The following is an 84,715-nucleotide window of genomic DNA, read 5'->3' as shown; positions in this document are numbered from 1 at the left end:
CCCTTGAGAAGTACCGCCACTATAATTTACCAATGCTCCAGTAGTGACTGTGGTTGGTCCTTTTAAAAATGTTGGAAGACTAGGTTTACCCACCCAAATAGTTTTGGTTACCGTCAAACCATTTTGAAAAGTTGCTGTAACAGTGCCTTCGCTATTGAAAGATGAATTAGCAATAACACTTACTGAGTTGTTTGTTTGATTTGTGAGTGTTAAATTTGATGTAGAAGTCCAAATTGTGTTAAATCCATTTATGTAGTTTTGTATAGTGTAAGTATTGCTAGTTGACGCACATATATTTGAATTACCTACTATACTGAAATTTATAGTATTCGACACTGCCTTTAAAGCATTAATTCTACCATAACCAACTTCATTGTTCCAAGTTCCATTTGGTTGACCTGATATACTTGAAGAATAAGAATATCCATTTATTTTATCTGTTGAACTCTCTAAAATCTGACGTGCTTCAATACCTGTTAAACTTGGTTTAACAGAAAGAATTAAAGCGACAACACCGGCTACGTTTGGACATGCTGAAGAAGTGCCGTTAAAATCCGAGATATAGTCGGCCGTACCGTATCCCGAGAGACCTGATATATCGGTAGTAAAATTTGCACTCCAGGAGCAATAACATCAATTCCAGTACCGTAATTACTACCCCACCTAGTCTCTCCGTCGCAAGATGTTGGTGTTTTTCTTTGATCACACATAGAACTAGCACCAACTGCAATAACATTAGGCAATGTTGCAGGATAACTAACAGCAGTATTCTCATTTCCTGAAGAGAACAAGACGATACAACCTTTACCATTTCTACCATTTGTAACCGCATTATTAATTGCGTTTGTAATAGTAGTCGAAGGACTACCACCACCCCAAGAATTACTTAACACATCCGCACCGTTTTGAACCGCCCAACTAATACCATTAGCAATCCAAGTGTCACTTGAAATCCATTTTCTTCTCTGATCACCGAGAGGATAACCATTTGTATATGCAATTCTCACAGGTAGAATTTTTGAATTATAAGCAATTCCTGCAACGCCAAGATTGTTGTTTCCTACAGCTGCTACAATACCTGCGCAAGCAGTTCCATGTGAATCATCAGTTGTTATATTTGGCCCACCATTGGAATTTCCACCTGTAGCATCGTATCCAAGTAATAGATTAGCCATTAAATCAGGATGATTAAAATCAACACCTTCGTCAATAATGGCAACTTTTATATCGTTGCCAGTAGTATAGCTCCATGCCTCTTCTACATCCATATCTGCGTCAATAACACCTCCATAGTAACCTTGATTATTCACTGACCATTGTGATGAGTATAATGAGTCATTAGTGTGAGGGGCAAGCAATCTGATAAAATTCGGTTCTATGTATTCAATTCTATTATCTGCTTGAAGTTTATCAATAGTTTTGAATAAGTCGTAAGTGCTTAAAGATTTTGAGGAAATTAAATAGAGATTTTCTATTAAAGAATTGGGTTCAAAACCAAAATCTAAATCCTTTATAACATCCTGAATGTTTACGTTGGGTTTTAGTTTGATGTTTGCTTCGCCTTTTGCAATTTGCTTAGTTCCATCTCTGTAAATTAAAACGGGTTCAATTCTCTCAAATTGGATTGAAATCTGAGTTTTCATTTGATTTTTTCTTGAAGTAAAATCACCCGTTAAATTTTTGAATTTCACAATTGCAGAGTTGTTGTTCAATTTTTGAAAATCGTTTTCAGATTTATTTTCAAGTAACTGTGTGTCGTTAGGTGAAAATTCCGTATAAAATTCATCTTTAGAGATTTCGAATTCTATTTTCTTACTTTTATCAGTATAGTTTATTTTTTCTTGAGCTTTTATAGAAAAATTAAAGGAAAGAAAGGTTAGTATAAGTATTAGTTTTTTCATTGTACTTCAATTTTTGTTAAAACAATATTTTCATAAGTTACATCAGCAACATCAAACGTTTTTTCGCAAATTTCTTTCAGGTGTCCTGAAAATTTTATATTCAAGGTTTGACCATTGCTTTTAAGATTTAGTATTTGTTGGTTTAGAAACTCTTCGTTACAAACAATCATTTTGTGTACACAGTTAACGCAATTTTGTTCTGTATAACCTATCCAAAATTTATCGTTATAATAATTGTCGTTTTGGTCAAGTTGTTTTTTATATGATATTTTACCAATCAAGTTCGCTGATTCAGGAATTGTTGTTCTAATTTCCGAATCACACCCACAATCAGGAGTTTTATCGTCTTTACTGCAACTACTTATTGTGAATAACGTTGCAAATAGGAATAGTAGATTTTTCATGGTTTAAGCTTTTTTGTAAAGGTGGAGCAACAATGTAAACATAAGATAAAATTTACATTAAATTACCATAAAAACTAATTGATTTTACAAAAAAAAGAATGCTGCATTAATAATCAGGTTATTAATATAGCATTCCCTTGAGAGTATTCCCAATTAACACTAGACATAAAAGAAATAGTGAGTTACATTCATCAACCCGGCAACAACTCCACCTCAGCATTTGGGTTGAATAAATAGGTTCTTCCAGAACTCATTTCTAAACATTCGAAACGCTTGGTTCTGATCGCAATTTTCTTGAATATCTTTCCGTTTTGGATTCTAAAAACACTACCGTACGGAATTTCAAACACATAATTTTTATCATTTTGCTGATCAAATTGTTTTAAAGCTAATGCCAAAGCAGCATCAGTATCGCTGCTGGCTGTAGGATTTTTGAAATGTCTAGCCAACAAAGGCAACAATTGATTTGGGAAAATTTCTGGTCGAATATAAGGAATCATCAGCCTTTGAAAAGAATATTTCCACTCGTTTCCATGCGGTTTAATATTTCTACCGAATTTTTCAAACGCAACCAAATGTGAAATTTCATGAATCAACGTAATCAAAAACTTGTATTTATTGAGATTTGAATTTACCGTGATCTCATGCTTTCCGTTTAAGCCTTTTCGATAATCACCATGACGTGTCTGACGCTCGTTGACAATCTTAAGATGTACTTGATTAGCAACAATAAGTTCAAAAACGGGTTTTACCGCATGCTCTGGAATAAATCTGGCTAGAGTTTCGCTCAAAATAGACGTGAGTTATAAATTAAGGATTCGTAGAAGAAACTTGCAACACTTTACCATTGAAATATTTATTTCCAGTCAAAGTAAAATCATAAATATAATTCGCCATTTCGCCCGCTGATATTGGCGCTTGATATCCCGGAAAAGCTTCTGCCAACATTTCTGTTTGCACGGAACCCAAAGCCAAAACATTGAAAGAAATCCCGCGTTCTTTATATTCTTCAGCTAATAACTCTGATAACGTAATCACGGCTCCTTTACTTGAACTATACGCTGCTAATCCAGCAAACTTTAAACTTCCCTGAATCCCACCCATAGAACTTATGGTTACTACATGGCTTCCTTTTTGCAGATAAGGCAGGCAAATTCGAGTCAAATTAGCCACTCCAAAAACATTGACCTTATAGATGTTTTCGAAATCTTCCTGAGTCGTTTCTGAGAAATGTTTCAACAATAAACTTCCAGCGTTATGAATGACTGCATCTATTTGTTTCCAAGACTTAGAAAGGAAATCACTTACTTTCACTAATTCCGATTCATTGGACAAATCAACTGAAAGACAGGTAATATTTTTGTTGCCCAATAAAGCTTGAGGAATCTTTCTGGATATGGCTAAGACTTGGTGTCCCGCATTGGCAAATTGCAATGCCAATTCAAATCCTATTCCTCTACTCGTTCCTGTGATGATAATATTTTTCATGTAGCAAAAATAAACAAAAACGACAAAAAAGTAAGGCTTTAGGCAAAGGATTGTTAGTACAATAAAAATTAAAAATTTCAGGAATTTTACTTATTTTTGCCAAACAAAATTAACATCAGATTTTAAGAAAAATGACCAAAAGCATACAATTCGAAACTGCAAAAATGAGTGACATTGATGGAGTATTGGTATTACAAGAATTGTATCTTGTAGTAAATTTATCCGAAGAAGAAAAAATTTCTGGATTTGTTACTACGCCATTTTCAATACTACAATTAACCGAAGTTATTCAAAAATCAGAATTATTTATTGCCAAGAAAAACAACAAAATCATTGCTTACATTTTTGCAGGAAGTTGGGAGTTTTTCCAACAATGGCCCATTTTCAATTACATGAGCTCCTTGTTTCCTGAATTACACTTTTTAGATTTTAAAATCACCACAACAAATAGTTTTCAATACGGACCCATTTGCATTCACAAGGAATACCGTGGCAGGGGATTGATCAAACCATTGTTTGAATTCATGAGAATACACATTGCACAAAAATATGCGTTGGGTTTGACATTTATCAATAAAATAAATATCCCGTCTATGAAAGCGCATACCGAAAAACTGAAATGGACCATTATTGGGGATTTTCAGTTCAATAATAATGACTATTCTATATTAGCGTATAATATGAATCAGCCGGTTTCTAAAACTATTTAAGCAATACGATTTCTTGTGTTGGCGTATTTGCCATTTGCGTTACAGCGGGTAATAATTCTTGAATAAAAGAAGTCATGTGAGGAATATCCATCGCTTTGAAATCATCCGAAACATGATGATAAAAGTCAAAATTTTCAAAATCGAATGTACTCACTGATTGGCAAGGCACCTTAAAAACATCATAAAAAGAGAAGTTATCGGATCTGTAAAATAATTTATATTCGGCTTCTTTTGGAAGAAAACCAATCGTATTTTTTCCAGTATATTCATTGATTTTACCTGCCATATTGGATTTATCAAAACCAGTAATATAAGCTAGATACGCTTTTTTCATTGGCACACCAATCATTTCAATATTGAATTGAGCATACAATTTAAAATCTTGCGCTTTCAGTTTTTTGGCTAAATGCTTAGAACCTAATAACCCTTTTTCTTCTCCTGCAAAAAATACAAAAAGAATACTTCGCTTATTGTTTTTGGCTATGCTAAAATATTTTGCCATTTCAGCAACTGCAGTTGTTCCTGAAGCGTCATCATTGGCACCATTGTTTATAAAATCTCCCTTCACTCCTTTTTTATCCAAGCCAATATGATCGTAATGTGCGCTTAGCATTATAAATTCATTTTTAAGAACCGGATCGTTCCCTTCAACAAAACCGACGATATTAAAAGCGGGTCCCTTAAAAGTGGATAATGTATCGCGATACGATTTGAAATAAGGTTTTACATTGTTGTCTTTAAAAAACTGCTCTAAATAATCCGCCGCTTTTACCATTCCTTCTTTTCCGGTTTCCCTTCCTTCCAGTTCATCCGAAGCTAAATATTTTAATGTTTTAGCAACGTCATTTTCTGATACTTTATAGTCAATATCAACTGTTTTTTTTTGCGTCTTACTAGCTGTTTGGGCAATAATAACTTGAGTTGACAGACAACCTAAGAAAATTAAAAAAAGAGATAGGAATGCTTTTTTCATGATATTGAGATTTCTATTTTATAAAAGGGTTTTATTTAGATAATATTTCTTGTAGACTTTACCCATTTGAACAAGAGCCAAAACCACAAAAAATGACGGAATTACTACTGGCATTACATATTGATAAAAACTGGTTGTGTTTTTAGATAAGGTATTTAATATCAAAACTAAACTTAACATCCCAAAAAATGTGCCTACCAAAGTTCCTGCAATATAATACAGTTTGAGCTTATTTACAATGGAAATATAATCCCCATTTATCAAATAGAGATTCCAGCCGGTCCAAAACGGCACTTGAAGAAAATTGATACAATTCAACAATACACCAATAAGGAAAGGAGAACACATAGCATAACTCTCTAAAATCCCTTGTTCTTCCATTATTTGACTGGAATTAGCATAAAAAGAATACCCTAAAATCAACAGAAAGAGAACGGCAAAAAAATCAATAATTTTCATTAATTTTTTATTGTTTACTAATTGCTTTGCGAAAATTAAAGTGAGATAAATTACAACCATCTCTACGAAAATCACTCCTAATAAAAAGAAACCCAAGCTATTCATTCCTAGCTTTGAATAGATTTCGAAACCAATAACATTCAAATAACCCAAGGGTATCGAGCCGATAAAACTCACTAAAAAACCAACAAAAATGTTCTTTAATGCCTTCATTATTTTAGAAATTTACAATTTTATAGCTTTGTTTCAGATGCATTCTGTATTCTTTCATCCCCTCTTTATGCCCTAAATATGGAGTGCCATTTTTATGGTTTGCCACACTTATTTCGTACATGTAGGTAATGTGACGCGCAAGTTCTTTCCAGGCAAAAAACAAAGAATTTTTTGGATCATAAATGTGGGTGGGCTCACTTGCAGCTCCATTCAGCTCCACAACTGAAAAATTCAATCCTTGTTCTAATTCTTCAATAGTATTGTACATCACATCCATTCTCCCAAAGTAGAAACCAGGAATTTGCAAACACATTTCGTTAATAGTCTGTGTCAATTTTGGTGTGACCCAATGGCTTCCATCAATGAATTTTGCACCTCGTGCATGATTCCCATACGGCACCAGATTCAATTTTTCTCCTTTTGGAAGAATCTCGAGTAGTTTTTTTCCGTATTCTTGTTTCAAAACCTTTAATTGCAGTTCGTATCGCGGATTTTCTTTGATTAATTCTTCTACGGTAGAGAATCCGGTTCCGGTAATAATCAGAAATTCTTTAGAAACAATTCCAGTAATTCTACCGGTTTTTTCATGAGGATAACGCACATAAAAAATCCCGACTTCATTGTCAAACGGAATTAAATCCTGCACTACATAATCAAAATTTGCTTTTTCAGCATATTCTTTTAAATCTTGAACATTGTTAATTTTTTTGACTCCGGAGCCTCGCAGTCCAATATCTGGTTTTGCAATCAAAGGATATTTTATTTTTGATACTTGAATCGTCTTTAAAATTTCTTCAAGAGTAGTTCCTTCTTTTATTAATTCCGTTTTTGGGTAATAGTGTTGTGGAATCAAATTGTAGATTTGTTTTTTGGACTCCATCATAAAACCGCCATTTTTTATGGTTGGATTAGACGCATTAAAGAAAAAAATAGATTTTGCCTTGATGGAATAATAGGACCAAAGAAAATAAATTGGAATATACACAATCTGGAAAGGCCAGTATTCCCAATGCGTAACTTTATAAAAAAATAGTTTGATTCGCCTGTTCGTCATAACTCGGGTCAATGTGTACGTATTAAACGGTGATAAATGAGGTCGAAAAATCCTGTTGCGCAATCAAATCGTAATGCAATATAGCAACTTTATTTTTTTCAATAACTGCTTGTGTAATGCTCAACGTTTTCATTTCGTCATTTCTATTGATAACCAAACCATTTTCATCATTTCCTTCTTCGGTGTAGCGATGAAAATCGTGCATTTTTGATTCGGAAATTTCAGGATTCTCATTCATAAAAGTGTGAAACCACTGCAAACGCTGTTCACGCATGGCTAATGAATATAACGTTGATGAAGACCAAATATGGTTTTTACGTATGTCTAAAGATATTGTTTCTTTCTTTTTTCCGTTCCAGCGCAATTGAAAAAGAGCGTTGTTTTGAAATAAAACTAATGTAAAAGGTTCAATGTTTTCCAAATCAATTTCGCTCCAGAAATCCTTTGGCGATAAGCTACTGATCATCTCTAAAACAATCAAGCCACGGCTTTTTCGATATGGGAGCTGTACTTCATGCTTTTCATCCGCACCGTTTAAAAGCACCAAAATTACTCCGTCAGCATTAGCCACAAACCACGTTCCTCCTGCTTTTGGATCCTTTGGGAAAATAATATTTTTCCCGTTTACGGTATAACTTTTTGGAGGTATTGCACTGGGTCTTACTGTTTTTTCATCCCGATTGGAGGTAATGATAATTGTATCATTCGTTGCTACAAAACTTACTGTGCACATTGATTTCTATATTCGATGGTAGATCGGGCAACTCCAAAATTAGGGTCAATGATTACTGTTTCACATTGTAAAATAGCTACTTTTATAAGTGCTTGATGGTGAATGCAATGTTCTAGATTATACAGTAATTCTCTGAAATAATTACTCTCAATTCGGATTTCCTCTCCATCAATAACTTGCAACAACTCGATATTTTTGTTTTTCTTGTTTAAATTTTGTTGAATCAAGACGATGTTTTCAATAGCAAAAGTCGTATCCGTTTGAATACGGGCATTTCGTTCTCTTTTGTCATAATTCACAATGCCTGAATCATATTGATTTTCTAAGCACTGAAACATTTCAAGAATATGTCTGGTATGCTCCCCAATAGTTGCATTACTTAATTCCTCACAAGAATTTGAATATTCTTTTTGCGACAATTGATTCAGCAAATCAATCAGCTCGTTTAAACTATTATTAATAGAAGGTAGTAGCATATTTACGTTTTAATTCAACAAATTCATCACTTTAGTTCTGTCATTAATAATTAAAGTAGCGCAACAAAGAAAGGCAATTAGAGCCAAAATAAAAAGTGTCCCACCATCATTTTTAACTTCAAGCCTAAGCACAAACAGATGGGCAAAAACCGCACCAACCATAATTCCGCAACCCAATACAGCGTCAAACAAGAAAGTTCTTGGTATTAAGATCAAAATTACCACAATCAACTCGGCAATTCCAGTGCCAATTCGTCCATAAGGTTCTACCCCATAGTAGAAAAAACAGAAACCGATTCTTCACTCCCCGTAAATTTGAAGTACAGCGTTTGGACTAAAATTACTGCTGTCGTAAATCTCAGCAATCAGAAAAACAGAGATAAGTAATAACCATGGTATAATGTCGTATTTTAAAATCAGGATAAAATTATGTAACAATCTGATTTAAAGTTGTTTTACTTAAAGTTAATTCTTTTGACTTTACGACTTTTAAACTTTCGACTTACTTAGTTTCATGATTTCTATTTTTTTAATTCACTATTTTATTCCAATTTACATCGGCCTTCATCATCAATCCAGATTCATTCTTGTTCCAGCTTTTCAATGTATTATTAAAAAAAGCATTGTAAAACAAATACAACTTCCCATTCTTTATTTTGAAAGTCTCCGGATTTATAGACACTTTTTCATTAGAATCTCCCATCGCAAAAGCACACCAACCTCCGTACTGCGGTTCAAATTTTGAAGAATTCTTTAAGAAATAGTCTTTATTTACTGGCATCGAAAAATAATAAACCACGCCTTCATGCAATGCTGTTATTTCTTTTTTGCCTTTCACTGCTTTTCCTTGTTTGAAATAAGCCACAGGATCATATCCTTGAATAGCCACATTTTTTTCAAGATTAAAATGATCCATTCGTTTGCTGTCGTTTTGTGCAAAGCCAGAAAAAGCAAACAAAACGGTTAGAACAAACAGTACCTTTTTCATGATTATTTACTTAACGATTTTGCAACGGCTATCAACAAATCATTTGAAATTCTGTTTTTGAAATTTGGAGTGATGTACTCAAATTCAATTTCTGCATTTACATTTAAAATAAACACCGCCGGAACAGGCAAAAAAGAACTATTTACTCCTTCAGAATCTTTATTGAGAATGGCTTTATAATTTTCTGGTGCTTGAAAAGCAATCCCAACCGCCTTCGACAATTCACCTGCACTGTCTGACAATAACAAATAATTTAACTTTTCTTTATCATCTGTACCTTTCAAGCTTTTTGGAGCATCGGGACTTATTGCGATAATTTGATATCCTAAATCCAACAATTCTTTTTCGGCTTCGGCCAAAGCGGCTAAATGAGCATTACAATACGGGCACCAACCACCACGGTAAAAAACTAAAACCGTTCTTTTCTTACTGATTAATTCCGTTACATTAACATCCTTATTTTCTACAGATTTCAAAGTAAAAGTAGGAATTTTTTCTCCAATAAGCAATGGAGCGATTTCTGTGGCTAATTTTGGTAAATTATTTTGAGCGTAAGCGGATAATCCAATTGTAAATAAGGCCAGACAAATTATTTTTTTCATAGTGTTACATTTTTAAGTTGTAAAACTACTGTACTATTTCGAACTGATTTGTCGGCTATGTTACAGTTCCACTAAATTAATTATAACGCACTGATGTCCGTTATAATAATTTCTCTCCTGCTGTAAACAATAGTACCATTCGTTTCCATTTCATTCAGTAATTGTGTAGTTGTTTGCCTCGAAGTGCATATAATTTGGGCAATATCATTTTGGGTCAGGTAATTTTCAATAACTACTTTATCACCTATTTTTTTTCCTTCTTTCTCTGCCCAATCTTTCAGGAACTGAAACAATCTGGTTCTGGCGTCTTTAGAAATCAAATTAGAATAACTGTTCTTAATGCGTTTCATCTTTAATCCTACAAACTTGGTGTAAGACAACGCCAGACTTGGATTTTGCAATAATAAATTTTCAAAATCCGACATTAGAAAACTACAGATAGCCACATCATCCGAAAGTACTTTTGCATATTCATTAGAGTGGCTGTCGGCTTCCAAAGCCAGTTCCCCAAATAAATCTCCTTTTTGAATAATATCCTTAATTGTTTCATTGCCGTCTTCATCAACTGCCACAATTTTTATATTCCCTTTTTTTAGAAGAAAAATTCTTGGCAAATCCGAAGAAGAAAAATAAATAATTTCGCCTTTCTGTGCTTTTTTAAAACCGGTGATGATACACAATTCCCTGATTTGTCCAAAACTCAACGTCCGGAATAATTTATGATCGCGCAAATACCAATATTTTAAATCTTCGTACATAAAAAAAAATTTCCGTAAATGTATTGAAAAAATGATTTGAAAAATAAAACCCTTTCAAATCATAACTTGAAAGGGTTTGTAAAATAGTATGCAATATAATTATGAAACTAATGTTCTTGAAATTACAATTCGTTGTATTTCAGAAGTTCCTTCGTAAATTTGAGTAATTTTAGCATCCCGCATCATTCGCTCCACATGATATTCAGCTACATATCCATTTCCGCCGTGAATTTGAATAGCTTCAATTGTAGTATCCATTGCCGTTTGAGAAGCAAATAACTTAGCCATAGCACCCGATTGCGTAATATCTTTCCCTTCGTCTTTTTCAGAAGCTGCTTTTAGAACTAGCATTTTTGCCGCCATAATTTGAGTAGCCATATCCGCTAATTTGAAAGCGATCGCTTGATGTTTGAAAATTTCCTTTCCAAAAGATTTTCTCACTTGAGAATATTTCAATGCTAATTCGTACGCTCCGGTTGCAATCCCTAATGCTTGGGAAGCAATCCCTATTCGTCCTCCGTTTAAAACTGCCATAGCAAAATTAAACCCAAAACCATCTTCTCCAATTCGGTTTTCTTTCGGAACTTTCACATCAGAGAACATCAAAGAATGCGTATCTGAACCACGAATTCCCATTTTCTTTTCTTTAGGTCCAATATCAAAACCCGCCCAACCTTTCTCTACGATAAAAGCATTGATTCCTTTATGTCCTTTTTCAATATCTGTTTGAGCAATTACAATATAGGTTGACGCTGAAGAACCATTGGTTATCCAGTTTTTAGTCCCATTCAACAAATAATGATCCCCTTTATCTATTGCCGTTGTTTTTTGAGATGTGGCATCTGAACCCGCTTCTGGTTCTGACAAACAAAATGCTCCAATTACTTCCCCTTTTGCAAGCGGAACCAAATATTTCATTTTTTGTTCTTCATTGCAATATTTTTCAAGACCAGCACAAACTAATGAATTATTCACCGACATAATTACTGCCGCAGAAGCGTCAACTTTTGAAATTTCGGTCATAGCCAAAACATACGAAATACTATCTAAACCGGATCCACCATATTTAGGATCCACCATCATTCCCATGAAACCCAAATCAGCCATCATTTTCACCTGTTCAGTAGGAAACTTTGAATGTTCGTCTCTTTCTATAACTCCGGCTAACAGTTCTGCATTTGCAAAATCGCGTGCCGCTTGCTGAATCATTAAATGCTCTTCGGTTAGATTAAAATCCATATTTTTATTGTAAATTAAATGTTCTTAAATTTGTCGTCAAAAGTAATTATTAAATATTAGATTTCAAACGATTTCGTAAATTTAGCCAATGTTTAAAGAAAAGTATACAATTATAGGAGTCATGTCCGGAACTTCACTGGACGGCGTAGATTTGGCATATATTGTCTTTACTGTCAAAAACAATGAATGGGACTTTCAAATCCTGGAATCCGAAACAGTTCCGTATAGCATTGATTGGTTAAACAAATTGAAAATAGCTGTCGGTTTTTCTGAAACTGCTCTCGAAAAATTAAACCAAGATTACACGCAACTTCTGGCTGCTATCATTTCTGATTTCATCGAAAAACATGAAATAAAAAATCTCGATGCCGTTTGTTCCCACGGCCATACTATTTTGCACCAACCCCAAAACGGATTCACACTTCAAATTGGAAATTTGCCGGAAATTGCCCCTTTAATTAGCCAAACGGTTGTTTGTGATTTCAGAATTCAGGATGTGCAATTGGGAGGTCAAGGTGCCCCTTTGGTTCCTATTGGCGACCGCATTTTATTTTCTGAATACGAGTATTGCATGAATTTAGGCGGTTTTTCGAATGTGTCGTTTGAACAAAACAACAAAAGAATTGCCTTTGATATTTCACCGGTAAACACTGTTTTGAATTTTTATGCCAATCAACTGGGATTAGATTATGATGACAAAGGCCGTATTTCGAAAACAGGAATTTGCAACAAAGATTTAGTACAGGAATTAAATGCGTTGGATTTTTACCAAAAGAAACATCCTAAATCGTTGGGTTTTGAATTTGTGAAAGAAACCGTTTTACCTATTATAGAAAGCTATTCCATTCCCATAAAAGACAAATTACACACGTTCACGGAACACGTGGCGCTGCAAATTGCGGTGGCTTTACCCAATAAAAAAGGAAGCCTTTTCATAACTGGCGGTGGCGCTTACAATGATTTTCTGATGGAGCGCATTCAATGTCATTTACCGGAAATGAAAATTATTATTCCATCAACTAAAATTCTGGAATTTAAAGAAGCGTTGATTTTTGCATTACTCGGCGTTTTAAAATTACGAGGCGAAATAAATGTATTGAGCAGCGTTACAGGTGCAAAATCAGATCACAGTTCGGGAATTATTTATTCTCCAAAATAAAACTAAAAATACAGATTTCACATTATTCTATTTTTTATATTTGCCAAAATTAAATATATCGCAACAAATGAAAGATTTATTAAAGAAATTCGAAAATAAAGAACCTGAAATAGTTTTCCATTGGAAAGATGCTGAAACTGAAGCTGAAGGATGGACAGTCATCAATTCGCTACGTGGTGGCGCTGCCGGTGGCGGTACTCGTATGAGAAAAGGGCTGGATATGAATGAAGTGTTGTCTCTGGCAAAAACCATGGAAGTGAAATTTTCGGTTTCCGGGCCAGCTATTGGCGGCGCTAAATCTGGAATTAATTTTGACCCGAATGATCCAAGAAAAAAAGGCGTTTTACAACGCTGGTATAAAGCCGTTTCTCCATTATTGAAAAGCTATTACGGAACCGGTGGCGATTTGAATGTGGATGAAATTCATGAAGTAATTCCCATGACGGAAGAATGTGGCGTTTGGCATCCTCAAGAAGGCGTTTTCAACGGTCACTTCAAACCGACAGAAGCAGATAAAATCAACAGAATTGGACAATTGCGTCAGGGTGTGGTGAAAGTGATTGAAAATCCAAAATTCTCACCAGATGTTTCCAGAAAATATACTATTGCTGATATGATTACAGGTTATGGCGTTGCCGAAGCCGTTCGTAATTATTACACGATTTATGGTGGCGATGTAAAAGGAAAGAAAGCAATCGTACAAGGTTTTGGAAATGTCGGTTCAGCTGCCGCATTTTACTTAGCCGAAATGGGTGCTAAAGTAATTGGTATTATCGACAGAGATGGTGGATTAATAAAGGAAGAAGGATTCACTTTTGAAGAAATTAGAGCTTTATTTTTGGCCAAAGACGGAAACAAACTGGTGGCCGAAAACATGATTCCTTTTGAAGAAATCAATCAAAAAATATGGACAATCGGTGCTGAAATATTCACTCCATGTGCCGCCTCGCGATTAGTCACTCAATCTCAAATTGACAGCTTAATTGCAAATGGGCTTGAAGTAATTTCATGTGGTGCAAATGTTCCCTTTGCTGACACAGCAATATTTTTCGGTCCAATTATGGAAGATGTAGATCATAAAGTGAGTTTGATTCCTGACTTTATTTCTAATTGTGGTATGGCTCGTGTTTTTGCTTATTTCATGGAAAAGAAAGTACAAATGACGGATGAAGCTATTTTTCAAGACACTTCAGAAATTATTAAAAAAGCGATTGAAAAAGCGCATAATTTGAATCCAAGTAGAACAAATATAAGCGCCACTGCTTTTGAAATAGCATTGAAGCAGCTTACTTAAAATACAATCGTATTCTTTAACCCGTTGGGTGTAATTCAATTTGTTTAATTTTTTAACCACATAGAAACATAGATTTTTACTTTATGGAAGGCGTTTCACTTTTTAGTAAAAACCATGGCTAGGTGAACTCAAGAATTGGGCTATATGACTCTTTTTTTCTATGTTTCTATGAGGTTCAATTTTTTTATTTAGAATTAATTGAAATTTCTATTAATTACACCCAACGGGTTCTTCTTTAATGTTTATCGGAACTGGGATTAATCAGATTTTATAATCTGTTTGATCCTTTTTCACATTTCTGACTTTAAGCGAAGCAATCCTAATTTATATTCCGGCAGTAGCTTTTTACTCTTAACAATTTTTAGTACTTTTCAACGTTTTTTAGTAATACACTTTTTTAAATTTAAAACACAAATGAGTTTCACCATTTTATCAGATCAAAAGAAATCGTTAGCACTATCCATTCTTTTGTATGCGACAATGTTGTTAATTTTATTTTTTATCCGTTTCTGGCCTCCTGCAAACATGGATGAACTTGCTGGTGGCGGCGGTGGTGGTGGCGTTACAGTAAATTTTGGCGACAGCGATTTAGGTTCGGGTGCGAATTATAAAAGCGAAGTTTTGGAGGTAAAAAACCAAACCAGACAAACGCCTGCTAAATCAACTCCAGAGGAAGCTATTTTATCTCAGGAAAACAGCACTGAAGAAAGTGTTGTGATTCCGACAAAAGAAAAAACTAAAAAACCAACAGTAGTTATAAAAGAAGCAACAAAACCAGTAGTTGTAAAACCTAAAGTTTCTAACAATACCAATAATGCTTTATCCAGTTTCATGAAAGGCTCCAATAAAGGCGGAGATGGCGATGACAAAGTAGCCGGAAACAAAGGAAAAGCAAACGGAAGCCTGAGTTCAAACGGTTATTATGGAACGGGTGGTTCTGGAGGAGGAACAGGCGGCGGAAACGGTACTGGAAGCGGAATAGGAACTGGCAGTGGCTATGGTTCCGGAAGCGGGGGTGGAACCGGAAGTGGCTCTGGCGGCGGAGTGGGATATTCGTTAGGAAACAGAAAAGCTGTTTCTAAACCCGCACCAAAATATACGTGTAATGAACAAGGCAAAGTTGTAGTTGAAGTATCTGTAGACAGATCCGGACGGACAGTAAATGCCGTTGCTGGTGTTAGAGGAACCACGAATACCGCAAAATGTTTATTAGACCAAGCCCGAATTGCAGCAATGAGCACGAGATGGGATGCCAGCAGCGATGCCCCGGAAAAACAAGTCGGTAAAATTGTTTACAATTTCAATTTGAATTAGAGCAATTAGGAAGCGTATCTTTTTATCATTGCGAGGAATAAAGTAATGACAACTGCGTAACATCAGAGATACAACTTTGCGTAAGGGATAGTAGCAAGTACCGAAGTACTGCGGATAGCCCGACCGCAATAGAAAAAGGGGCCAATCAACACTATGCTGATTAGCCCCTTTTTCTATTGCGGTCACGCCCAAATAATCCTGTAAATAAAATGACGGTATTACTTTGGACTGGTAGCAATCACAAACTTCAAATTGTTTTTGACTCCTATTTGCAGTACATCAACTAAGTCTTGTACTTGCAAATTGAATGGAATGCGAACAATAACCGTTTGATCCTTCTCTAAATTCATCTTAGACATCAAGGTTGTTTCGAGTTCTTCAAAGGAAACCGCCTGCTTGTCTATGTAGAATTTTTTATCCTCAGTGACAGATAAACTAATGTATTGCTTATTTGTTTTCTCGTTCGCCTGAGCTTTTGGCAAGGTCATCTTGATCACATTAGGATTTGCCAACGTTGATATAATCAAGAAAAACAACAACAGGAAAAACATAATATCACTTAATGACGATGTGGCTACCTCAGCATGAAATCTTCTTTTTCGTTTTATAGACATGTTACGATCTTTGAATAATATTTACAAACTCCAGGATTTGTTTTTGAATTTTTAAAGCAAAATTATCAATCTTGCCGTTTAATATATGATATCCGCTGTAGGCAATGATACCAACGATTAAGCCCGCACCACTACTGATCATTTTTTCATACAATCCCCCGGAAATATTACCGATACTAATATTTTCAGTAACTGAAATACTATAAAATATTTTAATTACTCCAGAAATAGTTCCAACAAACCCTAACGTAGGTGCGATTCCGGCTATAAGGCCTAAGTGACCTAACTGCTTTTCCATTTCTCCTATTTCGATATCTGCAGCACGATCCATATTAGATTCAATTTCAATAATTGGTCGCCCAATAACCAGAATTCCTTCTTTTATGATATTTCCTGAAGCCGTATTATTTCGTTCTGCAATAGATCGAGCTAAATCAAGATTCCCTGAATTAAGATTATCACGTACATCGCGCATCAAAAGAGTATCAATTTTTGATGCTTTATTGATATACAAATAGCGTTCTATAATAAGATAAAAAGTGTAAAATAATAGAATCCCGATTGGGATAAGCCACACGCCCCCTTTTAAAAGGAATCCTAAAGTGGATATTTCGGCATTTGAAGCAATTTTTTCAATAACTACGTTTGAAGCAGCGTTGGTAATCGTGTCGGCCTGTAATTGTATAAAACTAAACATATAATATTATTGTATTTTAATCATTAATTCTAAAAATTATTTCAATTTTGCACTAAAGATACTTTTCGATGTACTATTAAACTAAAAAAAACGAAAAATATTTCAAACAATTACTATTTTATTACAAAAATGAACTACCAGGAAACCACCAATTGGATGTTTAACCAGCTCCCGATGTACCAACTTCAGGGCGCCTCGGCGTACAAGAAAGATTTAACCAATGCGCATTTACTCACAGCACATCTTGACAATCCTCAAGAAAAAATAAAATGCATTCATGTTGCGGGAACTAATGGAAAAGGCTCTACTTCGCACATGTTGGCATCCATACTTCAAGAAGCTGGGTATAAAGTTGGCTTGTACACTTCCCCACATTTAAAGGATTTTAGGGAACGTATAAAAATTAGTGGAAAGGATATTTCCGAGGAATTTGTTACTAATTTCATCCATGAACACAAACATTTTTTTGAATCCAATGACATGAGTTTTTTTGAAATGACCGTTGGTTTAGCCTTCGATTATTTTGCCAAAGAAAAAGTAGACATCGCTGTTATAGAAGTGGGAATGGGCGGACGATTAGACGCTACCAATATTATCACTCCATTAGTTTCGGTGATTACCAATATAGGATTGGACCACACGCAATTTTTGGGCAACACACTTGAATCAATCGCTTTTGAAAAAGCGGGAATTATCAAACCCAACCTTCCCGTGATAATAGGAGAATACACTCCTGAAACCCGATCTGTTTTTTTGGCTAAAGCAAAAGAATGCAATTCGGAAATCTATTTTGCTGTTGATTTAATTTCAGAAACCTATCCTTCTGATTTAATTGGCGATTATCAAAGGCACAATAAAAAAACAGTATTAGAAACCATCACCGTTTTAAACAATCAGAACGAATTTAAAATCACTTCTGAAAATGTAAAATCCGGCTTATTGAATGTGGTGAAAAATACCGGACTGCAGGGAAGATGGCAACAATTAAGAGAATTCCCCAAAGTTATTTGCGATACTGCACATAACAAAAATGGACTGGAAATTGTGTTGAATCAAATCCAAAAACAAACTTTTGAAGCATTACATATTGTTTTGGGAGTTGTAAATGACAAAGATTTGAACGAAATCCTGCCTTTATTTCCTAAAAAAGCAATTTATTATTTCTGCAAACCCAATATTCCTCGTGGGCTGGATGTTCTAATTCTAAAACAAAAATCGGCTAGCTTTGACCTAAAAGGGGAAATATACAATTCTGTTTCAGAAGCTTATCATGCCGCACTGAAAAATTCCGGAGCAACTGATTTTATATACATTGGTGGAAGCACCTTTGTAGTAGCAGAAATTTTATAATTTTTTTGGTTTTTACTTGCAAATCTAGAAAAGTGGCGTATATTTGCACACGCAATAACGGAAACGAAAGTAACCAAATTGTTTAGGGCGATTAGCTCAGCTGGTTCAGAGCACCTCGTTTACACCGAGGGGGTCGGGGGTTCGAACCCCTCATCGCCCACAAAAACTCCATTATTTCTAATGGAGTTTTTTTATGTTTAATACTTAACGGAACACTTCGTTTATGATCAATATTAAAATTGTTGCGGATCAAATATCTTCTTTCTTTAGACTCCGTCCTCTGGGCGCATTACCCTCTTGAAGCACGATATCAGAATGTAAGAACTCTGCAGCTGTAGCTGAATCGTGCACTTTGATCCCACTGCGTTCTAACATTTCCGCTTCAAACTTCGTTAACACACTTTCCCTTATTCCAACTTTTCTCCATTGAGATAAAGGACCACATCCCTTTGAGATTCCGCGAGCCAGCGAAAGTGCATCTAGCAAGGCTTGATTTGCCCCTTGTCCTTTGAAGGGGCTCATCGGGTGAGCCGCATCACCAATCAAAGTCACTGCCCCCCATTTCTCCATCATTTCTGACTGGAGCAATTCTCGATCATACACAGGATATCCAGAAATCTGTGCTTTCAGGGTCGCCGCTAAAATCTGAGGAATGGGATCGTGCCACTGCGTTCTACGACACGCTTCTTCCTTGAGTGCTTGAGGTCCTTGAGCGCTTAATGTCTTAGCCTCTTGTTCTGGCATTGGGAAGCTAAGTTGCCACATCACTGAGTCTGACGTATAAGGCATGATGTAGATCCGCTCATTGCCATTGGCGGTTTGAAATACAGTTGCAGAGTCTAGTAAATGGCTTGTACGATCTTCGAGAGCACTTAAAGGACAAATTCCCAAAATAACAATGCAATCCAGATAACGTAATGGAGTAATATCCTCCCCAATCAGTAGCGTCCGTACCGAACTACGAATGCCATCGGCTCCAACCACAAGATCTGCTTTGTAGTTCTTTATTTTCCCGTCTATTTGAAAGCTTAAATCAACACCATCCTTACATGCTACAAACGCTACCAACTGATGCCCCCATTGTACTGCATCCTGCCCGCCGAGTTGCTCTAGTAAGGCTAAACGCATCGATTGTCGTGCAATATGTACATTGGAACGCTTGGGAGATGTTTTCGTATCTGACTGTATCCATTTTCTGACTCCCCATTCCCCAATCACTTTTCCTTCTGCAGTATGAACCAGATGTCTTGTTGAAATCACTCCTTCTTTTAAAGAAAAAATACCTAATCCCTCGATCGCTTTACTCCCTTGTTGCAAAGTAAGTCCGTAGCCCTGAGAGCGAGCATCGAAGTTGCTGTCGCGTTCAAATAGCGTAAAAGGAATCCCGCGGTGCAAACAAGCCACAGCTAGAGCCACTCCTCCTATACCACCACCGATAATAGCAACGTGTGGGAAGTTTTTTTTATCCGCAACCGGGTGACTATCCGAATGAACCAAACCGGATCCGTAACAGTTCAAACAGGAGTATAAGTGACCCTTAGGATACACTGGAGCCGCTCCTTCGTCTTTTGTTTTTTCAAATAGATCAAATGCTAGTTGATAGCGGAGTCGCGCTTTCTTGCTGATCCCACGACTTTTTTTGCCACGTCCCTGACATTCCGGACAAATAGTCCAGCATGCTACTTCACCTTCCTCTTTTTTCACTTCTTTTTTATTTCACTTGATGTTGACTCTTCGCTACACGAACACGAAGCTAATACTATTGCTGTTGGGCTTTTAAATACAGTCCAGATCCTGACTTTCATATAATTTAACATGAGAAATTTATATTTTTAGTTCTTACCGCTTGTGGCAGTTTTGCAACTTTAATACAAAAAGATAGCAATACAAAACTACTTTTCCCAAATTAAACCAGAAAGGATTCCTCAGAGTCATTTTATTCAAATCCTAGATGAAATGATTCGCAAACAGTTCCGCAAGAACCCCAAAAATCAAAACCTTCAAGATCAAATGATTTTGAAGGTTTTTGATTTTTGGCATGAAGCGGGTGTGATTTTTTCACCTCCTAATCTTCTGTTCCCATTTCCAGGCACTTGCCATAGCTTGTTCCAGCGTGGATTGTGCTTTCCATCCCAAAATAGTATTGGCTTTATCTGTATTGGCGTAAGCTGAGGTAATGTCTCCTTCTCTGCGACCTACAATTTTATAAGGCAATTTTTTACCACTTACTTTTTCAAAAGTATGAATAACCTCTAATACTGAGCTGCCGGTTCCGGTTCCCAGATTAAAGGTTTCTACTTTAGCCGTATTTTTTTTGTTCAATAAGCGCTGTAGAGCAATTACGTGGGCTTTCGCCAAATCAACTACGTGAATGTAATCGCGTACTGCCGTTCCATCTGGAGTAGGGTAATCATCACCATAAACCGAAAGTTCTTTTCGCAATCCAAAACCGGTTTGCGTAATAAACGGCACTAAATTCTGAGGAACTCCAATAGGCAATTCTCCAATTTCAGTAGAAGGATGCGCCCCAATTGGATTAAAATAGCGTAATAATATAGCATTGATATTAGTAACTTTGGCAGTATCAGTAATGATTTCTTCTCCTATTTGTTTCGTGTTCCCATAAGGAGACATGGCGGTTTGAATAGATGCATTTTCCGTAATTGGCATGGTTTCGGCCTGACCATAAACCGTACAAGAAGAACTAAAAATGAAATTTGCTTCCGGTTTTAGCTGTAATTCCTGCAAAACATATACCAGTGTATTGATGTTATTTTCATAATACAACAACGGATTCTCAACACTTTCGCCCACTGCTTTTGAAGCTGCAAAATGAATGACCCCTGAAATATCAGGATGCCTTTTGAAAAAATTCTGCACTTTTTCTTTTTCGCGCAAATCTAATTTTTCAAAAGCCGGAACTTTTCCCGTAATATTCTGAATTCCGTCCAAAACACTCAAGGAAGTATTCGATAAATTATCTACAACGACAACTTCAAACCCTTCGTTTTGCAATTCCACTACGGTGTGAGACCCTATGAACCCTAACCCACCTGTGACTACTATTTTCATGATTTCTAATTTTGTACAGACGCAATAAACTGCATCTAATCGTTTATAAAAAAGACGCGATGAATCGCGTCTCTACAACAATATTATTTTAAATATTGTAAAACCGAATCCGTGATGAATTTAATTTGCTCGTCATCTAATTCGGTATGCATTGGCAACGAAAGCACTTCCCTGACTAGCTGATTGGTTACCGGAAAACCTTCTTCATTGTAACGGGAATCAGCGTAGGCTTTTTGCAAATGCAACGGAATTGGGTAATAAATAGCACAAGGAATTCCTTTTTCCAATAAATGCTGCATCAAGCCATTTCTGTCAGCATCAATGATTCGTAACGTGTACTGATGAAAAACGTGACAGTCACAAATTGAACAAATAGTTGGTGCAACGATATTTTTATGCCCTTCAAAAGCAGCAGAATATTTCCTGGCTGCATCTTGTCTGGCTCTTCCATATTCATCTAATAAAGGTAACTTTGCGTTCAAAACGGCCGCCTGAATACTGTCTAATCGGGAATTTACGCCTACTACATCATGGTGGTATCGCTCATACATTCCGTGATTTACAATTCCGCGAAGTTTGTGCGCCAAAGCATCATCATTGGTAAAAACAGCTCCGCCGTCTCCGTAACACCCAAGATTTTTTGAAGGAAAAAACGAAGTTGCTCCTACGTGTCCAATCGTTCCCGCTTTCTTTTTAGTGCCATCCGAAAATTTACAATTGGCACCAATCGCTTGCGCATTATCTTCGATAACGTATAAGTTATATTCTTTTGCAATCGCCATAATCGCTTCCATATTGGCGGCACGACCAAACAAATGTACCGGTACAATCGCTTTTGTTTTTGGCGTAATCGCTTTTTTGATTCCTTCGATAGAAATATTCATATTATATAGATCCACATCGACTAAAACCGGTATCAATTGCAACAAAGCAATTACTTCCACTGTGGCTGCAAAGGTAAAATCGGCAGTGATTACCTCATCGCCTGGTTTTAAATCCAGTCCCATCATGGCAATTTGCAACGCATCAGTTCCATTTGCACACGGAATTACGTGTTTTACATCCAGATATTCTTCTAATGATTTTTGAAATTGATGAACTTGAGGTCCATTAATATAAGTATTAGTATCTAAAACTTCCTGAATAGAAATGTTAACGGTATCTTTTATTTTTTCATATTGACTTTTTAAGTCAACCATTTGGATTTTTTTCATTACAATTTTTGTTTAATGTTCGAAAGAATACCATTTCTTAATACAGTAAATACTTTCTTAAAACGAAGAACAAAAATAGCTATTTATGAGTTGAAACCAATACAACCTACATTAAAAAAAGATATTATTCAAATGAACTCAAAATGACATTCCTAACAACCAAAATTTAAATATTGCTGTGGAAGAAATTAAAATAAAGAAACCGTATTTTAGCCCAAAAATTTTAATCATGCTTTTTCTCTATACTTTAGTGGTTCAATTTGCTGGTTTTTTATTAAAAATCACAGCACTTTTCAGTCCAAAAATGAAACTTTTCATGGATGGCAGGAAAGTAGTTTTCCCTATTTTGGAACAAAAAATAAAACCTACTGACAAAACAATTTGGTTTCATGCCGCTTCTTTGGGTGAATACGAGCAAGGTTTACCCGTAATCGAAAAGATAAAAGAGCAGTTTCCTTCGCACAAAATCGTTCTTACTTTTTTCTCTCCTTCGGGTTATGAAGTCCGTAAAAACAATACAGTTGCTGATGTTACAGTTTATTTGCCTTTGGATACCAAGAAAAATGCACAACAATTTTTGAATCTCGTTCATCCGGATTTAGTGTTTTTCATCAAATACGAATATTGGCCCAATTATTTATTTGAACTCAAAAAATCAAATACTAAAACCTACCTGATTTCTGGAATTCTTAGAAAAAATCAACTGTTTTTCAAGTGGTACGGCGGCTTTTACAGAGAAGCGCTGGATGCCTTTACCTACTTTTTTGTTCAAAATGAAACTTCCAAAAAATTACTGCAGCAGTTAGGCAAAACAGACGTTGCTGTTTCTGGCGACACCCGATTTGATCGAGTGGCTACAATTTTAGAAAAAGACAATTCGTTGGATTTTATCTCTGATTTTAAAAACAACACACTCACTATTGTCGTGGGAAGTTCGTGGCCAAAAGATGAAGATTTAATAGTGAATTTTATAAATTCGAATACTTTCAATGTCAAATTTATTATTGCGCCACATAATATAAAGGAGGAACAAATTCAGAATTTAAAAAACAGCATTACCAAAAAAACTGTTTTATTCTCTGAAATGGAGACTGTAGGGACAAGTCGCGACTTGTCCCTACAGGATTTCGATGTTTTTATCATTGACATCATTGGTCTTTTGACAAAAATATACAGTTATGCGGATATTGCCTATGTGGGTGGCGGTTTTGGGAATCCCGGCGTTCATAATGTCTTAGAACCGGCAACTTTTGGTGTTCCAATCCTTATTGGCCCCAACTATTCGCATTTTGCAGAAGCAATTGCTTTGGTCAATATGGAAGCCTGTGTTGCCGTCAACAACCAAAAAGAATTGGACGAAGCCCTTGAAAACCTGATTCACAATGATGATATCCGACAGGAGAAAGGTCATATATCCAGCACTTTTGTACAAATGAATAAAGGCGCCACCACCATTATTTTAAACTATATTTTGAATGATTGAATTTAAACCTCTGGTTGCTACTGATATTGAAACCATTGTCTCGTTGATGCAGGAATTTTATGCCATAGATAATTATCCCATTTCTGTTGATGTGTCCAAAACTTTATTTCAAGAATTTATTTCCAATGAAAATTTAGGAAAAGCATGGCTCATTATATCCGTCAACGAAATTGTGGGCTATCTTATTCTAACCTTTGTTTTTAGTTTTGAACACCAAGGAAGAATTGCTTTTTTAGACGAATTGTATGTCACCGAAAAAGCACGTGGAAAAGGGATTGGTAACGAAGCCATTGCATTTATTACAACTGAAAGTCGTAAACTATCGTTAAAGTTGATTTATCTGGAAGTGGAACCGCACAATGAAAAAGCACAAAAATTGTATCTCGCCAGCGGTTTTGAATCGCACAACAGACAATTAATGAAGTACAAAATCATATAAAATTACACTCTAAATTTAATACTATGAAATTTTTAAAATTATTCTTAGTCCTATTTGTCATTCAGATGCAAGCCCAGCAAGGCGGCATGTGGATTCCTTCGTTGCTAAAAGGAATGAATGAAACTGAAATGAAAAATCTGGGCATGAAAATGTCCGTCAAAGACATTTATGATGTGAATCAATCCAGCATCAAGGATGCTGTACCTCATTTTAACGGTGGCTGTACCGCTGAAGTTATTTCTCCAAAAGGACTAATCCTGACCAATCATCATTGTGGATTTTCTCAAATTCAATCGCATTCTACCGTTGACCATGATTATCTGACAGATGGTTTTTGGGCATACAAAATGGAAGATGAATTACCAAATGAAGGTTTGACAGTTACTTTTATGGTAAAAATTGAGGATGTAACCACATCGATTCTGGAAGGTACTGCTTCCCTTAGTAGTGAAGCCGAAAAACAAAAGAAAATTCAAGAGAACATTACGGCATTGTCTAATTTGTTGCCAAAGGAAAATTGGCAGGAAAATAAAATTCGTACGTTTTACGAAGGCAATCAATACATGCTTTTTGTCACAGAAACCTTTACGGATGTGCGCTTGGTTGGCGCTCCACCTACTGCCATCGGAAAATTTGGTTCTGACACTGACAACTGGGTTTGGCCACGTCACACTGGTGATTTTTCTTTGTTTAGAATTTATGCCGATAAAAACAATCGTCCGGCTGCATATTCAAAAGACAACGTGCCTTACACCCCCAAACACTTCTTGCCTATTTCACTGGATGGCGTAGCCGAGGATGATTTTACATTGGTTTTTGGATACCCGGGCAAAACAAACGAATATTTACCCGCTGTTGCAATTGAGCAAATTATAACCGAACTGAATCCTGCAAAAATCGAAGTCAGAGACAAAGCCCTGAAAATAGCTGATAATTTTATGCGAAAAGACAACGCCATCAAAATTCAGTACGCCTCAAAATATGCAAGTACTGCTAATTATTGGAAAAAATGGATTGGCGAGACACAAGGATTAAAAAAATCAAATGCAGTTACTGTAAAAAGAGAATCTGAGAAAACGTTTCAACAAAAAATAACAAAAGCAGGCAAAGAAAAAGAATATGGAACAGTATTGGCTGATTTTGACAAAAACTACACAGAAATAGCTCCTTATGCGCTAGCAAGAGACTATTTTACGGAAGTAGTTCTGCGCAATACGGAATTGCTCAGTACTGGATACAAGTTATACCAATTAGAACAAGTGTATAAAGCCAAAGGAGAACAATCTTTTACAGACCGAAAAAATAATTTAATACCCGGATTGGCTAATTTTTATAAAAACTTCAATTCAACTGTAGATGAAAAAGTTTTTGAACAATTGATCGAATTGTATGCGACAAAATCTCCAAAACAATTTTTACCGCAAAGTTTGGTCAACGTTAATGCAGGGAATTTGGCCTCGGAAATATATACTAAATCCAAACTTCAAAATTATGCCGGCCTAATAGAATTGCTGTCAGGTGACGCCGGAACTGTTTTAACAAATTTAAATAACGACCCCGGATTCCTGTTAGTTAAAGAAATAGCCGATAAATACGCTAAAGAAGTAGCTCCAAAATATGACGAAATCAACGTGAAGATTACAGCACTGCAACGTACTTACATGAAAGCGCTGTTAGAATTAAACACGGATAGCAGGATTTTTCCAGATGCCAACAGTACTTTGAGAATAACCTATGGAAAAGTAAAAGGATATGAGCCTAAAGATGCTACTGTATACACTCCAATAACCTATTTAGATGGCGTTATGGAAAAATACATTCCGGGAGATTATGAATTTGATGTTCCTGAAAAACTAGTGAACCTCTACAACACAAAAGATTATGGCCCGTACAGCGAAAATGGTAAAATGCCAGTTTGCTTTATTGGCACCAATCATACTACCGGGGGCAATTCAGGAAGCCCTGCGATTGATGCTTCCGGAAACTTAGTAGGACTTAATTTTGACCGGGTCTGGGAAGGAACAATGAGCGACCTCTATTACGACCCCAGTATCTGCAGAAATATCATGGTGGACATCCGCTATGTTTTGTTCATTATCGATAAATACGCAGGTGCAAAAAATTTAATCACCGAATTAAAATTAGTTCACCCCAAGAAAACCAACTCCTTGAAAAAGAAAAACTTAAAATAAAAATAGCAAAAAAAACGAGAGTATAGCACCAATATTAAACGTTTCTTAAATATTTACTTTGACTGGCACACTATTTGCTTTTTATCCTAGCGTGCATAAAAAATAATATTTTTTAAAAAAAAAATAAAAAAATATTTTACATATTAAAAAATTTATATCTTTGCCACGAATTAATAATTAACCTTTTATATTAAATTAAGATGAAAAAAGTATTTTTAAGTTTAGCTGCTGTTGCTGTTTTGACTGTTGTATCATGTAAAAAAGCTGACGCTCCTGCTGAAGAGGCTGCTGTTGTTGTTGATTCTGCTGCTATGGTAGTTGATTCTGCTGCTGTTGTTGTTGACTCTGCTGCTGTTGTTGTTGATTCTGCTGCAACTGCTACTGAAGTTAAGTAATTTTTAAAATTACACTGAAAAATAAGCTGCGCATTGCGCGGCTTTTTTTTGTTTTATTTTAAAAATATTTTAAATTAATTTAGGCTTTATTCCAAGATTCAATTATTGATCTGTAGGATAACAAAAAGAGAGTCCTAACAAATTAGTCAAGACCTTCTTTATAACATCATTTAAAAGGTTTAATCAACAAACACAAAATCATTTCCAGAGAAATCTAATACCTCTGAATTTGCCCCATATCGAACAATTTCATCAATTCCTTTTTGCAAACGCAACGATGTGGTATATTTTCTACTTGTTGCAAAATGATTACCACTTACTATCAATTTGAAATAGAACTTCCCACCGGAAGACTTAAATTTTAAAAAGTCAGCAGTTTCAATTGCTGCTTTAAATTTTTCAATATCTTCTTCACACTCAAATTTCAGTTCATAACTCAAACTTGTAAAAACTATTTTCCCCTTTCTGGAAGTAAAAACAAATTTATATTCGTCATTATATCGTTTACTTATTACGAAAGCTCCCATAGTTTATTAAAATAACAAAAATTCAAATTATGAATCACGAAAAAGCAAGGAGTTGACATTGGTTCCAACAGATTTAGTTTTATTAAAAACCATAAAACAAAAAAAAACCGCTTCAGTTGAAGCGGTTTAGTACTCAGAGCGGGACTTGAACCCGCACGAACATTGCTGTTCACTGGATTTTAAGTCCAGCGTGTCTACCAATTTCACCATCCGAGCATTATGTGGTGTCGAGCGAAAAACGGGGCTCGAACCCGCGACCTCGACCTTGGCAAGGTCGCGCTCTACCAACTGAGCTATTTTCGCATTTTCAATTCTTAGAAAGAACCGCGATACTTGTTCTGTATTGCGGATGCAAATTTAAGACATTTATTGAATTACACAAGCCTTTTTTATGAAAAATTCACAGATTAAAGTTAACGTTCTGATAACCTAAACTTTAAAACAAATAAAATCATTTTCTAGTCAGCATTCTTTTAATTTCATTGAGTTTCATCAGCGCTTCCATAGGCGTAATGGTATTGATATCGAGATTTAGGATCTCTTCTTTAATTTCTTCCAATAAAGGATCATCCAGATTAAAGAAACTCATTTGCATTTGCTCCGCCTGTTCGCCTTTCAGGCTCGAGCCATCTTTTGCAGCTTTAATCCCGTTCAGTGCATCGCTGGAATGATTCTTTTCTAACTTCTTTAAAAGCTTCTGTGCTTTCAAAATAACGATTTGAGGCATTCCGGCCATTTTTGCCACATGTATTCCAAAACTATGAGCACTTCCTCCTTTTACTAATTTTCGAATAAAAAGCACGGTATCTTTCAATTCTTTGACAGCAACATTATAATTCTGAATTCTTGGCAGTGATTCACTCATTTCATTCAACTCGTGATAATGCGTTGCAAATAATGTTTTGGGTTTTGAAGGATGTTCGTGTAAGAACTCCGCAATTGCCCAGGCGATTGAAATACCGTCATACGTACTCGTTCCTCTCCCAATTTCGTCCAAAAGGACTAAACTCCTATCCGAAATGTTATTCAAAATGGAAGCTGTTTCATTCATTTCGACCATAAAAGTAGATTCTCCCATCGAAATATTATCACTTGCTCCTACTCTAGTGAATATCTTATCGACAATTCCCATTCTCACGCTGTCTGCAGGGACAAAACTCCCCATTTGACACAAGAGTACAATCAAAGCGGTTTGACGTAAAATGGCTGACTTTCCAGACATATTTGGACCCGTAATCATAATCAGTTGCTGCGTTTCTCTATCCAAGAAAACATCATTAGCAATATAAGGCATGCCAAGTGGTAATTGTTTTTCGATAACAGGATGCCTTCCGTTTTTGATTTCCAGTTCGAATGTTTCGTCCAGTTCCGGACAAACATATTTATTTTCGATAGCCAATTGCGTAAAAGAACATAAACAATCCAGTTGCGCTACTAAATTAGCATTCATTTGAACGGGTTTTATATACGTGGCAATCCAACTCACCAATTGTTCAAATAATTCTACTTCTATCTTATGGATTTTCTCTTCGGCACCGAGTATTTTGGTTTCGTACTCTTTTAATTCTTCCGTAATGTAGCGCTCCGCGTTAACTAAAGTTTGTTTCCGAATCCATTCCGCAGGAACTTTATCCTTATGCAGGTTTCGTACTTCAATATAATAACCAAAAACGTTGTTAAAAGATATTTTCAACGAGGAAATTCCTGTCAACTGTGATTCGCGTTTTTCGATTCCGTCCAAAAATTCCTTTCCGGAAGTTGATATTGCCCGCAAATCATCTAACTCTGCATTGACCCCTTTGGCAATCGCATTCCCTTTGGCAATAGCCACAGGAGCATCTTGATTGAGAATCGTTTTTATCTTTTCACGCAACAATTCACAGTTGTGCAAACTATCACCAATTACTTTTACAGCTTCCTGCGGGCTTTCCAGCGCCAAGGTTTTTATTGGAATAATCGCATCTAATGATTCTTTTAGATACACAACCTCGCGAGGCGAGACTTTTCCGGCGGCAATTTTCGAAATCAAACGTTCCAAATCAGAAATTTGCTTGATTTGATTTTGGATGTTTTTCAGGACGTCCTGATTGTCTTTTAGATACGAAACTACTTCATGTCTACTTTTTATTTTAGCACTGTCTTTCAATGGCAATGCCAACCAACGTTTCAACAAACGTCCCCCCATTGGTGAAAGCGTTTTATCAATAACATCTAGCAATGTCACCGCATTGGGATTGTAACTATGGTATAATTCCAGATTGCGAATCGTAAAACGATCCATCCAGACATAAGCATCTTCGGCAATGCGTTGAATCGAGGTGATATGCTGCACCCGATTGTGCTGCGTCTCGGATAAATAATATAAAATCGCTCCTGAAGCAATAATTCCTTCTTTCAGGTCTTCGATTCCAAATCCTTTCAAAGACACCGTTTGAAAATGCTTGGTTAAGGTCTCGAATGCATAGTCTTCTTTGTAAATCCAATCCTCCAGATAAAAACTATGATAGTCATCTCCGAAAATCTCCCGAAAATCATTTTTATTATTTTTTGGAATCAGAACCTCACTGGGATTAAAATTCTGTAAGAGTTTGTCAATATATTCCGCATTGCCTTGTGCCGTCAAAAATTCACCGGTAGACACATCCAGAAATGAAATCCCTATCGATTTATTGGCAAAAAAAACAGCTGCTAAAAAATTATTCGTTTTAGACTGTAAAACCTCATCATTCATGGAAACACCGGGAGTTACAAGTTCAGTCACGCCACGTTTCACGATGGTTTTAGTCAGTTTTGGATCTTCGAGCTGATCACATATCGCTACACGAAGTCCTGCTTTTACTAATTTTGGCAAATAGGTATTCAAGGAATGGTGCGGAAAACCGGCAAGAGCCGTCTCGGTTTCAGAGCCCGCTCCACGCTTGGTCAATACAATTCCTAATATTTTAGAGGCACGAACAGCATCCTCCCCAAATGTCTCATAAAAATCCCCAACACGAAACAACAAGCACGCATCCGGATACTTCCTTTTGATCTCGTTGTACTGTTTCATTAACGGAGTTTCTTTAACTTCTTTATCTTTAGATGCCAATTGTATTTGTGTTTAAAAATGAAAAAATATCAGCGAATTTATAGATTTTAAAGCAAATAAATAACCTCCTTAAAAAATTAACCTTTTTTTTAAGAAATATTTAAGGCCTAATTTATTTATTTTTTTTAGATTTGTGACTCTATTAAATTGAAACACACATGAAAAAAATAATTACCTTCGCTTTACTAGTGGTTTTAGGAGTAACGACTTCTAATGCACAAGAAACATCAAAAAAGATAAAAGCGACTAGCGCCACACTTGCCAAAGTAAATGGAGCAGGAATGGTTTTTGTAACTGAAACCATTGATTATGGTACTATAGCACACAACGCTGAGGGCCGCCGTGAATTTGTATTCACTAACAACGGTAACAAACCCTTAATCATAACTAATGCTCAAGGTTCTTGTGGTTGCACCGTGCCAACGTATCCAAAAGAGCCAATCGCCCCGGGTGCAAAAGGAGTTATTGGAGTAAAATATGATACTTCAAGAGCAGGTCAGGCATTTACAAAAACCGTTACGTTGACAACAAATGCTACTGTTCCTAATAAAACATTGACGATAAAAGGAAACGTTTTAGCAGCACAACCTGCAAAAAGCTAAAATTTTAACGAATACATAAAAAAGCTTCCATTCATTTCGGAAGCTTTTTTTTTGAATACTTTACACACATGAGAAAACTCGAAAATAGTGAACTGGATCGAAAATCCGTTGAGGGTTTTAAACAATCTGAAAAAACACCCCTTATTTTGGTATTAGATGACATTCGAAGCCTGCATAATATTGGCTCTGTTTTTAGAACTGCCGATGCCTTTTTAGTCGAGAAAATATTTTTATGTGGCATCACCGCCACACCGCCACACAAGGAAATCCATAAAACAGCCCTTGGTGCTACTGAAACAGTAACTTGGCAACATCAGGATAATGTTCTTGAAGTTATCGAAAAATTAAAAACAGAAGGCGTTATCACGCTAGCTATAGAACAAGTACAAAGTGCCGTTTTTCTTCAAAATTTTAAAGTTAAAAAAGGAGTGAAATATGCTTTGGTTTTTGGGAACGAAGTCTACGGAGTTTCACAGGAAGCGGTTGCATTATGCGATGGCTCCATCGAAATCCCACAACTAGGCACCAAACATTCTTTGAATATTTCCGTAAGTGCCGGCATTGTGGTTTGGGATTTATTTCAAAAAATGAATTGGCCAAAATAGAAAATTAGTACTTTTATAGAATGAAAACAACTGTTTTTTTTAAAATAATTCTAGCACTTTCACTTTTCATAACAAAGACAGCTTATGCAATTGATCCCCCTGTAATTAAAGCAACAGGAAATCAAATTTATTGTCCAGGAACCTCATTAAATATTGTAAAAACAATAAATATTAGTTTTGACCCCGATGAACCAACTACTGATGCTGTTACAATTCAAATTTCTTCTGGGTATACTGCTGGAGATTTATTAACGCTAACAGGTTCTCACCCATCTGTTTCATACAATTGGATTGTATCAGAAGGAATGCTGAAATTGTCAAGCACAACTGGAGGCAAAATTCCTTATGCTGATTTTGAAGCTGCAATCAAAGATATTAAATTCTACAATAACAATACTTCTCCATCAGGAAATAGGACTTTTTCAATCAGCTTAGGAACAGGACAACTTAGTTACTTGCCCAGCAATGGTCATTATTATGAATATGTTGCTTCTTCTGGCATTAATTGGACAAGAGCCCGAAATGAAGCCGCAGTCAAAAGATATTATGGCCTACAAGGTTATTTAGCCACTTTAACAGTCGCTGATGAAGCACAATTAGCCGGAGCTCAAGCACCAGGAACAGGATGGATTGGCGGAAGTGATGCCGAAACTGAAGGAACATGGAAATGGGTTACTGGACCAGAAGCAGGAACTACTTTCTGGATGGGAAAAAATAACGGAACAACAACAGCTCCTTTTTATTATGCCAATTGGAACTCACCTAACGAACCAAATGACTCCAGAAATAATGAAGATTACGCTCACATAACTTCTTCGGCAGTAGGAAACCCAGGGACTTGGAACGATCTTCCGGAACAAGGAGATCCACCAGGGAACTACTACCCTAATGGTTACATAGTTGAATACGGCGGAATGCCTGACGACCCAATTCTTCAAATTTCAGCCAGTACCACAATAACCACCTCTCAAATCTCAGGCACCACTCCTGCCTGGAGATGTGGTTCAGGAACCGTTACATTACAAGCAATCGCAACTGCAGGAACCGTTAATTGGTACGATACGGCAAGTAATGGGAACTTATTACACACGGGTAATGCATACACAACTCCTTTTTTAGACACAACAACAACCTATTACGTTGCTGCTGAATGCCCTACAAACAGAACGGCAGTTACTGCTACCATAAACACAATTCCTACTATAACATCGACCAATACCCCCGTGACAAGATGCGGTGCAGGCCCAACCACATTAAAAGCTACTACAAACACACCCGATAGTACCGTAAATTGGTATTTAGCCCAAACCGGAGGAAGCCTTGTGACTACCGGAATGCAGTTTACAACTACCGTTTCAGAAAACACAACCTATTACGCAGAAGCCATAAATAACGGATGTTCGAACGGTAGACGGATTGCTGTTGAAATCATGATTTACGATCCTCCAATAGTTATGGACGAAGAATTAATACTTTGTGAATCCGGCAGTTTAACCCTTGACGCACAAATTCCTGACCTCAAGTATTTATGGTCAACCGGCGAAACTACGAAGACAATTGTGGTCACTACTCCAGGCGTCTATAGTGTAGACATAACAAATAATGCCAACTGTAGCAGTACCAAAAAAATTACTGTTATAGCGCATGATGCTCCAGACATCGATAGAATTGACGTCAATGAAACCACGGTTGTAATTTATTTGAAAAATCCAAAAGATTATTTTGAATATTCCGTTGATGGAATTGATTATCAAAGTTCAAATGTGTTTTTTAATGTAGCGAGCGGTTTGCAAACTGCTTATGTTAGAGAAGTAAATTCATGCGGAACTGACCGTAAAGCTTTTATAGTATTAATTACTCCAAAATTTTTTACACCAAACAATGATTCCCACAATGATGTATGGGAAATAAAAGGATTGGTCAATTATCCTGAAGCAGAAGTAACCATCTTTGATCGGTATGGAAAGTTGATCACCAAATTAAATTCAACGAAACCCTCTTGGGACGGGACTTTTAATAAAAATCTTTTACCCGCTGACGATTATTGGTATGTATTAAAAATTGACGCAAACAGTCCTGAAAAAAGAGGTCATTTTTCTTTAAAGAGATAATCCGTCTAGTCCTGCTGATTTCGCGAAATAGTGGGCACTACTGCTTGATTTTTTGTTGAATTTGATCTAAAATAAACAAATAATCTGCTTGATTTTTTACGAAATCCCGATCAGAAACATCAATAATCAGCACATTCAAATCGGTTTGGGATTTAATGTAATCCAGATAACCACTGTTGATTTTATCCAAATATTCAGCCGGGATTTTTTGTTCGTAGCTTCTGCCGCGTTTCTTAATATTTTGTAACAGCCTTTCGGAATTTTGATACAAATAAATATACAAGTCCGGTTTTGGCATTTCTCTGTAAATGATATCAAAAAGATTGCGATACAGGCGGTATTCGTCCTCGGCCAATGTTATTTTGGCAAAAATCAACGATTTAAAGATATGATAATCGGCAACCAGAAAGTCTTTAAACAAATCAAATTGTGCTAAGTCATCTGATAATTGCTGGTATCTATCTGCAAGAAATGACATTTCAAGTGGAAACGCATACCGGTTTTGATCTTTGTAAAATTTAGGTAAGAAAGGATTATCTGCAAAACGTTCCAATACTGTTTTTGCATTAAAATCCTCAGAAATTTTAGTAGCCAAAGTTGTTTTTCCTGCTCCGATATTCCCTTCAAAAGCAACATAATTAAATTGCTCCAACGGAACATTCTGCAAAGGATTCACTAAATTCTGAACGACTGTACAAACACTTTCATCTGGAGACAAAGCCAATAATTCCGAAATATTTTTTTGAAGAATGGGATGCTTCCAATCTAAATTTAAGTCCTGCACGGGTAACAACACAAAATTCCTATTCTGCATTAAGGGATGTGGAATTTGGAGTTTTTCAGTAGTAATAACTTCCGAGTCGAAAGCAATCATATCTACATCAATTGTTCGTGATTGATACCCCTGCGCCTTTGTTCGCAAACGTCCCAATCGTTTTTCCATTTTTAAAATCTGTGTTAGCACTTTATGAGCCGAATTAAAAGTATGCAAAACCAATGCACAATTATAAAAAGCATCACTTTCAAAACCCCAAGCAGGAGTTTCATATAATTTAGAAACTTTGATTACCGTCCCTATTTCCTGATGTATTACTTGTAAACAATGTTCGATATTTTCCAATCGATTCCCCTGATTACTTCCTATCGATAAAATGACCTGATGCTGTGATTTCATAATTAGATGCAAATTAACTAAAGAATTTTAGAATTAGCAATATATTTGTATCCGGTGTTGCTAATCAAACTTGGGATTTTCCCCCACGGCTTGTAACATTTCAATGTTTTGTACGACTTATAAAAAAAATATAATTATGAAATTTTTAGGAAATGTATTAGCGACTATTATAGGTATTTTTGTTTTCTTCATGTTATTCTTTTTTGGAATAATCCTTGTTGGAGCCATTTTTGGCGGTGAATCTGAAGGCGTTACGATAAAAGACAATTCTGTTATTGAACTGAATTTAGAAGACATACAGAATGATTATGCCGGGAAATACAAAGATCCGTGGATGACTATTTTTTCAGAAAACAAAAAAGTAGGTTTATCTGATATTATCAATGCCGTTGAAGCGGCTGAAACGGATGATGATATCAAAGGAATTTCTATATTGAACAATGTTTCATCGCTAGGAATGGCTCAAAGTAAGGCCTTGAGAGATGCTTTGGAACACTTTAAAAAATCAGGAAAATTCGTCATGGCTTACGCCAACTCCTATTCGCAAAAAGAATATTACTTAAATTCTGTGGCCAGTCCCATTTATATAAATCCTGTGGGAGATATGGATTTCAAAGGACTTTCTGCTGAACTTATGTTTTTTAAAGACTTTCAGGAAAAATCAGGGCTAAAAATGGAAGTAATCCGCCATGGAAAATACAAAAGTGCTGTGGAGCCGTTTTTAGAAAATAAAATGAGTGATGCCAATAGAGAACAAACGACAGCTTTACTGAATTCTGTTTGGAACTCCATCACCACTGACATTGCTAAAAGCAGAAACATCTCTGTGGCTAAATTAAATGAAATTGCCAACGGACTTCTTGCAAGAACTCCGGAAATGGCAAAAAACCAAAAATTAGTAGATATCATTGCTTATGAAGATGTGTACCATAATGCCATACGAAAAGTGCTTAATGTAACTACAGATAAGGAATACAACAAAGTATCTGTAATTGATTATGCACAGAAAATTGCTACCACTTCCCAAAGTTCTGACAGCACGGATGAAATTGCCATTATTTATGCCCAAGGAGAAATTATGGGCGGAGAAGGAGATGTCAATGTGATTGGTGAAGGTTCAATGCGTCGCTCGTTACAAGAAGCTCGAAAAAACAAAAATGTAAAGGCAATTGTACTTCGCATTGACAGTCCGGGCGGAAGTGCTTTGACCTCAGATTTGATCTGGAGAGAGATTGAACTGACTAAAAAAGTAAAACCCGTAGTCGTTTCTATGGGTAATTATGCGGCTTCAGGCGGGTATTATATTGCGTGTAATGCCAACACTATATTTGCTGAAGCAAACACAATCACTGGTTCCATTGGTGTTTTTGGAATATTGCCAAACTTTACGCCATTAGCCACTAAAATAGGAATATATACGGAACAGGTTAAAACACATGAAAATTCCGCCAATTACAGTCCTTTTGTTCCCATTGATGAAAACTTCAAAGCAGTTACGCTGGAAGGTGTGGAACACATTTACAAAACTTTTGTAACCCATGTGGCTGAAGGACGCAAGATGACATTTGCACAAGTAGATGCTATTGCGCAAGGTAGAGTTTGGACAGGTTCAGAAGCCTTGAAAATTGGACTCGTAGATAAAATTGGAGGATTAGACGATGCTATTGCGAAAGCGGCTTCCTTGGGGAAAACAAAAAATTACAGCACTCAAAATTATCCAGAATACGAGAAAAACTTTGATGATCTTTTAGCAAATCTTCCTTTTGCAAAATCGAAAGCAGATTTTATAAAAGAAGAAATAGGGGAAGAAAATTATCGTATTATGCAGGAAATTAAAAAAATACAAATGCAAAAAGGCGTTCAAGCCTTAATGCCGTTTGAAATTAACATGCATTAAAGAAAAAGATAAAGCTGCTATTAAATCCGTTTTTGCATTTGCTTAAACGGATTTTTTCATACAATATAGTTAAAGTATTGTTTATAAAAACACCATAAAAGTTACACTGTCCTAAAAATACTATTTTTGTAAAGGAATACAAGGCACCATTTTTGCCAAAGATATAAATCTAAAGACATTCAAATCATGCTAAAGAAAGTTTTAAAAATCATCGGAATACTCGTTATCCTGCTCGTCTTGACTTTATTTGCAGCTCCTTTTCTGTTTAAAGACCAAATAAAAGCCAAAATTTCTCAAGTCATCAATGAAAAAGTAGATGCCAAAGTCACCTTTGCGGAAGCGGACTTAAGCTTATTCAAAAATTTTCCTAATGCAAATGTAACACTGGAAAAACTAGTCATCATAAACAAAGCTCCTTTTGAAGGCGATACATTGCTATCACTGGGCGAATTGAATTTAAAAATGTCTATTAAGGAACTTTTTAAAGACAAAAATGAAGCGATAGTTATTGACGGAATCACTTCGAAAAACGGATTAATAAATATCATTTTCAATAAAGACGGACTAGGGAATTATGACATTGCATTGAAAGAGAAAAAAACGGCAGCCGATGGAACAAGCAGTCCGTTATCCTTAAAAATCCAAGAGTATAAAATCGAAAATTTCAAGTTTCGTTATTTTGACGAAAGTTCAAAAATAAAAATGATTGTCGACAGTTTGAACCACGAAGGAACTGGAGATTTTGCAGCCCAAAAATTAGATTTGGTAACCAAATCTACTGCAAAAATATCGCTGGATATGGAACAAGTCAATTACATGAAAAATGTTGCTTTGACTCTGGACGCCGTTTTGGGAATCGATTTAGAAAAAAGTAAATACACCTTCAAAGAAAATAAAGCGTTAATCAACCAATTGCCGCTGGAATTTGATGGATTTATTCAAATGGTCGAAACCGGTCAGCAGTATGATTTGAAATTTAAAACACCTACTTCCTCCTTCAAAAATTTCTTGGGAATAATTCCTGCAGCCTATGCCTCACGCTTAGACAACGTAAAAACAACCGGTGATTTTACTGTGGCAGGTTTTGCAAAAGGTTTGTATTCTGACACAACAGTGCCAAAATTTAATATAGAAATCGCTTCCCATAATGCTTCCTTTAAATACCCTGACTTACCAAAAACGGTTCAAAACATCATTATTGACACAAAAATCACCAATGAAACCGGAATTTTAAATGACACGTATGTCAATATTGACCAACTTTCTTTCAAGATAGATCAAGATGTTTTTAATGCCAAAGCCAACATCAAAAACATTACTCAAAACGCACTAGTTGATGCCATGTTAAAAGGAACTATCAATTTGTCCAATCTTTCTAAAGCGTATCCTATAAAACTCGATAAGCCATTATCCGGGATTTTAAAGGCTGATGTGACTACAAAATTTGATATGCAATCAGTAGAGAAAAGTCAATATGAAAACATTAAAAATGCGGGAACCATGAGTGTATCGGGTTTTAATTATGCGGATGAAAACGGCAAAACCATGAACATCAGCAATGCCTTGATCCAATTTAATCCTAGTCAAGTCAATTTGAAAGAACTGAATGCGACTACCGGAAAAAGCGACATTAGTGTAACGGGGGTATTAGAAAACTTTTACGGATTTATATTTAGAAATCAAGAATTGAAAGGAAACTTTTATATGAATTCTAAACAATTGGCCATTGACGATTTTATGACAACTGGTAAAACGACTAAAACTAAAACTAAAAAGGCAGATGCCATGAAGATTCCTGCTTTCTTAAATTGTACGCTTACCGCAAAAGCGACTACGGTGCTATATGATAATCTGACTCTGAAAGATGTTTCGGGAAAACTGATTGTGAAAGATGAAAAAGTGACTTTAGAAAATGTAAAAACATCTATTTTTGGGGGAACTATTGCGGTGAATGGAGCTGTTTCCACAAAAGGAAAAACACCGGTTTTTAATATGGATTTAAAATTAAATCAAGTCGATATTGCGCAATCCTTCAACCAACTGGATCTGTTGAAAAAAATTGCTCCAATTTCCGGAATCATCAACGGGAAATTAAATTCAAGCATCAAATTGAACGGGAATCTTGATGCAACAGCACTGACTCCTGACTTGAAAACCCTTACTGGAGATTTACTAGGACAACTGCTTTCCACGACTGTAAACTCAACTAATTCGACTTTGCTGACCGCTTTAGGTGCTAACTTGAAATTCATTGACGTCAGTAAAATCAATTTAAATGATTTGAAAGCGGCAGTTACGTTCAAAGATGGAAAAGTAAATGTAAAACCTTTTGATATCAAGTACAAAGACATCAAGGCAACCATTGGAGGAACGCACGGTTTTGACCAAAGCATGAATTATAATTTAAAATTTGATGTTCCCGCTAAATATTTAGGTTCAGAGGCCAATGCTTTAATAGCAAAATTATCTGCTGCAGATGCGGCAAAATTAGAAAGCTTTCCGATAAATGCTGTATTGGTGGGTAATTTTACAAATCCAAAAATCACAACGGACATCAACAGTGCGGTAGCTAAATTGACCACTCAACTCGTAAACCAACAAAAAGACAGACTGGTAAAACAAGGAACGTCTGCTTTGACGGATTACATCAATAAAAACAAAAAGCCAGGAGACACGACAAAAACGGCCACTCCTAAAATTCCGGTAACTAAGGAAGAAGTAAAATCTAAGGTCGCAGCATTATTAAACGGATTTTTTAATAAGAAAAGTAAAGCAGTAGATACGACAAAAGTAAACTAAAGTAACTTTACAAAATATAATAAAGAGGATTTTAGGTGATGAAATTCCTCTTTTCTTGGCTAGCAATATTGGGTTTGTGATTTGTCTCCATGATGTTTTCGTGTAGCTGTACGTGCGTAAAGGATGGTAGCGGCATCCTTTTATGAAGCGCAGCGGAGTAAAAGATACAGCGGACAGCCTGACCTTTTTTTAAAATTTTTATTTTAAAAAAGGATACGCCCAAAATTATATTACTTAAACCGCAATTGTAACCATATACCCTTCGGAACCACGGACATTAAAAACGGTTCCGTCTTCAAAAAGTAAATATTGCCCTTTTATTCCGGTAAGCTTCCCCTGAAACTGTGGTGTTTTATCTAAGCTCAAACTGTTTACCTTATTTGGATACTGCAAAACGGGGAAGTGCATCTCATACAAATCGTTTTTTTGCGAATAAAAATATTCCTGAACTTCGGTTGGAATAAGATTCTCAACCTTCAATCGTTCTGCGATTAAGTCAATTTGCTCCACATTGTTAGTCAGCATTTTTCTCCAATTGGTTTTATCGGCATAATAATTTTTCAATGCTACCTCCGTAATTCCTGCTAAGTATCTATTAGGGACTTCTACAATAGAAATGGCTTGGGTTGCGCCCTGATCAATCCATCGGGTTGGCACTTGCGACTTGCGGGTAACACCTACTTTGACTTCGCTGGACAAAGCCAGATACACAATATGCGGTTGCAATTGTACTTTTTCTTCATACGCTAAATCCCGATCCTGAATTCCAAGATGGGCAGTGCTTAATTCCGGTTTCATAATCCAATCGCCAACAGCTGCACTGGAATAGAAACAATCATAACAAAATCCCTGACGGAATATTTTTTTCTTCTTGCCACAATTCAAACATTGATATCCCACAAAATTGATTTCCAGTTCTTTATTCAGCAACTGATTCACGTTTAAAAAACTATTCTCAAAAACCAAGTAATATTGAATTGGATTTCCAAATTCAGTTTGCATTTTTGTAAGTACACCTTCGTATGTCATTGTGATTAAAGTTTCCCGTTTAACACATCTAGTTAAACAAATTTTGTTATTTTTGGTAAAGTTATAACTCATAATTCATAATTCATAATTTAAAAATGCCACTAACCATAATCAATTCGTTTGCCTCTTGGGTTCTCAAACAAAGAATCCATCAGATCGAACTTTTCTTGAAATATCCAAACGAGGTTCAGGAAGAATTGCTCATGAATTTAATTCAGTCATCTAAAAATACTGTTTTAGGCAAACAATATGATTATGCTTCGATTCATTCCTATGCCACTTTTGCCGATAGAATTCCGATCTCTACTTACGAAGAATTACAACCATTGATTGAAAGAACCCGTAAATGTGAGCAGAATGTTTTTTGGGAAACACCGATAAAATGGTTTGCCAAATCCAGTGGAACCACAAATGCCAAAAGCAAATTCATACCCGTAAGCAACGAGGCCCTGGAAGGATGTCATTATAAAGGCACTAAGGATTTGTTGTGCTTGTATTTGAATAATAATGAAGATTCAGAACTGTTTCTTGGAAAAAGCCTGCGTCTTGGCGGAAGCTCTCAAATCTATGAAGACAACAATACGTTCTTTGGAGATTTATCTGCGATATTAATCGAAAACATGCCTATTTGGGCTGAATATAGCAGTACCCCGAGCAACAAAATTTCCTTGATGAGCGAATGGGAAACTAAAATTGCTGCCATTATAAACGAAACAAAAAACGAAAATGTAACCAGTTTTGCCGGAGTTCCTTCCTGGATGCTGGTTTTAATGAATAAAATGCTCGAAGAAACCGGAAAAGGAAATCTATTTGAAATTTGGCCAAATTTGGAAGTTTACTTTCACGGTGGTGTAAATTTTGAACCATACCGGGAACAATACCAAAAAATACTGCCGAAAAAAGAGTTTAAATATTACGAAATATACAATGCTTCCGAAGGTTTTTTTGCCATTCAGGATTTAAATAATTCCAGTGATTTATTATTGATGTTGGATTACGGAATTTTCTATGAATTCATCCCAATGGATACTTTTGGGACTCCGGATCAAAAAGTTATTCGATTAGCAGATGTGGAATTGTTCAAAAATTATGCTTTGGTCATTACCACCAATTCTGGTTTGTGGCGCTATTTGATTGGTGATACTGTTCGTTTCACCTCATTGAATCCATACCGAATTCGGGTAACGGGAAGAACCAAGCATCACATTAATGTTTTTGGCGAAGAATTGATGGTTGAAAACACAGATCAGGCTATTGCCAAAGCGTGCAAACTAACCCAGACGGAAGTGGTTGATTACACCGTTGCGCCTATATTTATGGAAGGCAAAGAAAAAGGTGCTCACGAATGGATGATTGAATTTAAAAACCCTCCTGCTGATGTATCACAATTCCAGAAAGCACTAGATGAATCTATACAATCCTTAAATTCAGATTACGAAGCCAAACGCTATAACAATATGACTTTGAATCCGCTTGTGATCAATGTAGCACGAAAAAATTTATTTTACGACTGGCTAAAAGATCGTGACAAACTAGGTGGACAACACAAAATTCCAAGACTTTCTAACCAAAGAGATTATTTAGAACAACTGAAAAGCATGCAGTTTCAAACTGTGTGAAAGTATTTATATAAAAACATCTTACGAATAAAACAATAGTCGTGACTTTAAGTCATTGTTCAATTTACCAAATTCATTATTACATTGAAATATTTTGTAAATAACTAAAAAAAATAACAATAATGCACACAAAAACGTGAGCATTATTTAAAATTATTGAGCAAATACTAAAAATAATAAAATTAAAACTCTAAAAATATTTGTAAGTATTATCTATTAAGTTAAATTAGCTTTTTTACTAAGTAACCGATTTAATGACAAGACCAAACCTACTCTTAGTTGACGACCATCCTATAACAATTGATGGATACGTCAATATCCTTACTAATCATAATGATACACCAATTGACTTTACTACAGCCTATTCCTGCGAAGAAGCCTTTCTAAAAATCACAAACAGGTTTTTATCGCAAAAAACATTTGACCTTGCTTTTTTGGATATTAGTTTACCTCCTTATGAAGCTAAAAACATTCAAAACGGCATTGACCTAGGAGCACTAATTCGTCAGTATTTCCCTAAATGCAAAATCATCTTATTGACAATGCACAGTGAACCTTTGTTAATACATAATGCCATTAAAAAAATTAACCCGGAGGGGTTTATTTTAAAAAATGATATTAATGCACTCTCCTTAGTAACGGCATATCTGTCGATAATGCAAGGACACAAATTTTATAGTGCCACCATAACCAAAGTTCTCAGTCAGGCCATTCTCAAAAAATTAAATTTTGATGCAATTGATTGTCAAATTTTGGAACTAATTTCTAGAGGAATAAAAACCAAAGATATGACGAAACACCTAAATCTTTCGCTTAGCGCCATCGAGAAAAGGAAAGCGGCTATCAAAAACAAACTGTTAAAAGACAAAAGATCTGATAAAGAACTTATCGAACAAGCTATAAAATTGGATTACTTTAAATTCATTAATAAAACCGTATATTTTTAACATAAAAACCGTAAGCTGTCTTAAGATAAAGGAAGTAAGTTTGAAAAAACCTAACAAGATAAAATTAAGTGCACGTAATTAAAGATTTCGTTAGTAAACTATTATTAACCAATTAAATTATAACTTTATGAAAAAATTAGAATTAAATCAGATGGAAAGTCTGGAAGGGGGAGTTAAATGTTCTCACAAATGGGCAGGTTTTTGGGCAGGTGCAGTCACTTACAGCTGGCTGGCAGGTCCAGTGGCTGGTTTAGCAATCTCATCAGTTGCAGTTGTTGGCTGGATGGCTACAGAGATTGGATGTGGTGATGGAGGAAGTTTTAATTAAATATTTAGAATTATGAGAACTTTAGAATTAAAAGAACTAGAATTAGTATCAGGTGGAAGTTGGATAGATTTTGCAGATGGCTTTTGTATGGGTATGTCTGCTGGTGCTGGTTTAGTGAAGTTAGGAATCATAGCAGCTACAGGCACAGGAGCATCTATAGCGGGTGGAATTTTATTAGCTTGCGGAACCTATGGTGCAGTCAGGTGGGCAACTAGTTAAAATGTAATTTATCAAACAATAATCTCTTAAAAAAATAAGAGATTATTGTTATACACAAAATAATTCCAATCAAATGAAAAAAATTTATAGTATAATTATAGTTTTTATTTTAGTTTCAATATACTTTGCTAGTAAAGATAGTCTAGGAAAAAATATGTGTTTTTTAATCACTGCTTGTTTGCTTTTATTTTCATTTTTAAAATATGATGAGCAAAATAAAAAGTAAGTATATTTTTCTAATTTTAACTTTATTAACTTTATTTAGTGGATATATTTTACAATCTATTTTAAATGTTGATAAATTAATATTTTCAACTCTTGGAGAAAATTTATCTAATGCAGAATTAGAAAATTTAATGGATTTTCAAAATAAGTGGGAATGGGTATCTTATTCAATAATCCCGTTGTTTCTATTAATCAAAAGTTTATTAATCACTTCTGCACTTTATATTGGAACTTTTTTTTACGGCAAAATAAAAGTAACATTTTTGCAAATATGGGATGCAGTACTAAAATCTGAGTTTGTTTTTATATTGGTCCCTCTATTTAAAATCATCTGGCTTTATTTTTTTCAAACAACTTACACCCTTGAAGATATCCAAAATTTTTTCCCATTATCAGCATTAAACATTGTCGGTTATAAAGGATTAGAACCTTGGTTGATTTATCCTTTTCAAGTTCTTAACGTGTTTGAGTTGGCCTACTGGCTCATTCTTGCTTATTTTATTGGCAAAATTACGGAGACCAATATGGATCGTGGTTTAAAAATTGTGGCTTCTAGTTATGGTAGTGCTTTATTACTATGGGTAGTAGTGATTATGTTTTTTACTTTGAATTATTCCTAAGCCCCTACTCCCCCAAAAAGGGGAATTGATATTTTAAACTATGAAAAAATACCTTAAAATAATAATACCACTAGTATTTGTAAGCTTACTGGCTTTTATGGGTTACAAAATAGTTGCTAAAATCAACCATAAAAAAGAGATCGCAGCAAACATAAAAACCATTCCCGCTTTTCAATATCAGAATTTAAAGGGAGAATCCTTTTCCAATAAAAATTTAAAAACGGACACCCCTACAATTTTTATTTATTATAATAGTGAATGCGAGTATTGTAATGAAGAAACTAAAATGATTCAGGGAAGCGTATATAAATTTAGACCTTACCAACTTGTCTTTATTTCATTTGAGAAACCAGAATTGATAAAAACATTTGCTCAAAAACACAATCTTTTAAATTATGATAACATTCATTTTGTTTGTGATACTAAAGTTTCTTTCGCTACTACCTTTGATGTTCAATCTTTGCCTTGTTTAGTTTTATACGATAAAAACCAACAACTAATTGAGAAGATAAAAGGGCAAACCAAAGTAGAAACAATTTTGAAGAAATTAACTCCTTAATCCCAAAGAGGAAGCACAAATCTTATTGCATACTATTGATAAACGAATGTTTATTAAAGAACCAAGATAAAATGAACCAAAAACATATCGAAAAAACCCATACATTGCAGCTGGATCAGTCTGATTGTGGTGTTGCTTGCTTATTGTCAATCTTAAAACTATATGGTGGCCTACAGTCTATAGAAAAGTTACGCGAATTAAGTGGAACTACTAAACAAGGAACAACAATGCTTGGTTTATATCAAGTCGCTAATCAATTGGGGTTTACCGTTGAAGGTTGCGAGGCCGATATAAAAGCACTTATTGATCATAAACAACCGGTAATCCTCCACGTTGTGATAGAAGAACAGCTACAACATTATGTAGTGTGCTATTACTATGATGAACAAAAAGGATTCTTGATTGGCGATCCGGGCAAAGGAATTTATTATGTATCGATTACTGCATTAGACAAAATTTGGGTTTCAAAAAGCTGCTTAACATTAGCCCCCAATGAAGATTTCGTGAAAGAAACCGCAGTAAAAAACGCTAAAAAAAAGTGGTTCTTAGATCTATTGGAACCTGATTACAAACTGCTCTGGATCAGCGTCATGCTTGGAGTGTTTGTGGCTAGTTTAGGAATGGCAATGTCTTTATTTTCTCAAAAACTAATTGATGACATTTTGCCATCCCATAATATCAATAAACTAATTTCCGGAATTGTATTATTGGCTATATTGCTTTTGGCACGAGTTGGTATTTCAGTGCTGAGAGAATTTTTTCTGTTGCAACAATCTAAAGATTTCAACAATCGCATCAACAGTCAATTTTTCTCTTCGTTATTGCATCTTCCAAAACCGTTTTTTGACACTCGAAAAATAGGGGAATTAGTATATTTAACGGGAATGTAATTGACAATATTTTGTTAGGTTCAAATGATAGTCCCGCAAACATTATCGCTTTCCTTACTGAATATGGCTTTGATACTTATTTTAATCAATTACCACAAGGATTGACTACAATAATTGGTGAAGAAGGCATTAATTTGTCAGGAGGGCAAAAACAAATCATAGCCTTAGCACGAGTCCTATATAAAAAACCACAACTTTTAATTCTTGATGAAGCCACCTCAGCAATGGACAGGAACACTGAGAATTTCTCAATGGCATTATTAGCAAAAATAAAACCCAACTGTGCTGTTTTCTTTATTTCTCATCGTTTAAATACCTTAAAAAAAATAGCAGATAGAATTTATGTCCTCGAGAATGGCACTCTCTCGACAAAGGGAAATCATGAAAAGTTAATGGAAACTGCTAATTTTTATAGTGATTATTGGCAAGAGTAACATTAATTGCGTATATTGATTGTCAATGAACGCCCAACCTGTGTGGACAACACAAAATTCCGAGACTTTCTAACCAAAGAGATTATTTAGAACAACTGAAAAGCATGCAGTTTCAAAGCGTATAAAAATGATGAGATGAAAAAAATTCTTTATATCCTGTTGACAGGAATTTTCTTGAGTTCCTGCGGACCACATAGAATGCGTTGTGGCGCCAGAGGAATTTGTAAATCTTCCGAAAAACAAACACTGGAAAAACCTGAAAAAATATTTACCGTTAAAGCATAAAAAAGGCTGTCCAAAAATCACTTTTTGGATAGCCTATTTTTATAATTATTAAAGTATTTTACTCCTAATCCATCATATCAATATGCCTGTCGTGATAGCCTAACAGATACAAAACACCGTCGAGACCCAAGCTGGAAATAGAACTTTCTGCTTTTTCTTTTACCGTTGGTTTGGCATGAAAAGCAATTCCTAAACCTGCCAGATTCAACATCGGCAAGTCATTGGCACCATCACCAACTGCAATAGTTTGGTTGATATGAATGCCTTCCTTATCAGCAATCGCCTGAAGGTATTCCGCTTTCTTTTTACCATCCACAATTTCACCTAAATAGTTACCTGTCAATTTTCCGTCTTTAATTTCCAATTCATTCGCATGAACATAATCAATACCTAATTCTTTTTGCAGGTACTTCCCAAAAAACGTAAAACCTCCGGACAATATAGCGGTTTTATAACCGTAATATTTCAAGGCCTTCATCAAGCGATGTGCTCCTTTAGTAATAGGCAGATTCTCAGCAACTGTTTGCAGTACCTCTTCACTCAAGCCTTCAAGCAAGGCCATGCGTTGCTTGAAGCTTTCGCTAAAATCGATTTCACCATTCATGGCTGCTTCTGTGATTGCTCTAACTTGCTCTCCCACACCCGCTAACTCTGCCAGTTCATCAATTACTTCGGTTTGAATCAGCGTCGAATCCATATCAAAACACACCAAACGGCGGTTTCTTCGGTACATATTATCTTCTTGAAAAGAAATATCCACATCTAACGTTCTGGAAATTTCCATAAAACTGGCGGTCATAAACGTTTTGTCGACAATCGTTCCTGTAACCGACAATTGTATGCACGAACGAGGGAATTCTTCTTTCTCAAGAATAGATACCCTGCCGGTTAATCTTTTAATTGCATCAATATTCAAATTTTGGTTGGATAGTATTTTGGTTACTCCCGCCAATTGTACAGCCGTTAAGGTTTCTCCTAAAACATTGATGGTGTAGCGTTGTTTGCGCTGCGCTTTGACCCAAATTTCGTAATCTGCAATGGATATAGGAATAAACTTGACTTTGACACCCAATTCGTATGCTTTAAATAACAAGTCTTTTAAAACTGGACCAGAAGAAGAACCCGCTTTTATTTCAAATAAAATACCTAAAGAAAGCGTATCATGAATATCCGCTTGTCCAATATCTAAAATAATAGCATCATAAGTAGCCAAGATGGATGTTAAACCAGCAGTGACTCCCGGTTTATCTTGTCCAGAAACTTTTAATAAAATTACCTCTATCTCGTCTTTTTGCATCTTATATATAATTGATTTAGAATGTACAAAAATCGACAATCTGACGTTGATAAAAAATAATAATGTTCCTTTTTTTGAACAATAACAAATAGTGTAATTTCCCCATAAAAAAACCTGTTCAAATGAATGAACAGGTTTATATTTTTAAGAAAAATGCATTTTTTACGATGCAATCTCCAAACGCTTCAATAAATTTTTATTCAACGTTTCTTTAGCATAAGTTACGTCAATTTCTAATACTTTATCATCAGAACTAGGCAATTCATACATCGCATCGGTCAAGATAGCTTCACATAACGAACGCAATCCACGAGCGCCTAATTTATATTCTAATGCTTTATCAACAATAAAATCCAGTGCTTCATTGGTAATCGTGAATTCAACATCATCCATCAAAAACAACTTCTCGTATTGTTTGATTAACGCATTTTTAGGTTGTGTCAAAATTGCACGCAAGGTTTCTCTATCTAAAGGATCCATGTGCGTCAAAACTGGCAAACGACCAATAATCTCTGGAATCAAACCAAAATCTTTGATATCCTTTGGAATAATGTATTGCAACAAATTGTCTTTGTCAATATTGTCCACATTTTTTGAAGTAGAATAACCCACCGCTTGACGGTTCAATCGTTTCGAAATTATTCTTTCGATTCCATCAAAAGCACCACCGGCAATAAACAAAATGTTTTGTGTATTTACCTCCACAAATTTTTGGTCCGGGTGCTTGCGTCCTCCTTTTGGTGGTACATTCACAACCGTTCCTTCCAATAATTTCAATAATGCTTGTTGCACCCCTTCTCCGGAAACATCTCGCGTAATAGAAGGATTGTCACTTTTACGTGCAATTTTATCTATTTCGTCAATGAATACAATGCCGCGTTCTGCTTTGGCAACATCATAATCAGCAGCTTGTAAAAGACGTGTCAAAATACTTTCGACATCTTCCCCAACATAACCTGCTTCAGTAAGAACTGTCGCATCAACAATCGCTAAAGGCACATCCAACATTTTTGCAATGGTTTTAGCCACCAATGTTTTTCCTGTTCCAGTTTGTCCCACCATGATGATGTTACTTTTTTCAATCTCAACCTCATCGTCTAATTGCTGTTGCATCAAACGTTTGTAGTGATTGTAAACCGCAACCGACATCACCTTTTTAGTTTGATCTTGTCCAATCACATATTGATCCAAAAACGCTCTGATTTCTTTTGGTTTCTTTAAAATCAAATCTCCAACCAGCTTTGAACTTCCACTAGATTTTATTTCTTCAAGAACAATCCCGTGCGCTTGTTCAATACATTTATCACAGATATGTGCATTGATCCCAGCTATCAATAATTGGGTTTCTGGCTTCTTTCTTCCACAAAACGAACATTCTAATACTACTTTTGCCATTCTTTTAAGTCTAAAGTCAAAAGTCGTAAAGTCGAAAGTTCCTAGCATTGCTTTAGACTTTCGACCTTAGACTTTCGACTATATTTTTATCCTCTTACTAAAACTTCATCAATCATTCCGTATGCTTTTGCTTCTTCGGCGATCATCCAATAATCACGTTCGCTATCCGTATGAACCTTATCGAAAGTTTGTCCGGAGTGGTGAGAGATAATTTTATACAACTCATCTTTAAGTTTCAACATTTCACGTAAGTTGATTTCCATATCCGTTGCTACTCCTTGCGCTCCACCTGATGGTTGGTGAATCATTACTCTTGAATGTGGCAATGCCGAACGTTTTCCTGCTGCACCGGCGCATAAAAGCACTGCTCCCATGGAAGCTGCCATTCCGGTACATATGGTTGCTACATCTGGTTTAATGTATTGCATCGTGTCATAAATTCCTAATCCTGCGTAAACGCTTCCTCCTGGAGAGTTCAAATAAATTTGAATATCTTTAGAAGCATCGGCACTTTCAAGGAACAATAACTGTGCTTGAACGATGTTTGCAATTTGGTCATCAATTCCTGTTCCAAGGAATATAATTCTGTCCATCATCAATCTGGAGAAAACGTCTAATTGTGAAATATTCAACTGACGTTCTTCAATGATATAGGGAGTCATGTTTTTAGGAGTCATTGCGCCTACGATTTTATCGTAATACATAGAGTTTACGCCGTGGTCCTTTGTAGCAAATTTTTTAAATTCTTTACCGTAGTTCATATTTTTTTGTTCTAAGTTTTACGTTATATCTTGTCTATTTCTTTTAATGCAAAGGTCATACCTATTTACAAATGATGTCAATATGTCTTATTTGTAGCCCAGATGGGAGTAAAAAGCTTTTTGAATTCCGTTTTTAAGTTTTTTTATTCTTGCAAAGCGACTGAAAGAAGCTCTTGCAGGAATTTAAAAAACTAAAACGGAAGAAAAAACTTGTAACGTACAGCTGGATTGGCTCCCGCAACTAATTGAAACAAAAGAGCGTCAAAAAATATTTTTTCTGACGCTCAAATATACTTATTTTTTATTGTTTTGCATTTGTAATAGAATCTTAAAATTTGAAACAACTAACGAAATTGTTTCCGTCTTTTCAACTTTTGACTTTATGACATTTGACTTTACGACTAAAATTTATTCTCCGTAAGACGCTGCAATAAATTCGTCATACGTTACTTCTTTAGTGGTAGGATTTGCTTTTTCTTTGAATAATTCCAATAATTTATCAGCAACAACTTGGTCCGAAAGTCTTTTCACTTCGTCTTGGTTTGACAAAACTCTTGCTACAATTCCTTGAACTTCTTCGTCAGTAGGATTTGTTTGTCCGAATTGTGCCATTTGCTGACGGATGTTTTTTGTAGTGAATGTTTTCAAGTCTTCAAAAGTGATTTTGATGTCCGATTGAGCCATAGCTCTACCTTCGATCAATTGAAAACGCAATCCTTTTTCAGAACGTGCATATTCAACTTCAGCCTCCTCAGGAGATAATTTTTTCTCCCCTACAGTTTGCAACCATTTTTTAAGGAATTCAGAAGGTAAATCAAATTTGGTGCTTTCGATCAAAAATTCCGTTACATCCCCTAATAATTTTTGATCCGCTTGTTGCGCAAATTGAGTTTCGGCATCTTCTTTGATTTTCGCTTTCAATTCTTCAAGTGAAGAAACAGTTCCAGCACCAAACAATTTGTCGAACAATTCTTGGTTCAATTCTGCTAATTCAGCCGTGTTGATCGCTTCGATTGTGAAGTTCACTTCAACCTCTAATCCGTGAACGTCATCATGACTTACTTTCATCACGTCCATCAATTGGTGGTCGTCTTCAAATAAACCTTTAGTATTTACAGTCACAACATCTCCTGCTTTTTTACCGACGAATAAATCAAAAGTCGCTTTGTCTTTAAAAAGATCAGCAGCAATAGTGGTCGCGTTATTAATTCCTTTTTCTTCGTTTGTAAAAGTTCCCGTTACATCTGAATCTGCAGCAACAACTTCTTGAGGAATTGCAGTTCCAAATTGTTTTTGGATTCTTTCCAACTGGCCTTCAATCATTTTATCATCCGCTGAAACCACATATTTAACGATGTCATTTTTAGCTTCAAGATCCAATTCGAAATTAGGAACCAATCCTATTTCATATTCAAAAACCAATTCTTCAGCACTCCAATCAAAGTCTTCGTTTACTTTAGCAAGCGGCGTTCCAAGAAGGTTTAATCTTTCTGATTGTACGAAACGCTCCAAAGCTAAATCTACCACTTTTTGAACTTCTTCCTGTTTGATTGCTTTACCGTATTGTTTTTCAACAAGATCTTTAGGCACAGCTCCTTTTCTAAATCCTTTAACCGTTGCCAAAGGCATTTTTTCGTTTATTCTTTTTGCAACTTGTCCTTTGTAATCCATGTGAACAACAGTCATTACAATTGTTTCCGTCACAGCGTCTATTGCTACTCTTTTGATATCCATCTTCTTCTTTAATTTACATAATAAAATTGGACTGCAAAATTATAAAATTTTTGCAACCCAAACAAGTTTTTAGTCCCGAACCTTCGGGATTGAATTTTAGGCAGTTATTTGACAAAATCACAGGTTAAAAAAGGAAAATAATTTGGGCGTGTCCCTCCGTAAAAACTACGGGTCAGGCTGTGCGTTATAATCTTTTATTGCGCTTCGCTTCATAAAAGGATTTTCACTGCCATCCTTCACGCGGGCCGAGGTTTTTATGAATATAAAATTGCTTTGAAATTTTGAAGAATTGGTGATAATTATATCGAAATTTTTTCGTTTAAACAACAAAAATATTGTATGTTTACAGTAAATAAGTTGCATTATGGGGAAAGTCACACGTAGAACAAAGCCGTTCGACACTAAAAGAAGTGTCCAAAAAGCATCTGGTAATGCTGTAAATATTAGAAAATCTTTATTGACTTCCGATGGCAAGGAATATAAATGGAGCAATAAGCTTGAGCGCGTTAGTATCATCAGAGCTGGCATTCCATATGATTCAATTGAATTAATTAGCAAAAGGCTTAATAATCCCATAAAGTCAGTTCTGGCAATAGTTGGGATTCCACAAACTACATATAATAAGAAAAAAAGTGAACATTTACTTTTGGACAGTAGAAATAGTGAATTAGTGATTCTAATTAACGAGTTAATTGACTATGGCTTAGAAGTTTTCAATAACGAGGAAGAAAAATTTCAACGCTGGTTAAAAAAACCTAACTTGTCTATTGGGGGAAGTTCACCTGAAAATATGCTTGACACAATAACAGGCATTAACGAGGTTAAGTTTAGTTTGAATCGCTTAGAATTCGGAAATTTAGCGTAATGATAGTATTTAGAATTGAACGTGAAAAATATTTAAGTACTACGTTAAATGGAATAGGCGCGTCGATTTCTGAAGGTTATCGCTGGAATAGTCTTAATACTCGAATTGTTTATACTGCTGAAACTAGAGCTCTGGCAACATTGGAAGTTTCTGTTCATTTAGATTTAAGCGAGGATTTACCCGATGATCGTTTTTATGTCGAAATTGAAGTACCCGATGAAATTACTATACAGGAAGTAAAGCTGGAAGATTTACCAAATGATTGGAATTCAAAACCACCATCTTTAACAACTCAAACCATCGGTGATGATTTCGTAAATTACAATGAAGCTGCCATTTTAAAAGTCCCTAGTAGTATCGTACCAAAAGAATTTAATTATTTAATAAACCCTGTTCATCCAGATTCATCAAAAATTAAGGTCGTTAGCACTTCAAAAATGATGTTTGATCAGCGATTAAAAAGTGTAAAAGAATAAATTACCGTTAACAGCTGGCAAAGCTCGGCAAAGCATTCATTAAAACAATAAATTTGTCGTACAAGCCATAAAATCCTAACAAAACCAGTTGTACAACTTACCAATAATTAAAATTAAATAGATTGACAAAGAATTTAAAATATCTTATTTTCCTTTTTCTGGCTTTTGGTCTGATGGTAAATGATGGTGCTTTAGATTCTCAATCAAATTCAGCAGATTATTATCAATTCTCGAACGTAATTCTAAGACGAGAATTAAACTGTAAGCGTTCAAAATTATACGTGTTCCATCAGATAAAACCAGATGGCTCGGAAATAAACTCAGTTTTCTCCTTAACAGATAGCGCGGTTTTGCAAACCGTGCCCATTCCAATTGGTAATTATAACACTTAGTCGGTAGGGAGCCGAAGAAATAAAGCTAACAAAACCATAAAAAAAACTGACATTAAAACGTAAAAAAGCTATCCCGCTTTAAGGATATAGCTTTTCTGACTTGTTTTATCTGCATTCGTTGGCGGGCACGGTTTGCAAAACCGCGCTATCCTTAGTGACACTATATCTGATAGGTCGGACTGTTTTATTTTAATAATCATAAAGCGAGTTTTGCCAGAACGAGTTTTAATTGTAGTTTAAATAACATATATTTACTCACTGTTTAACCAAATACAGTTCGTTTAGAGGGTTTTAGACGAACTGACGTTGTGCGACATGCGAAAAAAAAAATCGTACTAAACAACTTCATGTCTAAAAAAGATATACCTTTGTGATATCAAATTAAAACATATGAAAACAGTATCACTTAAAATAGATGATTCAATTTTCGGAGAAACCGAAAAAATTCTTTCAAGAATCAGTATTCCTAGAAATAGATATATCAACGAAGCAATTGAATATTATAATAAAGTACAGAAAAGACAAATTTTAGAAAAAAGACTTAAAGCCGAATCCGAATTAGTCAAAAAAGATTCAATGAACATTTTAAAAGAATTTGAAAAAATTGACTATGCAGATTAATCAATACGAAATTTGGATTGCTGACTTGAATCCACAAATAGGAACTGAGGCAGGTAAATCTAGGCCTGTTCTAATTGTTCAAACAAATTTGCTGAATAAAGTATCGCATCCCTCAACAATCGTTTGTCCAATAACTACAAACGTTGAAGATGATTCTGATATTTTAAGAGTTCATATTAAAAAGGGAATGGCAAATTTACATGAAGATTGCGACATAATGATTGATCAAATTCGAGCAATCGACAACAAAAGATTATTTAAAAAAGTTGGAAAATTGCCAACCGATTTAATTGAAAAAATAAAAGAAAATATTGCGATTATCATGGACCTAGAATAAGCACGATCGCACAACAGCCATTTGGCAAGATTGCGAATTTTGTGGTAAATTCACTTATACGTTTCGCAAGAAATTTTATCTTTAATGGAAAATATAAAGTTCCGAACTTCGCAACTGACGAGAAGCGGCGGAACTTTATATGATAGCTTAATCTCCTAAAAGAGAAGCTATAGTAGAAGCGAGAAAAACTTTGAAAAATATTCTATGAATAAAACAACTAATACACTGTTACTACTATTTTTAGCAGTCTTTATTTTATCCTGCCAGAATAACAAAAAAGTTCATACAGAGGTAAAACAAGTAAATCAAGATAGTTTAAAACTTCGTGAAATCATTGCTCAGAAGAAAAAATTTTTCCTTCAATATTGGGGAGGAATGACTACTAGTGAATTTCGTGAAGTAAATAAATTTTTGGTGTCTGAAGGGAAGTTGTCACATATCAACGAACAAGACAAGTACTATTATCAGGTGGAAAATTGCGGAACAGAGTTCTATCCTTATTTTGCGGACGGGAGATTATACGAAATCACATTATCGGCATCAGAATGTCTATACAAATTATTCCAAGAAAAATACAAATTACCTGCTCTAAAGAAAATAACTTACCAAGAAAAATCTGTTTGGGAGGACAATCCTAAATATAGCCCCGCAATGTCATATCTTGATGAAAATAACAAGTTAATACGATTACCAAATGCTTTTATAGATAGTTCTAATCTAGCAGGTTTAAAGGACGAAGAAAATAAAGGTATTAGTAGTGAAATGTACGTTCTACAGCAGGATTCAATTTCAGTTAAAACCTCTACCGCCGACATAATAATTTCACAACATCTTGAACAAAGTCAAATACACAAACCAAGTATAGAGTATTCTTTAGATAAGAGTCCTGAAATGGCTAAATATAGAAAAAGTGATGAGGGTGATAAGATGCTAGGTGGTTTATTTGCTACAAAACAATCAAGTTTTATTAACACAAATTCTAGATTTAGGAAAGTAATACCAAACACTGAGAACATTATCTACATAAGGTATATTTCAACGGAATACAAACATAAAAGAAAGTTGGATAATGACAAAAACGACGAACAACAAAAACTCTTAAAACAAAAAAAAGCTGAAAATGAAGCTATCAAGGAAATATAATATAACAGAGGAGTTAAGAAAAACTGAAGATTTCACCCAAAATTTTAAAATTAGAATAAAACCAAAAATGAATAACTTAAATTTTAATACGGAAAGATTGAATTTGCGAACAATCGCGGAAAGTGACATTGATAACATTCACAAATTACATAGTTTGGCTGAAATTGATGAATTTAATACATTAGGAATTCCAAATAATATTAACGAAACCAAAATTATTGTCGAAAATTGGATTTTTAACAATAATTTGGAGAATAACAAGCATTTCTCTTTTGCGGTCGAATTAAATGGAGAAAAAGAATTTATCGGATTAATTGGAATAAATTTAGGAAAAGAAAAGTATAGAAATGCTGAAGTTTGGTTTAAATTTGATTCCAATTATTGGAATAAAGGTTATGCTACAGAAAGTTTAAAAAAAATAATAGCTTTTGGTTTTGAAACATTAAAACTTCACAGAATTGAGGCAGGTTGCGCGATCGGAAATATTGGCTCAATAAGTGTTTTAGAAAAAGTTGGAATGTCAAGGGAAGCGCATACAAGAAAATTGCTACCTCTAAAATCAGGTTGGTCTGATAATTATGGATATGCCATTTTATGTACTGATTAAAAATAAAAATCCCCGCTAGCGCAAGCGCAATGTCATTAAGTTAAGATTTTATACCAGTTCCGAAAAGTGTTCATTCAAAGCATAACTTTGTCGTAAAAGCTACGCAAAAGTCTCTGACTTTGCGCCCACAATAATGAGCAAATAATAAATTGATGTAAAGAGTTACCGGCATATAATTAAAATTAATTCAGAACTACCCGAACCAGATGGCTCGGAAATACACTAAATTTTCTCCTTAACAGATAGCGCGGTTTTGCAAACCGTGCCCATTCCAATTGGTAATTATAACACTTAGTCGGTAGGGAGCCGAAGAAGTAACGCTAACAAAACCATAAAAAAAACTGACATTAAAACGTAAAAAAGCTATTCCGTTTTAAGGATATAGCTTTTCTGACTTGTTTTATCTGCATGCGCCGGTGGGCACGGTTTACAAAACCGCGCTAACCTTAGTGACACTATATCTGATAGACCTGGAAATTTTAAAACCAAATTATTAGTTGGACAAAAGAATGACCTCAATGCTACATCCTGTCTATTCAAAAATAAATCTGTCGTTTAATCCTAATAAAAAACCCTTCTTTTTCACTTCAAAAGGTTTTCATAGCAATTACAAACACCGTTATTTAAGAAAAAGTAATGGTGTTTTTTTATTGCTACAATTTTGTATTTTGCAACAGCATTTAATTCTAAAATAAAAACATGAATACTAATCATATCGATATTATTATAATAGGAGCGGGTTTATCCGGTATAGGCGCTGCGTGTCATTTGTCACGTAAAAATCCAGACAAAAACTATGTTATTTTAGAGGCAAGAGCGGAACTTGGAGGTACCTGGAGTTTGTTTCAATACCCTGGAATCCGTTCCGATTCGGATATGTATACTTTTGGGTATTCCTTCAAAACATGGGAGGATCAAAAGTCTTTCGCCGACGGACCTTCTATATTAAAATACCTGAATGAAGCCGCAGACGAATATAAAGTGCGAGAGCATATCATCTACAATCAACGCGCTCTTTCTTATAACTTCGATACAGAAAAAAAATCATGGACGGTCACTACCGTAAATACCGTCACGGAAGAAGAAACAGTTTATAGGTGCCAGTTTATCTTTAGCTGTAGCGGCTATTATAATTATAACAAAGGGTACACTCCTGAATTTAAGGACCAATCCCGTTTTGAAGGTAAAATTGTCCACCCGCAAAAATGGCCTGAAAAATTAGATGTCGCCAATAAAAAAGTGGTTATAATTGGCAGCGGCGCCACCGCTGTAACCATCCTTCCGGAGCTTGCCGCCGAAGGTGCACAAGTTGTTATGCTGCAACGATCGCCAACCTATATTGCTGCTTTACCCAATAAAGACAAAATTGCTGCTCGCCTCAAAAGGCTGTTTCCAAAAAAAGTAGCTTATAGACTGATTCGTTATAAAAATATTTTCTACGCTATTGTCTTTTTTAATCTGTGCAAGTTCTTTCCAGAGGCAATGAAAAAATTCATTATAAAAGGGGCTGAAAAGGCTTTGGGTAACTTTCCCGTGGACCCTCATTTTATACCTAACTACAATCCTTGGGAACAACGTTTTTGCATTGCGCCAAACGGAGATTTTTTTAGAGCCATCGGAAAAGGGAACGCAGCGGTAGTTACGGATCATATCGATTGTTTTTTAACAAACGGAATTTTACTAAAATCGGGGAAGACACTGGCCGCCGACATTATAATCACCGCAACCGGACTTGATTTAGTGGCGTTTGGAGGCGTAAGAATTCAACTGGATTCGCAACCTTTTGATGTTTCTAAATCTTTTGTCTATAAAGGCCTCATGTTAAGCGACCTGCCCAACTTCTTTATTTTTGTTGGCTATACCAATGCTTCGTGGACGTTGAAAAGTGACCTTACCAGCGAATATATATCTCGGGTTTTAAATTATTTGGACAAACACCATTATAAAGCGGTGCAGGCAAAAGTAGTCGAGACAAATTTAAAACCGGTTCCACTACTTAACCTGAATAGCGGCTACATTAACAGAGCAGCGAATACGCTTCCTAGTCAGGGAAACAAAGCACCTTGGCGTATTTACCAAAATTATGTGCTGGATTATAAAATGCTTCGCTTGGATGCCGTTAAAGACAAACGACTTACGTTTTTCAAATAAAGGAGGTTCAAGAGTACAGTAAAGAATTAGGCACTAATAATCCGGAAGTAAACGGTCTTCGAGCTCCAAAATCCTAATAAAACCTGAGAGCGTTCAACAACATATCAATAATGCAAATTAAATAGATTGTCAAAGTATTTAAAGCACGTTTAGAGCAATCTAAACGCCCAATTCTTTGGCTAAAAGAAAAAATATGCTATTATTACTGCATTGATGATTGGAAGGTCAAACGGAATGAACGTGGGAGACCATACGATTAACGGAAACCAAAATCATACGGAACAAAAACATAAAAAAGATTGATTTGATTGCTTGTACATACGTTGACACACAAGACATGAACAAGAATAGTATTAGCGGGTTGATCTGCAGCGTCTCCCGACTATTAATACTATTTCAGTAAGCAATAAATTTGAGTAAGAAATCTGGAAACTTAGTCAACGGATTACCTCATATTCACGAAAAGAAAAGGCCATTTAAATAGAAATCAAAATGGTAATAGCATCACCAACAGCAACAAGACCAGTTCCAGAACCGATCAAGTTTTGTCCAAACAACACATTATTTCCCGATGTCCTGTATTTTGCCAAAGTCCGCAAAGGATCTTTTCCTGATGTCACTCCTTTTTCTTGGTCTACAGTTGTCATTACGCATCTCCCGCAAGGTTTCACTCCAAAAAAAGTCAGCTCACCTATTGTGAATTCTTTCCAAGAATCCTCTTCATAAGCATCACCACCTGTAACAACAAAATTAGGTCGAAACCGATTCATCGGCAGTGCTTTTTTTAAACGGGAATTCAAATCATCCAATGACGATTGACCAATCAACAAAAAAGGATAGCCATCCGAAAAAGAATTAATATCAGCTTGCGTAACGGCATATTTAGCCTCTACTTTTCGGTGACTTTCCTCAGGCATGTATACCAAACGAGCCGAAAATCCCAATATTCGAGAAAACCAATCTGAAACAACTGAATCTACTTCATACACCTGAATGGAGTCCTCCCAGACCATCACATCAATTTTAGTTTCGGCTTCCGAAAAAGATTGCTGCAGCGGAAATTGTATTGTTTCTAACTGCATGCGATGTGTAATCTTCAGGAAATTCCCTATAATTTCAGGTAGAAAAAGAGCTAATTCCGGATGTTCCCTTTGCGACAGAAACATTCCGTTTTCATCAATCAACAACCAACGGCGGTCGTGTTCCAAACCACGATCGGTCACTTGAGCTTTTTGCAATTTAATTCCACCTAATGATTTTACAGGATAAATCCAGATTTCTGAAAGTTGTACCATAGCACTCTATTTTTTCCAAAATTACAAAAACAAAGTATTCCGTTTTTAATAATTCAAACTCAATCCAAAACCCATTCCCATATCGCTGTCATAATGCGTGGTAATTCCAAAATTTCTCTTGACTATATACCGCAATCCCGCCATGTATTCTTTGTCCGTATTCCACATTAAATTCATGCGCAATCTTTTAGAAACCGGAATATCCATGCGTTCAAATTGCAACCTGAAATTCCCGTCGGTATACACTTCGGCTTGCGCTTTAATCAGCATTGGCATGGTATATTCGACTCCGGCACTAAAAACGGCGCGATTGTCTTTGGTATTGGTTTGCCCAAAAAGATTCTCTTCCATTGCTCCCATTTCCATTTTTCGATACCGCCAGTCAAAACCAATAAATGGCATTAGCCACTGCATTTTCCCTAAATATCGTCCAATATGCGTTTCCGTTTCATACCCGTGATGATCGGTATAACCCAAACGCCATTCGGTACCAATACTCCAACGCGTGTTTTGAATCATCAGCATTCCATCGTTCCCATTGGTGGCAAAATCATTTTCAGCCATCACATGGAAGGCTCTGTCATCGGCAAATAATTTGCGTTGCGCTAATTTTGGATTTGGAATCAAAGGATTGGGCTCTTGATTTTCATAACTAAAAACGCGACCCATTCCCGCCATCATGTGATAGAGAATGTGACAATGAAAAAACCAATCGCCTTTGACATTCGCATTAAACTCAATCGTATCGGTTTCCATCGGCATAATATCGATGATGTTTTTCATGGGAGCGAACTCTTTCTGACCATTCAGGACTCTAAAATCATGCCCGTGTAAATGCATCGGGTGGCGCATCATGGAACCATTGAAGAGTACAATTCGAACATTCTCTCCTTTTTTAATTAAAATTTTATCGGCTTCAGAAACCACTTTATTGTCCAGACTCCACACGTAGCGATTCATATTTCCTGATAATTCAAACCGCAGTTCTTTTGTCTCCCCAGCCCCCGAAGGGGGAGTTGGAAGCGTTGTTTTAGTAGGTGATTTCAGCATGGCATAATTTAAGGTAGTAATATCAGATAATGCATTACTATTATAATCTTCCTCCGTCATTTTCATACCATCCATCTTCGGAGCGGTTGCCTCCATTTTCATTTTTCCCATATCATGAGACGAATGATCCATCTCCACTTCTTGTTGTGTTCCTTCTTTAGAATCTATAGGCCCCGTGATTTCAGGATACATTACTACATTCATATCCATTTGGTTCAGTGACATTTTCATTCCCATATCATCTAAATCGCCATTCATTTTCATCATGCCGTTCATCATTTTCATTCCTTCAAAATATTTTAATTTTGGCAAAGGCGACATCAGTTGCTTGATTCCATCTCCTAAATACAACGAAGCTGATTTAGTTCTATCCTCCGAAGTAACTAAAAATTCATACGCCGTTTTATCTGCTGGAATCGTTACAACAACATCATACGTTTCAGAAACAGCTACGATTAATCGGTCGACTTCAACTGGTTCCACATCGTTTCCATCACTGGCCACCACGGTAATTTTTCCACCGGCATACGTCAGCCAAAAATAAGTAGAAGCGCCACCATTGGCAATCCGCAACCTCACTTTATCTCCCGCTTTGAACTTCCTCAACCCAGACCCCTCTTCAAAGGAAAGGGGAGAAGAAACGCCATCTATTTTACTTTCATTTTTGCCGTTGATCAAAAACTTATTGTAATACACATCGCTTACATCCATCGCATTCATTCGTTTCCATTCGTTGGTAATTTTTGTCTTAAAATGTCCTGCTTTTATGGCTTCGGCATAGCTCTGGGTAGTTCCTTTTTGAATTGCAAACCAATCGGTTGCATTGTGCAGCATCCGATGGACATTTTTTGGATTTAAATCCGTCCATTCACTCAAAATGATTGGAACGGTTGGTAAATCATCAATTCCTGCTCTAAAAGTTGGATCCTCATTTCGTTTGTTCATAACAAAGGAACCGTACATCCCAATTTGTTCCTGCAACCCCGTATGACTGTGGTACCAATGTGTTCCGTGTTGAATAATTGGAAACGTATATTTATGGGTGGTATGCGGTTTTATTGGCATTTGAGTCAAATAAGGCACGCCGTCTTCTTTATTGGGTAAAAACAATCCGTGCCAATGCAGTGAAGTATCTTCATTTAATTCATTGTGTACATAAATTTCGGCAATATCGCCTTCGGTAAACGTGAGTGTCGGCATCGGAATCTGTCCGTTTACGGCAATCGCTCTTTTGGGTGTATCGCCAAAAGTGACAATCGTATCCCGAACATATAAATCATACCGAACTATTTTTTGCGCTTCAGCATTCCAAGCAAAAAGCAAGAGTATAATTATTATGGAGTATTTTTTCATAATTAAAATTTTAAATTACGCAATCGCAACGCATTTGCAATTACTGAAACAGAGCTAAAACTCATGGCCAAAGCCGCAATCATTGGCGAAAGCAACACGCCAAAAAACGGATACAAAACACCCGCTGCAATTGGAATTCCAAGCACATTGTAGAAAAAGGCAAAGAATAAATTTTGCTTAATATTTCGCATCACCGCATGACTTAAGTTTTTGGCTTTGACTATTCCTTGCAAATCGCCTTTCACTAACGTTATTTTGGCACTTTCGATAGCCACATCTGTTCCTGTTCCCATGGCAATTCCTATGTCGGCTTGTGCCAAAGCCGGCGCATCGTTGATTCCATCACCTGCCATGGCTACAATTTTTCCTTCGGCTTGCAATCGTTTAATTTCTTTGAGCTTGTCTTCAGGCAAACAACCCGCTTTATACGAACTCAAATGCAACTCCTGAGCCACTGCTTTTGCCGTATTTTCATTATCACCGGTAAGCATGATTACCTCAACTCCCTGACGCATCAGTTCTTTTATAGCTGTGACGCTTGTGGCTTTGATGGCATCTGTAATCGAGACAAATCCCACCGCAATTCCGTCAATTGAAATATAAGAAACCGTTTTTCCGAGTTTCTGTTCGGCGATAATTTTATTTTCTAATTCTTCGGAAATCGTGGCATTTACCTGCTCCATCAATTTTTTATTTCCGAGTGCCACTTTTTTATCGACTACGGTTCCAATAACTCCTTTGCCGGAAATCGCTTCAAAATCCTTGACTTCGATTAATGAAACTGCTTTCGCTTTCGCAAAATTGACTACGGCTTGCGCCAAAGGATGTTCGCTATACTGATTTAAAGAAGCAATACTTTGCAACAAAGAATCTTCTTCATTATTTAAAGAGAATACTTTTTCAACAGAAGGCTTTCCTTCCGTAATGGTTCCTGTTTTATCGGTAATCAGCACATTTACTTTATTCATATTCTCTAACGCTTCGGCATTTTTTATCAAAACTCCAGATTGCGCTCCTTTACCAACACCAACCATTACGGACATGGGCGTGGCCAATCCCAAGGCACACGGACAAGCAATAATTAATACTGCAATCGCATTGATAAATCCATACACCATTGCGGGTTCAGGACCAAATTGTGCCCAAACAAAAAAAGTGATTATGGAAACCCCAACTACAATTGGCACAAAATATTTAGCGATTCTGTCCGCTAGTTTCTGGATTGGTGCTTTAGACCTACTGGCAGTGTTGACCATTTGTATAATTTGCGAAAGCACCGTTTCCGAACCTACCTTTTCAGCAATCATCACAAAGGATTTATTGCCGTTAATGGTTCCGGAGCTAATACTATCGCCTGTTTTTTTATCTACAGGAATGGGTTCACCTGTTATCATCGATTCATCAACAGTACTTTCTCCATCGGTAATTTTGCCATCCACCGGAATTTTATCTCCTGGTTTTACCCGCAATAAATCTCCTTTTTTGATATCATGAATCGAAATCACTTTATCCCCTTCATTGCTAACCAAAACAGCTTCGGTTGGCGCTAACTTCAATAATTCTTTTATCGCTCCACTGGTTTGACTGTGCGCTCTAGCTTCGAGTAATTGCCCCAATAAAACCAAAGTTAATATCACCGTTGTAGCCTCAAAATAAAGATGAACCGCTCCGTTATCCGTTTTAAATTCATCCGGGAAAATAGCGGGAAAAAACAATCCAACCAAACTAAACAGAAAAGCGACTCCAGAACCAATTCCAATCAACGTAAACATATTGAGATTCCAAGTAACAATGGATTTCCATGCACGCTCAAAAAACATCCAACACGCATAAAAAACGACAGGAAGTGAAAATAATAATTGTACCCAATTCCACTTTTCTAAATCCATAATTTTCATTATTGGATTATTCGGAATCATATCTGACATGGCAATAATAAAAATGGGAACTGTAAAAACTACCGCTATTTTCATTTTGCGGACTAAGTCATTGTACACTTTGTTTTCTTCAGAAGCGGTGGGTTCCATTGGTACTAAATCCATTCCGCAAATGGGACAGGAACCGGGACCGTCTTTGATTACTTCGGGATGCATCGGACACGTGTACCTTGTTTTTGCAACACTCAATTCGGGAACTTTTTCCAGATTCATTCCGCACACAGGGCAACTTCCCGGTTTATCATAGACTTTTTCCCCCTCACAATGCATCGGACAATAGTATTTGCCTTGCTCAGTAGCGGGTAAAATTACGGTTGATTTCTCTTGTGGTTTATTCGAACTGCAACATGACTTCTCAATTGGTTTTTCAGTAATTCCATGAGAATCAACACCAGTATTCATTTCTATGGTGTAGTTTCCAGCGCCAGTTAAAACCTCTTGTAATTGAACTGTGGAAATGTGTTGATCCATTGTTATAGTCGCTATTGGCGGATTCAAAGTAACTGTCGCTTGAATTCCATCAATAACATTCAATGTTTTTTCTACTTTGGAACGGCAACCGTCGCAAGACATTCCAGTGACTGTATAAGTATGTTTCATAATGTTGAATTTAAAAAAAATCGGTTCTATAAAAGTATAGAACCGATTTAAAAAAACTTTAATGTTGATGATTCTCTTCTTTTGTATCACTTGCTTTTGGAGTCATCTGCATCCCACATTTTGGATATTTTACAGATTTATCACTCATTTCTTTCGGGTGCATTGAACAAGAATACATTGCTTTATGGGTTTCCTTTTGGGAAGATTTCACCGCTTCTTGAGCTGATGCTATGGAATTCACTGCTAAGAATACGCTTAGTACGATAATTAATGTTTTCATTTTTTCTATTATTAAAATATTTAGCTAAACATTCATTGCTACTAAACAAAGGTACATAACCTTCTATTTTAACTTGTTGTAGAATTTTGGAAATGATTTATAAGTTTTACAACCTATCAATTTGCAATCTGTTATTTTCTACTAATTCGACTTCTCCTAACTTCACCGAAACAGGAAAAATCCCAAGTTTTTCGAGCTCGGATTTCACAACCATTATACAGCGACCACAAACCATATTTTTGACATAGAATTTCATCGCTATTGAACGGTTCCTATTCTCCTGCCACAATTTAGCATCTCCGCACCAAAATAGGGATTAATCACGTCTTGGGTTTCACTGATCCAATACCCGTTTTTTCCTGCTCCATACATGGGACAGTAATCCTGATATACGGTTTGTTTGGTTCCAAAGGCTTTTATCAAATCAAAAACATCTTTGCTCAATAACGAAAAATACGTTCTTTGATGCTCCATTTTACCGGCATTATCCCCAATATGTTTGACATTTACTTTGGCATCCGCCACAAAAGCATTGTATTTATTTTTTAATTTGGTGTCTAATGAAGTTGCGCTGGAACTATTCAATATAGTATGCAAATCTTTTGCCGCGATGGCTGCTCCTTTTGAATCGTCTTTGGTTAATGCATTTTTAATTTTGAGATAATTAGATACAATAGCATCGGTTGGAAAAGTCATTTTATCAGCACTCTCCGTTTTGAGCACAGCACCGGATTTTGCCCTGTTTTCAACAGGAGTTAGCTCTTTTTCAGTAGGGATTGTTTGCACCACTTTCTCGGTTAATTCCATCCCGCATTCTGAACATTCTCCACCGGATGCACCAGTAACTTCCGGATGCATCGGACAGGCATATAATTCCGTAGCTTTTTCTGTTTTTTCAGAACTTGTAGCTGCTGCTTCTTTGTTTTTCTGGTCACAGGAAACCGTCATAAATACCGTTATTAAGGACAAAAACATTATTTTTTTCATTGTATTTTTTTTATAATTACAAATTTACTTTTATTTAAAATCAATTATTCATTGTTATAAATCTAAGCTTTATCTATTTATTTTATGATATTAAAAAAATTATATTCTAAATTTAAATAAATTCCATTGGGTGCTGTACGCATCATAGAACTCATAATTTCCCTCCGGTAAGCCAAATCCAAACGGGCTTGACTATTGAAAATAAATTGTATTGCCGGAACCACATCAAGATACGATTTTCCATTTTCATTGATCGTTTGCCCAACAAATTCAACCATCAGGTTAATATTTGTTTGTTTAAAACTGGTGTATTTTTTGGGATACATCAGTTTGCCAAAAGACAAGGTATAATTCGTGGCGTTATTGCCTAATTCACTTGGAAAAGGATAATTTGGTTTATTATCAAATGCCTTTTCAAAACTTACCGACGAACTAATTGCTACTTTTTTTATCAGTTTCGTGGCTACTAATCCGGTCTCAAAACCCGTATTGTGCCCCATTATTTCAATTTGATCCTGATGAATATCTGCGTTATTAAAACTATACCTTCCAAAAGCAGCCAAACGAAAATGACTGTTTAAATCATCTGTCGAGAAAAACCGGTATTTAGCATAAAAACCACCTCCTTCTGTAACCAATTGACTGTTTCTATTACTGACAAATGCGGTAGCCCTAACCATCAAATTTTTATTCAAACCATAGGTTACTTCCGGCATCAAATGATAGTTGTACTCTTCACTAAATTGCTCCTCAAAAAGGGATTGTGACAGTCTTACACTCAATGAATTTGCAGGGATATTACTGGCTGGGTCCGTAACAACAAATAATTCTTGGGCTTGCATTTGAGCCGATATCAGGAATAGGACAGCAAAGCGTAAATAACTCATATTAAATTGTTTTAAGGTGAAAATTATTTTCATTTTCAACCATATAACTAGGGTATTTCGACAATGTTTTAAGTGTTTTTTTATACTCTTTTTGAGTAACAAAACCTTTATCAACCACTTTTAACTTTGTTTCCCCGTTCATTGTCTTTGCTTTCACATCAACAAATATAAAGGTGTGTTGACCCTTTTTCAATGCTAGGTTGTCTTCTATTTTTAAATTATCGAAAGCCATTGTCAACACCATGGATCCCACAAAAAAACCAGCTTTTTCGACACTCGTTTTTAAAGTTTTTGGACTTATTGAATTATTTTCCTTCAAATAAACGGTAAACGTATTCGTATTTAGATCTGTACTGACGCTGTCTACTTCAGTCATGGCCTTTAGCTGTTTGTTAATTGCATTGGAACACATGGAACACGTTAAACCCGTTGCAATTATGTCTGCTTTTGAAATTTGAGAATAGGACTTCATGCTTGCCATCAAAACCAAACAAGCAATACCAATGAATTTTATATTTATATTTTTCATCTTATTTTATTTTTTTATTTGCATTAAAATTTGTTCTTCTGTTGGATTTACAGCAACCAGTTTCCCTGTTGCATCAAAAAGATAGGCACTAGGCAACTGCTCTACGCCAAAGACTAAAGCCGATGGCGCATCAAACCCTTTGGGATCAATCAACTGCTCATATTCTAATTTGTCTTTTTGAATGGCACTTATCCATTTCGCTTGATCCGTATCCAGGGATATCCCTATAATTTCGAAATTTTCTGTTTTATACTGATTGTAAAAAGGCACCAGCTTTTTATTGGCCATTCTACACGGTGCGCACCAAGAAGCCCAAAAGTCAATTAAGACGGTTTTCCCTTTTACAGAAGCCAAACTTACAGTGGCCTCTTTATTATTTTTAAGTTCAAAATCAGGTAAATTATCTCCAATTTTCATCTGGGCATTAGCCGTTGAAAAACTGATTATTACACTTACTACCAGAATTATTTTTTTCATTTTATTTTCCTTTAAATAATTATTGAAGCGTCTCTACCGTTTTTCCACAAGTCATCATTTGCGAACCGTAATACGGATTCTTAACGTCCTTTTCTTTGCTCAACCAGTTGGCTCCTTTACCGCCATTTGCCATAGGACAAAACTGGAGATAAACCGGAGTCTCGTATTTAGCCACTTTTATCAATTCATACATCGATTTTGATAAATCCATGAAATGATCTCTCTGATGAGAAATATCTTTTGTATCACCAATATGCTCAGAATGTTCTTTTAAGTCATTCAAAACTTTCATCCAAACAATATGTTCTTCCGATTTTAGTGTTTCCATCTTCACGGAATTGATTGCCGTTAATAAATCCTTCGCTTTCAAGGAAGTACTGTTTCCGTCTGTTTTCACTAAAGCATCTTTTAAAAGAAAATAGCTATCAAAAACAGCTTTTAATGTAGTATCTACTTGTTGTTTTGGAACTGCATTATCTGAGTGATTGGCGTGGCCTGCATGATTTTCTGTAGTGACGGTTTCCATTTTCGTTGCTGGAGAAACGGCTACTTTTGCTTCTCTTTCATATTGGCAACAGCCATGTAGTTTGTCATAAACAGCATCTGGAGCAAGAAACTTATCACTGTCATACCCTGCTAAAGCAATGCGTTTCAGGATTTCGTCTTGACTTGTTTTAGTCGAGTCATACGTGAGTGTTGCCATTTTGGTGTCTTTATTCCACTCGACTTTCGCTGCTTTTTTCAGGTTACCTGTAGTTTCTATGGTGCTTTTACACATCTCACAGTTGCCATATATTTTTACCGTTTCTGTTGTAGCATTTTTAATTTGCGCATGGCTGATTGTGATTGAAAGCAACAGAGTAGTTGCCATCAATATTTTTTTTATTGAATTCATTTTGATATTATTTTGAAGTGAATTAGTCGCAAAACATTGAAAACAACAGCTTATTTTGCTCTGTTTTTTGAATTGTAATTGACTACGTTTATTGGTTTTTAAAGCATATACTGCTTTGAACAAGACAGTTTTTTGGCTGTCAAAAAAGAAATTTAGCTTATTTTAGGTGGAAGCCAAATAGAACGGAAATGGGATGAGATAAAGATTTCCGAGTAATAATAATTTTGTTTTTCAGTAGAAAAACTAAAAATTTGCTTGTTTAATTCCGTGTTAAATATGGATGTTAAACCCAAATGAATTGCTGTACTGCCACAAGAAATACTCTTGCAAGCACCGTTACAACCATCATGCAACCCTTTATTTGATTTTTTTTCTTTATTACAACAGTCTTTTTGCTCCGTTTTTGAAGAGAATTCTTTTTTGCAACACGATTTCTCTGCTTTTATTCCACACGCAATAGCTACGCTTGGAGTCATAAAGAACCCAAGCGTAACTAGTAACAATATGTAAAAATTTTTAGACATAGTATCGTTTAAATAAAGTACAAAGATATTGATTGATTCTTAATTTCAAATGCATTACGTCATAAATACGTGTTAAAAATAGCCTATTATTTTCCCTCGCCTAGAATTCCATTCATTATAGACTGCGATACGGATAATATAATACTAAAAAACAAGGCAGTCCAAAACGTATCTACGCGAAAACCGTCCACAATTTTTGTACACAACAAAATCATCAGTGCATTAATAACCAATAAAAACAAACCTAAAGTTAGTATCGTTACCGGCAAAGTTAGTATCACTAATATTGGCTTGATAAATATATTAAGTAATCCAAGAACAATTGCCACAATCAAAGCCGTGGCGAATCCATCTACACGCACACCCGGCATAAAGTTCGCAATAAGCAATACTAAACCAGAGGTAATAAGAATTTTGATGAGTAAATTCATAAGTTTATCTTTTTAAATTTTAATAAATGTAGTGAAAATTAGAAACCATCTCCTTTATTTTAAAAAAGAAGTGACTTTTTGATAGAACTCAGCTGGATTTTCGGCATGAAGCCAATGCCCTACATTAGGAATCGTTTCAATATTTGAATCCGGGAAATGCTGTTTTATAATTTCAAAATCGCTGTCTATAATATAATTTGATTTTCCGCCTCGAATGAACAAGGCTGGTTTCTCGAAAACGGAATTCTTAGGCAACGGAATTCCTATTTCATCCATTTTTGTATTGAAAACTGCCAAATTAAATCGAAAGGCAAGTTGCCCGGGCTCTTGCCAAAACAAATTCTTCATCAAGAATTGTCTGGTTCCAAAATCAGGAACAAACTTCTCCATGATTTCTTCGACATCACTTCGACTTGGTTTTTTTGAAAAATCAACCGCATTCAATCCCGCCAAAATATCCTGATGATGCTGCGGATAAAATTTTGGTCCTATGTCCGCAACAATTAACTTATTAACTAATTCAGGATGCAACGTTGCCAGAAGCATGGCTATTTTCCCGCCCATCGAGTGTCCTAAAATATTGATATTTTCTAATTTATGAGCTTGACAGTACTCGTAAACATCCTGCGCCATAATTTCGTAGGTAAAATTCTCTGAGTGCAGGCTTCGTCCGTGGTTGCGTAAATCGAGAATATGAACCTGAAAATCAGTTGCGAATTGCGTTCCGAGTGTTTTCCAGTTATCAGACATCCCCAGAAATCCGTGAAGAATTAAAAGTGGCTGTCCTGATCCTTCTATTTTTGAAAAAAGCATATAATTTTAGATTTTAACGTTATGATTTAAATTAAAAACCATTAAGAAAGTAAAGCTATTAAGCTTAAAACTTAATCCATCATAATTTCTTAATGGTTAAAAAAAACTATTTTAATTTTTGCAAATACATATTCACCACATTGTCTAATCCCAGATAAATAGCTTCGGAAATCAGCGCATGACCAATAGAAACTTCGAGTAATCCCGGGATATTTTGTTTAAAAAATTGAATATTATCCAAACTCAAATCATGACCTGCATTAATCCCTAATCCAAGCGCATTGGCTAGGATGGCAGCGTGTGTGTATGGCACAATTCCGTTTTGATTTCCTAAACTGTATTGGTGTGCGAATGCTTCGGTATACAATTCAATTCTTTCGGTTCCAATTTTTTTTGCACCTTCAATCATTTCGAGAACAGGATCTACAAAAATGGACGTTCTAATTCCGTTCCGTTGAAACTCCTGAACAATTTCAGTCAAATAAGAAGCGTGCTTTATGGTATCCCAACCAGCATTAGATGTTATGGCGTCTACAGCATCCGGAACTAGAGTTACCTGAGTCGGTTTTATTTCCAGAACAAGGTCGATAAAGGTTTTTTCTGGATTTCCTTCTATATTATATTCCGTATAAACAGTCGTTTTTAAATCCCGTGCATCCTGATAGCGAATGTGGCGCTCATCCGGACGGGGATGTATGGTAATTCCTTGCGCTCCGAACTTTTGAATGTCGGCAGCTACTTTTAATAAATCAGGAACATTTCCTCCACGAGCATTACGTAAAGTAGCTATTTTATTGATGTTTACACTTAATTTTGTCATTGGAACCCTTTTTGATTAAACCAGTACTATTTCTTGAAGCAAAAATACAAAGTAAAACTTAGGAGTTTTTGCTTATTTTTGATTATTTTGCATGAAATATTTTTGCCTTATTTATGATCGAAATTACAGACTATATAACCAATGATTTTAAAGCGATTAACAACCAAGATACTATTGCGGTTGTTCAAGAATTCTTCAATGACGTCCACTTTTCACATTTCCCAATAATCGAAGAAGGGGTGTATCTGGGCAGTATTGCCCGCGAAGATCTAGAAACTTTTGACAGCACTAAAAAAGTATCTGATTTTCGCTATTCACTGGAAGGGTTTTTCACAAGAACTAATACAATATGGCTTGATGTGCTGGAAGTTTTTGCAAAAAATCAGACTAATTTAGTTCCGGTTTTAGACGAAAACAACACCTACGTGGGTTATTATCAAATAGAAGACATCATGAAGTTTTTTCATGAAACTCCTTTTTTAAAGGAACCCGGCGGCGTTATCGTTGTCAAGAAAGCCGCTTTAGATTATTCTATGAGTCAAATTACCCAAATAGTCGAAAGCAACAATGGTAAACTTTTAGGTGTATTCGTCTCCGAATTAGATGTTGAGAGTGTTGAAGTTACCTTAAAAATAACGTTAGGTGCTATCAATGAAATAATACAGACTTTCAGAAGATATGATTATGAAATTATATCCGAGCATCAAGAAGACAATTACATCAATAATTTGAAGGAACGTTCTGATTATTTAGACAAGTACCTTAATATATAGTGCTCGTTTAACCGATTATTTGTTTAATCGATTAAATACTAAAACAAACATATCAACATTAAACGATTACACAAAAAGATGAAAGTAGCGATCTACGGCCAATATTATCAAAACAGTACCGAACCTATTATAAACGACATCTTTGTTTTTTTTAACAAAAATAATGTAGAGATGATTATTGAGTCTCATTTTTTGCTGATGCTCAACGAAAGGAAAATTGTAGAAAAAAAATACAAAACCTTCACATCCCACACTGAACTTGATTCTAGTTTTGATATGCTCATCAGCATTGGAGGAGACGGAACTATTTTAAGAGCGGCCACTTTAGTGCGGGATTCCGGAGTTCCTATTTTAGGAATAAATGCGGGAAGACTAGGTTTCCTTGCAACCGTCCAAAAAGAGAATATCGCAACATTCATGCAATTTGTCATTGACAAAAAATACACCATCTCAAAAAGAACATTACTGAGCGTAACCTGCACGCCACCAAATGAATCCATCCAAAAAATGGATTTTGCCATGAATGAAATTACGGTCAGTAGAAAAGACACTACATCGATGATTACGATAGACACGTACTTGAATAACGAATTTTTAAATTCATATTGGGCCGATGGGTTAATTATATCAACACCAACAGGATCTACGGGGTATTCTTTGAGTTGTGGCGGTCCAATCTTGACACCTGATGTAAAAAGCATCGTCATCACCCCAATTGCTCCCCACAACCTAACGGCCAGGCCTCTTGTTGTTCCGGATGAAACAGAAATTAGACTAAAAGTTTCCGGAAGAGAGGAAAATTATTTAGTGTCCTTAGACTCCAGAGTTACCTCGGTAAAGAACGAATCCATACTGACCTTAAAAAAAACACCCTTTCAAATCAATATGGTAGAAATACCCGAAGAAACTTTTTTAAAAACCCTTCGAAGCAAATTACTTTGGGGACAAGATAAGCGTAACTAAATCATTTTAATAAATAATATACGATTCTATGTTTTTTTTTCGTTTGAATAAATAAAATACTCACTTTGCGCAATTTACTTGTCAATTAATCAAAAAAACACACATTTAACTGAATGGGTATTGAATCGTATTGATTATTATTATATTTGCACGCAATTTTTGATTGAATGAACAAGATTTTCTATTTATTGTTTTGCTTACTCCCATTTACGAACACCCAGGCTCAGATCCACGAAATTGGTGTTTTTGCAGGTGGAAGTAACTTTGTAGGCGATGTTGGTCCTACGACTTACCTTGCGCCAAACGAACCTGCTTTTGGGGTTTTATACAAATGGAATAAAAGTCCAAGACATGCTTACCGATTTTCATACATGCAGTCAAACATAAATTCAGATGATTCAGATTCAAAAGAAGCAGCAAGAAACCAAAGAGGATATCGTTTTGAAAACAATCTAAAAGAAGTCTCTTTAGGACTTGAATTCAACTTTTTTGACTTTAATCTTCACGACTCTCGAACTAAAATTACACCTTATGTGTTTTCAGGAATCAGTTATTTCCTGAGCAGGTACAAATTGACAGACACGCAAGCAGGTACAACAGCAGAAGGCAGATCAGAAAGAAGAAAATCAATAGCGATCCCGATGATTTTAGGAATCAAGTCAACGCTATCTCCCAGTTTAATATTGGGATTAGAAACCGGAGCACGGTATACGCTGACAGATGATATAGAAGGAAGTTATAATGGGAATTTTGGAAATATAAATAATAATGATTGGTATGTCTTCACAGGCGTTACGCTAACGTATACCTTTGGAAACAAACCCTGTTATTGTGCAGAATAAAAAAATGAATTTACTAGACACTATAGATGCAACGAACCTACCAAACCATTTGGCTATCATAATGGATGGTAATGGCCGTTGGGCAAAACAAAAAGGACTCTTACGAGCTTTAGGTCATGAAAGCGGGACAAAATCAGTAAAAAAAATAATTGAAGCCAGTGCTAAACTAGGGATTGATTTTCTAACACTCTATACTTTTTCTACCGAAAACTGGAACAGGCCCAAACTGGAAGTAGAAACCTTAATGAAGGTACTCATCAACTCCTTAAAAAAGGAATTAAAAACCTTACAGGAAAACAATATAAAACTGAATGCTATTGGTAATTTAGAAAAATTACCAAAATCTGCACAAAAAGAGCTCCTCGACGTTATTAGTAAGACAAAAGACAACACGCAAATGACACTAACCCTAGCGTTAAGCTACGGTTCCAGGGAGGAAATTGTCACTGCTGTAAAAAACATTTGCAGTAAAGTTAAAAATAATATAATTTCAATAGACACTATTGACGATTCCATTATTAATGAGCATCTTTACACGCAAAATTTACCTGATGTAGATTTATTAATACGAACTAGTGGAGAGCATAGAATAAGTAACTTTTTGTTATGGCAAATTGCCTATGCAGAATTATATTTTACTGATGTATTATGGCCAGACTTTAAAGAACAAGATTTATATGAGGCTATCATTAGTTATCAAAAAAGAGAACGTAGATTTGGAAAAACAAGTGAACAAATTAAATAATTATTTAGTGTTAAATAAAAGCATCAGAATAGCCCTCACCGTTTTAATTTTAGGAAGTTTTACACAAGTTAAAGCACAAGAAAGAGTTCCTTTTGATCAAGGAAAAAAATACATCTTAGGAGATGTAACAGTTGTTGGCGATATCACTTTCAACACTCAAACTGTAGTTACTTTTGCTGGTCTGCAAAAAGGACAATCGATAACTATTCCTGGTGAACAAATAAGCAGCGCCATAAAAAAACTAGGAAAACTGGGCTTGTTCGATGAAATTTCATTTTATATCAATAGAATAGAAAATGACAGCATCTATCTTGATTTGAATATCGTGGAATTACCTAAATTGAGTGGTGTAAAATTTGTAGGTGTAAAAAAATCAAAAACGGAAGCTTTAATTAAAGACAACAGCCTTAACAAAGGGAAAGTAGTCAATGAAAATTTAATTACCACTACAAAAAACTACATCGAGAACAAGTATAAAAAAGATGGGTATTACAACACCAAAGTAAACATAAATACTGCCAAAGACACAGCTACGATAAACCAAGTCAACATGGTTATCAATGTAGACAAAGGAAATAAAGTAAAAATACAAAAAATTGATTTTGTAGGAAACACAAAAATATCCGATAAAGTATTGCGTAAAGCAATGAAGGATACCAAACAAAAAAACTTCCTGCGTGTTTTAAAAGGCTCTAAATTTATAAAAGAAAAATACAAATCGGATTTAGAAAACGTAATCGCTTCTTACAAAGAGAAAGGCTATAGAGATGCCAGAATACTTTCGGATTCTGTTACCTATGACAAAGACAAAAAAGCCTTAATGATTAAAATAAATGTCGAGGAAGGAAATAAATACTTTTTTGGAAACATTAAATTTTTAGGAAATACCGTTTATCCGGATCAATATCTAAACAGAATTTTAGGTGTCAAAAAAGGGGAAACCTACAACGGAGTACTTCTGGAGAAAAGAATTGCAGACAAATCAAAACCTGACGGAGAGGACATCACGAATTTATACCAAAACAGCGGTTATTTATTTTCTAATATCAATGCTGTAGAGGTAAGAACCGCAAATGACACCATTGACTTTGAAATCAGAGTTACTGAAGGACCAATTGCATACTTCAATAAAATTACAGTAGTAGGAAATGACAAGACCAATGACCGTGTAATTTACCGAGAATTAAGAACCAAACCAGGAGAGAAATATAGCAAAGAAGAGTTAGTACGAACCATTAGAGAGATTGGCCAATTAGGATTTTTTGATCCGGAAGCCATCGATCCAAAATTCAAGAATGTAGATTCAGGAGCAGGAACTGTAGACATTGAATACAATCTGGTGGAGAAAGGATCCAGCCAAATCGAACTTCAAGGTGGTTACGGTGGTGGTGGTTTCATTGGAACATTAGGACTTTCTTTTAATAACTTTTCAGCCAGAAACTTACTCAATAAAGAAGCCTACAAACCGCTTCCTATGGGAGATGGTCAAAAAGTATCGTTACGTTTACAGGCCAGCACCTTTTTTCAAACGTATAGCGTCTCGTTTTCCGAGCCTTGGTTTGGAGGTAAAAAACCCGTATCTTTTAGTACCTCATTGTCATACAGCAAACAATTTTTGAATAATTTTATAACACAAAGAGCCGATAAAAGTAAGAGTTTTAATATCATTACATTGTCCGTTGGCTTGTCAAAAAGATTAACGGTGCCGGATGATAACACGTATTTATCTCAATCCGTAAGTTACCAACATTATGATTTAAATAATTACAACACTGGATTATTTACTTTTGGAAACGGGTCTTCCAGAAATTTAGCGTATACTATAGGACTAACGCATACCAATAAAGGATTCAATCCTATATTTCCAACGTACGGTTCTGAATTTAGTTTAACCGCTAAATTTACACCACCCTATTCATTGTTGAATGGAATAGATTATGCCACACTAGGCGATAAAGAAGAATACAAATTAAAAAACACTGTAGACCGACAAAATGTGCCTGATGGAAATGGGAATATTGTTCAAATTGGAGATTATATTGACACCAACGGAAACAAAGTGACCGATTTTAACCTGGCGGCAACAAACATTAGTAAAGTAGATCAAGAGCGATTTAAATGGTTGGAATATTATAAAATAAAGTTTAAAGCGGACTGGTATACTAAGATTTACGGAAAATTAGTCCTTAGAACGTTGACTGAATTTGGATTTCTTGGAGCATACAATCAAGACAGAGGTTCAGTTCCGTTTGAACGATTTTATCTTGGGGGTGACGGACTGGCTAACTTTTCTATGGATGGTAGAGAAACCATTCAGTTAAGAGGGTATCCTAATAATTCATTGACACCCGTAAATAGCACAGGAGATCAAATTGGAGCTACGGTTTTTAACAAATTTTCAATGGAGTTACGCTATCCAATAACATTAAAATCATCCGCATCAATTTATGCTTTGGCATTCATGGAAGCAGGTTCGTCATTTAGTGATTTCAAGAGCTATAACCCTTTTGCCTTAAATCGTTCCGCAGGAGTTGGATTGCGTGTATTCATGCCCGCATTTGGTTTATTGGGAATTGATTTTGGCCATGGTTTTGACGCTCTGCCCGGACAAGCAGAACCAAACGGATGGGAAACTCACTTTATTATTGGACAACAATTCTAAAAAATTGATTTAAAATTTTTCTAGTACGTTACTATTTATGAGAAAACAATTTTTATATCTTTTTTTAATTTTAGCAGTTGCGCAGACTATGAAAGCGCAAACTAGAGGAACCAAACTGGGCTATATTGATATGGAATACATTTTACAGAATGTTCCAAATTATACCGAAGCAAAAGTTCAATTAGAGCAAAAAGCCCAAAAATGGAAACTAGAAATTGAAACTAAAAAAATTGAAATCAATAAATTGAAAGATGCGTTAAAAGCCGAAAAAGCACTATTAACCAAAGAACTCATTAGCGAAAGAGAAACAGAAATTAGTTTCCTCGAAAATGAAAATTTAGACTATCAACAAAAAAGATTTGGACCCAATGGCGATTTGATCCTACAAAAATCTATTTTGGTAAAACCAATACAGGATCAAATTTTTACTGCCGTTCAGGATATTGCTGAAGCAAAAAAATATGATTTCATCTTTGATAAAGCCTCTGATCTTACCATGCTGTTTGCAGCAAAAAGATTTGATATCAGTGAGCAAGTTTTACGCGTATTGAACCGTACAGAAAAAAGAGAACAACTGACAAAAAAACAACTTCAGGAAGAAGAAGCCAGAGAAAGCAAGGAAGATGCGTTAGATGAAAATCCTACCTTAGCCGATAGACAAAAAATCCTGAACGATAAAAAAATAGCCCGAGACAAATTGCTTGAAGACCGAAAATTACTTCAAGAACAAAGAAAAAAAGAATTTAACGACAAGCGAAAACAAATAATAGCTGACAGAGAAGCTAAAAAAATTGGCACGGTTTCTGCAAATGTCAAAACAATTGACACCGTTACAGCACCATCAGTAAGTGACTTAAAAAAAGAAAATGCTAAAGAAACTGTTGAATTAGCCAAACAAAAACAAGCTGATGCCAGAACTAAAACATTGGAAGATCGTAAAAAAGTCATTGAAGATCGCAGGAAAGCTTTAGAAGAAAGAAGAAAAAAAATACTGGAAGACAGAGAAGCTCTCAAAAAAGCAAAAGAGGAAAAAATAAAAGAAAATACAAACAATAATTAATTACTAAATACTTTAAAAACGATGAAACAAATCAAAACCCTATTAATTGCTGCCCTTGTTATTTTAGGAGCAAATCAAACAATTACTGCACAAACAAAAACAGCACATGTAGATGTAAGTGAAATTATGACAAAAATGCCTGCAATGTTAGATGCTCAAAAACAATTAGACAAATTGAGTACTACGTATGATGCTGATTACAAAAAAATGGTTGAAGAATACCAAGCTAAATTAAAAAAGTACGAAGCAGAAGCAGCAACAGTTACTGAAGTTATAAACACAGAACGTTCTAAAGAAGTTCAGGACATGCAAAAAAGAATTGTTGACTACAGAGACAATGCTCAAAAAGAATTGCAACAAAAAGAATCTGATATCGTAAAACCATTAATGGAAAAAGTAAGAGCTTCGATCCAAAAAGTGGGTAAAGCAAAAGGGTATCAATATGTTTTAGACGGTTCAACTCTTTTACTTGCTGATGGTCCAAACTTGACTATGGATGTAAAAAAAGATTTAGGTTTCTAAAAAAAAGAACAAAATTCAAAAAAACTGCTCACCTTATATTAGGACAGAGCAGTTTTTTTGTTTAACAAATATTCTAGGAAATTAAAATTTCAGCGCGTAACTTTGTTTCTATGAACAACAACGATCAACCTATAGGGATTTTTGACTCAGGAATAGGTGGCACCTCCATCTGGAAAGCAATTCACAAACTACTTCCAAACGAAAAAACCATATACCTTGCCGATAGCAGGAATGCACCTTACGGACAAAAAACAAAAGAGGAAATTGTTGCATTAAGCATGAAAAATACCGAATTTCTGCTTGATATGAAATGTAAATTAATTGTAGTTGCCTGCAATACGGCAACAACTAATGCCATTCAAGAATTAAGATCTAAATATAATGTTCCTTTCATAGGAATAGAACCTGCGATAAAACCAGCAGTCTCTCATTCAAAAACACAAATAATAGGAATTCTGGCTACACAAGGCACGCTAAACAGTGAACTTTTCAATAAAACCACTGAAAAGTACCAAGACACTAAAATAATTGAGCAGGTGGGACATGGATTAGTGCAATTAATTGAAAATGGAGAGATTAACTCACCCGAAATGACCACATTACTTCAAGCCTACCTGATTCCTATGATTAATGCCAATATTGATTATTTAGTATTAGGTTGCAGTCACTATCCGTATCTGATTCCTCAAATAAAAAAAATCCTTCCCAAACACATTCACATTATAGATTCCGGTGAAGCAGTTGCCAAACAAACTCAAAACATATTACGGGAAAATATAGGTTTCGCATCATCACAAAACAACGAACCTATTTTTTATACCAACACCAATCCAAAAGTATTGACTGAAATTTTAGAAAACAAGTATACGGTAGAACAGGAAAATTTCTAAAACGGCTGAATATTACTCCTCCTTGAACCAACTGGAATACATAACATAATTATTCGAAATGCGTTCAATTTCTCCTGCAAAATCGGACTGATCTATATCCTTAACTTTTCTAGCGGGAACTCCTGCCCAGATTGTCCCTGAGCCTACAACAGTGTTCTGAGTAACAACAGCACCGGCAGCTACAATAGAATTACTTTCGATAACACAATTGTCCATTACTATCGCCCCCATTCCAATCAATACATTGTCGTGAACCTCACAACCATGCACGATTGCATTATGTCCAATAGAAACATTATTTCCTATGAGTGTAGGATGTTTTTTGTACGTACAATGAATAATAGCACCATCTTGAATATTGACTTTGTTTCCAATTTTAATACAATTAACATCGCCTCTGATAACAGCATTAAACCATACACTACAGTTGGTTCCAAAAGTAACATCCCCAATAATAGTGGCATTTTCAGCAACATAACAATCCTTCGGAATAGAAGGTGATTTACCGTTGACAGATTTTATTAGCATGATAAGATAAATTAGTTAATTGCCGGACAATTGCAATCGTATTTTACAGGTTTACAAAACAAATCAATCCCAAGGGTAATTTGGTGGTAACCACCATTATCAAATTTAACCGCTCCAGACAATTGAGAATACGTATAAGCGACCATAAATTGATCAAAATTCACACCCACAATTGGTGTTATGTATTGCAGTTTTTGTTTGGAAATTGTATTGCCATCAAGATATTCTGCACCATCAAAACTTCTTCGATAGGACAATCCACCCCAAACTCTACCAAAATCTAAATTTTTATATGCTTTCAAATTAAGGTCAATTGATTTCTCTTTTGTTTGATCCACCAATTGGAATAAAACAGAAGGCTCCCATAAAATTTGATCTGAATTACCAAAAACATACCCTGCACTGAATAAAAACTTCCTTAAGTTATCACTTTCATATTCCGTGTAAATATTTCTTCTCGTTTCAATTGCGTTTTTTACTGTCGCATGCGCGTAAAAATCTAAAAAATTATAGGATATTCCAAAGTCCACGTTAAAATAAGAATCTTTTTGCACCACGGTTCCGTCAATTATTGGATCAAAATCCCCTGACTGCAAAAAAGCGGTTTCATCTAATTGACTTTGTATCAATCCACCACTAATCCCGAAAGACAATTGATTTAAATCAATTTCGTCTCTAGAAAACATAAGGTGATACGCATACGTCAATTTTATTCCTTTTTGAGAATGATACCCGTTTTTATCATTAAAAAGTATAAAACCCGCTCCTGCTTTTTCACCTACTTTACCATTAAAACTAAGTGTTTGTAATTCAGGCGCGTCCTTCTGATCGAACCATTGCTTACGACCGGTTAACCTAATTTTAGCACAATTTGGCGCTCCGGCCATAGAAGGATGTATCAAGTAATAATTGTCTGACAGATAATCTGAGTACACCGGTATTCCTTCCTGAGAAAAGGAATAATGTGACATCAAAAAAATAATGGCTAGAAATCTAATCTTATTATACATTCAAATACTTTTTAGTAAAACGGATGCGATCAAAAAACAATATAAATTATTAAAAAAAAGCAAAAGCCGAATCAAACACGTAAATTAAAGTTAATTTATTCATTAAAAAATCAAATATAGGTATTCGTAGAAAATAACTTTAGTAAATTTGTAAAAAATTCAAAACTGATGAACAAAGTTACCATAAAAGAGACCCAAAATCCAACTATATTAAAATTTGAATTTAACGATTTCATCACTCAAAATGAAAGTTTTGAATTCAAAAATATAGACGAGGCAAAAACATCCCCTTTAGCACAACAATTATTTTACCTGCCTTTCGTAAAAACAATTTATATCTCCGGGAATTTTATTGCCGTTGAAAAATATAATATTGTTGAATGGGATGATGTCAAAGATGCTGTGGCGCAACAAATAGAAAAATTTGTAAATGATGGCGGATCAATCATTACTATAGAAGAAAATAAGTCTAAAAAACAACCGGTGACCGTGTATGGCGAAACAACTCCTAATCCGTCAGCTTTGAAATTTGTAGTTAGCAAAATACTCACTAAAAACGCTATTGAATTCAAAAATATCGATCAAACTGGCGCTTCTCCATTGGCAAAAGAACTGTTCAAATTCCCTTACGTAAAAGAAATTTTTATTGATGAAAATTACATCTCCGTAACTAAATACGAAGTCAATGAATGGCAAGAAATTACCTTAGAACTAAGAAGTTTCATCAAGCAATACATAGAAAATGGCGGAACTGTTTTAGATGAAAATTATATTGCCACGGTAACTGCAGAAGAAAAAATAAAAGTAAAAGAATTTGACACCCTGGATGTCACTTCGCAACAAATCATTAATATATTAGAAGAATATGTAAAACCCGCAGTACAAGCTGATGGTGGAAATATAGCCTTCGATTCCTATAATGAAGCCGACAAAACTGTAAAAGTGATTTTACAAGGTGCTTGTAGCGGATGTCCTTCTTCTACATTTACTTTAAAAAGCGGGATAGAAAACATGTTAAAAAGCATGTTAAATGACGAAAGCATCAAAGTAGAGGCAATAAATGCATAAAAAGGAAAAATAATTCAAAACATTGATTTAAATATAGTTACGTTAAAAAAATGTATTTTAAATTGAAAATACATTTTAATCTTTAACTTAATACCTAGAAATCAGGTCAATATTAAAAGTAATTGAAATTCTTTGCAGTTCTGAAACAAGTTGGCAAGATGGAGCTCGAAAAGAATAGCCAAAGCCTGAAAATCTGTAAAACACATGCGGTCCGTCTATGTCCATGACCAAAGCGTAACCATCAGTAATGGTGTTATAACAGAATTTAGAATAAATCTAAAATTAACTTTCGAACACGAATAGAGTAGCTAAAAAAATCAAAGCGTTTCATCAGAAGCGCTTTTTTTTAGGAGCAATTTCCCGTCATCCGTTACAATCTTTTTCTTTTTAAAGAAAAAAGAAAAAGGATTTCCACTTCTACCGGGGCTAAAAAAATTTCCATGAATAAATTCCATTTTGAAACCAGTCCCTATTTATTACAACACCCCAAAAATCCAGTAAACCGAAAACTCTGATTTCAAAATCATTGGCACCAATCCTAGAAAAAGACAAACCCAACATTATAAACACCGCTAATTTCCCAGCCATTAACAACCAACCTGTATGGCACTAAGGCAGCAATGACAGAAATACAAAACTATCAAATTCTCTTTTTTACAGGCAGGATTCTCAAGCCAAGAAAAACTGTAATACTTGAGTCAAAATTATACCTGTTCAATGCCAAATACTGATTATCAACAAATTATTAATGATTTAATAAAGTAATCATAGAAAAAAATCACTACTATTGTAAGACCAATCAAATAGAAATACCATGGGACTAGCATCATTTTTTAAAAAATTATTTGGCTCAGCCAAAGAAACGACTAATGAATTAGCGAACAAAGCAGAAACTAGTTTTGATCACGCCAAAAAAACAGCGGCACCTTACTTAGAAAAAGCAGAGAATTTCGTAGCAGAAACATTTGAAAAAACAAAAGAAAGCGCAACACCCTATTTTGAAAAAGCAGAACTTTTTGCTGAAGATACTTTTGAAAAAGCAAAAGAAACGGCAGCGCCAATTATAGAAAAAGCAGAACACTTTGCCAGCAATACTAGAGAAGTATTAAGCGAGTATTCAGCCAAAACCGGAGAAGCTCTTGGGGATTTAGTAAATAGTATAAAAGAAAAAACTGATGCAACTGCTGACAAAGCATCAGATATGGCCATTGAGGAAAAAACAACCGCATCTGAAGTTGTTGACACCCTAAAAGAAAAAGCAAGCGAAACTGCTGACAAAGCAGAAGACTTAGCCAGTGATGCAAAAACAACCGCTTCTGAAGTTGTTGATACCCTAAAAGAAAAGGCAAGTTCCCTTGCACATGATGGCGATGAAGAACTAAAACAGAGCAAAAAAGAAACCATAAATAAAATAGAAGAAGAAGATGCCGATTAATTTATTCGTATTTTTGTCTTTCAAACTTAACCTTCTCCTTTTGAGAAGGTTTTTTATTACATAAAAATGAATTTAGATCCAGACCAACTTTCTAGTTACGCTAATACTTTTTTAAAAGTATTGATAGATTATTCTCCAAAATTGATTTCTGCCTTTATAATTCTATTTGCTGGACTTTATATCATCCGCCTCATCAATAGATTCATAAGAAGAATAATGGTGAAAAGGAATCTAGACCCTACACTGACAAAATTTCTGGCAGATATCTTACTTTGGGTTTTGCGGATCATCTTATTTGTATCCTTTATTTCGAAACTTGGGATTGAAACGTCTTCCTTCGTGGCTATTCTTGGCGCAATGGGACTTGCTGTAGGCTTATCT

The 84,715-nt window shown here is 35.5% G+C and carries 86 protein-coding genes, 3 tRNA genes and 2 pseudogenes (1 of these 91 running past the window's edge); 44 read left to right on the top strand and 47 right to left on the bottom strand.

What is annotated here, in order from left to right:
• The 6 genes and pseudogenes from EKM05_RS14655 to EKM05_RS09795 all read right to left on the bottom strand — a co-directional run.
• A pseudogene (locus EKM05_RS14655) lies at window positions 1-336 on the bottom strand (hypothetical protein); the annotation flags it as partial.
• An 81-nt stretch (window positions 337-417) separates the two neighbouring features.
• Window positions 418-561, bottom strand: a pseudogene (locus EKM05_RS14850) (S8 family serine peptidase); the annotation flags it as partial.
• Window positions 519-1,901, bottom strand: coding sequence for a S8 family serine peptidase (locus EKM05_RS09810; protein ID WP_126554897.1), 1,383 nt, complete (start codon window positions 1,899-1,901; stop codon window positions 519-521). The gene EKM05_RS09810 and the pseudogene EKM05_RS14850, both read right to left, overlap by 43 nt.
• Window positions 1,898-2,305, bottom strand: a complete 408-nt coding sequence (locus EKM05_RS09805; RefSeq protein ID WP_126554895.1) for a hypothetical protein — start codon at window positions 2,303-2,305, stop codon at window positions 1,898-1,900. The genes EKM05_RS09810 and EKM05_RS09805 overlap by 4 nt, the downstream gene beginning before the upstream one ends.
• Before the next feature lie 191 nt (window positions 2,306-2,496).
• A complete protein-coding gene (locus tag EKM05_RS09800; protein WP_126554893.1) occupies window positions 2,497-3,096 on the bottom strand; it encodes a SprT-like domain-containing protein in 600 nt (199 codons plus the stop codon).
• Window positions 3,097-3,115: 19 nt separating this feature from the next.
• On the bottom strand, window positions 3,116-3,793 hold the full coding sequence (locus EKM05_RS09795; RefSeq protein WP_126554891.1) for an SDR family oxidoreductase: 678 nt from the start codon (window positions 3,791-3,793) through the stop codon (window positions 3,116-3,118).
• Window positions 3,794-3,924: 131 nt separating this feature from the next.
• Between EKM05_RS09795 and EKM05_RS09790 the strand changes: the two genes are divergently transcribed.
• Entirely contained in the window at window positions 3,925-4,503 is a 579-nt protein-coding gene (locus EKM05_RS09790) for a GNAT family acetyltransferase (RefSeq protein ID WP_126554889.1), read from the top strand.
• On the opposite strand, the gene EKM05_RS09785 is transcribed toward EKM05_RS09790, so the two are convergent.
• From EKM05_RS09785 to EKM05_RS09740, 10 genes are all read right to left on the bottom strand, one after another.
• On the bottom strand, window positions 4,496-5,476 hold the full coding sequence (locus EKM05_RS09785) for a M28 family peptidase (protein WP_126554887.1): 981 nt from the start codon (window positions 5,474-5,476) through the stop codon (window positions 4,496-4,498). The genes EKM05_RS09790 and EKM05_RS09785 overlap by 8 nt on opposite strands.
• Before the next feature lie 18 nt (window positions 5,477-5,494).
• Entirely contained in the window at window positions 5,495-6,148 is a 654-nt protein-coding gene (locus EKM05_RS09780) for a hypothetical protein (protein ID WP_126554885.1), read from the bottom strand.
• A 4-nt stretch (window positions 6,149-6,152) separates the two neighbouring features.
• The gene (locus EKM05_RS09775) at window positions 6,153-7,202 is read right to left on the bottom strand and encodes an ATP-grasp domain-containing protein (RefSeq protein WP_126458720.1); all 1,050 of its coding nucleotides are present in this window, start codon (window positions 7,200-7,202) and stop codon (window positions 6,153-6,155) included.
• A gap of 22 nt (window positions 7,203-7,224) precedes the next feature.
• On the bottom strand, window positions 7,225-7,935 hold the full coding sequence (locus EKM05_RS09770; RefSeq protein WP_126458717.1) for an NRDE family protein: 711 nt from the start codon (window positions 7,933-7,935) through the stop codon (window positions 7,225-7,227).
• Window positions 7,923-8,411: a DinB family protein gene (locus EKM05_RS09765; protein ID WP_126554883.1), complete on the bottom strand. Its 489-nt coding sequence runs from the start codon at window positions 8,409-8,411 to the stop codon at window positions 7,923-7,925. Before EKM05_RS09765 ends, EKM05_RS09770 begins: the two co-directional genes overlap by 13 nt.
• 9 nt (window positions 8,412-8,420) lie before the next feature.
• A complete protein-coding gene (locus tag EKM05_RS14650; RefSeq protein ID WP_231507385.1) occupies window positions 8,421-8,627 on the bottom strand; it encodes a hypothetical protein in 207 nt (68 codons plus the stop codon).
• Between the two features lie 313 nt (window positions 8,628-8,940).
• A complete protein-coding gene (locus EKM05_RS09755) occupies window positions 8,941-9,399 on the bottom strand; it encodes a YHS domain-containing (seleno)protein (RefSeq protein ID WP_126554881.1) in 459 nt (152 codons plus the stop codon).
• 2 nt (window positions 9,400-9,401) lie between these two features.
• Entirely contained in the window at window positions 9,402-10,001 is a 600-nt protein-coding gene (locus EKM05_RS09750) for a peroxiredoxin-like family protein (protein WP_126458708.1), read from the bottom strand.
• A gap of 80 nt (window positions 10,002-10,081) precedes the next feature.
• Window positions 10,082-10,759 carry a Crp/Fnr family transcriptional regulator gene (locus EKM05_RS09745; RefSeq protein WP_126458705.1) on the bottom strand — a complete coding sequence of 226 codons (678 nt, stop codon included), beginning with the start codon at window positions 10,757-10,759 and terminating at the stop codon, window positions 10,082-10,084.
• 99 nt (window positions 10,760-10,858) lie between these two features.
• On the bottom strand, window positions 10,859-11,998 hold the full coding sequence (locus tag EKM05_RS09740; protein WP_126451761.1) for an acyl-CoA dehydrogenase family protein: 1,140 nt from the start codon (window positions 11,996-11,998) through the stop codon (window positions 10,859-10,861).
• 88 nt (window positions 11,999-12,086) lie between these two features.
• Here EKM05_RS09740 and EKM05_RS09735 point away from each other — a divergent pair, with 88 nt between their 5' ends.
• From EKM05_RS09735 to EKM05_RS09725, 3 genes are all read left to right on the top strand, one after another.
• Window positions 12,087-13,157, top strand: coding sequence for an anhydro-N-acetylmuramic acid kinase (locus EKM05_RS09735; protein WP_126554879.1), 1,071 nt, complete (start codon window positions 12,087-12,089; stop codon window positions 13,155-13,157).
• 67 nt (window positions 13,158-13,224) lie between these two features.
• Window positions 13,225-14,451: a Glu/Leu/Phe/Val dehydrogenase dimerization domain-containing protein gene (locus EKM05_RS09730; RefSeq protein ID WP_126451759.1), complete on the top strand. Its 1,227-nt coding sequence runs from the start codon at window positions 13,225-13,227 to the stop codon at window positions 14,449-14,451.
• Between the two features lie 414 nt (window positions 14,452-14,865).
• The gene (locus EKM05_RS09725) at window positions 14,866-15,765 is read left to right on the top strand and encodes an energy transducer TonB (RefSeq protein WP_126554877.1); all 900 of its coding nucleotides are present in this window, start codon (window positions 14,866-14,868) and stop codon (window positions 15,763-15,765) included.
• Between the two features lie 218 nt (window positions 15,766-15,983).
• Here the strand turns inward: EKM05_RS09725 and EKM05_RS09720 are convergent, their stop codons facing one another.
• Window positions 15,984-16,379, bottom strand: a complete 396-nt coding sequence (locus EKM05_RS09720; protein ID WP_126458690.1) for a biopolymer transporter ExbD — start codon at window positions 16,377-16,379, stop codon at window positions 15,984-15,986.
• Window position 16,380: 1 nt separating this feature from the next.
• Window positions 16,381-17,076 (bottom strand): MotA/TolQ/ExbB proton channel family protein, encoded by a 696-nt coding sequence (locus tag EKM05_RS09715; protein WP_126458687.1) that lies wholly within the window; start codon window positions 17,074-17,076, stop codon window positions 16,381-16,383.
• A 129-nt stretch (window positions 17,077-17,205) separates the two neighbouring features.
• Between EKM05_RS09715 and EKM05_RS09710 the strand changes: the two genes are divergently transcribed.
• A complete protein-coding gene (locus EKM05_RS09710) occupies window positions 17,206-18,426 on the top strand; it encodes a folylpolyglutamate synthase/dihydrofolate synthase family protein (protein WP_126554875.1) in 1,221 nt (406 codons plus the stop codon).
• 85 nt (window positions 18,427-18,511) lie between these two features.
• A tRNA-Val gene (locus EKM05_RS09705) sits at window positions 18,512-18,586 on the top strand.
• An 89-nt stretch (window positions 18,587-18,675) separates the two neighbouring features.
• Here EKM05_RS09705 and EKM05_RS09700 read toward each other — a convergent pair.
• From EKM05_RS09700 to EKM05_RS09690, 4 genes are all read right to left on the bottom strand, one after another.
• Window positions 18,676-20,130, bottom strand: a complete 1,455-nt coding sequence (locus EKM05_RS09700) for an NAD(P)/FAD-dependent oxidoreductase (protein WP_126554873.1) — start codon at window positions 20,128-20,130, stop codon at window positions 18,676-18,678.
• 232 nt (window positions 20,131-20,362) lie between these two features.
• The gene (locus tag EKM05_RS14765) at window positions 20,363-20,488 is read right to left on the bottom strand and encodes a hypothetical protein (protein ID WP_255416324.1); all 126 of its coding nucleotides are present in this window, start codon (window positions 20,486-20,488) and stop codon (window positions 20,363-20,365) included.
• Entirely contained in the window at window positions 20,485-21,498 is a 1,014-nt protein-coding gene (galE, locus tag EKM05_RS09695) for a UDP-glucose 4-epimerase GalE (protein ID WP_126458678.1), read from the bottom strand. The genes EKM05_RS14765 and galE overlap by 4 nt, the downstream gene beginning before the upstream one ends.
• 83 nt (window positions 21,499-21,581) lie before the next feature.
• A complete protein-coding gene (locus tag EKM05_RS09690; protein WP_126554871.1) occupies window positions 21,582-22,712 on the bottom strand; it encodes a DegT/DnrJ/EryC1/StrS aminotransferase family protein in 1,131 nt (376 codons plus the stop codon).
• A 229-nt stretch (window positions 22,713-22,941) separates the two neighbouring features.
• Between EKM05_RS09690 and EKM05_RS09685 the strand changes: the two genes are divergently transcribed.
• The 4 genes from EKM05_RS09685 (at window position 22,942) to EKM05_RS09670 (ending at window position 27,221) form a co-directional block, all read left to right on the top strand.
• Entirely contained in the window at window positions 22,942-24,195 is a 1,254-nt protein-coding gene (locus EKM05_RS09685; protein WP_126554869.1) for a 3-deoxy-D-manno-octulosonic acid transferase, read from the top strand.
• Window positions 24,188-24,634 (top strand): N-acetyltransferase, encoded by a 447-nt coding sequence (locus EKM05_RS09680; RefSeq protein WP_126515923.1) that lies wholly within the window; start codon window positions 24,188-24,190, stop codon window positions 24,632-24,634. The genes EKM05_RS09685 and EKM05_RS09680 overlap by 8 nt, the downstream gene beginning before the upstream one ends.
• A gap of 23 nt (window positions 24,635-24,657) precedes the next feature.
• Window positions 24,658-26,826 (top strand): S46 family peptidase, encoded by a 2,169-nt coding sequence (locus tag EKM05_RS09675; RefSeq protein ID WP_126554867.1) that lies wholly within the window; start codon window positions 24,658-24,660, stop codon window positions 26,824-26,826.
• A 200-nt stretch (window positions 26,827-27,026) separates the two neighbouring features.
• Entirely contained in the window at window positions 27,027-27,221 is a 195-nt protein-coding gene (locus EKM05_RS09670) for a hypothetical protein (RefSeq protein WP_126554865.1), read from the top strand.
• Between the two features lie 179 nt (window positions 27,222-27,400).
• Here the strand turns inward: EKM05_RS09670 and EKM05_RS09665 are convergent, their stop codons facing one another.
• The 4 genes from EKM05_RS09665 to mutS all read right to left on the bottom strand — a co-directional run bounded on the left by EKM05_RS09665 (window position 27,401) and on the right by mutS (window position 30,836).
• Window positions 27,401-27,748 carry a DUF1508 domain-containing protein gene (locus EKM05_RS09665; RefSeq protein ID WP_126554863.1) on the bottom strand — a complete coding sequence of 116 codons (348 nt, stop codon included), beginning with the start codon at window positions 27,746-27,748 and terminating at the stop codon, window positions 27,401-27,403.
• A 130-nt stretch (window positions 27,749-27,878) separates the two neighbouring features.
• A tRNA-Leu gene (locus EKM05_RS09660) sits at window positions 27,879-27,964 on the bottom strand.
• A 14-nt stretch (window positions 27,965-27,978) separates the two neighbouring features.
• A tRNA-Gly gene (locus EKM05_RS09655) sits at window positions 27,979-28,051 on the bottom strand.
• A 148-nt stretch (window positions 28,052-28,199) separates the two neighbouring features.
• Window positions 28,200-30,836 carry a DNA mismatch repair protein MutS gene (gene mutS, locus EKM05_RS09650; protein WP_199745210.1) on the bottom strand — a complete coding sequence of 879 codons (2,637 nt, stop codon included), beginning with the start codon at window positions 30,834-30,836 and terminating at the stop codon, window positions 28,200-28,202.
• A 158-nt stretch (window positions 30,837-30,994) separates the two neighbouring features.
• Here mutS and EKM05_RS09645 point away from each other — a divergent pair, with 158 nt between their 5' ends.
• From EKM05_RS09645 to EKM05_RS09635, 3 genes are all read left to right on the top strand, one after another.
• The gene (locus EKM05_RS09645; RefSeq protein ID WP_126554861.1) at window positions 30,995-31,438 is read left to right on the top strand and encodes a DUF1573 domain-containing protein; all 444 of its coding nucleotides are present in this window, start codon (window positions 30,995-30,997) and stop codon (window positions 31,436-31,438) included.
• Window positions 31,439-31,506: 68 nt separating this feature from the next.
• The gene (locus tag EKM05_RS09640) at window positions 31,507-32,043 is read left to right on the top strand and encodes an RNA methyltransferase (protein ID WP_126451746.1); all 537 of its coding nucleotides are present in this window, start codon (window positions 31,507-31,509) and stop codon (window positions 32,041-32,043) included.
• 20 nt (window positions 32,044-32,063) lie between these two features.
• On the top strand, window positions 32,064-34,154 hold the full coding sequence (locus tag EKM05_RS09635) for a T9SS type B sorting domain-containing protein (protein WP_126554859.1): 2,091 nt from the start codon (window positions 32,064-32,066) through the stop codon (window positions 34,152-34,154).
• Window positions 34,155-34,191: 37 nt separating this feature from the next.
• On the opposite strand, the gene folK is transcribed toward EKM05_RS09635, so the two are convergent.
• Window positions 34,192-35,328, bottom strand: a complete 1,137-nt coding sequence (gene folK / locus EKM05_RS09630) for a 2-amino-4-hydroxy-6-hydroxymethyldihydropteridine diphosphokinase (RefSeq protein ID WP_126554857.1) — start codon at window positions 35,326-35,328, stop codon at window positions 34,192-34,194.
• Window positions 35,329-35,464: 136 nt separating this feature from the next.
• Between folK and sppA the strand changes: the two genes are divergently transcribed.
• Window positions 35,465-37,225 carry a signal peptide peptidase SppA gene (gene sppA, locus EKM05_RS09625; protein WP_126554855.1) on the top strand — a complete coding sequence of 587 codons (1,761 nt, stop codon included), beginning with the start codon at window positions 35,465-35,467 and terminating at the stop codon, window positions 37,223-37,225.
• A 186-nt stretch (window positions 37,226-37,411) separates the two neighbouring features.
• A complete protein-coding gene (locus EKM05_RS09620; protein ID WP_126554853.1) occupies window positions 37,412-40,024 on the top strand; it encodes an AsmA-like C-terminal region-containing protein in 2,613 nt (870 codons plus the stop codon).
• A 234-nt stretch (window positions 40,025-40,258) separates the two neighbouring features.
• Here EKM05_RS09620 and EKM05_RS09615 read toward each other — a convergent pair whose 3' ends face one another.
• The gene (locus tag EKM05_RS09615) at window positions 40,259-41,053 is read right to left on the bottom strand and encodes a DUF2797 domain-containing protein (protein WP_126451741.1); all 795 of its coding nucleotides are present in this window, start codon (window positions 41,051-41,053) and stop codon (window positions 40,259-40,261) included.
• Between the two features lie 95 nt (window positions 41,054-41,148).
• Here EKM05_RS09615 and EKM05_RS09610 point away from each other — a divergent pair, with 95 nt between their 5' ends.
• From EKM05_RS09610 to EKM05_RS14405, 9 genes are all read left to right on the top strand, one after another.
• The gene (locus EKM05_RS09610) at window positions 41,149-42,672 is read left to right on the top strand and encodes a GH3 auxin-responsive promoter family protein (RefSeq protein ID WP_126554851.1); all 1,524 of its coding nucleotides are present in this window, start codon (window positions 41,149-41,151) and stop codon (window positions 42,670-42,672) included.
• 254 nt (window positions 42,673-42,926) lie between these two features.
• Entirely contained in the window at window positions 42,927-43,619 is a 693-nt protein-coding gene (locus EKM05_RS09605; protein ID WP_126554849.1) for a response regulator transcription factor, read from the top strand.
• A gap of 151 nt (window positions 43,620-43,770) precedes the next feature.
• Complete coding sequence (locus tag EKM05_RS14410) at window positions 43,771-43,947, top strand: hypothetical protein (protein WP_156063261.1); 177 nt, start codon at window positions 43,771-43,773, stop codon at window positions 43,945-43,947.
• A gap of 12 nt (window positions 43,948-43,959) precedes the next feature.
• Window positions 43,960-44,166: a hypothetical protein gene (locus EKM05_RS09600; protein WP_126554847.1), complete on the top strand. Its 207-nt coding sequence runs from the start codon at window positions 43,960-43,962 to the stop codon at window positions 44,164-44,166.
• 203 nt (window positions 44,167-44,369) lie between these two features.
• Window positions 44,370-45,011 (top strand): hypothetical protein, encoded by a 642-nt coding sequence (locus EKM05_RS09595; protein ID WP_126554845.1) that lies wholly within the window; start codon window positions 44,370-44,372, stop codon window positions 45,009-45,011.
• A 40-nt stretch (window positions 45,012-45,051) separates the two neighbouring features.
• The gene (locus tag EKM05_RS09590) at window positions 45,052-45,570 is read left to right on the top strand and encodes a redoxin domain-containing protein (RefSeq protein ID WP_126554843.1); all 519 of its coding nucleotides are present in this window, start codon (window positions 45,052-45,054) and stop codon (window positions 45,568-45,570) included.
• Window positions 45,571-45,641: 71 nt separating this feature from the next.
• On the top strand, window positions 45,642-46,460 hold the full coding sequence (locus EKM05_RS09585) for a cysteine peptidase family C39 domain-containing protein (RefSeq protein ID WP_233590899.1): 819 nt from the start codon (window positions 45,642-45,644) through the stop codon (window positions 46,458-46,460).
• Window positions 46,461-46,471: 11 nt separating this feature from the next.
• Window positions 46,472-46,894, top strand: coding sequence for an ATP-binding cassette domain-containing protein (locus EKM05_RS14645; protein ID WP_233590898.1), 423 nt, complete (start codon window positions 46,472-46,474; stop codon window positions 46,892-46,894).
• A 135-nt stretch (window positions 46,895-47,029) separates the two neighbouring features.
• The gene (locus EKM05_RS14405) at window positions 47,030-47,179 is read left to right on the top strand and encodes a hypothetical protein (protein WP_158615146.1); all 150 of its coding nucleotides are present in this window, start codon (window positions 47,030-47,032) and stop codon (window positions 47,177-47,179) included.
• Between the two features lie 64 nt (window positions 47,180-47,243).
• On the opposite strand, the gene serB is transcribed toward EKM05_RS14405, so the two are convergent.
• From serB to EKM05_RS09565, 4 genes are all read right to left on the bottom strand, one after another.
• Window positions 47,244-48,476, bottom strand: a complete 1,233-nt coding sequence (gene serB, locus EKM05_RS09580) for a phosphoserine phosphatase SerB (RefSeq protein ID WP_126554841.1) — start codon at window positions 48,474-48,476, stop codon at window positions 47,244-47,246.
• Window positions 48,477-48,638: 162 nt separating this feature from the next.
• On the bottom strand, window positions 48,639-49,871 hold the full coding sequence (gene clpX / locus EKM05_RS09575; protein ID WP_126515929.1) for an ATP-dependent Clp protease ATP-binding subunit ClpX: 1,233 nt from the start codon (window positions 49,869-49,871) through the stop codon (window positions 48,639-48,641).
• Window positions 49,872-49,957: 86 nt separating this feature from the next.
• On the bottom strand, window positions 49,958-50,632 hold the full coding sequence (clpP, locus tag EKM05_RS09570) for an ATP-dependent Clp endopeptidase proteolytic subunit ClpP (protein ID WP_126458632.1): 675 nt from the start codon (window positions 50,630-50,632) through the stop codon (window positions 49,958-49,960).
• Window positions 50,633-51,040: 408 nt separating this feature from the next.
• Complete coding sequence (locus EKM05_RS09565) at window positions 51,041-52,366, bottom strand: trigger factor (protein WP_126554839.1); 1,326 nt, start codon at window positions 52,364-52,366, stop codon at window positions 51,041-51,043.
• 364 nt (window positions 52,367-52,730) lie between these two features.
• On the opposite strand from EKM05_RS09565, the gene EKM05_RS09560 reads away from it, so the two are divergent.
• The 8 genes from EKM05_RS09560 to EKM05_RS09525 all read left to right on the top strand — a co-directional run bounded on the left by EKM05_RS09560 (window position 52,731) and on the right by EKM05_RS09525 (window position 58,958).
• Entirely contained in the window at window positions 52,731-53,231 is a 501-nt protein-coding gene (locus EKM05_RS09560; RefSeq protein WP_126554837.1) for an antitoxin Xre/MbcA/ParS toxin-binding domain-containing protein, read from the top strand.
• On the top strand, window positions 53,231-53,707 hold the full coding sequence (locus EKM05_RS09555) for an RES family NAD+ phosphorylase (RefSeq protein WP_126554835.1): 477 nt from the start codon (window positions 53,231-53,233) through the stop codon (window positions 53,705-53,707). Before EKM05_RS09560 ends, EKM05_RS09555 begins: the two co-directional genes overlap by 1 nt.
• Before the next feature lie 122 nt (window positions 53,708-53,829).
• Window positions 53,830-54,099, top strand: coding sequence for a hypothetical protein (locus tag EKM05_RS09550; protein ID WP_126458623.1), 270 nt, complete (start codon window positions 53,830-53,832; stop codon window positions 54,097-54,099).
• 390 nt (window positions 54,100-54,489) lie between these two features.
• Window positions 54,490-54,720 (top strand): hypothetical protein, encoded by a 231-nt coding sequence (locus tag EKM05_RS09545; protein WP_066082045.1) that lies wholly within the window; start codon window positions 54,490-54,492, stop codon window positions 54,718-54,720.
• A complete protein-coding gene (locus EKM05_RS09540; protein WP_126455663.1) occupies window positions 54,710-55,057 on the top strand; it encodes a type II toxin-antitoxin system PemK/MazF family toxin in 348 nt (115 codons plus the stop codon). The genes EKM05_RS09545 and EKM05_RS09540 overlap by 11 nt, the downstream gene beginning before the upstream one ends.
• Window positions 55,058-55,261: 204 nt before the next feature.
• Window positions 55,262-56,200, top strand: a complete 939-nt coding sequence (locus tag EKM05_RS09535; RefSeq protein ID WP_126458607.1) for a hypothetical protein — start codon at window positions 55,262-55,264, stop codon at window positions 56,198-56,200.
• A gap of 67 nt (window positions 56,201-56,267) precedes the next feature.
• Entirely contained in the window at window positions 56,268-56,807 is a 540-nt protein-coding gene (locus EKM05_RS09530; RefSeq protein ID WP_126455667.1) for a GNAT family N-acetyltransferase, read from the top strand.
• A gap of 699 nt (window positions 56,808-57,506) precedes the next feature.
• On the top strand, window positions 57,507-58,958 hold the full coding sequence (locus tag EKM05_RS09525; protein ID WP_126554833.1) for an NAD(P)/FAD-dependent oxidoreductase: 1,452 nt from the start codon (window positions 57,507-57,509) through the stop codon (window positions 58,956-58,958).
• A 476-nt stretch (window positions 58,959-59,434) separates the two neighbouring features.
• Here the strand turns inward: EKM05_RS09525 and EKM05_RS09520 are convergent, their stop codons facing one another.
• From EKM05_RS09520 to EKM05_RS09455, 13 genes are all read right to left on the bottom strand, one after another.
• The gene (locus tag EKM05_RS09520) at window positions 59,435-60,253 is read right to left on the bottom strand and encodes an MOSC domain-containing protein (RefSeq protein ID WP_126554831.1); all 819 of its coding nucleotides are present in this window, start codon (window positions 60,251-60,253) and stop codon (window positions 59,435-59,437) included.
• A 45-nt stretch (window positions 60,254-60,298) separates the two neighbouring features.
• Window positions 60,299-62,656: a multicopper oxidase domain-containing protein gene (locus EKM05_RS09515; protein WP_126554829.1), complete on the bottom strand. Its 2,358-nt coding sequence runs from the start codon at window positions 62,654-62,656 to the stop codon at window positions 60,299-60,301.
• 2 nt (window positions 62,657-62,658) lie between these two features.
• Window positions 62,659-65,193: a heavy metal translocating P-type ATPase gene (locus EKM05_RS09510; protein ID WP_126554827.1), complete on the bottom strand. Its 2,535-nt coding sequence runs from the start codon at window positions 65,191-65,193 to the stop codon at window positions 62,659-62,661.
• 58 nt (window positions 65,194-65,251) lie between these two features.
• The gene (locus tag EKM05_RS09505; RefSeq protein WP_126554825.1) at window positions 65,252-65,473 is read right to left on the bottom strand and encodes a hypothetical protein; all 222 of its coding nucleotides are present in this window, start codon (window positions 65,471-65,473) and stop codon (window positions 65,252-65,254) included.
• 258 nt (window positions 65,474-65,731) lie between these two features.
• Complete coding sequence (locus EKM05_RS09495; RefSeq protein WP_126554823.1) at window positions 65,732-66,460, bottom strand: DUF3347 domain-containing protein; 729 nt, start codon at window positions 66,458-66,460, stop codon at window positions 65,732-65,734.
• A gap of 77 nt (window positions 66,461-66,537) precedes the next feature.
• Complete coding sequence (locus EKM05_RS09490; protein ID WP_233579257.1) at window positions 66,538-67,380, bottom strand: hypothetical protein; 843 nt, start codon at window positions 67,378-67,380, stop codon at window positions 66,538-66,540.
• A complete protein-coding gene (locus tag EKM05_RS09485; protein WP_126554821.1) occupies window positions 67,349-67,876 on the bottom strand; it encodes a heavy-metal-associated domain-containing protein in 528 nt (175 codons plus the stop codon). The genes EKM05_RS09490 and EKM05_RS09485 overlap by 32 nt, the downstream gene beginning before the upstream one ends.
• A 6-nt stretch (window positions 67,877-67,882) precedes the next feature.
• On the bottom strand, window positions 67,883-68,353 hold the full coding sequence (locus EKM05_RS09480) for a TlpA disulfide reductase family protein (protein ID WP_126554819.1): 471 nt from the start codon (window positions 68,351-68,353) through the stop codon (window positions 67,883-67,885).
• 19 nt (window positions 68,354-68,372) lie between these two features.
• Window positions 68,373-69,248, bottom strand: a complete 876-nt coding sequence (locus tag EKM05_RS09475) for a DUF3347 domain-containing protein (protein WP_126554817.1) — start codon at window positions 69,246-69,248, stop codon at window positions 68,373-68,375.
• Between the two features lie 152 nt (window positions 69,249-69,400).
• The gene (locus EKM05_RS14400; RefSeq protein ID WP_126554815.1) at window positions 69,401-69,772 is read right to left on the bottom strand and encodes a hypothetical protein; all 372 of its coding nucleotides are present in this window, start codon (window positions 69,770-69,772) and stop codon (window positions 69,401-69,403) included.
• 86 nt (window positions 69,773-69,858) lie between these two features.
• Window positions 69,859-70,203, bottom strand: coding sequence for a phage holin family protein (locus tag EKM05_RS09465; RefSeq protein WP_126458568.1), 345 nt, complete (start codon window positions 70,201-70,203; stop codon window positions 69,859-69,861).
• A 54-nt stretch (window positions 70,204-70,257) separates the two neighbouring features.
• Complete coding sequence (locus EKM05_RS09460; RefSeq protein ID WP_126554813.1) at window positions 70,258-71,016, bottom strand: alpha/beta fold hydrolase; 759 nt, start codon at window positions 71,014-71,016, stop codon at window positions 70,258-70,260.
• 106 nt (window positions 71,017-71,122) lie between these two features.
• Window positions 71,123-71,836, bottom strand: a complete 714-nt coding sequence (locus EKM05_RS09455) for a pyridoxine 5'-phosphate synthase (protein ID WP_126458562.1) — start codon at window positions 71,834-71,836, stop codon at window positions 71,123-71,125.
• 113 nt (window positions 71,837-71,949) lie between these two features.
• On the opposite strand from EKM05_RS09455, the gene EKM05_RS09450 reads away from it, so the two are divergent.
• The 8 genes from EKM05_RS09450 to murI all read left to right on the top strand — a co-directional run bounded on the left by EKM05_RS09450 (window position 71,950) and on the right by murI (window position 80,293).
• On the top strand, window positions 71,950-72,609 hold the full coding sequence (locus EKM05_RS09450) for a CBS domain-containing protein (protein ID WP_126554811.1): 660 nt from the start codon (window positions 71,950-71,952) through the stop codon (window positions 72,607-72,609).
• A 78-nt stretch (window positions 72,610-72,687) separates the two neighbouring features.
• Window positions 72,688-73,572 carry an NAD kinase gene (locus EKM05_RS09445; protein WP_126554809.1) on the top strand — a complete coding sequence of 295 codons (885 nt, stop codon included), beginning with the start codon at window positions 72,688-72,690 and terminating at the stop codon, window positions 73,570-73,572.
• Between the two features lie 167 nt (window positions 73,573-73,739).
• Complete coding sequence (locus tag EKM05_RS09440) at window positions 73,740-74,414, top strand: DUF6089 family protein (RefSeq protein WP_126554807.1); 675 nt, start codon at window positions 73,740-73,742, stop codon at window positions 74,412-74,414.
• A gap of 4 nt (window positions 74,415-74,418) precedes the next feature.
• On the top strand, window positions 74,419-75,159 hold the full coding sequence (locus EKM05_RS09435; RefSeq protein ID WP_126554805.1) for an isoprenyl transferase: 741 nt from the start codon (window positions 74,419-74,421) through the stop codon (window positions 75,157-75,159).
• Window positions 75,092-77,821 (top strand): outer membrane protein assembly factor, encoded by a 2,730-nt coding sequence (locus EKM05_RS09430; protein ID WP_126458546.1) that lies wholly within the window; start codon window positions 75,092-75,094, stop codon window positions 77,819-77,821. The genes EKM05_RS09435 and EKM05_RS09430 overlap by 68 nt, the downstream gene beginning before the upstream one ends.
• A 37-nt stretch (window positions 77,822-77,858) precedes the next feature.
• Window positions 77,859-78,881 carry an OmpH family outer membrane protein gene (locus tag EKM05_RS09425; protein WP_126554803.1) on the top strand — a complete coding sequence of 341 codons (1,023 nt, stop codon included), beginning with the start codon at window positions 77,859-77,861 and terminating at the stop codon, window positions 78,879-78,881.
• A 21-nt stretch (window positions 78,882-78,902) separates the two neighbouring features.
• A complete protein-coding gene (locus EKM05_RS09420; protein ID WP_126458540.1) occupies window positions 78,903-79,403 on the top strand; it encodes an OmpH family outer membrane protein in 501 nt (166 codons plus the stop codon).
• Window positions 79,404-79,513: 110 nt separating this feature from the next.
• Complete coding sequence (gene murI / locus EKM05_RS09415) at window positions 79,514-80,293, top strand: glutamate racemase (RefSeq protein ID WP_126554801.1); 780 nt, start codon at window positions 79,514-79,516, stop codon at window positions 80,291-80,293.
• A 12-nt stretch (window positions 80,294-80,305) separates the two neighbouring features.
• Here murI and EKM05_RS09410 read toward each other — a convergent pair whose 3' ends face one another.
• Together EKM05_RS09410 and EKM05_RS09405 are read right to left on the bottom strand one after the other, a co-directional pair.
• Complete coding sequence (locus tag EKM05_RS09410) at window positions 80,306-80,821, bottom strand: gamma carbonic anhydrase family protein (protein ID WP_126458534.1); 516 nt, start codon at window positions 80,819-80,821, stop codon at window positions 80,306-80,308.
• 11 nt (window positions 80,822-80,832) lie between these two features.
• Entirely contained in the window at window positions 80,833-81,831 is a 999-nt protein-coding gene (locus tag EKM05_RS09405) for a type IX secretion system membrane protein PorP/SprF (RefSeq protein ID WP_126554799.1), read from the bottom strand.
• 168 nt (window positions 81,832-81,999) lie between these two features.
• On the opposite strand from EKM05_RS09405, the gene EKM05_RS09400 reads away from it, so the two are divergent.
• The 4 genes from EKM05_RS09400 to EKM05_RS09385 all read left to right on the top strand — a co-directional run.
• Complete coding sequence (locus tag EKM05_RS09400) at window positions 82,000-82,899, top strand: NifU family protein (RefSeq protein ID WP_126458528.1); 900 nt, start codon at window positions 82,000-82,002, stop codon at window positions 82,897-82,899.
• A 204-nt stretch (window positions 82,900-83,103) separates the two neighbouring features.
• Entirely contained in the window at window positions 83,104-83,202 is a 99-nt protein-coding gene (locus tag EKM05_RS14845; RefSeq protein ID WP_317125130.1) for a dodecin domain-containing protein, read from the top strand.
• Between the two features lie 511 nt (window positions 83,203-83,713).
• Window positions 83,714-84,334, top strand: coding sequence for a hypothetical protein (locus EKM05_RS09390; protein WP_126554796.1), 621 nt, complete (start codon window positions 83,714-83,716; stop codon window positions 84,332-84,334).
• Between the two features lie 66 nt (window positions 84,335-84,400).
• Window positions 84,401-84,715, top strand: partial view of a mechanosensitive ion channel family protein gene (locus EKM05_RS09385; protein ID WP_126554794.1) — the beginning only. The gene runs 531 nt beyond the window's last position; only the first 315 of its 846 coding nucleotides appear in the window; the start codon lies at window positions 84,401-84,403; its stop codon lies beyond the right edge, outside the window.

Source organism: Flavobacterium sp. GSP27 (genome assembly GCF_003970395.1).
GTDB lineage: Bacteria > Bacteroidota > Bacteroidia > Flavobacteriales > Flavobacteriaceae > Flavobacterium.
This window is presented reverse-complemented; position numbering and strand designations above follow the sequence as displayed.

Bases quoted from the DNA above. Each gene is read 5' to 3' on its own strand.
- EKM05_RS09555 (WP_126554835.1), top strand. From the start codon at position 53,231: ATGATAGTATTTAGAATTGAACGTGAAAAATATTTAAGTACTACGTTA.
- EKM05_RS09410 (WP_126458534.1), bottom strand. From the start codon at position 80,821: ATGCTAATAAAATCTGTCAACGGTAAATCACCTTCTATTCCGAAGGAT.
- EKM05_RS09505 (WP_126554825.1), bottom strand. From the start codon at position 65,473: ATGAAAACATTAATTATCGTACTAAGCGTATTCTTAGCAGTGAATTCC.
- EKM05_RS09520 (WP_126554831.1), bottom strand. From the start codon at position 60,253: ATGGTACAACTTTCAGAAATCTGGATTTATCCTGTAAAATCATTAGGT.
- EKM05_RS09725 (WP_126554877.1), top strand. From the start codon at position 14,866: ATGAGTTTCACCATTTTATCAGATCAAAAGAAATCGTTAGCACTATCC.
- EKM05_RS09590 (WP_126554843.1), top strand. From the start codon at position 45,052: ATGAAAAAATACCTTAAAATAATAATACCACTAGTATTTGTAAGCTTA.
- EKM05_RS09490 (WP_233579257.1), bottom strand. From the start codon at position 67,380: ATGAAAATAATTTTCACCTTAAAACAATTTAATATGAGTTATTTACGC.
- EKM05_RS09755 (WP_126554881.1), bottom strand. From the start codon at position 9,399: ATGAAAAAGGTACTGTTTGTTCTAACCGTTTTGTTTGCTTTTTCTGGC.
- galE (WP_126458678.1), bottom strand. From the start codon at position 21,498: ATGAAAATAGTAGTCACAGGTGGGTTAGGGTTCATAGGGTCTCACACC.
- EKM05_RS09560 (WP_126554837.1), top strand. From the start codon at position 52,731: ATGGGGAAAGTCACACGTAGAACAAAGCCGTTCGACACTAAAAGAAGT.
- EKM05_RS09690 (WP_126554871.1), bottom strand. From the start codon at position 22,712: ATGAAAAAAATCCAAATGGTTGACTTAAAAAGTCAATATGAAAAAATA.
- EKM05_RS09465 (WP_126458568.1), bottom strand. From the start codon at position 70,203: ATGAATTTACTCATCAAAATTCTTATTACCTCTGGTTTAGTATTGCTT.
- EKM05_RS09425 (WP_126554803.1), top strand. From the start codon at position 77,859: ATGAGAAAACAATTTTTATATCTTTTTTTAATTTTAGCAGTTGCGCAG.
- EKM05_RS09545 (WP_066082045.1), top strand. From the start codon at position 54,490: ATGAAAACAGTATCACTTAAAATAGATGATTCAATTTTCGGAGAAACC.
- EKM05_RS09510 (WP_126554827.1), bottom strand. From the start codon at position 65,193: ATGAAACATACTTATACAGTCACTGGAATGTCTTGCGACGGTTGCCGT.
- EKM05_RS09645 (WP_126554861.1), top strand. From the start codon at position 30,995: ATGAAAAAAATAATTACCTTCGCTTTACTAGTGGTTTTAGGAGTAACG.
- EKM05_RS09715 (WP_126458687.1), bottom strand. From the start codon at position 17,076: ATGTTTAGTTTTATACAATTACAGGCCGACACGATTACCAACGCTGCT.
- EKM05_RS09745 (WP_126458705.1), bottom strand. From the start codon at position 10,759: ATGTACGAAGATTTAAAATATTGGTATTTGCGCGATCATAAATTATTC.
- EKM05_RS09685 (WP_126554869.1), top strand. From the start codon at position 22,942: ATGCTTTTTCTCTATACTTTAGTGGTTCAATTTGCTGGTTTTTTATTA.
- EKM05_RS09610 (WP_126554851.1), top strand. From the start codon at position 41,149: ATGCCACTAACCATAATCAATTCGTTTGCCTCTTGGGTTCTCAAACAA.
- murI (WP_126554801.1), top strand. From the start codon at position 79,514: ATGAACAACAACGATCAACCTATAGGGATTTTTGACTCAGGAATAGGT.
- EKM05_RS09450 (WP_126554811.1), top strand. From the start codon at position 71,950: ATGATCGAAATTACAGACTATATAACCAATGATTTTAAAGCGATTAAC.
- clpX (WP_126515929.1), bottom strand. From the start codon at position 49,871: ATGGCAAAAGTAGTATTAGAATGTTCGTTTTGTGGAAGAAAGAAGCCA.
- EKM05_RS09530 (WP_126455667.1), top strand. From the start codon at position 56,268: ATGAATAACTTAAATTTTAATACGGAAAGATTGAATTTGCGAACAATC.
- EKM05_RS09770 (WP_126458717.1), bottom strand. From the start codon at position 7,935: ATGTGCACAGTAAGTTTTGTAGCAACGAATGATACAATTATCATTACC.
- EKM05_RS09585 (WP_233590899.1), top strand. From the start codon at position 45,642: ATGAACCAAAAACATATCGAAAAAACCCATACATTGCAGCTGGATCAG.
- EKM05_RS14845 (WP_317125130.1), top strand. From the start codon at position 83,104: ATGCGGTCCGTCTATGTCCATGACCAAAGCGTAACCATCAGTAATGGT.
- EKM05_RS09765 (WP_126554883.1), bottom strand. From the start codon at position 8,411: ATGCTACTACCTTCTATTAATAATAGTTTAAACGAGCTGATTGATTTG.
- EKM05_RS09670 (WP_126554865.1), top strand. From the start codon at position 27,027: ATGAAAAAAGTATTTTTAAGTTTAGCTGCTGTTGCTGTTTTGACTGTT.
- EKM05_RS09735 (WP_126554879.1), top strand. From the start codon at position 12,087: ATGTTTAAAGAAAAGTATACAATTATAGGAGTCATGTCCGGAACTTCA.
- EKM05_RS09665 (WP_126554863.1), bottom strand. From the start codon at position 27,748: ATGGGAGCTTTCGTAATAAGTAAACGATATAATGACGAATATAAATTT.
- EKM05_RS09615 (WP_126451741.1), bottom strand. From the start codon at position 41,053: ATGACATACGAAGGTGTACTTACAAAAATGCAAACTGAATTTGGAAAT.
- EKM05_RS09780 (WP_126554885.1), bottom strand. From the start codon at position 6,148: ATGAAGGCATTAAAGAACATTTTTGTTGGTTTTTTAGTGAGTTTTATC.
- EKM05_RS09390 (WP_126554796.1), top strand. From the start codon at position 83,714: ATGGGACTAGCATCATTTTTTAAAAAATTATTTGGCTCAGCCAAAGAA.
- EKM05_RS14405 (WP_158615146.1), top strand. From the start codon at position 47,030: ATGAAAAAAATTCTTTATATCCTGTTGACAGGAATTTTCTTGAGTTCC.
- EKM05_RS09540 (WP_126455663.1), top strand. From the start codon at position 54,710: ATGCAGATTAATCAATACGAAATTTGGATTGCTGACTTGAATCCACAA.
- EKM05_RS09495 (WP_126554823.1), bottom strand. From the start codon at position 66,460: ATGAAAAAAATAATGTTTTTGTCCTTAATAACGGTATTTATGACGGTT.
- EKM05_RS14400 (WP_126554815.1), bottom strand. From the start codon at position 69,772: ATGTCTAAAAATTTTTACATATTGTTACTAGTTACGCTTGGGTTCTTT.
- clpP (WP_126458632.1), bottom strand. From the start codon at position 50,632: ATGAACTACGGTAAAGAATTTAAAAAATTTGCTACAAAGGACCACGGC.
- EKM05_RS09750 (WP_126458708.1), bottom strand. From the start codon at position 10,001: ATGAAAAAAATAATTTGTCTGGCCTTATTTACAATTGGATTATCCGCT.
- EKM05_RS09400 (WP_126458528.1), top strand. From the start codon at position 82,000: ATGAACAAAGTTACCATAAAAGAGACCCAAAATCCAACTATATTAAAA.
- sppA (WP_126554855.1), top strand. From the start codon at position 35,465: ATGAAATTTTTAGGAAATGTATTAGCGACTATTATAGGTATTTTTGTT.
- EKM05_RS09405 (WP_126554799.1), bottom strand. From the start codon at position 81,831: ATGTATAATAAGATTAGATTTCTAGCCATTATTTTTTTGATGTCACAT.
- EKM05_RS09635 (WP_126554859.1), top strand. From the start codon at position 32,064: ATGAAAACAACTGTTTTTTTTAAAATAATTCTAGCACTTTCACTTTTC.
- EKM05_RS09640 (WP_126451746.1), top strand. From the start codon at position 31,507: ATGAGAAAACTCGAAAATAGTGAACTGGATCGAAAATCCGTTGAGGGT.
- EKM05_RS09785 (WP_126554887.1), bottom strand. From the start codon at position 5,476: ATGAAAAAAGCATTCCTATCTCTTTTTTTAATTTTCTTAGGTTGTCTG.
- EKM05_RS14410 (WP_156063261.1), top strand. From the start codon at position 43,771: ATGGAAAGTCTGGAAGGGGGAGTTAAATGTTCTCACAAATGGGCAGGT.
- serB (WP_126554841.1), bottom strand. From the start codon at position 48,476: ATGCAAAAAGACGAGATAGAGGTAATTTTATTAAAAGTTTCTGGACAA.
- EKM05_RS09680 (WP_126515923.1), top strand. From the start codon at position 24,188: ATGATTGAATTTAAACCTCTGGTTGCTACTGATATTGAAACCATTGTC.
- folK (WP_126554857.1), bottom strand. From the start codon at position 35,328: ATGAAATCACAGCATCAGGTCATTTTATCGATAGGAAGTAATCAGGGG.
- EKM05_RS09795 (WP_126554891.1), bottom strand. From the start codon at position 3,793: ATGAAAAATATTATCATCACAGGAACGAGTAGAGGAATAGGATTTGAA.
- EKM05_RS09440 (WP_126554807.1), top strand. From the start codon at position 73,740: ATGAACAAGATTTTCTATTTATTGTTTTGCTTACTCCCATTTACGAAC.
- EKM05_RS09420 (WP_126458540.1), top strand. From the start codon at position 78,903: ATGAAACAAATCAAAACCCTATTAATTGCTGCCCTTGTTATTTTAGGA.
- EKM05_RS09675 (WP_126554867.1), top strand. From the start codon at position 24,658: ATGAAATTTTTAAAATTATTCTTAGTCCTATTTGTCATTCAGATGCAA.
- EKM05_RS09535 (WP_126458607.1), top strand. From the start codon at position 55,262: ATGAATAAAACAACTAATACACTGTTACTACTATTTTTAGCAGTCTTT.
- EKM05_RS09435 (WP_126554805.1), top strand. From the start codon at position 74,419: ATGAATTTACTAGACACTATAGATGCAACGAACCTACCAAACCATTTG.
- EKM05_RS09460 (WP_126554813.1), bottom strand. From the start codon at position 71,016: ATGCTTTTTTCAAAAATAGAAGGATCAGGACAGCCACTTTTAATTCTT.
- EKM05_RS09620 (WP_126554853.1), top strand. From the start codon at position 37,412: ATGCTAAAGAAAGTTTTAAAAATCATCGGAATACTCGTTATCCTGCTC.
- EKM05_RS09480 (WP_126554819.1), bottom strand. From the start codon at position 68,353: ATGAAAAAAATAATTCTGGTAGTAAGTGTAATAATCAGTTTTTCAACG.
- EKM05_RS09515 (WP_126554829.1), bottom strand. From the start codon at position 62,656: ATGAAAAAATACTCCATAATAATTATACTCTTGCTTTTTGCTTGGAAT.
- EKM05_RS09810 (WP_126554897.1), bottom strand. From the start codon at position 1,901: ATGAAAAAACTAATACTTATACTAACCTTTCTTTCCTTTAATTTTTCT.
- EKM05_RS09720 (WP_126458690.1), bottom strand. From the start codon at position 16,379: ATGTCTATAAAACGAAAAAGAAGATTTCATGCTGAGGTAGCCACATCG.
- EKM05_RS09730 (WP_126451759.1), top strand. From the start codon at position 13,225: ATGAAAGATTTATTAAAGAAATTCGAAAATAAAGAACCTGAAATAGTT.
- EKM05_RS09455 (WP_126458562.1), bottom strand. From the start codon at position 71,836: ATGACAAAATTAAGTGTAAACATCAATAAAATAGCTACTTTACGTAAT.
- EKM05_RS09565 (WP_126554839.1), bottom strand. From the start codon at position 52,366: ATGGATATCAAAAGAGTAGCAATAGACGCTGTGACGGAAACAATTGTA.
- EKM05_RS09790 (WP_126554889.1), top strand. From the start codon at position 3,925: ATGACCAAAAGCATACAATTCGAAACTGCAAAAATGAGTGACATTGAT.
- EKM05_RS09600 (WP_126554847.1), top strand. From the start codon at position 43,960: ATGAGAACTTTAGAATTAAAAGAACTAGAATTAGTATCAGGTGGAAGT.
- EKM05_RS09525 (WP_126554833.1), top strand. From the start codon at position 57,507: ATGAATACTAATCATATCGATATTATTATAATAGGAGCGGGTTTATCC.
- EKM05_RS09445 (WP_126554809.1), top strand. From the start codon at position 72,688: ATGAAAGTAGCGATCTACGGCCAATATTATCAAAACAGTACCGAACCT.
- EKM05_RS09605 (WP_126554849.1), top strand. From the start codon at position 42,927: ATGACAAGACCAAACCTACTCTTAGTTGACGACCATCCTATAACAATT.
- EKM05_RS09805 (WP_126554895.1), bottom strand. From the start codon at position 2,305: ATGAAAAATCTACTATTCCTATTTGCAACGTTATTCACAATAAGTAGT.
- EKM05_RS09430 (WP_126458546.1), top strand. From the start codon at position 75,092: ATGAGGCTATCATTAGTTATCAAAAAAGAGAACGTAGATTTGGAAAAA.
- EKM05_RS09475 (WP_126554817.1), bottom strand. From the start codon at position 69,248: ATGAATTCAATAAAAAAAATATTGATGGCAACTACTCTGTTGCTTTCA.
- EKM05_RS09740 (WP_126451761.1), bottom strand. From the start codon at position 11,998: ATGGATTTTAATCTAACCGAAGAGCATTTAATGATTCAGCAAGCGGCA.
- EKM05_RS09710 (WP_126554875.1), top strand. From the start codon at position 17,206: ATGAACTACCAGGAAACCACCAATTGGATGTTTAACCAGCTCCCGATG.
- EKM05_RS09485 (WP_126554821.1), bottom strand. From the start codon at position 67,876: ATGAAAAATATAAATATAAAATTCATTGGTATTGCTTGTTTGGTTTTG.
- EKM05_RS09775 (WP_126458720.1), bottom strand. From the start codon at position 7,202: ATGACGAACAGGCGAATCAAACTATTTTTTTATAAAGTTACGCATTGG.
- EKM05_RS09595 (WP_126554845.1), top strand. From the start codon at position 44,370: ATGATGAGCAAAATAAAAAGTAAGTATATTTTTCTAATTTTAACTTTA.